The following is a 115,343-nucleotide window of genomic DNA, read 5'->3' as shown; positions in this document are numbered from 1 at the left end:
GCACCGGTGCCGCTGAGCTTCCACCTCGGCGGCACCACTTATTTGTCTGACTGCCACATCAGTCGTCTGCCTGACGTCGCTTCTTCAAGTACTCCTTAAGCAGCCTCCTCCGACTCGTCAGAGGGTCCAGTGAGGAGGCCCGGGCCAACCTTGCGGAGGTGACCTCCGTCGGCGAGCCGCTTCAGTGCTGCGCGGGTACCCTCGACCTGAGTCCGCTTGGGGTTGGTGCGCCCCAAGGCGATTGCCACCTCCTTGGGGTGAAGTGGATGATCCGCGCTTGATACGAGCGTCACGTTGCGCAGGCTTACCGGGCCGAGTTCACGCCTGTCGTGCAGGCGTTGGCGCCTTGAGGGGGAACCCGATCGGACTTCTGCGTGGCAGGCTTCCGAGAGGGGGAGCTTGCGCAGCCCTCGCCGTCTTCCGCTGTCCCCTCATCCGCCTCTGTAGCGGGCAACTGCTCTGTGACTGGATGCTTCTGCAAGCGGGACCGTGCCAGTCGGGGCTGCGAGCAGCGTCGGAACCGTCCGTCGGGTGATGGTTAGGTGCGCCAGGCGTTCTTCCAGGCACGCCACCTCACTCCGCAGATGATCGAGTGCCCCTCGGACCGTACCTTCTTCTGCGTCCAGACGCTCGAAGAGTGACTCACCCCCCACTGCTACTCCCGTCCCCGACTGGCTTGCATACCCCCTATTGCCGGGGCTGCGCTGCATAAGTGCGACGAACAAGACTGTAGGAGGCAGGCATACTGCTAGGCCCAAAAGCAGCCCTATTTCACCCGACCGGGAAGGACGCTCCTGCATGTTGCCTGCATGTAGGGGTCTCGCGAGTTGTGCCACCAACCCTCACCCGCGCGCTGTGGCTAGGGGCTGTGTGGAGTTCGGATCTTCGTAAGGCTCGCTGGTGTGAGGGGTTGGGCTGGTAGAACTCGGTTTGTGGCGCTTTGATGTAACGGATGCCGAGTGGGCTTTGATCGAGAGATGTCTGCCGGTGGCGGCAACGGGTCCGCTGCCTCGTCGGGTGCGGGACCATTTCAACGGCGTGTTGTGGCGGTTTCGCACCGGCTGCGGCTGGCGTGACGTGCCGGACCGTTATGGTCCCTGGTCGACGGTGTACTCGCGGTTCAACATGTGGGCGAAGGCGGGGGTGTTCGAGGCATTGATGGATGCCTTGATCGCGGAGGCTGCGGCGCGAGGGCGGGTCGGTCTGGAACTGGTCAGTGTGGATTCCACGGTCGTGCGCGCCCATCACGAGTCGTCCGGCCTGGCGATCGCCGGAGAGACTCTGGACGCTCTTGAACAGGCTCTGACCGAGGAAAAGGGGGTTCCACTGCCGGAGCAGGGGCCGGTCCTGCGGGTGACGCACCGCAGGCCAGCGCAGGTGCGGGCCTTGCACAGGAGACGGACGGGGACCGCTTTGCGACGCGTCGGCGTCGCCGAGCGCGCGCGAAAGCGGCCGGAGTCGGCCGGTCCCGAGGCGGACTGAGCAGCAAGATCCATGCCGCGGTCGACACTGCGGGACTGCCGCTGGTGTTCGTCCTAACCCCACGTCAGGCCGCGGACAGCCCGCAGTTCCAGACGGTGCTGGGACAGACCCGGGTCCCAGGCTCGCTTGGCCGGCCACGCACCCGCCCTGGGGCGGTGGCCGCGGACAAGGCCTACTCGTCCAAGGCGAACCGCGCCTACCTGCGCAGACGCGGGATCACCGCCGTGATCCCGGAGAAGGTCGACCAGGCCGCCAACCGGCGGAGGAAGGGCTCGGCCGGCGGTCGCCCCCTCGCCTTCGACGTGGACCGCTACCGGCAGCGCAACACCGTGGAACGCTGCTTCCAGAGACTCAAGACCTGGCGCGGAATCGCCACCCGCTACGACAAGTCCCCTCAGAGCTACACAGCAGGGCTCCACCTCCGAGGATCGATCATGTGGCTGAAGCGCGTCACCACAGCCCCATGATCCGAACTTCAAACAGCTCCTAGTACAAGGTGATCGGGCCGTCCGGTAGCCAGCCCTCGAGATAGCCAGCCGCCAACGTCGCAATGGTGTCACCATGTGGTTCCTGTAGGACATCATCCAGTCTCATGCGCGGCACCCACTGCATAGACGCGGCTGCCCGAAAACCACTGTCCAAGGCAGTGTGCTGAACCCGATTGGTGCAAGCGCTCAGCACCTGCTCCCCCGTCCGTACCCTGGGTGAGCCGTCAGTAGACGGCGGCGTGAATCGATGCCCTACGACTGAACCCCATCGCAACAGGAGGCCCGCAAAGCAGTTTCTGGCTAGCCAGGTAGCCGCTTTCATCTGGCTCTCCTGTGGGTGCACCGTGCACCGAGGCAGCGTCCATGGCGAGGCTGCTCTGGGTGACCGGAGCGCTACACGTTCCGCGTTATCGATCACGATCAGAGTCAGCAGGGGGCGAGACGTGGGATTGGGCAAGCTCATGGGTGAAGCGTCAAGCGTGGGTAGACAAGCAGCCACCTCACTTGATCCAAATGGCGGGAGGGGTGCGATGGCCTGAGCTTTGCTCGGGTCCGTACTGTGGACTCTTCGCCGAAGGCGCTTCTCGCTCGGTCCTTACATGCTTGAGAGCTATGTGGCCCACTCGACCGCGCCCTGGCGTCCCGCGGTCGTAACGATGATCTTGGCGTCGAATCGGCGGATGCCCTTGGGGATAAGTGCGACGCCATCGCCAAATCCCGCCCTGCCTTAAGGTGTGGGTGCGCAGCGCACACAGACGTATCCGTCTGCGGGACCGACGGTAGTCGGAATGGAGTAGAAGGTATACATGGCCGACGAGCAGCTGGACCTGGGCATCCCCGTGCCGGAGAAGCCGATGAAAAACGGGCGGCCCGAGGAGCAGTCCGGCCAGGCCGGCGTACCTCGAAAGCTCGGCGACGACGAGACGATCGACTACATCAGCAACAAGGACGTCGTCAAGCTGACCGACGCCGAGATCGTCCGCCAGCGCATTGCCAGGGTCCTGGTGCACCAGTACGGCATCAACCCGGAGGACATGGTCCGCGACTACCCGCTCCAGGTCCTCAACACAGAGACCGGCCGGATGAGCCGCAAGCGGGCGAGCATCGCGATCTTCGAGCACGACAAGCCGAAGACGCCGGAGAACCTGAAGCGCATCGTCGTCACCAAGGCCCGTCCCAAGAACGGCCGTACGGTCACCAAGATCCGCACTTACGCCCAGGCGGACGCCCAGTTGCAGGAGCTCCGCGATCTGATGACCGCCGCTGGGCCGTCCTGCACCTTGGGCATGTGGACCGACGACAAGGACCTGTACTTCGTCGAGCGCGAGAGCACCCGTTTCGAGCCGCGCTTTCATCCGCTGCCGAACTGGCCGCGGGGCGACGACGAGGAGTTCGACGCCACCCGCGACGCCTCGTCCCTGGCGGAGTTGCGGCACGCGGACGAGTACATGCTCCGCTTCGCTTTCCGGCGCTGCCACAATTTCATCCACGGCAACGAGGGCCTGCCCAAGGACGCCGCCTTCTGGCAGTTCCTCTACGTTCTCTTCGCCAAGATCCATGACGAACGGCTGGTGCGTGAGAAGGGGCGGGCACCGCGCTTCCGCGTCGGCATCGAGGACCTGGACAAGGAGGGCCGCACGGGGAGCCCGGCCGTCGCTGCTCGGATAAGGGAGCTCTTCGAGGAGGTCAAGACCGACTACGCGGACCAGGGGTTGTTCGACGACCGTGACCGGCTGACCCTGTCCGACCCGGCGCTCACCTTCATCACCAGCGAGCTGGCTCCCTTCAGCCTCTACGCCACACCCATCGACGCCAAGGGCGTGGCATACCAGGAACTCGTGGGTGACAACCTGCGTGGTGACCGTGGCCAGTACTTCACCCCCACCGGGGCGGTGAGGCTGATGGTGGATATCCTCGCCCCCAAGGAGCACGAAACCGTTTTCGATCCCTGCTGTGGAACGGGCGGCTTCCTCCGGGAGACCCTCAACTACCTCCAGGAGCAGTGGAAGCCGAAGAACGGCACCTTCACCAGCCAGGAGTACGCCGAGATTCTGCCCCCCCTGCGCAAGAAGCTCGCAGCCTACGCGCGTGGGCACATCTTCGGCGCCGACTTCGACCCCTTCCTGCGCCGCGCCGCTGCCATGGGCGTCATGATGCTCACCGACATCGCGGGCAACGTCTACCAGATGGACTCGATCGCCTTCCCCGACGGTCACCTGCCGGGCAACGACGAGGCGAAGAGGGTGCCACAGATACAACTCGGCGCCGTGGACGTCCTGATGACGAACCCCCCGTTCGGCTCCGACATCCCCTTCTCTGAGGCTGCGGTGCTGGGCAGGTATCGGGACCGGGTGCGTCAGCGCGGCGGTGACTGGGGTGTCGCCTGGAACTACACCCGCGAGAACGGCGAGCTGAAGAAGTCGGGTGAGGCCACGGCCGTTTCCCCCGAACAACTCTTCGTGCAGCGCGCCATCGAGTGGGTCAAGCCGGGAGGACGCATCGGCATCGTCCTGCCCAACGGCATCCTGTCCAACCCCGGGCCCTCGGACGAGGCGGTACGCCGGTTCATCCTGCAGGAGTGCTGGGTCATGGCCAGCGTCGAACTACCGGTGGAGACGTTCATCTACGAGGCCGGGGTCAACATTCTCACCACCCTGCTTTTCCTCGTCCGCAAGACAGACGAGGAAAAGCGGGCCGAGCGCTTCCACGGCTCGGAGGACTACCCCGTGTTCATGGCGGTCGCCGAGAAGGTGGGCATCGACCGCCGGGGGAAGCCAGTCGTCGTCCGTTCCCCGGAGGGTCATGTCGTCACCGAGGAGTACGAGGACGAGGAAGTCCTCCGGATCGCCGGCGTCGAGGTGCGGCGCACGTTCAAGCGGGAGCGCCCCATCCCCGACAACGATCTTCCGAAGATCGCGGAGAGGTACCACGAGTTCGTAGCGCGGTACGCCCACGAGCTTCCCTGGAAGGACCGTACGTGATCACCCGGATCGAGGCCTACAACTACCGGTGCTTCGAGAACCTGGCCGTCGACCTGTCCCGCTTCCACATACTCGCCGGGGCGAACGGCTCGGGCAAGAGCACCCTGCTGGACATCCCCGTCCTGCTCGGCGAGCTGCTGACCGCCCGCCGGATCGAGGACGCCTTCCTGGACCCCTCCCCGGCCACAGGGCGGCCTCCTCGGGCCCTGTCCCTCATGGAACTCGCCCACCGGGGCCGGGACGGCGGTTTCGGCTTCGCCATGGAAGCCCGGCTTCCCGACCCGGTCGCCGACGTGATCGCCGAGTCCAGCCGCGATCCGCGGTTCCCCGCGCCCACACACCTGCGGTACGAGTTCCACCTCGAACCTGTGGACAGCGGGCGGGGGCTGGAGATCGCCGGCGAGTATCTGGTGCTCTTCCATGAGGAGGCCCCGGTCCGGCCGATCCCCGAGGTGAAGGCCCTCGGCGATCCCGATGAGGCCACGGTCACCGGCCGGGGCCGCAGCCAGCGCATCAACCCTCAGTGGCACGAGCCCTGGCGCCCGGTGATCGCCCGTACCCGCGGTCCCGTCGTCCGATTCACCCCTGAGGCGGGACGTCAGGGCCAACAGCTCAATTTCCGGAGCCAGCACAGCAACCTGGCCTTGGCCACGGTCCCTTTCGACGACACGCAGTTCCCCGCCGCGCTGTGGTTCCAGGACCTCCTCCGCAACGGCGCCGTCCTCTACGCCCCCGAGTGGTCCGCGCTCCGTCAGGCCGCCCCGCCCGCCGGCCGCGAACCGAGACTCGACACCCAGGGCCTCAACGCCCCCTGGCTCGCTCTCCAGCTCGAGCGCGACGACCCCGCGCGGTACGGCGCCTGGGTCGACCTGGTCCAACTCGCCCTGCCGCAGGTCGAAGCAGTCGAGGTCGTCGAACGCGAGGAGGACCGCCACGCCTACTTCCGTGTGACCTACGACGGCGGCTACCAGGTCACCTCCTCGGGCCTGTCCGACGGCACCCTGCGGGTACTCGCCCTCACGCTTCTGCCGTACCTGCCCCGAATCCCCGCTCTGCTGGTCACCGAGGAACCGGAGAACGGCATCTACCCGCAGGCCATCGAGATCGTCATGCAGGCGCTGCGGACCGTGCGCGGCAGCCAGGTCCTCGTCGCCTCCCAGTCGCCTCTGGTCCTGGCTCAGGCCAACCTCGCCGACGTCCTCGCCACCCGCATGGACCCCGATACGGGCGCGGTCACCGTCGTACGCGGCGACCACCATCCCCGTATGGCCGACTGGCGCGCCGGCCTGGACGACCTCGATCTCGGCACGCTCTTCGCCACGGGAGTCTTTGAGTGAGTCGCACGAGCGCAAAGCGGCGGCGTTCCGGTCCCGCTTCCCCGACGCCCCTGGCCTCCTCCGTACCCCAGCAGTCGGCTCCGGTGGAGGAGACGGCGAAGCGGGAACTGGTCTTCCTGGTCGCCGACAAGGGTATGGAGGCCATGATCGGGACCTTCCTGGGGCGGGGAGACTTTCACCATAAGCTGGGATGCGCCCGCTTCGAGTTCAACCACAAGACCGACATCGTCAGGGCGGGTGGACACGATCCCGGACTGGTGAAGAGGGAAGCGGGCAAGATCCTCAACCGCCGCAGACGCGAGTTCCGCCGTGCGGTCGTGGTCGTGGATAACGCCTACGAGGGCTCCCCAGGCCCGGACGAGATCCGTGACCGAATCGCTGCGCAGCTGGAAGGCGTCTGGGAGCAATTCGAGGTCATCGTCATTGAGCCCGAGCTAGAGAACTGGTTCTGGATCGACGACCTGGGCCTGGTCAAACGGGTTCTCCTGTGGACACCGAAGGGCGGCGACCGCACGCCGAGACAGGTGCTGGAGGAGGCCGGTCTGTGGCAGCCCGGTGCCGACAAGCCCGGTGACCCGAAGCGGGCGGTGGAGTACCTGTACGAGGAGGGCTACACCGCCGACCAGAACAACGGCATTTTCAAGCGGCTGGCCCTTGCCTTGCCCTCCGTGCGAAGGTGCACGGACAAGTCGTTCCAGCGGCTGATGGCCACGTTGGCCGAATGGTTCCCCGCCCAGGGGGCGACAGCGGTGGGGAAGTACGGGACCGATCACACTAAGCAGACGGAGTACAAGCAGTGAAGACCGCGTCCACAGACAACCCGGTCCGCCTCAGCTGGCTCCGGGAGCAGGGGCTTCGTCTGGACGCGGCGCCCTATCTGTCGGGGGCGTTCGCGGCGAATCAGTTGCTGAAGGGGATTCCCGTTCGCAAGGATCCGTTGTCGGACCTCACGGCGGGGCATAACGGAGGCATTTTCAACGGTCCCAAGTTCAGCCGCCTCTATGTCAATGATCCTGAGGTGGGTGTGCCATTTCTTGGCAGCACTGACATGATGGAGGCGGATCTCACGCATCTGCCGCTGCTCGGTCATGAGGTCGCCAATAAATTCCCGTACCTGGAGATCCAGCCTGGGATGACGCTGATCTCTTGCTCGGGGACCATCGGGCGAATGGCGTATGTGCGACCTGACATGCGGGGCATCTGGTCCTCGCAGCATGTGATGAAGGTCCAAGCCAATCCGGCGCGGGTGAAGTCCGGGTACCTCAACACCTTCCTGCGTAGCCGTTTCGGTGTCCCTATCATCACCAGCCATGCCTACGGCGCGATCATCCAGCACATCGAGCCGCACCACATCGCGGATCTGCCGGTGCCGCGGTTCGGGGAGGACGTGGAGAACCGTATCCACGACCTCGTGGAGGAGGCGGCGTCGCTCCGGGCGGAGTTCCAGAGCGGCCTGGAGGAGGCGACCAGGGACCTCTTCACCACGGCGCGCCTGGAAAAGCTGCTCGACACGCGGTGGCATGACCAGCCCCGGGACCTGGGCTTCACTCAGCGGGGGATCACGCCGACGACGCTGCGGGCGCTTAACTACCAGCCGAGGGCTCGCCGAATCATCAACGATCTGCGCGAAGTGGATCACGTGCTGCTTGGGGACATCTGCAAGGGCGGACAACTGAGCCGAGGCCTGCGCTTTTCGCGTGTAGAGGGCGCCGAAGGTTCGCAGTACAGCTATAAGTTGGTGGGGCAGCGGCAAGCATTCTGGCTGCGTCCGGAAGGGCGATGGGTCAGCAAGGCCAACACTTCACCAGAAGTATTGGCCCAAGATGAGACGATTCTCGTTGCCTCGCAAGGAACTCTTGGTGAGAACGAGGTGTTTGGCCGACCGATTTTTGCTACTGGTTCCTGGCTGGCATACGCCTTCTCGGAGCATTTTCTCCGTGTGCGCCCTGGCGGCTCGCCATTCACCGGCGCTTACCTTTTCGCTTTCCTTCGCTCTGAGTCAATGTTCCGGGTTCTGCGTTCAATGTCCACAGGGGGTAAACAGCAGGACATTCACACCGGATTGTGCGCCGAGATCCCCGTACCTCTGCTTACGGCAGATGACCGGGACCGGATCACCGAAACGACCCGGACCGCCTACCGCAAGCGGGACGAGGCCGACGCGAAGGAAGACCTGGCCCTCGACCTGCTGGAGAAGGCGGTTGCGCAGCATACGGGCGTGGCCCCTGCGGGACTGCCCGCACCAGCCTGAGAAGGGGCCGTGGCAGGCGTCGCGGAGCAGTTACCGCGGTGCGCAGCGGGGCCAGCGGCAGGGCGGCCACGTCCGTGAGTCGGGCAGCTGGACGGGGTCGCCGCCGTCGTAGGTGCGCTCTTCGATCTTGCGGATCTGCCGCCCGTCACCGGTAAGGCGGTAGTGCTGATTGTCATGCGGGACTTGCCCGACTCGGGCGGGTTCCGGCGTTCACTGCTCGCCCTCCTTCCGCTCTTGGTAGCACGGGCAGCCGCAGCGGGTCATCAGCAGCAGGTCCATGCTGTGCGGCAGTGGCACATCCTTCCCTGGTGGCACTCGGCGCGCAGGTACTCGTACGCGGGCTGTTGGGCGAGGCGCATTCCGACGGGCCACCTGGTGGTGTCCCCCATGGTGCTCGCCGCGCTGGACTACCTGCTCACCTCACGGATCGGCGCCGCAGCAGCCATGAACGCGCTGGACTTCATCACCGGGCAGACGGAGTCTCGCCAGTTCGTGATCCCTGGCACCGCGCCGCATGCGAGGACCGCCATGGCGGTGATGCGAGGCTACGTCGACGCTGACGGCGTGGCCGGGGGCTCACCGACGCGATGACCGTGGCCCTGGCCACGGCCTTCCAGACGGCCGACATCTTCACGACGGACGGCCACTTTCGCATGATGCGGCCGCACCGGCAGCTCGCCTTCCGCCTGCTTCCCGACGATCTCTGACGGTGGGCGACACTCTCGAAAGCTGTGGCTTGAGCACGGCGGCTAGGGCGTTTCTTTCGGATCATCTTGCTGACCAGATGAAGATGGCGGCGAGGTGGAGTCCGGCGAGGTAGATGGTGGCGGTCTTGTCGTATCGGGTTGCCAGACCGCGCCACTGCTTGAGTTTGCTGATGCAGCGTTCGACCGTGTTGCGCTGTTTGTAGGCGTCGTGGTCGAAGGCCGGCGGGCGACCGCCGAGCCGGCCGAGCCGTTTGCGGTGCGCGGCTTGGTCGGCCGGCTGTGGGATCACCGCTCGGATTCCGCGCCGTCGCAGGTGACTGCGGATCGCTCGGGACGAATACGCTTTGTCGGCCAGGACCACCTCTGGTGTTGTTCTGGGCCGGCCGATCGGCCGGGGCACCCGCAGGCGTGACATGACCTCGGTGAACGCTGGTGCGTCGCCGGCCTGACCGGGTGTGATGGTGAACGCGAGTGGGCGGCAGCGGCCGTCGGCCACGAGGTGGATTTTGGTGGTCAGCCCGCCGCGGGACCGTCCAAGGGCATGATCGGCCGGCTCGCCGGCCGGGGCCCCTTTTGACGGGCCCCGGCGGCGTGCTGATGTGCTCGCACGATCGTGGAGTCCACCGCGACGACCCAGTCCAGGTCGCCCTCGGCGTCGGCCTGGGCCAGCAAAGCGGTGAAGACCTTCTCCCAGGTACCGTCGGCCGCCCACATACGCAGCCGGTTGTGGGCGCCCTTCCACGAGCCGAACCGTGCGGGCAGGTCCATCCATGGTGTCCCGGTGCGGTACTTGTAGGCGATCGCGTCGATCACCTGCCGGTGATCACGCCAACGCCCGCCCCGCTTCGGCGTCCGATCCGGCAACAACGGCTCGAACCTCGCCCACTGGGCATCAGTCAACGACACACCAGACCAACGATCAGATGATCCCAAAGAAACGCCCTAGTTGCCCAGTTGTCCACAGCCAGTCACGCAGGGGACCCGACCACACTAGAGTGATGCGAGCACACGGCGGTGCCGTGCGGTTCAGCTCCGTCAACTGCCCCCGTGCGCAAGGCGCGGGGGACGTGCGAGGGTGACGGGACCGTACAGGGGGGGAACAGCCGCCGATGGCGCGCATCATCCGGGTTGGAGAACCGGTCAACGACGCCGAGAAGGTCGTTCTGCGGCATCTGCGGGACAACGCGCCCGCCGAATGGACCGTGATCCACAACTTCGAGATCACCCGGCACCGGCAGACCTTCGAGGTCGACCTCGCTATTCTCACCGACCGTGCCTGCTATATCGCCGACACAAAGGGGACCCACGGGCGCATCGAGGTCCACGGCCCAAGGTGGTTCCCGGCGGGACGCCAGCCGTTCCCGAGTCCGGTGCGCAAGGTACGGGAGCACGCCAAGACGGTCGCGAGTCTGCTGCGGCAGTCGAGCGTCTCGCACCAGCTGGGTTCGGTGTGGTGCGAGGAGTTGGTGATCCTCCCGTACGAGGACTCGCGGTTGGTCGATCCAGACGGCAGGGACGAGAAGAACACCGCCCTGTTGAAGGATCTCGTGCCGTTCCTGCGGCGGCACCGGCCTTCCAGCAACGCGCCGGTGATGGACATCACCGTGCTGCATGACGACATCGCCCGCGCCCTGGGAGCGGTGTCCCGGCCGTCGTCGGGCCGTCGGGCGTTCGGTGTCTACGAGGCCTTCGAGACGCTGGCCGAGGCCGGTTCCGAGGCGACGGACGACGCGGACCGGGTGTCGGTGTACCGGGCGGTGCGATCGGACCAGCCGAACTCCGGGACCTACCTGGTGCAGGTGCACACCGTTGATCCGCTGCTGCCGGAGGAGGAGCACACCCGGGCGCGCGAGAAGATCGGCAACCCGTTGCAGGCGCTCAACAAACTGCCGCCGAGCCGCAACATCGTGCCGTGCGTCGATGTTGTTTCCCTGGAGGACGAGACCGGCTACGCGGTGGTCCTGAAGGACGTGCAGGCTGAGGCGCTGCGGGTGCGCATGTCGGCGGGCGGCGACCGGCCCGTGCTGGGAGCTGACGCAAAGCGCCGGGTGGTCTCCGGGGTGCTGTCGGGGCTGGCGGTCGCGCACGGATACAGGGTGGTCCATCGGCACATCACTCCGGATACGGTGCTGGTGGCCCGCAACGGCACCGCGATGATCACCGGGTTCGACTACGCCCACACCGGCCAGCTGCGCGTGGGCACGGTGGCGATGGACGCGTATGAGCGCCATGACGCCGCTTATCTGGCACCGGAGTGCGCGGCCGGGCCCCAAGGATTCTCAAAGGCGTCGGACATATACGCGGCCGGGGTCCTCTTCCATGAGCTGTTCACCGGCGAACTGCCCACCGTCACCGGCGAGGGCCGACTGAGCGACAGCCTCGATGACGCCTCCGGACTCGGTCCCGGCATCAAGGACCTGATCAGGCGGCTGCTGGCCGCCGACCCGGCGCAGCGGCCTGACGCGGCTACGGCTGTCGCCGAGCTGGAAGCTCTCCTGCGGGCCGGCTCGGGCGCCGGCGCGGGTGGCGGCCGGGGCGCGGGGGGCCAGGCGCCGCCCGGAGAGCCCGAGGAACCCTTTGACTGGACGAACCCGCACCGCTACTACGGCCTTCCGGCGGGCTTCAGGCTCACTGAGAAGTTCCACGTCCGCAAAGAACTGGGCCGGGGCAGCTTCGGCGTGGTCTACCAGGTGTTCAACTCCCTGGACGAAACGGACGAGGTCCTGAAGATCATCACCAAGGACCGGGAGTCCGTTGAGGCCCGGCTCAAGGACGAGTACCGTATCCTGCGCCAACTTCCGCCGCACCCGAACCTGGTCCGGCTCATCGACGCCGACTGGCTGCCCAAGGGCGGATTCCCCTATCTGCGCATGGAGTTCGCCGAAGGGTACGACCTGCAGGCGGTGTCCCGCCGCGAACGCAGGCTCGGCGCGGCGGATGTGAAACGGCTGCTGGAGGACTGCCTGCTCGGCCTCGGCCACCTGCACAGCAACGGCGTCTACCACTGCGACATCAAGCCCAGTAACCTGCTGTGGACGCCCGAGGGCACCAAGCTGCTGGACTTCAACGCAGCCGTCTCAGTCGACTCCACCCTGACCCCGACCCTTGGCTCCCCGAAGTACTACCCCCCGGACTCCGCCCGCGGACGGCGCCCCACCCGCGCGGAACTCGCCGACCTCGACCTGTACGCCTTGGGCATCTCGGCCTACATGGCGCTCACGGGCGACTACCCCTGGCCGCGCAAGCAGGAGCCGCCGCGCGGAGAGCCGGGACTCGACCCCCGGAAGATCGCTGGGCTGGGTGATTTGAGCTGGGCCTTCGCCGACCTGCTGATGCGTTCGATCGCGCCAAGCCGGGCGGATCGCTTCCCCGACGCTGAGGCGTACCTGGCCGCCGTACGGGCCGTCGGCGAGGTGCGGGTGCGGCCCGCCGCCACGCCGCACACGACGGCATATGCACTGCGCCCGTCGCCTGCGGCGGCGGAGGAGAACACCAATCCGTTCGTCAGCCACCTACAGACCCTGTACAGCCAGAGCAGCCGCACCAACGCCGGTACCCGAGGGTTGGACCCCGCCGAGTTCCCGCTCTACGTGGCCACCGCGCTGGACACCCGGCTGCGGGCGGACGTACTGGCCGGGAACCACCGGCTGGTGGTCATCACCGGCAACGCTGGTGACGGCAAGACAGCCTTCCTGGAGCAGCTCGCTGCCGAGGCGCTCAAGCGGGGCGCGGTCTCCGGTGAGAAGCGGGCCAACGGCGATGACTTCGTCTTCCAGGGGCGCACCTTCCACACGAACCACGACGGCAGCCAGGACGAGGGAGATCAGGACAATAGCGCAGTGCTGGACGCCTTCCTCGCTCCGTACCGGGGCGCGGACCCGGGTGCCTGGCCCGATGACGAGACCCGACTGATCGCCATCAACGAGGGCAGGCTCGTCGACTTCGTCACCGAACGCGGCGAGGAGTACCCGCTGCTCGCCGAGGCGATCCGTGAGGGACTGGGCTCCGGTCAGCCCGCCCACGGGATCGCCGTGGTGAACCTCAACGTCCGCGACGTGGTTGCCGACCCCGAAGGCGACGGCGAGTCGATCCTGCACCGCATGGTCGGCGTGATGACCGACTCCAAGCGCTGGGTCGCCTGCTCCTCCTGCGACCTGGCGTCGCGCTGCTACGCCCGCCACAACGCGCAGACCTTTGCCCACCCGGCCGCGGGCCCCCAGGTCACGGAGCGGCTGGCCGCGTTGTACCGCATGACCCACCTGCGCGGGCGACTGCACATCACCCTGCGTGATCTGCGGTCCGCCCTCGCCTACACCCTCACCTCAGGGAGGGACTGCGCCCAGATCCACGAGCTCTACAACCGCCCCGGCAGCGTCCAGGACCGACTGGACGGTTTCTACTTCACGAGCTGGGCGGGTATCCACACCGGCGGCCCGGGAGAAACCGATCGACTGCTCGCCCAGCTGCGCGAGCTGGACATCGCCACCGTCCCGGACCCGCAACTGGACCGCAGACTGGACTATGTGGGACCCGCCGGAGGACACGGTCTGATCTCTGTCGACCAGCGCGGCGACCATGACGCCGTGCTGCTGGCGGACCGCTTCGCCGCGCTGCCCCGCACGCCCGCGGCGAACGCGGTTGCGTCCGATCAGCACCGGGCCTACCTCGCCGCGGCCCGGCGCCGCTTCTTCTTCGAAAGCCTCGACGACGAGCGCTGGAAGACCATGCTCAGCTATCACTCCGGAGGCCGGTTCCTGGATCTGGTCACGGGCGGCGAGCTGGGCCCCGCGGAGCTGGACCGAATCATCGAGGCCGTCAACAGGGGCGAGGGGCTCCCCGGAGCCGCGCTCGACGGGGAGCAGGCCCTCGCCCTGCAGGTCCGGTCGGTACCCGGCGGAACCGTCCGTAGCTACCGCCTGTTCCCCGCCGACCGGTTCACCCTGCGGATCGGATCCTCCCCTGACTCGCCCTACGTCGAGACCAGCCCCCGCGAGCTGGTGGTCCGCTACGAGGGAGCCGAAGGAGCCGCGCCGCACCGCGCCGAACTAGTGGTGAGGCTGGATCTGTACGAGCTGCTGGACCGCCTCCATGACGGCTACCAGCCGGGCGTGGAGGACCGGCAGGGGCAGGACGTGGCGCTGGCAGTGTTCAAGAACGCGCTGTCCGCCACGCCGTACCAGGAGGTGCTGCTCACCGCGCCGGGCAGCGTGCCGCACAAGATCACCAGGCTGGTGGACGGAGCGCTCAGGCTGGCGCCGGTCGAGTCCGCGGCCGGCACGGGAACGGGGAGCGACTGATGGCCTTGCGCAAGCAGGACAGCGAGTTCCGACATCTCGGAGTGTCGTACCTGGACTTCAAGCGCGTCGAAATGGACCGGGTGCTCACCGGTTTCCTCATGCGCGTCAACCACAACGGCCAGCCGAGCAGGCTTGCTCAGCGGCACAAGCACGAGAGTGACACCTTCGTCCAGGAATTTCTCGACGAGCAGTACGCCGACCGGTTCCAGGGCTTCCGCGAGCACCGCGACATGGCCCAGCGTTGGATCGAGACCCAGCTGCTGGACATGGTCAACCGGGGAAAGCCGAGCCAGGCCGTCGCAGGGCTCCGCCCTTTGCACGGCTTGACGTACAAGTTCCGCAACTACTACCACTCCCGGGCCTACGGCGCCGACGCCCAGCTGTACGAGATGCTGCGGCACGCCCGCGACGGACGGGGCACGCTCGCCCTGGAGGCAATCCGCGGGTTCTTTTTCACCGGCCTGGACCCGGCCCTGGGAACTCCGCTGCCCGGCAGCGGCCTCGACGTCGAGACCCAGGCCGTGCTGCACCTCAACAGCCAGGTGAAGCATGACACCCCGCAGACCGTCAAAGGCTGGTATTCCGCCCCGCCGCTCTGCGTCGGGCAGTCCGACCTTCTGGCCGACGACGTGCTGCGGCTGCTGTCCCTGCGCGACCTGCTGCCGCGCATCGTCATGGTCGAGTACCTGAAGATCCTCTTCGCCTTCCACCTGGCGCTGGGCCAGCTGAAGACGATGAAGCTGCTGACGTCCATGGTCGAGCGGTCCGGCGCCGAACCCTCCTGCGGGCCGGAGAACTGCCCCGCCGGCCCCGGCCAGGGCCAGGACGACTTCGCCGCCTGCCCGTTCCGTGTCGGGCTGTTCGTGGACGCGGCAGGAGTGCCCGGAACACCGGCGGCGGCGCTGGCCGAACGGAGCGCCGAGGTCTGGTTGCGGCGCATCCCGGGCTTCGTCCGCGCCGGATACACCGTCCGTAAACTGGACGAGTTCGCTCGGCATCTGGTGAGCCTGGACGAGGTGGCCAAGCCGTCGAGAGGCTTCTTCACGGTCGTCGAAGTGCTCCAGTTCGCCGACAGGCCCCACCAGAAACGGCGTGAGCAGTTCTTCGCAGCCAGGATGGACAACCTGTTGGTCGATACGCCCATCGACGAGCAACCCGAGGGGGTACGGCCGCTGCTCGGCGCGGGCATGGGGCTCAGCTCCTTCGAGCAGTACATCGAGCTGCTCATGGCCTACCGGGGCAAGTACCACAACGACTACATCATCGAATCCATCGACTCCCTCCTGCTCAAGAACCGTCCGGGAGCGGTCATCGCGCAGCCCTACCGGGGCCGCCGCCGCTTCGTCCTGGACAGCGCGCTGCTGGAAGTCCTGGTCCAGATCGCACTGCTCAGACCCAACGCCCGCGGCACCCGGTCCCGCTTCCTGCACCACACCGCGTCCCTGCGCCTGGACGAGTTCATGGACATCCTGCGGCGCCGCTACGGCCTCCACGTGAACCAGTTGCCGGCGGACGACGGCTTCGCGTCCACGAGCTTCGAGGAGCAGGCCGTACTGCGGTCGAACGCGGAGGCGTTCACGACCCGGATGCGGGAGATCGGCTTCTACAGCGACCTGTCCGACGCCTACCTCACTCAGGTGATCACGCCACGCTTCGTGATCGGTGAGGACGGCACGGTGACGGCGGGCGGAAGGTAGCGGAGGACGGACGGCATGGCACACGGACTGAACGAGATCACCGAGGCCCAGTGGCGCGACGCCCTGGAGCACGCCCTGCTGCCGAGGCTCGCCTCCGTGCTGCGCGGCCGCGAAGCCGGGCACTGCATGCGCCTCGGTGACCTCGACGCCGAGCTCGCGACACGGCTGGTACGGGGCCTGCGTACGGCCGTACCCGAGTCCCAGGTGTTCGTCCTGGGCAACTCGGCACCGCATCTTCCCACCGATGTGGCGGTCAGCAGCACCAAACTGGTGGAGCTGCGCAACCCCGACGAGGAGGGCGGGCTGAGGCCACCCCTACTGGTGTTCGTACCGCCGGGGACGCGCGCCAGCGCCGAGGACTCCTTCGGTATCGCCACCTTCGAGCAGCTGTCCCTGAGCGACGTCCACCGGAATTTGAAGGCGTCCCTCCTGCGCGAGGTGCCCGACGCGCTGCGCCCGGCGGTCACCGAACTGCTGGAGCGGCTTTCGGCGGAGGACTGGCCCGCGGCGAGCGACCCGGCCGCGGTCCGCTATCTGTTGACTCTGCGGGAGAACGACTTCGACCCGCAGGTAGCCGGCGCGGCGGTCTTCCTGCTCGGGCTCATCCCCGACTTCGAACTATTCCAGGACCTGTCGCTGGTCACGCGCAAGGCCGACCGCAATCGCAAGACGGTGACGCGCCTGACGGATTCCGCCGCGACCGACCGCCAGCGGGTGCTGGCCCTCGGCCTGCCGCAGAACTCCCCAGCGCACCAGGCCTTCGTACGCCGCCTGGTCGAGTTCGCGGCCGACGGCGGTCTGGACGAACCGGGTCGATGGTGCCGCGCGATCGCGATCGACCAGGACAACTGGCCACTTGCCTTCCACAACTGGCCCCAGGAGAACGAGCCCAGCGATGAGAAGGTTGGCATCGAGGTCGAAGAGCTGTCCTCGCTGCCCAAGGCGGGACAGAACCAGGACGACCTACGCAACCATCCCGCTCTGGAACGGCTCTTCGGCGCGCAGTACCTGTTGCCCGGAGGCCTCACCTCGCTGCCAGTGACCTTTACGGTCGAACCGGACGCCCGCCACATTCCCGGCCTCAGCCGGTTCGCTGTCCAGATCTTCGCCGAGTCCGAGACCGACGGCGACAGCGGAACCACCACCGCCAGCCCCACCGGCTTCACCGCGACGGCGTCGGTCACCAAAACCGCTCGGACGCGCTTCAAGGCCAACATCAAGCTGAAGAAGGGCCGCAAGGCCGACTGGGAGGAAGGTTGGCACTTCGTACGGGTCACCCCGCTGGACTCGAACGGCGACGCCATGCCGGTCGTCGGGGCGGACGGAACGCAGCGGCCGGACGAGAGCGACCGGTTCTACGTCGTTCCCGAGGGCGAGTTCGACGATCCCCCGGTGCGGCGGTCCCAGCCCGCCCCCGGCCTGGCCCAGGCGGTGAACAAACTGCGCTTCACCGCCCTCGCCGAGGGGCGGGATCCCTCACGGGTCGTCTGCCGCAACATCGGCTGGGCGGCCAAGACCGCCAAGACATGGCCTTTGAAGGCGTCGTTCGGAGCGGCCGGGTCGGTCACCATCGACCTGCCCATTCCGCTTGCCGAAGCCGAGGAACGCATGCTGGCCCGGCCGCATGCCCTTGAGGGGCCCCGTCTCACGGTCGACGCCACCGGCGCCGCCGTATTGGGAGACGACGAGGCACCCGCGGTCACCGCGGAAGCAGGCAGCGACTTCGACGCCTACCTGCAGGCGCGTGCCGAAGTGTTCGCCGCGGTGCGCGCCGACGCCGAGGGCGCGGCGCCCCTCGTGGTGGAGGCGACGGACCCGCGTGATGTCCGCAAGGAGACGGAAGTGTACGCGGAGACGTACCTGAGAGCGGTGAACCGCTGCGTCCGCGCACTGGAGAACCCGCGGGGCGGCAGCGGGGACCGGGACCGTGTCGAGCTGGCCCTGCTGTTGCGCACGGACACGCTCCATGTGGATCTAACCGATGCTCGTGGCGGCCGGCGCCGGGTGATCCTGGTGGCTCCGACCCACCCGCTGCGCATGCTGTGGTGGAGCGGACACGCGGCGCTGGCCGACCACTGGCTGGAGCGACTCGCGGGCGAGACGCGGGACACCGTCCAGGAGCGCCTGCACAGCCTCACTGCTTCACTCGTTCCCCTCGGTTTTCCCCTGGTCGTGCCGCTGACCACGGGGGAGCTCACCTTCGCGGGCGGGCAGCTCACCGACTTCTGGCAGGTGTGCCTGCCGAGCGAGACCGCCGACCCCCGCGGCACCGTGTCCCTGCTCGCGGCGGCAGTCGGAGCGGATTCCGGCGCGGCGGCCTCGGGGCTGGTCACCGGCAGTGACCTCGCTGACCGGGTGGAACGCTATGTTCGGCTCCACCCGTACGCCGACAGCCTGGTCATCAACGCGCTGGGCGCCGGCCGGGGCGATCTGCTGACCGCGATGCTCACCGAACTGCAGAGCCGCAAACATCTGGCTCATCTGCGTTACACCGTCCGCCTGTTCGCGGACGACCCCGCCGAACCGTGGGTGGGAGAGGCGCTCACCGGCCTGTTCTCACCCACCTCGGGCCCGCGTTCGGTGGCGGCGGAGGCGTTCGCCACACCGGGCGACCCCCTCCGGCCCAAACTCGCCGTGGTGGTGCGCGACGCGGGTGATCTGCGTGAACGGGCCGACGAGTTCCCGGCGCACCTAACCATTCTGTTCGATCCCTTCGGCGGAGAGCAGTACGACATCGCCCCTGGAGTCCGCACGACCGGCCGGGTGGCCGCGCACGGCCTGGTGCAGGAGCTAACCAGTGTTTACGCGGAAGACGACGAGTACGTGGCGTGGAGCCGTCAGCCACGCCACGGCGCGACCGACCCCCTCCTGGGCACCGAGGAGACGGGAGACCTGCTCGCCGCCCTGCCCGAGGCGCTGTCGGCCGCTGTCGTCACCGTCACCTCCGGTGAGCCGCGCCCGGGGCACCTACCACAGATCACCCTGCGGCTGACGCCGGGCGACCGGGCCCTGCTGCACGACGTGCACCAGGCCAGCGACTGGGTCATCACGATCGACCGCACACTCGGCGTCGAGTACTTCGACCACGGCCGGGCCGACAGGCCCGAGTACGTCATCGACTACTCGGCCACCTCACAGACCGGCCTGGGACACCACATCGTTGTCTCCTCACGCTCGGTCGACGAACTCCGCGCGCTGATCGGTCCCGTCCTCGCCGACCGGAAACTCGACATCGAAGATCGCCATGTGGTGACCTTTTTCGACCAGTTGCGGGAACTGTCCGGCAGCTTCGCCTTCAAACTCGCCGCCCTCAGCGAGAGCAGCCACAGCGAGGTCCTCGGTCTGGGGCTGGCCCGGCTGTATCTCGGCTCCGTGGATGCCCTCAGGAACCAAATCCTGATCCCTCTCGACGCGCACATCGACCTGTACGGCGAGGACAGGCGCAGACTCGCCTCCGGTGAGGCGATGGTGCGGCTGCACCGCACCGACCTCGCACTGCTCGACCTGGACGCGGAGCGCCGGACCATCGTGTGCAGGCTCGTCGAGGTGAAGTGCTTCAGCGGGGTCGGCGGTCTGGGCGCGTACGAGGCGAAGAAGAAGCAGATCATCCAGCAGACCGAGAGCAGCCGGCGAGTCTTGGCCGAGCAGTTTGACCCCGGGGTTAGGCGGGCCGACCGCCCGTTGCGTAACCTCACCCTGCGCTCGCTGCTGGGCTACTACCTTGCTCGCGCGAACAGGTACGGCCTCTTCGACGAAAAGGCGTACGACGAGGCGCGCTGGCTTCTGGAGCATTTGGACCACGGCTACTCACTCGAGTTCGCCAGTACGGGCCTGGTCTTCGACCTGGGGCACCGCGGGACCGACTCCGAGACGGACGGCGGCGTCGCCTTCCACAGGGTCGGAAAGGATGTGGTGCGTCAGCTGCTGGACGTGATCGAGACGGAGTACCTCGGCGGCCGTGTCCATAGCACGCCGCAGCAGCTCTCGATCGCCGATCTCGGCCCGGAGGGGAGCGAGGCCCCCAAGAGGTTGCGTCCCCGGCAGCGGACGCGTGACGTGCCCGCTGAGCCCGCTCCGCTGCGTTTGCCGGCGGACGATGAACTGGAGGCCGCGGACGGCGACCGGGAGGCGGCGCCCGGCGAGCTAAAGGCTGATACGGCACACGCGCCGACGGGTTCGGAAGCTCGTGTCGGCTCTGAGACCCCCGCCGAGCATCAGGGGCCCGCTCTCACCGTTTCCACGGTCCGCTCCGCCCCGGCGTCCGAGACGGAACCGGAGTCCTCGTCCGCTGCCCCCGCCACGCGGCAGGACGAGCTTTCGCCGCCTGATGGCGACGGCCCGGCGCAGAACGGAGACGTGCTGCTGAGCCCTGGTGTCTTCCTCGGCGTGTCCCAGCCGACACGGCAGTACGGCCTGCTGGGGACCACTGCGGGCCGGAAGATTGCGCTGGACCTCAACGAGACCCACACCATCAGCCTCTTCGGCGTCCAGGGTGTCGGCAAGAGCTACACACTCGGCTCGATCCTGGAGATGGCGAGCCTGCCCACTCCCGGCGTCAACCAGCTGTCGCATCCGGTGGCCAGCATCGTCTTCCACTACAGCGACACCCAGGACTACGCGCCCGAGTTCACTACCATGACGCGCCCTAACAGCGACGAGGCACAGCTGGCCGCACTACGTGCCCGCTACGGAGCCGAGCCCGCAGCACTGTCCGACGTCGTGCTGCTCGCACCGGCCGACAAGGTGGAGGACCGGCGAGAGGAGTACCCGGACCTAGATGTCCGGCCGCTGGCCTTCGCATCGTCGGAGCTACAGGCCGCACACTGGCGATTTCTCATGGGGGCCATCGGAAACCAGTCGATCTACATCCGTCAGCTCGGGCGGATCATGAAGGCTCATCGCCGTAATCTCACCCTGGAGGCCATTCGTCAGGGTGTGGAGGAATCGCCGCTCTCCGATGCCTTGAAGCAGCTTGCCTTCCAGCGTCTGGAACTGGCTGCCGAGTACATCGACGATAGTGTACGACTGCAGGACTTGGTCCGGCCTGGGCGTCTCATCATCGTGGACCTGAGGGACGAGTACATCGACAAGGACGAGGCTCTGGGGCTGTTCGTGGTTCTCATGCAGCTTTTCGCGGACGCCACGTACGACGGAAAGTCCTTCAACAAACTGGTCGTCTTCGACGAAGCTCACAAGTACATTCACAGCCCGGATCTCGTCGACGGACTGGTGGCAAGTGTCCGTGAGATGCGACACAAGGGAATGTCCATCCTGGTGGCAAGCCAGGACCCGCCCTCAGTGCCCATCTCGCTGATCGAACTGTCCAATCACATGGTGCTGCACAAGATGATCTCACCGGCCTGGCTCAAGCACCTCCAGAAGGCGAATGCCGCACTCGCCAATCTGACTCCCGAGAAGATGGCGGGGCTGAGACCGGGTGAGGCGTTCGTCTGGTCCAGCAAGGCCACCGACGAGGCCTTCACCCGCGGAGCGGTGAAGGTCCAGTGCCGTCCCCGGGTTACACAGCACGGAGGAGCCACTAAGACTGCAGTCACGGAAACCTGAGACTTATATCGTTCGGTCAGCGGTCACGGTGGCTCCACGTGCAGGCGCTCTCGAGGAGTGCGGGATGCTTGCGGCTGGTCTTTACTCAAGAACGGCAAGCTACATCCGTCTGGACCCAGCGGCCCGGCTTTTCCCAGTTGCAAGGAGTAGAGCCGACCCTTCGCTTGGAGGTAACCCCCCACTGAGGGCGAGGGAGCGAAAGCCGACACGGCGACTTATAGCGACCGCCATGTGATCGAACGGAAAGTTACCTTGGAGCTGCCGGTCCCGAAGGATTCCAATGTTTAGCGGGTGATGCTGGCGCAGCGCAGCCGAGATACGGTGCCCGAGCTGGCTCTGAGGCGAGCACTACACGCGCTGGGCTTTCGCTATCGCGTGGGCCTGCCGCTTCCGATGATGCGTCGGCGTCGTGCGGACGTCACATTCGTGCGGTGGCGGACCGCGGTATTCGTCCAGGGCTGCTTCTGGCACGCCTGCCCGCAGCACCTGCACGCGCCGGTGCACAACGGGGAGTGGTGGCGGGAGAAGCTGGAGGGCAACGTTCGACGGGACGCGGACACCGATGCCCACCTCATCCGGTTGGGGTGGGTGCCCTTGCGTCTCTGGGAGCACGAGACCGTCGACGCTGCCGTGGGCAAGGTGGTGCTGGCACTCGCTTCGCGGGGGCACCCGCGGGCGTTGCGGATTCTGGGCGAGACCGTGCCAGCAAGTACGTAGGCATCTGCGGGTGCCCTGTACAAGTAGCTGGGGAATGATCTTCCAGGCGGTGGGAGGGCTTGCGCGACGCCTCTGTGGGTGCAGGTCAGGCCCACTCGTGAACACCCCACCGCAGCTCAGAGCCCCAGCCAGGGAAACCCGGCTGGGGCTCTTTGGTGTCTCTGGCAGCCGGCCGACGGCGAGAGTCACACGCCGCGCGCCCGGCCGTGGCAGGGCGGCCAGTTGGTCCTGGCTCGGCCCGAGGGGCGAGGGGCGCACGCGCGAAAGCTACGCGCGGTCGGGGGGTTGTCAGGGGCGTAGGTGGGCGTTGAGGCGGGCGGCCTGGTGGGTGAGGTGGGTGCGTTCGGCGAGGTTGGGGGCGTGGTGGGCGGCCTCGGCGTAGAGGCGGGCGGCCGTGGTCAGGTCGCCGGCGCGTTCGTGGAGGTGGGCTGCCACCGCCTCGCGGCGGGGGAGCGGGTGGGCCTTGGCCGGGGAGTCGCGTAGCGAGGCGTCGAGTTCGGCGAGGGCGGCCAGGCCGGCGTGTGGGCCGTCCGCCTCGCCCACGGCGACCGCGCGGTTGAGCCGGACGACCGGGCTGTCGGTGAGGCGCGCGAGTTCGTCGTACCACTCGACGATCTGCACCCAGTCGGTCTCCTCGGCCCGCTGGGCGTCCGCGTGCAGGGCCGCGATGGCGGCCTGGGCCTGGAACTCGCCCAGTTGGTCGCGGGCGAGGGCCGCCTGGAGGATCTGGACGCCTTCGGCGATCAACGTCGTGTCCCACCGGCCGCGGTCCTGCTCGGCCAGTGGCACCAGGCTGCCGTCGGGCCTGGTGCGGGAGGCGCGCCGGGCGTGGTGGAGCAGCATGAGGGCGAGCAGGCCGGCCACTTCGGGGTGGTCGATGGCGGCGGCGAGCCGCCGGGTGAGCCGGATGGCCTCGGCGGCGAGGTCGACGTCGCCGGAGTAGCCCTCGTTGAAGACCAGGTACAGGACGCGCAGCACGGTGGCGACGTCGCCGCTCCGGTCGGGCCCGCCCGACGCGTCCGGCTCCGCCCCGGCGGGGGAGAGCCCCACGCCGGCGACGGTGCGCTTGGCCCGGCTGATGCGCTGCGCCATGGTCGCCTCGGGCACCAGGTAGGCCCGGGCGATCTGGCGGGTGGTGAGCCCGCCCACGGCGCGCAGCGTGAGCGCCACCGCGGACGAGGGGGTCAGCGACGGGTGGGCGCACAGGAAGTAGAGCTGGAGCGTGTCGTCCACCGCGGGCGCCGGGCCGGGCGCCGGCTCCGACTCGACCAGGTCCTCGCGCCGGCGGCGGGCCGAGTCCGCCCGTATCGCGTCGAGGAACCGGCGCCAGGCCACCGTGACCAGCCAGCCCTGCGGGTCCCGTGGGGGATCGGCCGGCCAGGTGCGGAGCGCCTCGACCAGCGCGTCCTGTACGGCGTCCTCGGCCGCCGCGAAGTCGGCTCCGCGGCGGACGAGGATGCCGATCACGCGCGGCGTGAGGCGGCGGAGCAGGAGCTCGTCCATCGCCGTGGTCACTCCGTGATGGTGGGCGGCGCGGAGAGGAACGGGCGCAGCTCCAGCCACTCGTGGATCGGCTCGCCGCCGGCGCCGGGGGCGGCCGACAGTTCGGCGGCCAGTTCGAGGGCGCGCTCGTAGCTGTCGACGTCGATCACCATCCAGCCGGCGATGAGGTCCTTGGTCTCGGCGAACGGTCCGTCGGTGACCGGCGGGCGGCCCTCGCCGTCGTACCGGACCCACGTTCCCTCGGGCGCGAGCCCCTGACCGTCGACGTACTCGCCGGTCTCCTCAAGGCGGGCCGCGAAGTCGTGCATGTACTGCACGTGCGCCGAGACCTCCGCCGGCGTCCACTGGTCCATCGGCACGTTGTTCACCGGTGCCGGGGCGCCACGGTAGTGCTTGAGCAGCAGGTACTTGGCCATGGTGGTTCTCCTTGGTGCTGGTGCGGCCCATTGTGGTCGCGTTCACGGCGGGGACGGAGCCGGGTACGGGTTCTCGACATGGTGGGCGAAAGATTTTTCTCACGCGTTCGGGAAGGCGGGTCGGGGCGAGGGACGGGCGGTCGGGGAAGGGGGCGGCGGCCGGCCCCCGGGTGGGGTCGGCCGCCGCGTGCGGCGCCGCTGGCGCCGGTGGGCTGTGTGGTGGGGCGTCGGGTGGCTACCGCACGGGGTCCGGGCCCACGGTCGGCAGGTAGCGCGGGGCGCGCCAGGCGTCGAGGCGGGACTCCACGGCCGAGCCCAGGGACAGGAGCTTGCCGTCCTGGTGGTTGCCGGCGGTCAGGAGCAGGCCGACGGGCAGTTCGTCCGCGAAGCCGGCCGGTACGGAAAGGGACGGGTACCCGGAGACGGCCGCGGGGGTGGAGGAGGGGATCACGTCGTTGTCGCCACGGGCGCAGTCGGTGGTCCAGGCGGGCGGGTTGGTGGGCGCGGCGATGGCGTCCAGCCGGTACTTGGCCAGCGTCTCGTCGATCGAGCGCCGCGAGAGGTCCTTCAGCTCAGCGCGCTTCGCCCGGTACTCCGGGTCGGTGGTGGGCGGCGCCGCCAGGGCCTGTTCGAAGAGTTCCTGCCCGCTGAAGCAGGTCCGCTCCTCGGGGTGGTCGCGGTTGAACTGGATCAGCTCGGCAAGGTCGCGCGGGCCGCCCTCGCGGGTGGCGAGGTAGGCGTCGATGTCCCGGTGGAACTCGCTGAGCAGCGCCGGGAACTCCAGCTCGGCCAGCCGGTCCTGGTACGGCGGGGTGACCTCGACGACCTCGGCGCCGGCGGAGCGGAGCTTGTGCGCCGTACGGACCATCAGGGCGTCCACCTTCGGGCCGAGCGTGGGCAGGCGCCACAGGCCGATGCGCTTGCCGCGCAGGTCGCCGGGGTGGGTGGGGTCGGTGGCTGGGCTGTTCCGGCGGGCGGCGTCGTGGTCGCTGAGCACCGCGAGCGTGAGCGCCGTGTCGATGACGTTGCGCGCCATCGGGCCCGCGGTGTCCTGCTCGGCGGAGATCGGCACCACACCGTCCCCGCTGACCAGGCCGAGGCTGGGCTTGAGGCCGACCACCCCGTTCATGCCGGCCGGGCAGACGATGGAGCCGTCGGTCTCGGTGCCGATGGCGACCTGGGACAGCGAGGCGGCCAGCGCGGCGCCGGAGCCGGCGGACGAGCCGCACGGGTTGCGGTCGAGGACGTACGGGTTGCGGGTCTGGCCGCCCACCGCCGACCAGCCGGAGGTGGGCTTGGCGGCGCGGAAGTTGGCCCACTCGGAGAGGTTGGCCTTGCCGAGGATCACGGCACCCGCCTGCCGCAACCGGGTGACCAGCGCCGCGTCGGTCTTCGGCGGGCGGTCGGCCAGCGCGAGCGAGCCGGCCGTCGAGGCCAGGCCGCGGGTGTCGACGTTGTCCTTGATGAGTACGGGGATGCCGTCGAGCGGACCACGGGTGGTGCCCGCGCGGTGTCGGGCGTCGCTGGCGGCGGCCTGCTGTGGGGCGGTCGGGTCGGTCCGTAGTACCGCGTTGACCTTGGGGTCGACGGTCTTGATGCGCCACAGGTAGGCGCGGGTCAGCGCCGACGGGGTCAGCGAGCCGTCGGCCATCCGGGCCTGCAGCTCGGGGATGGTCACCGTGTCCAGGTCGACCCCCAGCCTCGGGGGCGAGTCCACGGGTGGGGAACTGTCGGTGCGGGTGTCGGCGGCGCTGGGGCTCGGCGCGCCGGTCAGAAGGGACCCCGCCAGCAGGGCGGTGATCAGCGTGGCAACGCTCCTCTTCCTCATGGGCGCTAGCGGACTACACGCCGGCGCCCCGGCGCAAGGGCGCCACACGGCGCATGCGCCTCGTTGTGAATGTCATCGCCTCGCGCCCCTCCCGCCCCGGGCGTGTCCGGGTGCGTGTGGACGGGTGCGGGTGGGGCTGGGCGTCGGTGGGTGTGGGTGGTGGCGTGCGGGAAATTCGGGTGAGGACCGGCGGGCGGGTCCCTAGGGTCGGCGAGCGTGACGACGAACGAGGCGTACGACGAGCGGTCAGCCGGTCCGGGCTCGCCCGGCGGGGGCCATGGACCGGCCCAGCTCGCCGGGGCGGCCGAGGGGGAGGCGTACGGGCGGCTGGTGAACGTCGTGGACGTGGAGGCGACGTGCTGGTCGGGGCAGGCGCCGCCGGGGCAGGTCAGCGAGATCATCGAGATCGGCCTGTGCGTCGTGGACACCGTGACCCGCGAGCGGGTGGCGCGGCACCGGCTCCTGGTGCGCCCGGCCAGATCTACGGTGAGCCCGTTCTGCACGGAGCTGACCGGGCTCACCCAGGCCGAGGTGGAGCGGGGCATGCCGTTCGCCGAAGCCTGCGCGACCCTGGCGCGCGAGCACCGGGCGGCCACCCGGGCGTGGGTGAGCTGGGGCGACTACGACCGCAAGCAGTTCGCCCGGCAGTGCGAGCGCGGGCCGGCCCGCTACCCGTTCTCGGGCCGGCACACCAACGCCAAGGCGGTCTTCACCGACGCGTACGGGCTGGCCAGGCGGCCCGGCATGGCGCGCGCCCTGGAACTCGCGGGGCTGCCGCTGGAGGGGCGGCACCACAGCGGCGAGGACGACGCGTGGAACATCGGCGCGCTCGTCCTCGACCTCCTCGCGCGGGGCGCCTGGCCGGGCGCGGACGCCCCGGGTGCCCCCGCCTGACGGGTGGCGGGCCGGGGGTCGGCGCCCACGCGGGTGGGCCCGCCCGGCCGTGTCATGATGATCACCACGGCATGGGTGGGGGAGCGATGGACCTGCTGCAACTGCGCTATTTCCGGGCCGTGGCCCGCTTCGAGCACATCAGTCGGGCCGCGGAGGAACTGCACGTCGCGCAGCCCTCGGTGAGCCGCACCATCGCCCGCCTCGAGGCCGAGCTGGGCACCGACCTCTTCGACCGGCAGGGCCGCCGCATCCGGCTCAACCAGTACGGGGCGCTGTTCCTGCGCCACGTCGAGCGCGCGCTCAGCGAGCTCGACGACGCGCGGCGCGCGGTCGCCGACGCCCGCGAGCGCGGCCTTGGCCGGGTGACCGTGACCGCCGAGACGCTGCTGACCCTCGCCCGCGCACTCGGCAGCTTCCGAGCCACCCACCCCGCCGCCGACGTGCGGCTCTACCAGTCCAACGCGGTGGAGATGGAGCGCCGGCTGCGGGCTAGGGAGGTGGACTTCTGCGTCGCCTCGCAGCCGCTGACCGGGACCGGCCTTGAGTGCGTCGAGCTGGCCAGAGAGGAGGTGCTGCTCGCCGTGCCGTACGGGCACCGGCTGGCGGGCCGGCGCAGCGTGCGGGTCGCCGAACTCGCGCACGAGTCGTTCGTGGTCAGCCGGCCGGGCAACTGGCCCCGGGCGCTGCTCGACCGGCTCTTCGCCGCCGAGGGGCTGACCCCGCAGATCTCCTGCGAGGCCGACGAGCCGGGGGCCAGTGGGGAGTTGATCGGCGCGGGCCTCGGCATCGGGCTGGTCCCCGCCATCTCGCGTCAGGAGGGGATACGCGCCCCGGTCACCTGGGTGCGCGTCGACGCGCCCGACTGCCACCGGGTGCTGACCCTGGTCTGGCACCGGGACGCCCACCTGTCCGAGGCGGCCCGCGCGTTCCGTACGTTCATCACCAGCACGCCCTTCATGACGCACCGGTTCCCGCCGGCGCGGGACTCCCGGCCGTAACGCCGGGAGCGGGCCGCCGGCCAGGCCCCGGGACCCGGGCCGCCGGCCGCCCCGAGGGCGGAAGGCCCCCGGGGGGCGGGGCGGCGCACGCCGGCGCGGGCTTATCCGGCCGGCTTGCCGGCGAGTTGGCGGAGGGTGGTCACCAGGCGTTCCCGGTCCCTCGGCGCGAGCCAGCCGAAGAGTTCCCGGCCGATGGGGACGGCGATCTCCTGGACGGCCGCGAGGCGTCGCTCGCCCTCGGCGGTGAGGCGGACCGCGTACGCGCGGCGGTCGTGCACGGCGCGGCGGCGCTCGGCCAGGCCCTGTCGCTCCAACTCGTCGATGATCCGGACCATGGCCGACTTGTCCACGTCCAGCAGTTCGATCAACTCCCGCTGGCTGGAGGGCCCGTGCTGGGCCAGGCCGCGCAGGACGGCGAAGTGGCGGGACTCGATGCCGGCGGCGCGCAGTCCGCTGTTGAACGCCTGGCGACAGCGTTGGCTGGCGGCGGCCAGGAGCGTGCCCAGGGCCGTGTCGTCGGTGGTCGGGTCGGCGGCTGCGGGCCCCTCGGGCGGCTTGTCGTGCACGACTTCCATCGTAAAGGCGGGAAATTCAGTGCTGTTTGAGAACGTCTCGCGCCTGCCCCATCGGCGGGCGCGCGCCGGCCTGTGTCAGTCGCGGCGGGATGCGTCCGCCGTCTGGCCGGCCTTCTGCGCGCGGTGCCCGACTAAACCCGGCTCGCACCCGTTTCACGTCTTCCGGTGAGCCTCGCCCGAAGGGCCGCCGTGGCGCGCGGGCCGGCGTGACGCTGAGGTGAGCCCGCGCGGCGGGGCCGGCCCCGGTTGTCGGACGTGGCGCGGAAACCGCGTGAAACCTGAGCTGGAGGGGTCACCATGAACCTGTCGAAGCCGGACCGGTCCGGACCGCCGTTGCCCGCCGTACCGTCCCCGGCGGCGCCCCCGCCCTATCCCGACGGCTGGTTCGCCGTCGCCAGCAGCGCCGAGCTGCGGCCCGGGCGCGTGCTCACCCGCCGGCTGATGGGTGAGGACTTGGTGGTCTACCGCACGCGGAGCGGGCGACTGCGCGCCGTGCGGCCGTTCTGCCCGCACCTGGGGGCGCACCTGGGGCACGGTGGGCGGGTGGAGGGCGAGGAACTCGTCTGCCCCTTCCACCACTTCGCGTTCGGCCCCGAGGGCGAGTGCGTACGGACCGGGTACGGCACGCCACCGCCCAGGGCACGGCTGGGCGCGGTGGTGAGCCGGGAGGTCGCCGGGCTGGTCTTCGTGTGGTGGCACGCCCGGGGCGAACCCCCGTCGTGGGAGGTGACGGCGCCCCCGGCGGCCGAGGGGTTCGGGCCGGTCCGCGGCCTCGTGCGCACGCTCGTGGCGCACCCGCAGGACTTCATGGAGAACGTCATCGACACCGGGCACTTCACCCCCATTCACCGGCTGGGAGTGCGGATGGTGGAGGAGCCCCGGTTCGAGGGGCCACGGATGACGTCCGCGTACCGCCTCGCGCGGGTGGGCGGCAAGAAGAACGTGCTGTTCGCCTCGGCGCCGGTGATGCGCGCGACGGTGCAGGGGCTCGGCGTCTTCATCGCCGAGACGACCGTGCCGGCCATCGGCATGGAGATGCGCGCGTGGTTCTGCGTGGTGCCGTTGGACCCGGTGCGGATCGAGATGCGGTTGGCCGTCGCCGTACGGTTCGCGGGCGTACGCCACCGTGGCGCCGCCCGCGCGCTGGCCGCCCTGGCGCCGGGGCCGCTCGCGTGGTTCAGCACCTTCGAGACCAACCGCGACCTCCCCGTCTGGGCGCACAACACCTATCTGGAGCACCCGAGGTTGGCGCAGGGGGACGGGCCGATCACCAAGTACCGCAGGTGGGCCCGCCAGTTCTACAGCGACTGGCCCGGCGGGCGGCAGCCGGCCCGCCGCCCCGCCTGACGCGACGGGGCGCGTCGCGATGGCGGGCGCGGGCGGCGGGCGCGGACGGCGGGCCCGGGGCGGGGCTCAGTTCTTGCGGGCGACGCCGCCGTACATGGCGATGTCCCGGTCGTCGATGTTCGGGTCGGTGTCCGCGTCCGGCTTCCAGTAGTGCACCTGGGTGACGCCCGGCTCCACCAGGTCGAGGCCGTCGAAGAACGCCTCGGCCTCGGCCCGGGTGCGCAGCCGCATGGGCATGCCGCGGCTCTCGTACTCGCTGGCCACGCGGCCCACCTCGGTCGGCGCGAAGTCGGCCGTGCCGATGGTCATGGCCAGGAAGCTGCCGGAGGGGAGCGGGTCGAGCAGCCGGCGGACGATGCCCATCGCGTCGTCCTCGTCGAGCAGGAAGTGCACGATGCCGATGATCATCAGGCCGACCGGCCGCGTGAGGTCCAGGGTCTCGGCGACCTCGGGGGAGGCCAGGATGGCGGCGGGGTCGCGCATGTCGCCGTCGATGTAGGCGGTGCGCCCCTCCGGCGTGCTGACGAGGAGCGCCTGAGCGTGGGTCAGCACGATCGGGTCGTTGTCGACGTAGACGACGCGCGAGTCGGGGGCGGTGCGCTGGACGACCTCGTGCAGGTTGGGCTCGGTGGGGATGCCGGTGCCGATGTCGAGGAACTGGCGGACGCCCTCCTCGCGGGCGAGGTACTGCGCGGCCCGGTGCATGAAGAACCGGTTCTCCCGCATGTGTACGGGCATGGCGGGCCATTCCTGACACATCGCGTCGCCGGCCTGCTGGTCGACGACGTAGTTGGTCTTGCCGCCCAGGATGTAGTCGTACACGCGCGCGGAGTGCGCTTCTTGGGTGTTGATGCGGTCCGCAGGGTAACCGTTTTTGGCCATCGTGCTCGCTCCCTCGTCGCTGGCCGTCCACGGTGTGCACGGCGTGCGATGAGTCTACGGATTACTTTTAGGGGCCACGCAGTTGGGATCTCGCTTGCGACGCCTCGGAACTGGGCTTATACGCCGAGTGGGGCAATGACCGCGCGCGGCTACGGCGTCGCGCGCCAGGCCCGGTCCCGCTGGGCGCGCAGCAACGGCAACGGGCTGTCGTCGTCCCCGTACAGCCGGTCGGCGAGCCGGACCAGGGTGTCGTACCGCGCGAGCGACACGCCGCGTCGGCGCGACGCCGGGTCGTATCCGGCGCGTTCGGCCGCGCGGGCGGCGGCCGGCGCGCCCACGGCGATGGCCAGGCCCGCGATGTCCTCCGCCGGGTCGCCGATGGCCGCGTCGGTCCAGTCGAGCACGCCGGTGACCCGCCCGTCGTCACTGACCAGCAGGTGTTCGCCCTTGATGTCGAGGTGGCAGAGGCACGCGACCGGCGCCGTCGTCGTGTCCACCGCGCCGGGCGTGGGTCCGTCTCGGTCGGCGGGCGTGGGCGGCGCCGAGTGGTGTGGAGCCGGGGGACGCGCGGCGGGAGGGGCCGGGGCGGCGGTCGTGACGAGCGTGGCGTACTGGTCTGGCGTGAACTCGCCGTCGTTGCGCAGCCGTTCGGCGACCGCGACGGCCGCGCGCCATGCCTGTTCCAGCGAGCGGGGCGGCCGGTACGGGAGGCCGAGCGCCGCCGCCTCGGCCGGGTCCACGGCGCGCAGCCCGGCCAGCAGCGCGGCGAGGTCCGCCTCGCCGGCCCGCGAGAGCGGGCGCGCCTCGGCGCTGGTGCCGGGCAATCGGGTGTCGAGGGTGAAGGTGAGCCCCGGCGCCCACTCGCCGCGTCCGACGCTGGTCGGCACGGCGACCGTCAGGCGGTCGCGGAGCAGGTCGCGCAGCGCGCTCTCGCGCCGCTGCCGCGCGGCGCCGGCCGGGTCGAGGGCGAGCCGGAGCACGTGGTCGTCACCGACCCACCAGGAGGCGTGCTCGCCGCCCTCGTCGATGCGGCGCGGCTCCGCCGCCGGCCCGGACAGGCCGGCGCCGGCCAGGAGTTGGCGCAGGGCGCGCGGCGTGGGCAGGGGCTGCATGGGCGGGGCGCCGTTCGTCAGGGGAAGGGGGGCCCGCTCGGCCGTACGGGGCGGGCGGCCGGGCCGGGAGGCGGCCGGGGCCCGGTCCGCTAGCCGAGGGGCTTGACGAAGCAGCGGCTCTCGTCGTGGAAGCGGTACAGGCCGAACTTCGGCTCGTGCGGCACGTACGCGCACGAGGCGTACAGCGTCAGCGCCTCCGGCTGCTCGGTGCCGGACTCCAGGACCATGCGGGTGCGGCCGGCCGCGCGGGCGTCCGCTTCGAGGGCGGCGAGTATCCGGCGGGCCAGCCCCCGGCCGCGCGCCGCGGGCACCACGTACATCCGCTTCAGCTCCGCGTCGCCGTCCGCGTACCCCTCGTCGCTCTGGTCCTGCGACCGCCAGCCGCCGCTGGCTATCGGGGTGCCGTCCGCGTCGTAGGCGAGCAGGTACAGGCCGCTGGGCGGCTCGAACTCGTGGGCCTGGAGCTTGGTGTCGTCGGGCTCGCCGTAGCGCTCGACGTACTCCTGCTGCACCAGGTCGTTGAGGTGCGCGACATCGGGGTGGTCATACGGCACGGGCACGATCTGCATTCTGGTAATCGTACGGACGCGTCGAGGCGGGGCCACCGGTTTACGGGCCCTCGGCGGCCCCTCGGCGGCCCCTCGGCGGCCGCTCGCGGGCGCGGCGCGCGGCCGGGCGTGGCCGGGACCGGGCGCTGCCGGGTTGCGGTCGACGGGCTGAGACGTTGGTCACTTTTTGCGGACTCATGTGGGCGTGGTGCCCGGATTTCTCCTCTCTCGCGATGTAGGTGGCCAGCGCGCTGAGAGGGAGCACCATGATCGTTACGCCGACCGATGCGGAGATCCTGCGCGCGGTGCGCCGCGTCCATGACCTGGAGCGGCGGCACGAGGAGCTGCGCGCCCGGCTGGAGAACATGGACGAGGCGCGCGGCCCGGAGGACGTGGCCGAGCAGAACCGTTGCGGCGAGGCCATGGCGGCGACGGCCGAGACCCTGCTGATCGAGTCCGTCTACGCGCTGGAGGAGATCGGGCTCTCGCTGGCCGCCCGGGCCGTCGAGGTCACCGCGGCGGCCGAGGGGATCACCCTGCCCCGGGCCGCCGCGCACCGGGAGCACGCCGCCGCCTCCCCGGAACCGAGCGTTCCGCCGACGGGCCGGCGGCGCTCCGGGGTGCGGCGCGTGGCGCGTAGGCTGCCTGGGGTTCGGTGAGTGACCGGGGAGCAAGGGTGGTGCGTACGGTGACGGCGGTCACGAAGGTCACGACGGTGAACGTGAACGGTCTGCGGGCCGCCGCGAAGAAGGGCTTCACGCCCTGGCTGGCGGCGACCGAGGCGGACGTGGTGTGTCTCCAGGAGGTGCGGGCCGAGCCGGAGCAGTTGCCGGCCGAGGTGCGCGAGCCCGAGGGCTGGCACGTCGTGCACGCCCCCGCGGCGGCCAAGGGCCGCGCCGGCGTCTCGCTCTACACGCGCCAGCGCCCCGAGCGCACCCAGATCGGCTTCGGCTCGACCGAGTTCGACGCCAGCGGGCGCTACCTGGAGGCCGACCTGCCGGGGCTGACCGTCGCGAGCCTCTACCTCCCCTCCGGCGAGGCGGGCACGCCCCGGCAGGAGGAGAAGGAACGCTTCATGGGCGAGTTCCTGCCCTACCTGAAGGAGCTGCGCGAGCGGGCCGCCGCCACCGGGCGTGAGGTGCTGGTCTGCGGCGACTGGAACATCGCGCACCGCGAGGCCGACCTGAAGAACTGGAAGGCCAACCGCAAGAGCGCCGGCTTCCTGCCCGAGGAGCGCGACTGGCTCGGCCGCCTCTTCGACGAGGGCGGCTACACGGACGTGGTGCGGCGCCTGCACCCGGACGTCGAGGGCCCGTACACCTGGTGGAGCTACCGGGGGAAGGCGTTCGACAACGACAGCGGCTGGCGCATCGACTACCACGTGGCGACCCCGGGGCTCGCCGAGCGCGCCACCTCGGCCGTCGTGGAGCGCGCGGCCTCCTACGACCTGCGCTGGTCGGACCACGCGCCGGTGACGGTCACGTACGCGGCGGCGTAACGCCGGGCCCGGCCGCCGGGACCGGCTGCCGGTCCCGGGGCGGCCCGGTGGCGCGTTCGGGGTCAGTCCCGCGCGCTCGCCGGCGGGCCGTCCGCCGCGTCCGGCGGCGCGGGGCGCGCGGCCCCGTCGTCGGTGGGGCCCAGCCACTTCTCCAGCTCGGCCCGGACGCGGCGGTCCATGGCCAGGGAGAGTTCGGCGTCGACGATGCTCTTGGCGCTCTGCCGCAGGCTGTCCAGCGTCCTGGTGACGTGCGCCGCCTCGTCCGGTGTCAGGCCCTCGCCGGCGGTGGCCCGGGCGACGACGTCGGCCAGCACGTGGGTGCGTACGAGTTCGGTGAAGCTCTCCGTGACGGCCTCCATGTGCTGCCGCAACTCCCGCCCGGCGGCGAGCACCTCGGCCAGCGGCACGCCCTTGCGGACCAGGTCGTGGGAGGCGTCGAGCAGGCGGCGGCTGACGTGGACGAGGTCGTCGCCGTCCACGGCCAGGTAGCCCAGGTCCAGCGAGGTGGCCAGGTTCTCCGGGGTGACCTCGCCGGTGAAGTAGTCGGCCAGCTCCTGCGGGGTGAGCCTGACCGGGGTCTCCTCCGACCAGGGCACCGGTATGGCCGCCGCCAGGCCGAGCACCTCGCCCACGTCGCGTCCGCTCTCGAAGGCGGTCAGCAACTCCGCTATGCCGCCCAGCGTGTGGCCCCGCTCCAGGAGCGCCGCGATGGTGCGCAGCCTGGCCAGGTGGTGCTCGGTGTACCAGGCGATGCGGCCCTCGCGGCGGGGCGGCGGGATGAGCTTGCGCTCGCGGTAGAAGCGCAGCGTCCGTACGGTGATGCCGGCCTCTTCGGCCAACTCCGCCATGCGGTACTCGCGCCCCTGCTCGGCCTCTGTCGTCTTCGCCACCCGAGCAGCCTATGCCGACCCGGCCCGGTGGCGGCGGGCCCGGCGTCGGGTGTGCGCTACGGCGTGGCGCGCGTGGGTCGCGCGGCGGTTCCGAGGCGGTTTCCGGGCGTACGGCGGTGGGGTGCAACCGCCGGTAACTTCCCCTCGCCCAACCCCTACCGCTCGGTATGTTCCTGCCTTACCCTCCTAACCGTGCCAGTGATTGCTGGCGCGGTTCCTCGATTCGGGAGGCGGCGGCATGGCCGAGCATGAGCATGTGCGGGTGGCGGTGATCGGCACCGGCTTCGGTGGGCTTGGGGCGGCGGTCCGGCTGCGTCGCGAGGGCATCACCGACTTCGTGATCCTGGAGCGGGCCGACGCCGTCGGCGGCACCTGGCGCGACAACAGCTACCCGGGCTGCGCCTGCGACGTGCCCTCGCACCTGTACTCCTTCTCCTTCGCGCCCAACCCCGAGTGGCCGCGCAACTTCTCCGGCCAGCCGCACATCCGGGCCTACCTGGAGCGGGTCACCGACACCTTCGGCCTCCGCCCGCACCTGCGGTTCAACTCCGAGGTGCGCGGCGCGCGGTGGAACGGCGACGAGCTGTACTGGGAGATCGACACCGCCAGCGGCGCGTACACCGCCGACGTCCTCGTCTCCGCCACCGGCCCGCTCTCCGACCCGCAGATCCCCGCCGTCCCCGGCCTCGACTCCTTCCCCGGCCGGGTCTTCCACTCGGCGCGCTGGGACCACGACTACGACCTGCGCGGCAAGCGCGTCGCCATGATCGGTACGGGCGCCTCCGCCATCCAGATCGTGCCCGCCATCGAGCCCACGGTCGAGCGCCTCACCCTCTTCCAGCGCACCCCGCCGTGGGTGCTGCCGCGCGCCGACCGGAAGATCACCGGCGTCGAGCAATGGCTGCACACCCGGGTGCCCGCGACGCGCGCGGCGCGCCGTGGACTGCTGTGGGGCATCCGCGAGTTGCAGGTCAGCGCCTTCACCAAGCGCCCCAACCAGCTCGGCCTGGTCGAGGCGTTGGCCAAGTCGCACCTGCGCAAGGCCATCAAGGACCCCGCGCTGCGCGCCAAGCTCACGCCCGACTACCGCATCGGCTGCAAGCGCATCCTGCTGTCCAACAGCTACTACCCGGCACTCGCCAAGCCCCACGTGGACGTCGTGGCCTCCGGCCTGAGCGAGGTGCGCGGCTCCACGCTGGTCGCGGCCGACGGGACCGAGACCGAGGTCGACGCGATCATCTTCGGCACCGGCTTCCACGTCACGGACATGCCCATCGCGCGGCGCGTCACGGGCGCCGCCGGCACGACGCTGGCCGAGGAGTGGAAGGAGGGGATGGAGGGGCTGCGCGGCAGCACGGCCGCCGGGTTCCCCAACTTCATGACGATCATCGGCCCCAACACGGGCCTCGGGAACAGCTCGATGATCCTGATGATCGAGTCGCAGCTCAACTACCTCGTCGACTACCTGCGCCAACTCGACACCCTGGGTGGCCGGGCCGCGCTCGACGCCCGCCCGTCCGCCGTGCACGCCTGGTCGCACCGGGTGCAGGAGCGGATGAAGCGCACCGTGTGGAACGTCGGCGGCTGCGACAGCTGGTACCTGGACGCGAACGGCCGCAACACCACCGTCTGGCCCGGCACCACCAGCGAGTTCCGCCGGGCCACCCGCGAGGTCAACCTCGCCGAGTACGAGGTGCTGCGCGCCCCACAGCGGGCGAGCGTCTCCGCTGCGGCAGGCGCCGGCGCCGGGCATGCCGGGGGCGCGCCGGCGGGTAGGCCGGCCGCGTCCGCCACGTCCGCCACGTCCGCCACGTCCGCCAAGCGCGCCGCGGCGCCGGCCGCCCCGGCCGGCGGGCCGCGGGCCGACGGCCCGTCCACGGAGGCCATAGCGTGAACCGGCCGATCCACGCCACCCAGGGCAGGTACGCCCCGCCCACCCCCGCCCGCGAACTGACCGTCACATCCGCCGACGGCGCCGCCCTGCACGTCGAGGAGTACGGCCCGGGCGGCGCCCCGACCGTGGTGCTCGCGCACGGCTGGACCTGCTCCATAGCCTTCTGGGCGCCGGTGATCAGGGAGCTGTCGCGCGACCACCGGGTCATCGCCTACGACCAGCGCGGGCACGGCCGCTCCGCCCCGCCCCCGTACGGCGGCTACACCACCGAGACGCTCGCCGACGACCTGGCCGCCGTGCTCGACCAAACCCTGGCCACCGGCCCGGACGGCCGCAGGGAACAGGCGGTCGTCGTGGGCCACTCCATGGGCGGCATGACGATCATGGCCGCGGCGCGCCGCCCCGAGCTGCGCGAGCGGGCCGCCGCCGTGCTGATGTGCAGCACCGGCGCCGGCGCGCTGCTGGCCGAGACGCTGGTGGTGCCCACGCCCAGGGGCCGCGTCCGGGAACGGGTGCACACCCTGGTGCTGGGCTCGGCGGCGCCGCTGGGTCGGGTCACGCCGGTCGGCCGCCGGGTGCTCAGGTACGTGACGATGGGGCGGGCCGCGACGCGCGAGATGACCGACGCCTGCGCCCGCATCGTGCACGCCTGCCCGCGCCGGGTGCGCGCCCAGTGGGGCCACATGATGGGCGAGATGGACCTGGCCGCCAACGTCGGCGAGCTGACCCCGCCGACGGCGGTCGTCGTCGGCACCGCCGACCGGCTCACCCCGCCCGTGCACGCCCACCGGATCGTGGAAGCGCTGCCCAACCCACTCGGCCTGACCGTGCTGCCCGGCATCGGGCACATGACCCCGGTGGAGGTACCGGACGCGGTGGCGGACGCCATACGTGGCCTGGTCGCCGACCACCTCACCGACCCCGCCCCGGCCCCGGCCGAGGCATCCCCGAAGGCGTCGGCCGTGGCCGACGCGGCGACGGCGAAGGAGCCCTCGGCATGAGCGCACGCAACAGCCTGGAAGGCCAGGTCGCGGTGGTGACCGGAGCGGCGCGCGGGGTGGGGGAACTCCTGGCCCGCAAGCTCTCGGCGCGCGGCGCGACGGTGGCGCTGGTCGGCCTTGAGCCGGAGGAGCTCAAGCGGGTGGCCGACGCCCTGCACGGCGAGGGCGGCCACTGGCACGCCGACGTCACCGACCACGCCGCGATGTCCCAGGTCGCCCGGGAGGTGAAGGAGCGGTTCGGCAAGGTCGACATCGTCGTGGCCAACGCCGGCGTCGCCACCGGCGGCCCGTTCGTCGACTCCGACGAGCGCGCCTGGAACCGCGTCATCGAGGTCAACCTCATCGGCAGCGCCACCACCGCCCGCGCCTTCCTGCCGGTCCTGCTGGAGAGCCGTGGCTACCTGCTCCAGATAGCCTCGCTGGCCGCGATCACGCCGGCGCCGCTGATGACCGCGTACTGCGCGTCGAAGTCCGGCGTCGAGGCGTTCGCGCACAGCCTGCGCGCCGAGGTCGGCTACCGGGGCGTGCGGGTCGGCGTCGGCTACCTGAGCTGGACCGACACCGACATGGTGCGCGGCGCCGACGAGGACGAGGTGCTGCGCGACCTGCGGGCCACGCTGCCCTGGCCGAGCAACCGCACCTACCCGCTGGGCCCGGCCGTCGACCGGCTCGTGGCCGGCATCGAGCGCCGGTCGGCGCACGTGTACGGGCAGTGGTGGCTGCGCGGCATGCAGTCCTTCCGTGGCTACCTGCCCTCCCTCATCGGCACCGTCGGCCAGCGCGAGATGCGCCGCTTCGCGCCCCGCCTGGAGGCCGCCAGCGGCACCCGTCGTGGCCTGGTCGGCGCCGGCGGCGGCGCGGACGAGGCGGCCAGGAGCAGCCGTCGGGACTGATCAGACCCCGGCGCGCACGCGAAGGGACGCGCCCCCGTGGCGCGTCCCTCCGCCGTCTCCCGCGCGGGCGCGGGGGAGCGGTGTCACGTGAAGCGGTCCTTGGCGTCACCCAGCTTGTCCTGGGCACGCTCCTTGGCCTCGGCGCCCTTCTGCTGGCCGCGCTCCTTGGCGCCGCCCTGGGAGCCCTTCTCGCCCTTGCCCTTGCCGGCCTTCTCCTTGGCCTGCTGCTTCATCTGTTCGGCCTTGTCCTTGAACTGGTCCGAAACGCCCATGGTCGTCCCTCCTCAGGGTGATCGGGGATGGGCCCCGATCAGCCTGACACGACCTCGCGTTCTTCGCATGTTGGGCCATTTCGCCCAGCTCGCGCCCCCAGCCCGTGACCGCCCAGCGCGTGGCCCTGACCGCACGGTCCGGAACCCGCGCCCCGAGCCCCGCGTACGCCGGGGCCCGCGTCAGGCGCGCGGCGGCAGCGGCGGGCGGCTGCGGTCCGGTACGCCGGAGTAGTCGGGCGGCTCAGCGGCGGGGTGCCGCTCCAGCAGGTCGAGCGCCGTGCGCACGGCGACGGCCAGTTGCGGGTGCTTGCCCTCGGCCCAGTGCAGCGGCGAGCGCAACGCCTCGATGTCCGGCTCCACGCCGTGGTTCTCCACGCCCCAGCCGTACGCGTCGAACCAGGCCGCGTTCATCGGCACGGTGATCGTCGTGCCGTCCACAAGGCGGTGCCGGCCCGTCATCCCGACGACCCCGCCCCAGGTGCGCAGGCCCACCACGGGCCCGAGGCCCAGCAGCCGGAACGCGGCGGTGATCATGTCGCCGTCGGACGAGGTCATCTCGTCGGCCACGGCCACCACGGGCCCGCGCGGCGCGTCGCTGGCGTAACTCACCGGCTGGGCATTGCGGGTGAGGTCCCAGCCCAGGATGGTGCGGGTCAGCTTCTCCACCACCAGTTCGCTGATGTTGCCGCCCGCGTTGCCGCGTACGTCCACGATCAGCGCGGGCCGGGACATCTCCATCCGCACGTCCCGGTTGAACTGGGCCCAGCCCGAGCCGCCCATGTCCGGGATGTGCAGGTAGCCGCACTTGCCGCCGCTCAGCTCGCGCACCACCTCGCGCCGCTTGGCCACCCAGTGCTGGTAGCGCAGCGGCCGTTCGTCGACCAGCGGCACGATCGCGACCCGGCGCGGCGGCCCGGCGCCCTCGGCGGGGCTGAACGTCAGCTCCACCGTGGTCCCGCCGGCCGCCGCGAGCAGCGGCGCCGGCCCGGCCACCGGGTCCACCGGCCGCCCGTCCACATGGGTGAGCGTGGCGCCCTCGCGGATGCCCGAACCGGCCAGCGGCGAGCGGGCCTTGGAGTCGGACGAGTCGCCCGGCAGGATGCGCGAGACCACCCAGGAGCCGTCCTTGGCGTGCGTGAAGTCGGCGCCGAGCAGCCCGATGGCCCGCTGGTAGTGCGGCGGCCCCTCGTTGCGCCGCGACGGCGAGACGTACGCGTGCGAGGTGCCCAGCTCGCCGAGCACCTCGCGCAGCAGGTCGGCGAACTCGTCGGGCGAGGCGACGCGTTCGAGCAGTGGCCGGTACTGCTCCAGGATCGCGTCCCAGTCCACGCCGCCGAGCCCCGGCTCCCAGAAGTAGGCGCGGATCAACCGGCCCGCCTCCGCGTACGCCTGCCGCCACTCGGCCGGCGGGTCGACGTCGTGCAGGATGCGTCGCAGGTCCATGTGGACGGTGGTGTCCGCGTCCGCGAGGTCGGTCGCGGGCACCACCCGCAGGTCACCGTCGTCGTTGACGACCAGCCGCGAGCCGTCGCCGCTGACCGCGAACCAGTCGACCGAGCTGGTGAGTTCACTGCGCCGCGCCTTGGCCAGGTCGAAGTGTTCCAGCGTGGGCCGGCCGGAGGTGTCGGCCGGGTTGGCGAACGTCTCGCCGAGCGCGCCGGAGATCGGCCAGCGCAGCCACACCAGGCCGCCGCCGCTGACCGGACGCAGCGCGGAGTACTTGGACGCGGCGACCGGGAACACGGTCACCCGGCTGGCCAGCCCCTCCACCTCCACCAGCACCTTGCTGTCCAGGTCGCCGGCGGTCACCCCCGGGTCGAGCCCGCCGGCGGCCGGGCGGCCCTCGGGTGAGAGCGCGAACGGCGAGGGCGTCGCCGAGGACAGCGGCACCAGGTACGGGCGGCAGCCCAGCGGGAAGGAGAGGTCCCCGGTGTGCACGTCGTAGACCGGGTCGAAGCCGCGCCAGGACAGGAAGGCCAGGTACCGCCCGTCGCGCGTGAACACGGGCTGCTCGTCCTCGAACCGCCCGTCGGTGACGTCCACGATGGCCCGCCCGAGGGTGCCGGTGGGGCGCAGCCGGGCGATCTTGATCTTCCGCAGCGAGCGCCCGATGTGCGGGTGCGACCAGGCCAGCCACGCCGAGTCGGGCGAGAAGGCCAGGTCCCGCACCGGCCCATTGGCGGACCGGGTCAGCTCGCTGACCTCCGGCGCGTCCGGCCCCTCCGGGCCCGCGTAGTCCGCCTCGGGCCCCACGCCCGGCAGCGGCTCGGTCATGGCCCGCGCCTCGTCCTCCGGGCGGGGCGCCGCGTCCACCAGCAGCAACCGCCCGTCGTGGGTGGCCACGGCCAGCCACTCGCCGTCGGGCGAGGCGACCAGTTCGTGCACCCGGCCGAGCTGCCCGGCCGCCAGCCGGCGCGGCCGGGACGGGCCGGTGGCCCGCGGGAGCTGCGTGATCTCGATCGCGTCGGCGCCCTCCGCGTCGGTCACGTACGCCACCCGCCCGGTCGGCCCGAGCATCTCCGGCAGCCGCACCCGCACCCCCGGCGTGTCGGCGATGGTGCGCGCCGGCCCGTCGCGGTGGGTGAGCCAGTACAGGCTGCCGCGCACGCCCACCGCGCTGGCCCGACCGGTCTCGTCCACGGCCAGCGAGCGCAGGTGGGCCGCGGCCGGCACCTGGTACGTGCGCCGCCCGGCGCGCGGCCCGCCGAGCCGCACCGGCACCCTGCGCGGCACGCCCGTCGGGCTCAGGTCGTCCGCCAGCCACAGGTCGCCGGCGCACTGGTAGACCACGCGGGAGCCGTCGGTGGCGGCGTGCCGGGCGTAGAAGTCCGCGTGGTCGGTGTGGCGCCGCAGGTCGGAGCCGTCGGGCAGGCAGGAGTAGAGGTTGCCGACGCCCTCGTGGTCGGAGAGGAAGGCGATCCGCCCGGCGACGAACATCGGGCTGTCCAGGTGCCCGACCACGTCCGGCACCAGCCGGGTGCCGTGCAGCCACAGCCGGCCCATCGCCCCGCCCCGGTACCGCTTCCAGGAGGCCGGCTCGTGCGGCGGCTTGCCGGTCAACAGCAGCGTGCACCGGTTGTCCGGGCCCTCACCGGCCAGCTCCTCGCCGCCCAGCTCGACCCCGGCGAGGTCGGCGGCGTCCAGGTCCGCGACGGCGATGTGGGAGACCGGGCCCCACGGCAGCCGCCCGCCCGGGCTGCCGTCGGTGGGCAGGCTGTAGGCCCAGGAGTAGTACGAGAACGGCTGGCCGTGCGAGGAGACGGCCAGGATGTCCGAGCGCTGGTCCCGGTCCGGCGGCGTCCAGCCGCACACCCGCGTGTCGGTGCTGCCCCAGTAGGTGAGCCGCCGGGCCGGGCCGCCCTCGACCGGGGCCAGGTAGATCTCCGGGTCCAGACTGCGCCAACTGGTGTACGCGATCCGCGTGCCGTCGGGTGAGAAGCGCGGGTGGCCCACCCGGGTGCGATCGACGGTCAACCTCCAGGCCCGCTCCGGCGTCCTGTCAGGAGCGGTGAGGGGCGCGACCCACAGGTCGTCCTCGGCCGCGAAGCAGAGCAAGTCCCCGTGCAGATGCGGAAAGCGGACATAGGCGTCGTCGCTGGCGGTCACCCGTCCATGCTTTCGGTCCCCGGGGCGCGCGGCAACTTGGTCGGGCGCACTTCACGCGTGCGAGGTGTTTTACCCGCGCATGGTTGCGTTGTGATGCAGAACACGAGCGAAACGTCATCGTTTCGTTGACGGCCGACGTATGCTGAGCGAGTACGAAACCGTTTCGTTCGGATGGGGGTGGACTCATGCAGGTCGCAGAAGCCAAGACCACGTCGCGGCGCAGCAGGCTGACCCCCGAGCGGGCGGGTGAGCTGTACGCCGCCGTCATCGACCTGCTCCGCGAGGTGGGTTACGAGGCGCTGACGATGGACGCCGTCGCCGCTCGCACGCGAGCCAGCAAGGCCACGCTCTACCGCCAGTGGAGAGGCAAGCCGGAGCTGGTGGCCACCGCACTGCGGTCGCTCAAGCCGGTCGCGCTCGAAAAGATCGACACCGGTTCGCTCCGGGGGGATCTGCGCGAGATGGTGCGTTGCGGAGAGCACAACGCGGAGCGTGACGCGGACCTGCTACGTGGGCTCGCCCACGCGGCGCACGACAATCCAGACCTACAACAGGCGCTTCGGGAGCTGCTCATCGCCCCCGAACTCACCGCCCTCGAAAAGCTGCTGACCCGTGCCGTCGCCCGGGGGGAGATCGCCGCGGGAACGCCCGCCATGCACTTCGTGCCGCACATGATGACCGGGGCCTTCGTGGCCCGCCCGCTGATCGACGCCGCGCACGCGGACGACGCCTTCCTCTACGAGTACATCGACGCCGTGATCCTCCCCGCTCTCGGCGCCGACCCTGACGTCACCGCAAGCCTGGCCGTCACCTAGATTCGGTTTCACCCGAACGTCCCCATCCCAGCGCGCCGCTCTCGTCGCTGGGCTGGTCCAGCACGTCCCTGCCACTCCACTCACTCGACGGGAGCACCCCTTCTCGTGGCCACCTTCCTATACAAGCTCGGCCGATTCGCCTTCAGGCGACGCCGGCTCGTCGCCTTGTTCTGGGTAGCGCTCTTGGCGGTCGCCATCGCCGGTTCCGTTGCCGCCCCCAAGCCGAGCAACGAAAGCTTCTCCGTACCCGGCACGGAGGCGCAAGAAGCCTTCGACCTGATGGAGAAGCGCTCGCCCGAGTCCAGCGCCGACGGCGCCAGCGCCCGCATCGTCTTCCGTGCGCCCAGCAACGAGAAGATCACCGACCCGGAGAACAAGAAGGAAGTTCTCAAGGTCATCGCGGACGTCAAGAAGAGCTCCGACGAACTGAGTCGCATCGGCGACCCGTTCAAGGAGGGCACCGTCAGCAAGGACGGCACCACCGCCTTCACCACGGCCACCTACAAGGTCACCTCGATGGAGCTCGAGGACTCGACCAAGGACGGCCTGAAGGAAGCGGTGGTCGAGTACGACGACAAGGGCGGCAAGAACCCGACCGTCGAGATCGGCGGCGACGCGCTGGAGGCCATGCCCGAGCAGGGCGCGACCGAGATCATCGGTATCGCCGTCTCCGCGGTGGTCCTCGTCATCACCTTCGGTTCGCTGGTGGCCGCCGGGCTCCCGCTGCTGACCGCCCTGATCGGCGTCGGCATCGGCATCTCCTCGATCACCGCGCTGGCCAACGTGCTCAACCTGGGCACCACCACCTCCACGCTGGCCATGATGATCGGCCTCGCGGTCGGCATCGACTACGCGCTGTTCATCGTCTCCCGGTACCGGGCCGAACTGGCCGAGGGCAGGGAGCGCGAGGAGGCGGCCGGACGCGCCGTCGGCACCGCCGGCTCCGCGGTCGTCTTCGCCGGTCTGACCGTCATCATCGCGTTGGTCGGCCTCGCGGTCGTCAACATCCCGGTGCTCAGCAAGATGGGCTTCGCGGCGGCCGGCACCGTGGCCATCGCCGTCCTCATCGCCATCAGCATGATCCCGGCGCTGCTCGGCTTCGCCGGAAAGCGGATCTACGGCCGCAAGGCCCGCAAGAAGAGCGAGAACGGCATCCCGCCGGTCTCGGACAAGCCCAAGATGGGCACCCGCTGGGCGCACTTCGTGCTCCGGCGCCCGGTGGCCGTGCTGCTCCTCGGCGTGGTCGCGCTCGGCGCTGCGGCGGCCCCGGTCGGCAAGCTGGAACTCGGCCTGCCGGACGACGGCGCGCAGCCGACGAGCACCACCCAGCGCAAGGCGTACGACCTGGTGTCCGAGGGCTTCGGCGCCGGCTTCAACGGCCCGCTCATGGTGATCGTGGACGCGGCCAAGGCCAAGGACGGCCAGGCGGCCGCCAAGAGCGTCGCCGAGGGCATCAAGAAGCTGGACGACGTCGCCAGCGTCACCGAGCCCGCGTTCAACAAGGCCGGCGACACCGCGACGGTCACCGTCGTCCCGGACTCCAAGCCGAGCAGCCTGGAGACCGAGGACCTGGTCGCCAACATCCGCGACAAGGCGGACGGCTGGCAGGGTGAGACCGGGGCCAGGGTCCTGGTCACCGGCACCACGGCGATGAACATCGACATCTCGGCGAAGCTGAACGACGCGCTGGTGCCCTACCTCGCGCTCGTGGTGGGCCTGGCCTTCCTGCTGCTGATGATCGTCTTCCGCTCCGTCCTGGTTCCGCTCAAGGCGGCGCTCGGCTTCCTGCTCTCCGTCGTCGCGGCGCTCGGCGCCGTGGTCGCGGTCTTCCAGTGGGGCTGGCTGTCGGGCCTGTTCGGTGTCGAGCAGACCGGCCCGGTGATGAGCATGATGCCGATCTTCATGATCGGCGTGGTCTTCGGTCTCGCGATGGACTACGAGGTCTTCCTCGTGACCCGTATGCGCGAGGCGTACGTCCACGGCGAGAGCCCCGAGCAGGCCGTGGTGACCGGCTTCACGCACGGCGCCCGCGTGGTGACGGCCGCGGCCGTCATCATGATCAGCGTCTTCGCGGGCTTCATCGGCTCGCACGACCAGATGGTCAAGATGATCGGCTTCGGTCTCGCGATCGCGGTGCTGTTCGACGCCTTCATCGTCCGCATGGCCATCGTCCCGGCGGTGCTCGGGCTGCTCGGCAAGAGCGCCTGGTGGCTGCCCGCTTGGCTGAACAAGATTCTGCCGAACGTGGACGTGGAGGGCGAGAAGCTGCACAAGGAGCTGGGCGACCCGACCCAGGCGCAGCAGGACTCCGACCCGGACGCACGACTGACCCGGGTGTGAGCACGGGTCCGCGCGGTCCCTGTCGGGCCCGCGCGGACCGACCCGGCCGCCGCCGGCCGAGCCACTCGGCCCCGGCGGTCCCCGGTGGCCAGCGACCACCGACGAGACGCCCGGGAACGCGGGAGGGCAGCGATCCTCCCGCCGACCGGGCAGTGCCTGCCCGTGGGGACGGGGACAGGCACGCGTAGTGAGAACGGCGGCGGCTCCCTGGGGCAGGGGGTCGCCGTCGGCGTTCTCCGCGTCCCCGCGTACCGGGTCCGGGGCCGCGCGGCCGGGCCCGTCGCCGTCCTTCGCCGGTACTCTCCGCCGGCCCCCGCCGGGCCCGTCCCGCTTTGGGTGGCTTCGCGGTGGCGTGGCGGCGATTCGGGCAGGCCGGGACCCGGCATAAGACGGCCACGGGACGCATTGCACCATGGAGGGTGCACAGCGCGGCGAAACGGAACGTGGGAGTAGACAACAGTGGTGGACGTCCAGGGCACGGTGGCGCCCGGTTTCGAACCGGTCCGGGACGCGTTCGCGGCCAACTTCGCGCAGCGCGGCGAGCGGGGGGCCGCGGTGACCGTCTACCGGGACGGCACCAAGGTCGTGGACCTGTGGGGCGGCGTCCGTGACGCCGACGCCCCGACCACCGCACGGAAGGCCACCGCACGGAAGGCCGACGCGCGGGAGGCCGCGGGCCCCGAGGGCTCGGCCGAGCCGGAGCGCGCGGCGTCCTGGGAGGCCGGGACGGCGCAGGTCGTCCGCTCGGCGACCAAGGGTGTGGCCGCGGCGGTCCCGCTGCTGCTGCACCAGCGCGGGCTGGTGGACCTGGACGCCCCGGTGGGCACGTACTGGCCGGAGTTCAAGGCGAACGGCAAGGAGCGCGTCCTCGTACGGCACCTGCTCTCGCACCGGGCCGGGTTGCCCGTCCTCGACACGCCGCTCAGCCCGGCCGAGGCGCTGGACGGGGATAGCGGGCCGCGCGCGTTGGCCGCGCAGGCGCCGCAGTGGGCGCCGGGCACGGCGCACGGGTACCACGCGCACACCTACGGCTGGCTCGTCGGCGAGTTGGTGCGCCGCGTCACCGGCCGCACGCTCGGCACCTGGGTGGCCGAGGAGATAGCCGGCCCGCTCGGGCTCGACCTGTGGATAGGACTGCCGGACGCCGAACGGCACCGGGTGGGCCGCATCGCCGCGATCGAGGCGCCCCAGCCGCCGGCCTCGCGGGGTCTGCGGGTGCGGGCGAAGCAGACCGTGGCCGACGCGTACCGGGACCCGGCGTCCCTGACCCGGCGGGCCTTCGGCGTGATCGACCCGCTGCCGGACGAGAACGACCCGGCCTACCGCGCCGCCGAACTCCCCGCCTCCGGCGCCGTGGCCACCGCCCGCGCCCTGGCCCGCTTCTACGCCGCCCTCATCGGCGACGTCGCCCCTGACCCGGGCCACGGCACGGTGCCCGGCGGGGTGGAGGCGGCGCCCGCCGGGGGAGCGGGGACGCTGCCCGGCGCCCGGCGGCTGTTCGCGCCGGCGACGCTGACCCTGGCCCGTACGGAGGAGTCGGCGGGCCCGGACGAGGTGTTGGTCGTCCACACGCGCTTCGGGCTCGGCTACATGTTGCACGGCTCGGCGGCGCCGCTGCTGGCGCCCGGCTCGTTCGGCCACCCGGGCCGGGGCGGTTCGCTGGCCTTCGCCGACCCGGAGTCGGGCATCGCGTTCGGCTACGTCACCAACGGCATGCAGAAGAACGTGACGGCCGACCCGCGCGCCCAGGCGCTGGCCCGCGCCGTCCACCGCAGCCTGGCCTGACCGGCCCCGGTCCGCACCAGTGCGTACGGGCCGCCCTCCACGCCATCCCTTACGCCGGACGCGATCCGCCGCTTACCCTGCCGGGACCAGATGATCAACGGCGGAAGGGCGGCACCTGATGCGGCGGTTCGAGGGGTACGGCGTACTGATCACCGGCGCGGGCCGTGGCATCGGCGCGACGACGGCCCGCAGGTTCGCCGACGAGGGCGCGAGCGTGCTCGTCACCGACCTCGACGGGGCGCGCGCGGAGGAGGTCGCGGAGGAGATCCGGGCGGCGGGCGGAGTGGCCCACGGCCTCGCGTGTGACGTGGGGGACCGGGCGGCCGTGGAGGCCGCGGTGCGGCAGGCCGTCGAACGGTTCGGCGCGCTCGACGTGCTGGTCAACAACGCCCTGTCGTGCAACCCGGACACCGAACTCTTCGAGGACCAGGGCGACGAGGAGTGGGAGCGCGACCTCGACATCACGCTGACCGGCGCGTTCCGGTGCGCGCGTGCCGCGCTCCCGGAGCTGGCCAAGGCGGGTGGCCGGGGCGCGATCGTCAGCGTCGGATCGGTCAACGGCGAACAGGACTTCGGCAACCACGCCTACAGCGCCGCCAAGGCCGGGCTGGCCAGCCTGACCCGCACGCTGGCCGGCCACGCGGCGCCGCGCGGCGTACGGGTCAACCTGGTCGCGCCCGGCACGGTGCGTACGCCGGTGTGGGAGGGCCGTGACGAGTCGCTGCGGCGGGCGAGCGCGGAGTATCCGCTGGGCCGCGTGGGCGAGCCGGCGGACATCGCGGCGGCGATCACGTTCCTCGCCTCCAGCGACGCGGCGTGGATCACCGGGGTGACGTTGCCGGTTGACGGCGGGTTGCTGGTCAGCAATGTCGCCTTGCGGCGGGCTTTGTCGGGGGAGTAGTCGCCTCGCGGCGGGCGGGGTGGCTTCTCGGTGCGGAGGCGTTCAGCCGTACTCCCTGACGTACCGGCGGATCAGGTCGAGTGAGTCCGCCGGCGTCAGGGCTTGCGCGCGCACCACGTCGAATCTGTGCAAGTGGTCAACGACCTGCCGTGGGGCCGAGATGACCTCGCCAGCGCCGTAGCTCTCCAGCAGGGCCGTTGTCGTTCCGTTCTCCAGCGTCAGCAGGGTGAGGCTGCCGCCCATCAGCGGATGGAACGGCTCGGTGAAGGGCAGGATCTGGATTTTCACGTGAGGCCTCGCCGCGACGTCGAGCAGGTGCTGTAGCTGGTCAACCATGATGCGGCGATCGGCGGACAGCCGTCTCAAGGCCGCCTCATCCATGATCGCCCAATACTGTGGTGGGTCGGCGCTTTCGAGTCGGTCCTGCCTCCGCATTCGAAATTCCAGGATCTCCTCCAGGGCTGGTAAGTCCGTCCTCGCGAGCCCGAGTGAGTACGCCGCTCTGGCGTAGTCCCTGGTCTGCAACAGGCCGGGTACCAGGCTGCTGGAGAAGACCTGAATGCGAATGCTTTTGGCTTCCAGGGGAAAGCAGTCGCGACTCTGCTTCGACACCAGGGAGTCCTGGGCGACGGCGAGCAAATCGTCGAACAGCCCGCCCGTCGAGAAATAGCCGTCCAACGCGTTCGCCAGCGCATCGGACGGCAGTTGTTCATGGCGCTCGACGCGGCTGATGTACGAGTGCGGATAGTGCAGCTTCTCCGCCAGCGCGCGGAGGGAGAGACCCGCGTTCTCGCGCATCCGTCTGAGATGCCGCCCCGGCAGTGTGCGTGCCGTGGTCTTGGTGCTCTCCCTGAGCAAGCCGTGGAGTTTCATCCCGCATGCCTTTCTCGTGCGCGCGTGACCCGTGGTCGCCAGGTACCAGGCCGCCGGTTGTGAGCGTAGCCCTCGCGGGGCAACCCTGTGAGGAATCGATCACCATCTGTCACCGCGTTCGGAGTTCGTGTCGTCATGCGTCAACTCCGCTTCGTGGCAGGACGTTGCGAGCCGTCGTGAGGAACGAGCACCGCTCATGAATCGCCAGCACACGCTGACCCTGCGGGTCTACCGCCAACGCCCCGGCGAACAGCCGGTTCCGGTCGCCCCGACCACCACCGTTCACGTCGACCCCGACACCGTCACCCCCGGGGAACTTGAGGCCAAGTACCTCTCCACCGCCTGGGGGCCCTGCCGCTGCCCCCGGCACCGTGTGGGGGGCTCCGGTGAGTGACGCGACCGAGCCCGTCGACGTACCACCCGGCGCAGACGGCGAGTCCGGGCTTTCGGCGGGATACACGCGCGCCCTGCGCTACGTACTCACCGGCGAGCACGAAATTCACACCGTGGCCGGTGTTGTGCTGAGGTTCTTTCTCGCCGATGGCGGGCGGAACGGGCTGGAGGACGGCTGGCGGGCCGTAACTGACCGGGAGTTCCAGTTCGCGTACGAGAACTCGCTGTTCGACATGGAGGCGGCGAAGAGGAAAGAGATCCGACCCAATACGCGGTACGTGCAACTCACCCTGGACGCCCTCGCCGGGGCCGGTGCGTACTTCTGGTCGGACGGGTACGGGGCGGCGGGGGTCATGACGGCGAACGGGAAGACGCCCGAGGAGTGCGGGTTCCGGGTGCCGGAGGCGCGGGGGCGGTCGGGCCGCGGGGGTGGCGCGTGAGGGGGCGCATCGGTTGCGGGTGGTGCTGGTGGTGTGGAAGCCGCGTAACGCGGACGACCCGTCCGACGTCACGACGGCCGGCTGGCCGCACGTGCTCCAGGTGCAACTGGCCCGTGATCGGGAGGTCTGGGAGCCGCCGGGCGTCGTCGTGCGGCCCGGGGAGCGGGTGGTGTCGGCCGCGGCGCGGGTCGCGGGCGCGGTGGGGATCGGGCTGCCGAACCTGCACCGGGTGTTGGCCGTTGACGAGCGGCCGGCGGTGGGCGGGGCGCCGGCCGAGTTGGTACTCCTGGTGGACGGTGGGTGGTGCACGGACGCCGACGTGGTCGAGGTACCCAACTGCCTCTGCGCGCACGAGCGCGGGTGCCGGCACCGGCGGCGGTGGGCGGCGGCCGAGGTGGCGTGCGCGGATGACGCGGCGCTGGCGGTGGGGCTCGGGGCGGCGGTCGGGATGGCCCCGGCGTTCGTCGTCGCACGGGAGGACGGGGGTGAGGCGTTGGGCGTGGCGTACCCTCGGCCGTCCGGCCGCTGACCTGCGCGTCCGCGCGTCCGGTGTGGACCCCCCTACGGTGCCGGGGCACAATCGGTGCTCCGCGTGGGACACATGAGGCAGTGCGAGGGGGAACGGTGCGGATGGTTGTCGGAGCGGCCGAAGGACAGCGGGGGCCCAGGCCACCCGCCGCAGCGGTGGCCGGCGTCGGACGGGGGCGGTAACCGTGGAGGTCATGCCCGACCCGGCCGTGTCCCGCGCCGTACTCATCGGCACCACCGGCAACGCCGAGATCGCGCCGTTGCCCGCCGTGGCGGCCAACCTCGTCGCGCTCGCCGACGTCCTCACCTCGGACCGCTCCTGGGACCTGGCCCGCGAGCACTGCGCGGTACTGGCCGAACCCGTGACCTCCGACGCCGTCGCCGCCGTGCGCACCGCCGCCGCCGAGGCCACCGACGTCCTGCTGGTTTACGTGGCCGGGCGCTGCCGTATCGACCCGGCGAGCGGCGAGTTGGTCTTCGCCCCGGCCGCCCCGGCGCCAGGGCGGTCGGCCACGGGGCTCGACTACGCGACGCTGCGCCAGGCCGTGTTGTCCGGGCGCGCGCGGCGCCGGGTGGTGCTGCTCGACTGCTGCCTGACCGAACCGGTGCCGGGCTCGCCGTCCGACCCGGCGGCTGGGTCGGCGTCCGGTTCGGCGTCCACCACCGCTCCGTCCGACGCGCGGGGCGGGGCCGTCGCGGTGGCAGACGCGGCCCAGCTCGCCGACGGCTACGTGCTGGCCGCCGCGACCGGCGACCTCGACGCGTACGCCTCGGAGGAGGACCAACACACGTCCTTCACCGGTGAGTTGCTGCGGATGGCGGCGGACGGCATGGCGTACGGGCCCGAGGCGCTGCGGCTCGACATGGTGTACGAGCACAGCCGCGCGAGCCTGGCGGGCCGGGAGCGGGCGCTGCCCGAGCGCCGCGACCTGAGCGGCGCGGCCGAGGCGGGCCGGGTGGCGTTCGTCCGCAACGCGGCCTCGACCGGGGCCGCGCCCTTCGGAGCGACGACCCTACTCCGGGCCATGCCGCCGGCCGCGCCGCCGGCGTCGACGCCGACCGTGACGCTGGGCACGGCGGGCGACCCGGCCGGCCCCGAGGCAGGACCCGACGCCCGGCCCGTGCCGGACACTGCCGCGGCATCGCCCGTGGACGCCGTACCCGAGGACGCGCCGCCACCCGCCGATGCCGTACCCCGGGACGCGCCACCTGCGGACGCGCCCCCGTCCACGAACCCGGCGGCCCCGTCTGCCGCGCCGGCGCAACCCGGCGCGTTCGGGGCGCCTCCGCCCGCCTTCGGCGCCGCCCCGCCGCCGTTCGACGCGACCTCACCACCGTCCTTCGGCGCCGCGCCGGGACAGCAGCCCGCCGCGCACCCCGGCCAGCCGCCGGCCGCACCGGCCGGGCCAGCCGGCCCGCACGCCGCTCCACCGCCACCCGCGCAACCGGGAGCGCAGCCAGGCCCGCAGCCAGGCCCGCAACCGGGTGCGCAACCCGCCCCGTACGGCGCGCCGCCCGCCCCGTACCCCGGATCGCTGCCGGCGCCGCCCCCGCCCTTCGGGCCGCAGTCGGGCGCCCCGGGCGCGCCACCGGCGCAGGCCGCGCCGTCCGCCGTCGGCGCCGGGGCGGGGTTCGCGCCGCCGCCGCGCGCGGACGGGACCGACGGGCCGTGGTGGCGGCAACGGCGGGTGCGGTACGGCGCGCTGGCGGTGGCCCTCGCCGTGGTCGCCGGGGCGGTGATCACCGTCGTGTGGCCGGAGGACAAGGGGAGTAAGGACGCTCCGACGGACCGGCCCAAGGCCAGCCAGAGCGCGAGCGGGAACCCGGGCGCCGAGGGCGACAAGCCCGGTGGCGGGCCCGGCGTCGCCGCGTACGACGCCGCGACCAAGGGCGTCGTCAACCCGTCGAAGCGGCAGGGCGGCACCCTCAAGTTCGTCTCGACGATGGACGCCGACTCCTGGGACCCGCAGCGCGGTTACTACGGGTTCACGTGGAACTTCTCCCGCTTCTACGCCCGCCAACTCCTCACCTACGCCACCGAGCCGGGCGCCGGCCCCGCGCGCCTGGTGCCGGACCTCGCGACCGGGCGGGCCCGGGTGGGGGACGGCGGCAAGACGTACACGTACACGCTGCGCCCCGGGGCCACCTGGGAGGACGGCACGCCGGTGACCTCCAAGGACGTCAAGTACGGCATCGAGCGGACCTGGGCCGCCGACGTGATCAGCGGCGGGCCCTCCTACCTGCGCGAGGTGCTCGACCCCAAGAGCGACTACCCGGGCCCGTACAAGGACAAGGCGAAGGACAAGCTGGGGCTGCGCGCGATCCAGACGCCGAACGACCGGACGATCACCTTCAAACTGCCCCGGCCCTACCGGGACTTCGAGCACCTGCTCGCGATGCCCTCCGCATCGCCGGTGCCACGGGCGAAGGACACCCGGGCCACGTACGCGCAGCGGCCGTTCTCCTCGGGCCCGTACAAGTTCGACGCGTACCAGCCGGGCAAGTCGCTGACCCTGGTGCGCAACGAGCGGTGGCAGCGGTCCTCCGACCCGGTGCGCACCGCGCTGCCGGACCGGATCAGCGTCGACATCGTGGTCTCGCCCACCACGCGGGACCAGGAGCTGCGCGCGGGCCGCTACGACCTGGACATCAGCGCCTTCGGCGTCGACGCCAGCCAGCGCGTGCGGTTGCTGGACGACGCGAAGACGAAGGCCCAGGTGGACAACCCGCACACCGGGATCGTCCGCTACGCGGCGCTGGCCTCCAACGTCGCCCCGTTCAACGACGTGCACTGCCGCAGGGCGGTCTTCTACGCGACGGACAAGCGGTCCGTGCGGGCGGCCACCGGAGACCCGCGGGTGGGCGACGAACTCGCCCCGCACCTGCTGCCGCCGGGCGTCTCGGGCAGCGAGCCGGACTACGACCCGTACGGCACCAAGCGCTCGGGTGGCGCGCCGGACCTGGAGCGGGCGCGGCAGGAGTTGAAGGAGTGCGGCAAGCCGACCGGCTTCCGTACCACCGTGGCCGTCTCGGACGGGCCGCAGGAGGTGGCGGTCGCGGAGGCGATCAAGGCGTCGCTGGCGCGGGTGGGGATCTCGGTGAAGGTCGAGCAACTGCCGTTCGCCGAGTTCGCCACGGCGATCGGCAAGCCCGACCAGGTCAAGCGCAAGGGGTACGGCATCAGCCTCAGGCGGTGGAGCGCCGACTACCCAACCGGGCGCGGCATGCTGGAGCCGCTGGCCGACGGGCGGCGGATCACCCCGCAGGGCAACCTCAACGTCGCCCTCCTCAGGGACAAGGCGCTCGACAAGCTCTTCGACACCTCCCGCGCCAACCAGGACCAGGGGCGGGCCGAGAGCGACGACCAGCGGATCAACCACAAGGTCTCCGACGCGGCCGCCTACCTGCCGCTGACCTTCGAGAAGGCGCTGACCTGGCGCAACCCACGGCTGACGAACGTCACGACGACCAGCGCGTACGGGGGCGGCTACGACTTCGTCTCGCTCGGCGTGCTGCGGTAGCCGGCGGCCCGCCGGCCGGTGCGGCCGGTGCGGCCGGGTTCGGGCGGGGGCCGGCGGGGTCGGGCGGGGGTTCGGGCGGGCCCGGTGGTGGTCCGGCTCGGCCCCGCCCGGCTCAGCCGGCGTAGAGCATCAGGCCGATGCCCGCGACCATCAGGCCGGCGGCGGCGATACGGGCCGTGCCGAAGCGCTCCTTGAGGAACAGCGCGCCGATCGCGGCGCCCACGATGATGCTGGACTCGCGCAGCGCGGCGATCGGCGCGAGCGGCGCCCTGGTCTGCGCCCACAGCACGAGCCCGTACGCGAAGACCGACAGCACCCCGCCACACAGGCCACGCACCGCCACCGGCCTGAGCTGGCCGACGAGCATGCGACGCCGGGTGGCCAGCGCGTACGCCGGAATGGCGATGCCCTCCAGGATCATCAGCCAGCCGATGTAGCCGAGCGAGGTACCGGAGGCGCGCACGCCCACGCCGTCCACGACGGTGTACGCGGCGATCGACAGGCCCGTGGCCACGGCGGCGGCCAGCGCCGCCCAGTGCGGCCGGCCACCGGAGCCACGGATGCCCCACAGGGCCAGGCCCACCAGACCGGCCGAGGCGAGGACGACGCCCGCCGTCTGCCAGCCGCCCGGTCTCTCGTGCACGAAGACCGCGGCGAGCACGGTCACCACCAGCGGCGCCGTACCGCGCGCGATCGGGTACATCTGCCCGAAGTCGCCGAGCCGGAACGAGCGCATCAGCAGCGCCTGGTAGAGCACGTGGATCACGGCGGAGGCCACGAGGTACGGCCAGGCCCCAGCGGCCGGCACGGGCGCCCACACGGCGATGCCGAGCCCGCACACCAGGCCGCCGCCGGAGACCAGCGTGAAGGCGAGGAGCTGGTCCCTGATGCCGTGCGCGATGGCGTTCCAACTCGCGTGCGTGACGGCCGCGACCAGGACGGCCGCCGCGACGAGCGGCGTCACCCGGACGCCCGGCGCGCACTGGCGGCGGACACCTCACGCGCGCTGGCGGCCGATGCGTGGTCGGCGGGGCGGGAAGGGCCAGGGGGACATGGGGGAGCGTCGTCCATGGCGGCCACCGTAACTGAAGTTGTATAGCCAACACGATGAGGTGGGTCACGTGGGAGGCCCACTGGGCGGGGTGGGTGTTTCGGGTGTTTCGGGCGTTCTGGGCGCGAGGTGGGGGCGGGGAGTGGCCCGGCCGAGTGGGCGCGCGCCGTCGCGCGCCGCGCGCTCGCGGGCCGATGGTGCGCGACCGGACACGCGGTGGCGCGCTCCCGGGGGCGGGCGCGCGGCGCGGCGTCGGAGGGCCGCCGTCCGCGGCGCGGACGGGGCGCGCGACGGCGGAGGCGCGGGGCGCCTCGTGCTGCGAACACCACGGCGGTAGGGGAAACCCGGGGCGTCGGGACGGCGACGGCCGTCGTTCCAGTGGGCACATAACGAGAGCGAGGACATCGCCACACCGCAGCCACACCGCCCGGAGGAGTACATGACCAACACCGTGGGCCGTACCGCCCTGCGCCCCTGGGGCGTGGGGCGGATGCGCCCGTACCCGCCCATACGCCCGGCCGGACACGCCCGCGTCGGCGTCGACCCGACGACCCAGCTCACCGTGTACTGGGACAGCCGGGGCCAGGTCGTCGAGATGGGGAAGCACGGCACCGCGCGGGGCACCGAGACCGCGGCGGAGAGCACCAACATGGACAGCCGCAACGACACCGACCACGATCAGGACAGCGAGCAGGACTGATGGCACGGACCGCCGGGCCGGTGCTGGTCGTGACCGAGCCGGACGACGTCACGGCCAGCATGGTGATCGCCGAGCTGAACCGCAGGCGCGTCCCCGTGGTCCGCTTCAACCCCGCGGACATCGGCGACGCACTGCACGTGTCGGCGCGGTTCGGCGCCGGCGCTCCCACCCCGTCCGGTTCACTGCGCACCTCCTCCAGGGCAACCGCGCTGGAGCGGGTGCGCGCGGTGTACTGGCGGCGGCCCGTCTGGCCCCGGTTCCCGCACCTGGCCGCGCCGGACGCGCGCTTCGCCGCGGCCCAGGTGCGCTACGGACTGGGCGGCATCCTGCACGCGCTGACGGAATGCCGGTACGTCAATCACCCGTTACGCAACTACGCCGCCGAACACAAGCCCCTCCAACTCGCCACGGCCACCCGCATGGGCTTCACCGTGCCCCCCACACTCATCTCCAACGACCTAGGGGAGATCCGATCCTTCATGCGGGCCCACGGACCCGTCGTCTACAAGGCGTTGCGCTGGACGGCGTACCACGACCCGGACGGTCAGGGGCTGACGACCTGGACCGAACCGGTGGACCCCGTGGAGCTGGACGAGAGCGTCAAGGTCGTACCGCACCTCTTCCAGTCCCGCGTGGACAAGGTCGCTGACGTGCGGGTGGTGGTCGTGGGCGGGCGCGTCTTTGCGGTACGCATCGACTCGGAACTACTCGACTGGCGACGCGACTACGGAGCCCTGACCTACCGCGTGATCGACCTCCCCACTCAGACCGCAGAGGGACTCGTGCGTTTCTTGCGTCACTTCGGACTGGCCAGTGGCAGCTTTGACCTCGCCCTCGGCCGGGACGGGACGCTGCACTGGCTGGAGTTGAACCCCAACGGCCAGTGGGGATGGCTCGAAGACGCGGCCGGGCTGCCGCTCGCCGCCGCGTTCGCCGACCTCCTCGCCCAAGGAGAGCCATGAATGGCCACAGAACCGCCCCCGAGTCCCCCTGCTCCGCCCTGAGCGCGGCGCGCGGCGCCCTGCTCGACCGCCTCGAAGCCGAGCGACCCATCGGCCCCGACTGGGCGGCGGCCGTCCGCGCGGTGCCCCGCGAACGGTTCCTGGGCGGCGGCGTGTTCCTGCCCGAGGCGCCCGAGGGCCAGGCCGCGCGCTGGCGACCCGTGACCCCGGACGGGCTGCGCCCCGAGGAGTGGGCCGAACTCGCCTACAGCGACCAGTCGCTGGTCACCCAGCTCGACGGGGCCCTCACCCCGGACCAGGCCACCGGACCCGTCGAGGGCTACCCCACCTCCTCGTCCACCGCGCCGGCCACGGTCGTCGGCATGCTGGAGGAGCTGGAGGTGCGCGACGGCGACCGCGTCCTGGAGATCGGCACCGGCACCGGCTACTCCACGGCCCTGCTCTGCCACCGCCTCGGCGAGGACAACGTGACCACCGTGGAGGCCGACCCCGACCTCGCGCGCCGGGCCGACGACGCGCTGGAGGTCGCCGGCTACTCCACCTGGACCGTCACCGACGACGGCCTCCTCGGCCACCCGTCCCGCGCCCCGTACGACCGGATCATCGCCACCTGCGCGGTGCGCCGCATCCCCCACACCTGGCTCCGGCAGGCCCGCCCCGGCGCCATCGTCCTGGCCACGGTGGGCAGTTGGTCGTACGGGACGGGGCTGGCCAAGGTCGTCGTCGCGGCGGACGGCACGGCCGAGGGGCGCGTCACCGGCCCGTCGTCGTTCATGCCGGCCCGCGCGCAGGCCGCCGTACCGTTGGGCGGGAGCCTGGCGGCGCGCGCCGCGTACGCCGACAGCGTCCGCCGCGCGCGCGTCCCGCCCGACGCGCTCCGCGACTGGATGCCGGCCTTCCTGGCCCAACTGGCCGCGCCAACCGCCCAGTTGTTGCGGGCGGTGGCCGGGGGGACGGAGAGGCGGTACCTGATCGACGCGGAGCGGGAGTCGTTCGCCGAGCTGGCGCCGGAGGGTGACGGGTGGGTGGTCCGGCAGGGCGGGCCGCTGGCGCTCTGGGACGCCGTGGAGCGCGCGATCACCGGGTGGCGGGCGGCGGGGGAGCCGGGCATCGACGCGGTACGGCTACGCGTCACGCGGGAGGCGCACACCTACTGGATCGACGCGCCGAGCCGCCTCGGACTGCGCTGGGAGCACCGCCACCCGCCGCTGCCGTGACGGCGCCGACGAGTTGGGCGGGGGCGCTCGGTGGGGTGGGGGCGTTCGGTGGGGTGGGAGTGCGTGGCGGGGGCCGTCAGGCCACGGGCGGCGGGTCGTTCGGGCCCGGGACGCGGAAGGGTGGCGTGCTCGTACCGGTGACGCGGTAGCGGTAACACGGGTCGGGGTCGGACAACTCGCCCCGTGCCTCGCCCTGCGGGGTACGGATGAGGGCGGCGGTGCGCCTGCCGCCGAGGAGGGCGACGAGTTCCGGGGCGCCGACGACCCGGCCGTACCAGTGGTAGCGCCCGTCGACCGGTTGGAACGTACCGCGCAACTCCACGTCGACGACGCGCTCCTCGCCCTCGAACTCCAGGGTGGCGGGCCCACGGTAGCCCGCTTCGTGGTCGGGGTTCTCGTGCGTGCTGTGCGCGCTCTGTGTGCCATGTGCGCCCTGCGCGTCCTGCGTGGTGCGCGTGGGTGTGGTGGCGGGGGTGCGGTCGGGTGACGGCTGGGACTGAGGCTGGTGCTGTGGCGTGACGGCGTTCACTGCACGGCTCCTTGGGACGATTCCTCGACGCCTTGGCGTGGTGCGGCGGGCCCGGTCGGCCGTGTCCGCGCGGCGGGCGCGCTCGCGGACGTCTTCGTTCGGCGGGCGCACCCGCCGACGTTGCTGACGGGTGCCGGGCCCTTGACTCCCGTAACGAGAGATTCCATGCTCCTGAGAGTGGCTGTTACCTCGGGTAACACCTTAGTTCGTGAAGGAGTGGAGCGCCATGGCCCGTTCACTGCCCGATACGAAGGTGGGCGACAGGGAGAAGACCGCCGCCCGACTGCTGGCCTCGTCGGCGAAGAAGTTCTACGACCCCGAGGTGGACATCGACTGGGACGCGCCGCTGGTCGACGGCAAGCACTACCTGCTGCCCCACCGCATATCCCTCTACGGCACCCCGCTGTGGGACCGGCTCAGCGAGGAGCAGCGGCTCGAACTCGGCAAGCACGAGGCCGCGACCATCGTCAGCGTCGGCCTCTGGTTCGAGCTGCTGTTGATGAAGATGCTGGTCAAGGCCGCGTACAACGGCGACACGCGCACCCGCCACATCCAGTACGCGCTGACCGAGGTCGCCGACGAGTGCCGGCACGTCACCATGTTCGCCCGGCTCGTGGAACGCATCGACTGCCCGGCGTACGGCCCGCCGCGCCACCTGCACCAGGTCGCCAAGATCCTGCCGGCCATCGCGTACGGCCCGGCCATGTACGGCTCCATCCTGGTCGCCGAGGAGATCACCGACCGGCTCCAGCGCGAGATGACCGGCAGCGACGAGATCCAGCCGCTGATGCGGATGGTGAACCGCATCCACATCATGGAGGAGGCGCGCCACGTCACCTTCGCCCGCGAGGAGGTCGTCCGGGGCATGGCCGGGCTCGGCCGCGCCGAACTCCGCTACCAGCGGCTGCTCACCGCCCTTGTCTCGTACTGCATCTGTCGCAGCCTGATACATCCACGGGCCTACGCGGCCGTCGGCCTCGACCCCAGGGAGGCGTGGCGGGCCGCCCACGCGAACCCGCACTACCGGGAGTCGATGCGGTTCCTCGGCGAGCGCATCGTGCCGTTCCTGGACGACGCCGGCCTGGTCGGCGCCCCGGGCATGCGGCTGTGGCGCGACTCGCACCTGTTGGGCTGAACGCCCGCGCTTCGGCCCCGCCGGGTTCGGCGCCACCGCCTCGCGTCCCGTCGGGCTGGGGCCGGCCCCTTGGGCAGGGTTGGTCGCGGTGGCGTCGGTACCCTGCGTGCCGTGATCAACTCATCTGCGGGACCTGACGACACCGACACCGGTGCCGACGCCGGTTGTGAAGCCGGCTCCGACGCCGAGGTCGCGATCGCCGCGGCGCGGGCCGGCGCCGACGTGGTGCGCGACCTGTACGGCCAGCGGCTCACCCGTTACGACAAGGGTGACGGGGACTTCGCGACCGCCGCCGACGTGGCGGCCGAGCAGGCGATCGTCAGCGTCCTGCGCGCCGCCCGGCCCGACGACGCCGTGCTCGGCGAGGAGGGCGGACAGCAGGGCGCGCCGGAGGCCGCCCGCCAATGGCTGGTGGACCCGCTGTGCGGCACGCTGAACTACGCGGTCGGCACCGCGTTGGTCGCCGTCAACGTGGCGCTGCGTGGCGGCCCGGCGGCGGTGGCCGACCCGTTCGGCGGCGAGGTCTTCCACACCGACGGCCACACCGCCTGGATACGGCGGGACGGCGCCGACGCCCCGCTGGCCCCCACGGCCGCTACTCGCCTCGTGGACGTCAACCTCGACCCGCCGTTCCCCGGCGCGCCCGGCTTCCGGGCGGTGAACCTGCTGGCCGACGAGCGGTTCGTGGCCCGCTTCCGTCCCCGGGTCGTGTCCACGAGCCTGGCCCTGACCTGGGTCGCCGCGGGCAAGCGAGCCGCCTACGTCACGGACGGCGGCGACCTGTCGGAGAGCGTGCACTTCGCCGCCGGGATCGCGCTGTGCCGCGCGGCCGGGTGCGTGGTGACGGGGATCGACGGAGAGCCGGTCGGGCGGGCCGGGCAGGCCGGACGAGCCGGGGCGGCCGGGCTGGCGGGCCGTGGGTTGGTGGTGGCCGCCGACAGCGAGACGCACGGGGCGTTGATGTCGATGATCCGGGGGTGAGGGCGTGCGGGTGCGGGGACGTGCGGGGCCGGGTGGGCGTCAGGGGGACGGCGCGCGCGGCTTCGCGGCGTACGACCGTGGGGCTACGGCCCCGGGGGCACGGCTCGGGGCTGCCGCACTCCTGGGGGCGTACGACTCCGGCAGGTCCCCGGCGCTACGCGCCGGCGGTGAACAACTCCGCCACATGCTCCGCCAGCTGTACGACCTGGTCCCGATCGGGCCCGTTCCGGGCCACGGTGAACCCGTGCCGGCGTCCCCAGAACGCCGCGCGTACGGCGTGCAGTTGAGCCCAGCGCCGCACACGTACCCGGTCCAGCTCGGCCGCCTCCGCGAAGACCTCCACCGCCCGACGGAGGCCCCCGGCCAGATCGCCGCCGGACTCGACGAGCGGCACCGCGCACGACGTCAGCAGGGCACCGGCGTCGTACGCCGGGTCCCCCACGTACCCCTTGGGGTCGATGACCAGCCAGGGTTCGCGGTCGGCCCGCAGGATGTTGCGGGCGTGCAGGTCGCCGTGGACGAGGGTGTCCGGCTGGTCGGGGCCCAACTCGCGGACGGTCGCGGCGGCGGCGTCCAGGACGCGGGACGACATGCCGTGCGGCAACTCGTCGGCGTCCGTGCGGAGTTCCGGCCCCCACTCCGCGACCCGGTCCCGCAGTCGCGGCAGGTCGGCGGGGGCCGGCACGGCGAGCCGGCGGCTGAGCTGCCCGGCGGTCGCCGCGACCTCGTCACCGTCCGCGACGCCGGCCAGCGTCTCCGGGTGGGCGCGCTCCAACAGCATGGCGAAGTGCTCGTCGTCGCGCTCGTACAGGAGCACCGCCCCGCGCCCACCCCAGACCGCGAACGCGTCAGGCTCGTGGACGTTGCCCGGGTGCGGGAACGACACCTTGATCACGGCCGGTGCCGCGTCCCGTCGCCGTACCACCGGTACGACGATCCCGACCGCCCCGTGCCCCACGTCCCCGTCCGGCACGCACTCCCAGCGGTCCGACAACTGGGACGTCAGGGCGGGGAGTTGCTCGACCCACGCCGCCCCGGCCGAGCCCTCGCGCTCGATGGTGGTCCGCTTGAACTGCTCCGGTACCTCGATCATTCGGGCACAGTACGCGTCGTGCCGCGCGGGCTGTCGAGTAGCCCCTCGGTCGGGCTCCGGGGCGGGCGCCGGGCCCGCCCCGGAGCCCCTCCGTCCCGCGTCGGGTCAGCCCGCGCGCAGCAGCGCGGCCACGATCGGGCCGGCCGCCTCGCCGCCGTGGCCACCCTGCTGGACCACCGCCGCCGCGGCCACGTCACCGCGGTACGCCGTGAACCAACCGTTGGGCTTCTTCTGGCCGTCCACCTCGGCCGAACCCGTCTTCGCCCCGATGTCCCCGGACAGTCCCGACATCGCCTGCGCGCCGGTGCCCGCCGTCGCCGTCAGCTTCATCAGCGACTTGAGCTGCTTGACCGTGTCGGGCTTCATCGCGCGCGGGGCCTTGGCCAGCGTGCGGTTGTCCAGGCTCGGGGCCACCAGGTACGGCTGGCGGAACGTGCCGGTGCTCGCGGTCGCCGACACCGAGGCCATCGTCAGCGGGTTCATCCGCACCCCGCCCTGGCCGATCAGCGACGCCGCCTTGCTCGCGTCCTGCTGGACGGGGACCGCGCCGTCGAACGTCGGTACGCCCGTCTGCCAGTTGAGCCCGATCCCGAAGACGTCCCGCGCCTCCTGCGTCAACGCGTCGTCCGACAACTTCGAAGCCTGGGTGATGAAGGCCGTGTTGCAGGAACGGGCGAAGCTCTGATCGAAGGTGCCGCCCTTGATTTCGAACTTGTCGAGGTTCTGGAACTTCCAGCCACCGTACGAGGCGAACTTCGGGCACGGGTGCTGCTTTCCCGTACCCGCCAGCCCCTTGTCGATGAGCAGCGCCGACGAGACGACCTTCATCGTGGAACCGGGCGCCAGCGAGCCCTGGAGCGCGGTGTTGAAGCCCTCGGCCGGCGAGTTGGCGAGCGCCAGCACCTCACCCGTACTCGGCTTGATCACCACGGCCGACGACTTCGGCTTCTTCGCCACCTGCTGCTCGGCGACCCGCTGCAACCCCGAGTCCAACGTCGTACGCAGCGTGCCCGGCGTCCCGTTGGACAGCACCTTGAGCGTCTCGTCCGGCGTCTTCCCCGCCCGATCGACGTACAGCTCCACGCCCGCCGTACCGCCCGCCTTCGCCCCGTACTTGTCGCGCAGCCCGGACAGCACCACCTTGAGCGTGGGGTGCTCGGCGGGGACCAACTCCTTGCCGTTCCGGTCCACGGCCTTGATCGGCGGCTTCTTCGCCGGCCCGGTACGCACCGTGTCCCCGGGCCGCAACTTCGGGAAGACCACCGAGGGCTTCCAGTCCACGCGCGCCTCACCCGTCTCCGCGTCGCGCACCACGGTCAGCGCGGAGTCGTACGCCCACGTCGCCCGCTGCTGCTCGTGCACGATCTCCGCCGAGACGCGGAACGGCGCCTTGGCGCCGGTCGGCGTGCCCGGCGTCAACGTGACCTTGTTGACGCGCGCCTGCTTGCGGTAGCCGTCCAGCGCGGCGCGGGCGGCCTTCTCGTCGCTGGTGAGCGCGGCGGCCTCGGCCGCGTCACCCCGACCCCAGGCCGCGAGGAAGTCCCCCACGGTCTTGCGTACCTCGGCCTCGCTCGGCGGGCCGGTCTTCACCGGGGTCTTCGTCTTCGCCGCGCCGTCGGTCTTCGCGCTGGTGACCGTGGAATCACCGGCGGAGTCGCCATCGTCCGACGTCAGGCTGTACGCGCCGTACCCGGCCGCGCCGACCATTGCCACGAACACCCCACCGATGACGGCGGCCTTCGCACCCTTGCGCATTCGAGAACCCCCACAGTTCCTCAGCCCCCTCGTCAGTTGCTGAAGGGGGCGGCGCGGGGCACTCTACCGGCACTCTTCGTAAACCTTTGCCCGCCCTCTGTTGCCCGGAGCCGTCAGGTGGCCGTGACGAACTCGTCCGTCTCACCCACGCGGTGGATCAGGCCCACACCGTGGTCCGTGAGGAGCTCCACCAGGTCCGCGTCGGGCAGCCCGGGCAGCAGGACGACCAGGGCGGGCGGCACGTCCGGCTCGGCGTCGGTACGGACGTAGCGCCCGTAGTCCAGGAGTTGACCCAGCGCCATCCGCACCGACTCCCGCCTGGTGCTGCCCTTGACCTCGTACAACACGTGGTCGGTGGCGTCGTACAGGTCGGTGAGCAGGGTGGAGGTCTTGCCCTTGAGCCGTATCTGGAACCGTCCCACCGCATGGCCCCGCGCCGTGAGATGGGCCTCGAACGCCTCGCTCAGCTCGGCCTCCCGTCGCCGCACGGCGGTGGCGGCAACTGCGGCCCGCTCCCCCTGTCGGGTCTTGTTCTGCTCCGGCTCGACCATGCTGCTGGTGGTGACGTCGGCGGGGACCAGTTCCATCTCGGTGTGCTGCGCGGGCGGGATCTCATCATCAGCCGACCGCTGGAAGGCGCCGGTGGGGCGCAGCCGAAAGATGATGGCCCTGCGGAGCACGCCGCCCTTGCCCGGGGTTTGCCGCATCACGTACGGCTCGGCCGCGTCGAGCTCGAACGCCCCGACGTAGCGGTGACGCTTGGCCTTTCTGCCGGGCACCGTGCCCACCGCGACGAAGAGGTGCAGCGTGCGCCCCTTGTCGGCGTGGTTGAGGATGGCGGAGTTTTTCTGCCCCAGCGGGCCATCGAAGACCTGGTCACTGCGGCCGGCGCCGGTGTATTCGAAGACGGGCCCGAGCTCGTCCTCCTCCTGCAGCCAGCCGTCGTCATAGCCGTACTCGGCCCCGGCCTCGGCGTCCGAGAACAGCAGCACATTGGCCTTCTCGTCGGCCGGGACGATGCCGCCGTACAGGCTGCCGCCCAGCACGGGTTTGATCTCCTCGCGCGTGCGGACGTCGCCGGGCTTGATCGGGAGCGCGTCGGTGGCCATGCGTCGGACGGTAGACCATCCCACTGACACTCTGGCGGGGCGCCGGCTGTTCGTCGCTGTCGCTCCGTCATGGTTCAGGGCGGCGTCGGTGGGACCATCCCCGCGCGCGGGGACCAGGCCCCTCGAATGCAGGTCGAGGAGTACGCCGCGGGGTCATCCCCGCACGCGCGGGGACCAGCCCCGGCGCTTGGCCCGGTATGCCGATATGGCGGGACCACCCCCGCAGGCGCGGGGACCAGCGGCCGCGTCCGTGTTGTCCGCGCTTGGAGGTGGGACCACCCCCGCACGCGCGGGGACCAGCAGGCACGCGCGGCGTTGCACCGTGCTCTGCAGGGACCACCCCCGCACGCGCGGGGACCAGGCCCCGCCCGCAGAGCCGACGGCCGCTGAGCCAGGACCACCCCCGCACGCGCGGGGACCAGCTTGATCGCACCCCACGACGCCGACCACGCCCGGGACCACCCCCGCGCGCGCGGGGACCAGCGCTACATCGTGCACGAGACGCCGCCCGACGAGGGACCACCCCCGCGCGCGGGGACCAGAGCAATTGACCTGCGGGTTTACTCGGCGGCAGCCCGGTGTTTTGCAACTTTCGCCGCTCGCGACCTATCGGCCAGTCCCGGAAAAGCCGGCATAGCACTCCGATTCCCCGTTCCTGCAGACCCCGCCTAAATCCACGTATCCAGCCACATCCGATCCCGCCACGCCTCCAGCGGGATGGCCTGCCCCGTGTAGATCGGGAAGAAGTAGATGAAGTTCCAGACGATCAGCAGGACCAGCGCGCCCGCGCCGACCGCGCCGATGGCGCGGCGGCGTTCGGTGGCGCCGGGGGGGCCGACGACGGCGCCGAGCAGCATGGCGACCGCGAGGCACAGGAAGGGTACGAAGACCACCGCGTAGAAGGAGAAGATCGTGCGGTCCTGGTACGCGAACCAGGGGAGCAGTCCGGCCGCCGTGGCGCCCAGGATGGCGCCCGCGCGCCAGTCGCGGCGCAGGGCCCAGCGGTAGAGGAGGTAGAGGAGCGCGAAGCAGGCCGCCCACCACAGCAGCGGCGTGCCGAGCGCGAGGACCTCGCGGGCGCACTTCTCGGAGGTGTCGGACGGGCAGCCGACGGTGCCGGGCTCCGGCGACTCGTAGAAGTAGGACACGGGGCGCGACTGGATCAGCCAGGTCCACGGGTTGGACTGGTACGTGTGAGGCGAGTCGAGGCCCACGTGGAAGTCGTAGACCTCCTTCTCGTAGTGCCACAGGCTGCGCAGCGGGTTGAGCAGCCAGGCGAAGGCGCCGTCCGACGAGTGGCCGCCGTCGGTCTCGGCCCAGTGCCGGAAGTAGCCGCTGTGGCGCCAGCCCAACTCCTCGCTGTGGCTGCCGCTGTTGGCGAACCAACCGGCCCAGGAGGCGACGTAGGTGGCGATCGCGACCGGCACGGTGGCCAGGAACGCCCACGGCACGTCGCGGCGCAGGGCCGTGCGGTAGGGGTGCCAGGCACCCGCGGTGCGCCGGGCTCCCGCGTCCCAGACGACGGTCATCAGGCCGAACGCGGCCAGCACGTACAGCCCGTTCCACTTGGTGCCGCACGCCAGGCCCAGGCTCACGCCGGCCACGATGCGCCAGGGGCGCCAGCCGAGGCCGAGCCGTTCGGCGACCGTGGCGTCCGGCCTGGCCAGGCCGTCGGCGCCGACGGGCAGCGCCGCCGCGAGCCGGGCCCGGGCCTGGTCACGGTCGACCAGCAGGGCGCCGAACGCCGCCAGGATGAAGAACATCAGCACCAGGTCGAGCAGCGCGGTGCGGCTCATCACGAAGTGCAGCCCGTCGACCGCGAGCAGGCCGCCGGCCAGGCAGCCGAGGGCCGTGGAGCGGAACAGCCGCCGCCCGATGCGGCACAGCATGAGCACCGACAGGGTGCCGAGCAGCGCCACCATGAAGCGCCAGCCGAACGGGTTCAGACCGAAGAACTGCTCGCCGAGCGCGATGACCCACTTGCCGACCGGCGGGTGGACGACGTACGACGGGGCGTCGCTGAGCGGGATGCGCTGCGGGTCGGCGATGATCTGGTCGTTGGCGTTCTTGCTCCAGGTCCCCTCGTAGCCGTACTGGAGCAGTGACCAGGCGTCCTTGGCGTAGTACGTCTCGTCGAATATGACCTCGTTCGGGCTGCCGAGGCGCCAGAACCTGAGCAGTCCGGCGAACAGCGCGACCAGCAGCGGGCCGATCCAGCCCAACCAGCGGGCCAGGCGGTCTGCCGGGAGCGGGCCGATGCCGAGTGCCGTCCACAGCCGGGTGCCGGGCTCGGGGAAGGGCGGCACCAGGCGGTCACGGACGTCGGTCCGCGCCCGGCCCGCGTAACCGAATCGGCGCAGCCTGAGCTGCCAGGGCAGCGGCTGCTGTTCGGCGGCTTGGCCCCGCTGGGCGTGGGTCGCGGTGTCACTCGTCACCGCGCCATCGTAGGGAACGGCCTGTCGTCAGTCGCGGGGGCGGCGCTGCCCGGCCGTGTCCGCCGGGGGCCGGAACCCCGGGGACCGCGGCCCGGCCCCGGTCAGCCCCGGCCGGCGCCGAGCCGCCCGGCTGGGAGGATGGGGCCGTGACTGGAACGGTGAGCGGAACACTCGTACTCGCAGGGACCCCGATCGGCGACCCGGCCGACGCGCCGCCGCGGCTGGCCGCGGAGCTGGTCGCGGCCGAGGTGATCGCGGCCGAGGACACCCGACGGCTGCGCCGGCTGACCCAGGCCCTGGACGTGCGGCCGACCGCGCGCGTCGTCTCCTACTTCGAGGGCAACGAGTCGGCTCGCACGCCGGACCTGGTGGCCGCGCTGGAGGGGGGCGCGCGGGTGTTGCTGGTCACCGACGCCGGCATGCCCTCGGTCTCCGACCCCGGCTACCGCCTCGTCGCCGCCGCCGTCGAGCGCGACATCACCGTCACGGCCGTGCCCGGCCCGTCCGCCGTGCTCACCGCGCTCGCCGTCTCCGGGCTGCCGGTGGACCGCTTCTGCTTCGAGGGCTTCCCGCCGCGCAAGGCCGGCGAGCGGCTCAGCCGGCTGCGCGAGGTCGCGGCCGAGCGCCGCACGCTCGTGTACTTCGAGTCCCCGCACCGGGTGGCCGAGACGCTGCGGGCCATGGCCGAGGTGTTCGGCGCGGACCGGCGGGCGGCCGTGTGCCGGGAGCTGACCAAGACGTACGAGGAGGTCAAGCGGGGCTCGCTGGCCGAGCTGGCCGCGTGGGCCGCCGGTGACGTACGGGGCGAGATCACCCTCGTCGTCGAGGGCGCGCCCGAGCCCGGGCCGCAGGACCTGACCCCCGCCGAGCTGGCCCGCCGGGTCGCGGTCCGCGAGGAGGAGGCGGGGGAGCGGCGCAAGGAGGCCATCGCGGCGGTGGCGGCCGAGACCGGGCTGCCCAAGCGCGAGGTGTTCGACGCGGTGGTGGCGGCGAAGAACGCGGGCTAACGCCGCCGGGCTGGGCGCTGGTCCGTGCGGGCCGGGGCGCGGGTCCGCGCGGATCAGGCGCTGGTCCGCGCGCGCCGGGGCGCCGGCTGAGCGCCGGCGGTCGTCTGACGGGTGGCGCGCTCGTGGTGCGCCCCGGTGCGCGTGACCGGGACGTCGCCGGCCGAGGAGTGCTCGGCGTGCTCGGTGTGCCCGAATGTAGGGCGCAGGTAAATGCGTTGACCGTCCGCCCGTTTTCCCGTGGGCACGTTCGGTATTTGACGTGACCGCTTATGAGAGAAGCTCCTCCGCATTTCCGGGAATCGCCCCGGTGGAGACCGATCGGGAAATGGAGTGACCGGAGCGCGTTAGCGAAGTGATATGAGTGCGGCGCGTGGCGCTTGGCAGGTACGGGGATTTCCTGACGGTCGCGCGGGGGCCGTGCGCGAGCGGGTGCGGGCCGGGTAGCGGGGCGGGCGTCGAAGGGACTCGTATGAGCGCCACTACTGCGAAGGCGAGCGCGTACGCTGCGAAAACGTGTTCACCTCCGCTTCGGGCGTACAGGCCGGAACCCCGTGGAAGGTAAAGGGCTCACCGCGAAAAGCAAAGGTTGGACCGCGCATTCGGTCCCTTTGGCACCGGCTATTCAAGTTTGCCTCAAGGAGTGGAAACGCCTACTGCGCGAGCACGCTCACGGGAGTCCACTGGACGCGGGGGGAAATCCCCGATCCCGGAAGGCTTGTCCCACGGACAAGAGGAGCTGCCATGAGCGAGACCACAGGAACAACCGGCGGTAGCCATTCCATACCCGAGGCGCTCGCCCGCGCACAGGCCGCGCCGTCCGGCGCCACGGCCGGCGCGCCGGCCGCGCACGAGGCGTACGCGTTCGCCTGCATGCACTGCGGGCACGGCTGGGAGCAGGCGTACGACATCGAGCACCACGTGGACGCCCTCGGGCAGGCGTACGTCAGCTACCACGCGGGCGGCGAGCGGGTGCCCTCCCCGCTCACCCAGCCGACCTGCCTCAACTGCGGCGCGCACGTGCTGCGCATCATGCGGTCGGGCCAGGTCACCTCGGCGTCGCGGGCCATGTCGTACGGGCGGACGCCCGGCCAGCGCACCGCCGACGCCCGGGCCTCCGCTCCGGCGGCGAACCCGACCGACGGTCACCACTGGCACCTCGCGGACCTCTGGCCGTTCCACCGCAAGTGAGCCGGCGCGGGCGCCGGCGGCGTGGGCGGGGCCCCGCCCCCGTCCACGCCGCGAGCGTCCCGCCCCCACGCCGCCGCCCGGCGTGCCCCGCCCCGCCACCCGCCCCCGACCATGCCGGCCCGTCGGTCGCGCGGGGCGCTCCTTACAATCGCGACCATGGCGGAGACGGCACACACCAGCACCAACGGCGGCGCTCCCGCCGCCCCGGGCGGCGGCAAGGGGGGCGCTGGCCGGTCCAAGGACGCGCCCCCGCCGCTGCCGGAGCCCCTGCGGGTGGCGGTGGCCGACTCGCACACCCACCTGGACATGCAGCGGGGCACGGTGGACGAGGCGTTGGCCAAGGCCGCGTCGGTCGGGGTGACGACGGTCGTCCAGGTCGGCTGCGACCTGGCGGGTTCGCGCTGGGCGGCCGAGACGGCCGCCGCGTACGAGGCCGTGTGGGCCACCGTGGCCCTGCACCCGAACGAGGCCCCGCGCCTCGTGCTCGGCGACCCCGAGGGGAACCAGTCGGGCGGCGGGCGGCCGCGCCCGGCGCGCCCGGCCGGCGGCGACGCCGCGCTGGACGAGGCCCTGGCGGAGATCGACGCGCTGGCGGCGCTGCCGCAGGTGCGCGGCGTCGGCGAGACGGGGCTCGACTACTTCCGCACCGGCCCGGAGGGCGTGGCCGCCCAGCAACTTTCCTTCCGCCGCCACATCGACATCGCCAAGCGGCACGGCAAGGCGCTCGTCATCCACGACCGCGAGGCCCACGACGACGTGCTGCGGGTGCTGGACGAGGAGGGCGCGCCCGAGACGGTCGTCTTCCACTGCTACTCGGGCGACGCCGCGATGGCGCGGATCTGCGCGGAGCACGGCTACTACCTGTCCTTCGCCGGGAACGTCACGTTCAAGAACGCCCAGCCGCTGCGCGACGCGCTCGCCGTCGCACCGCTGGACCGGGTCCTGGTCGAGACGGACGCCCCGTTCCTGACCCCGATGCCCTACCGGGGTCGCCCCAACGCCCCGTACCTGATCCCGCTGACCCTGCGCGCCATGGCCGACGTGCGCGGGATCGGCGAGGACGAGTTGGCCACGGCCGTGGCCGCCAACACGGCGCGCGCCTTCGGCTACTGAGCGCGGGCCTGCCGAGCGCGGCCGGACCGGGGCCGGCAGGACACGGACCTACCCAGCCCGGCCGGGCCGGGGCCGGCGGGACGCCGCCCCGCGGGGGCCCGGTGGGCCGGGTGGGCGCGCGGAAGCGGGCGCGCGGGGTGGGCCGGGGGCGGGCGGGCGCGGTGGGGGCTGGCGGCGTGGGCCGTAAACTCAAGCGGTGAGCTCCACCCCTGACGCCGATGACCGCGCCGGCGACCCCGCCCCCTCCGGACCCGCCGCCTCCGCCTCCCCGGCCAGCCCCGGCCCGGCAGCCCCGCCCTCCGGGCCCGCCGCCGAGCCGTCGGCCGCGCTGCTCGGGCCCGCCGACGTCCGCGAACTGGCCGCCGCGCTCGGGGTGCGCCCCACCAAGCAGCGCGGCCAGAACTTCGTGATCGACGCCAACACGGTGCGCCGCATCATCCGCACCGCCGAGGTGCGGCCGGACGACGCGGTGGTGGAGGTCGGCCCCGGGCTCGGCTCGCTCACCCTCGCGCTGCTCGAAGCGGCCGAGTGGGTCACGGCGGTGGAGATCGACGACGTGCTCGCCGCGGCGCTGCCCGGCACCGTGGCCGCCCGGTTGCCGGAGCGTGCCGAGCACTTCGCGCTCGTGCACTCCGACGCCATGCGCGTCACCGAACTGCCCGGGCCGCCCCCCACCGCACTGGTCGCCAACCTGCCGTACAACGTCGCCGTGCCCGTCCTGCTGCACATGCTCGCGACCTTCCCCAGCATCGAGCGGACGCTGGTCATGGTGCAGGCCGAGGTGGCCGACCGGCTCGCGGCGCCGCCCGGCTCCAAGGTGTACGGGGTGCCGTCGGTGAAGGCCGCCTGGTACGCGGAGGTCAGGCGGGCCGGCGCGATCGGCCGTAACGTCTTCTGGCCCGCCCCGAACGTGGACTCCGGCCTCGTCTCGCTGGTCCGCCGCGCCGCGCCGCCGCGCACCAGCGCCACGCGCGCCGAGGTCTTCGCGGTCGTGGACGCCGCGTTCGCGCAGCGCCGCAAGACGTTGCGGGCCGCGCTCGCCGGATGGGCCGGTTCGGCCGCCGCCGCCGAGGCGGCGCTCGTGGCCGCCGGGGTGTCGCCGCAGGCGCGCGGCGAGTCGCTGACGGTGGAGGAGTTCGCGGCGATCGCGGAGCACGGCCCCGGCAAGTGAGGCCCGGCGCGGGAGCCGCCGGCGGCGCGCCCCGCGTGCGCCGTGGCTCGCGACGGGCCGGCCACGGGAGCCGGGCGCGCGACAGGTGAGACGCCGGCCAGCGGCCCGTCACCCGGAGTCCGTAGGGTGCGATCACCACCAACCGTCGCCGCCCGCACCGTGGCGGCCCCGGAACCGAGGAGCCAAGAGCCCGTGATCGACTCCATCGCCGTTCGCGTCCCGGCCAAGGTCAACGCCCAGCTCGCGGTGGGTGGCCGCAGGCCGGACGGATTCCACGACCTGGCCAACGTCTTCCTCGCCGTCGGCCTGTACGACGAGATCACGGTCACCCCGGCCGACGAGCTGCGGATCACGGTCGAGGGCCCGGACGCCGACCAGGTGCCCCGCGACCGTACGAACCTCGCCGCCCGGGCCGCCGAACTGCTCGCCGCCCGGCACGGGATCGAGCCGAAGGTGCGTATCCACATCGCCAAGGACATCCCGGTCGCCGGCGGCATGGCCGGCGGCAGCGCGGACGGCGCCGGCGCGCTGCTGGCCTGCGACGCGTTGTGGAACACCGGCGCGAGGCGTGAGGAACTCCTCGACATCTGCGCCGAACTGGGCAGCGACGTGCCGTTCAGCCTGGTGGGCGGGGCCGCGCTGGGCCGGGGCCGCGGCGAACTGCTCACCCCGCTCGCCGTCGGCGGCACCTTCCACTGGGTCTTCGCCGTGGCGGACGGCGGGCTCTCGACGCCCGCCGTCTACGGCGAGTGCGACCGGCTGCGCGCCGAGCGCGGCACCGGCGACACCATCGACGACGTGCCGGCGCCCGAGCCGTCGGCCGCCCTCCTCGACGCGCTGCGCGCCGGCGACGCCACCGAGCTCGCCGCCGCCCTGGCCGCGGGCCCGGACGGCTCCAGCAACGATCTGCAGGCCGCGGCGGTCTCGCTGCGCCCCTCCCTCGCCGACACCCTGCGGGCCGGCACCGAGGCGGGCGCGCTCGCCTCGCTGGTCTCCGGCTCCGGCCCGACCTGCGCCTTCCTGGCCAAGGACGCGGCGAGCGCACAGCAGGTGGCCACGGCGCTCGCCGCCTCCGGCACCTGCCGCACGGCCCGCGTTGCCACCAGCCCGGCCGACGGCGCCACGGTCGTACGCGAGGACCGCCGGGCCCCGAGCGCCTGAGCCGTACGCCCACCCGCCCAGCCATCCGGGCGTCCGGGTGGCAATCCGTACGACCGCCCGCCCAACCGCCCGAGCGCCCCAACCGCCCCGGCGTCCGGCCGTCCGGGGCGCCTGACGCGCGGTGGGCCCTCGCGCCCGTGGGCGGGCCCCCGGCGCGCCCCGGGCGCCGGCGCGCCGGGGCTCCGCACCCCGCGTGACGGCGCGATCCGGGGCCCGGCCCGTGGCGACTACGCTGGAGCTCGAACGCCCCCCGTCCCAGGAGTGAGATGGCAACGAACCTCGTCAATCTGGAAACCGTGAGCAAGGTGTACGGCACCCGTGCCCTGCTCGACGGGATCTCCCTCGGCGTCAATGAGGGCGACCGGATCGGCGTCGTCGGCCGCAACGGAGACGGCAAGACCACCCTCATCCGGATGCTCGCCAAGCTGGAGGAGGCCGACCAGGGGCGCGTCACGCACTCCGGTGGGCTGCGGCTCGGCGTGCTGACCCAGCACGACTCGCTCGACCCGGCCGCCACCGTGCGGCACGAGGTGATCGGCGACCTCGCCGACCACGAGTGGGCGGGCAACGCCAGGATCCGCGACGTGCTGACCGGCCTGTTCGGCGGGCTCGACCTGCCCGGCTTCGGGCAGGGCCTGGACACCGTGATCGGCCCGCTCTCCGGTGGCGAGCGGCGCCGCATCGCGCTCGCCAAGCTGCTCATCGGCGAGCCCGAACTGATCGTCCTGGACGAGCCGACCAACCACCTCGACGTGGAGGGCATCTCCTGGCTCGCCGGCCACCTGCGGGCCCGCCGCTCGGCGCTGGTGGTCGTCACCCACGACCGCTGGTTCCTCGACCAGGTCTGCACCCGCATGTGGGACGTGCAGCGCGGCCAGGTGCACGAGTACGAGGGCGGCTACAGCGACTACGTCTTCGCGCGCGCCGAGCGCGAGCGCATCGCGGCCACCGAGGAGGCCAAGCGGCAGAACCTGATGCGCAAGGAGCTGGCCTGGCTGCGGCGCGGCGCCCCGGCCCGTACCAGCAAGCCGCGCTTCCGCATCGAGGCGGCCAACGCGCTGATCGCCGACGTGCCGCCGCCCCGGGACAGCGCCGAGCTGATGAAGTTCGCCAACTCCCGGCTGGGCAAGACCGTCTTCGACCTGGAGGACGTGACCATCCAGGCCGGGCCGAAGACCCTGCTCAAGCACCTGACCTGGCAGCTCGGGCCCGGCGACCGGATCGGCCTGGTCGGCGTCAACGGCGCGGGCAAGACCTCGCTGCTGCGCGCCATGGACCGGGCCGCCCGCACCGAGGGCGAGGAGCAGCCGGCGGCGGGCCGGATCGCGGTCGGCAAGACCGTACGGCTGGCCTACCTGTCGCAGGAGGTCGGCGAACTCGACCCCACCTGGCGGGTCCTGCAGGCCGTCGAGCAGGTGCGGCAACGCGTCGACCTGGGCAAGGGCCGCGAGATGACCGCCTCGCAACTGTGCGAGCACTTCGGCTTCGCCAAGGAGAAGCAGTGGACGCCGGTCGCCGACCTGTCCGGCGGTGAGCGGCGCCGGCTGCAGATCCTGCGGCTGCTGATGGACGAGCCCAACGTGCTCTTCCTGGACGAGCCGACCAACGACCTCGACATCGAGACGCTGACCCAGCTTGAGGACCTGCTCGACGGCTGGCCCGGCTCGCTCGTGGTGATCAGCCACGACCGGTACTTCATCGAGCGCACCACCGACCGCGTCCTGGCGCTGCTCGGCGACGCCACGCTGCGGATGCTGCCGCGCGGCGTCGACGAGTACCTGGAGCGCCGCCAGCGCGCGCGGGCGACCGCCGCCGCGCCGGCCGCCCCCGCGGGCCCGGCCGCCGGCGCCGGTGGCGGTGACAAGGACCGGCCACGGGAGAAGTCGGCGGGCGAGCTGCGCGCGGCGCAGAAGGAGTTGCAGCGCATCGAGCGCCGCCTCGACAAGATCAGCGAGCAGGAGACCACGCTGCACGCCCAGATCGCCGAGCACGCCACCGACTTCGAGCGCGTCGCCGAACTCGACGGCAAGCTACGGGAGCTGTCGGGCGAACGGGACGAACTGGAATCGCGCTGGCTGGAACTGGCCGACGACGCGTGACCGTTCGCGCCGCCCGCTCATCCGTCTGACGCGTAGCCGCGACCCGGCCCGGCACCCGCCCGCGCGGGTGCCGGGCCGGGCCGTACCCCGGCCGCCCGTGGCGGCTTGGTGCCGGCACGGCCGGCCGGAGCGGTGCAACGGTCTCGTCACGGGCCGGTATCAGCTCCTGGGCCGGCCGGCCACCGGCACCTGTCATGCGATGACCGGGTGATACAAAGAACACCCGCTCGCCTGCCATCGCCAGGCCGCATTCATGTCCGATTCGCTCCGTCTCCGATGGGTTTCAGCCACGGAGACAGCGGGGGAGGCCGGTCGGCCATGGCCCCACGAGAAGGAATGCCGATGTCACAGCCGCCCCAACAGCCGCCGCAGGGCGGCTACGGCGCACCGCGAGACCCGCAGGACGGGTCCACCCCGGGTTACGGCGACGCCCCCGGGAGCCACGCGCAACAGCCCGCCGCACCCGGTTACGGCTACCCGCAGCAGCCGACCCAGGTGGCCAACCACGGCTACCCGCAGACGCCGCCCGGCCAGCAGCCGCAGCCACCGCAGACCCCGCCGCCGGCCCAGGCGCCGCAGACGCCGCCGCCCCCCGGGCCGCCCGGCGCCCCGCCGCAGTTCGCCAAGGCACCGCAGACCCCGCCGCCGCCCGGGCCGCCCGGCGCCCCGGCCCAGGCGCCGCAGACCCCACCGGTCGGCGCCGGCGGCTACGGCTACCCGCAGGCCCCCACGCAGGTCGGCGGTTACGCCTATCCGCAGGCGCCGACGCAGGCCGGCGGGTACGGCTACCCCACGCAGCCGGGCGCGCCGTACGCCGGGCAGCAGGGTCCGTACGGGCAGGGCCCCTACGGGCAGACCCAGCCGGGCGGCTACCCCGGCGCGCCGCTGCCCCAGGGCGCCCCGGGCGGTGACGACCGGCCGGGCAAGCAGCGGATGGCGATCATCGTCAGCGCCGTGGTGGCGATCGCGCTGATCGTCGGCGGCGGCGTGTGGTTCGCCACCAAGGGCGGCGACGACGGTGACAGCGAGGCGAAGAAGAAGGAGCCCGGCACCAGTCAGGGCACGACCGGCGGCGAGGAGGGCGAGGGCGGCGTCAAGAAGCGGCCCAAGCCGAAGCTGGTCGGCGGCAACCTGGTCTCCAAGGTCCCGATGCCGCTGGTCAAGGAGCAGGCCAACTCGCCCGGCCTGTGGGCCACCGACAAGGTGTGGGCCAAGGGCCAGATCGACAAGATCGTCGGCTACCCGGTCAGCGGCGGTTCCTCCGCGCAGTACGAGATCCCGCTCGGCGGCGAGCTGTGCTGGGGCAGCACCCAGGTCACCAAGGAGGGCATGACCGCCGTCGTCTTCCAGGACGGCAAGCCCACCGCCGAGGACAAGTACCCCGACTGCAGCGAGGTCGGCCTCGTCGACCTGAACAACGGCAAGCTCGTCTGGCAGCGCAGCATCAAGGAGGCCGACGAGAAGCTGGAGTTCGACGAGGTCACCATCGGCGGCGGCACCATCGCGGCGGGCGGCCTCGACGGCGGCGCCGCGTGGTCCATGAAGGGCGACAAGCTCTGGTCGCCGCAGGCCAACGAGGAGTGCTCGGACTACGGCTACGGCGGCGGGCCCAAGCTGGTGGCGGTGCGCGGCTGCGGCGAGTACGGCGAGGCCCGGATGTCGGTCCAGCTCATCAACCCCAAGGACGGGAACATCCTGTCCGAGTACAAGCTCACCGACGGCCTCGACGACGTGCACGTGGTCTCCACCGACCCGATGGTCATCGGCGTGGACGCCGGCGACTCGACGGGCGCCTCGGTCTCCGACTTCATGACCATCGACCCCTCGCAGCGCAAGGGCAAGCTGGTCAGCAAGATCGCGACCGGCAACGGCAAGTTCACGGCGGAGTGCCAGACCAACGAGGTCGAGTCCTGCACCAAGGTCGTCATCGCCAAGGACAAGCTGTTCATGGCCACCGAGGAGCGCAGCGGCTCCTCCGACACGCTGCCGCAGAACGAGGTCGTGGCGTACTCGCTGACCACCGGCAAGACCGTGGGCAAGACCGACGGCGTGCCCAGCTCCAGCATCACGCCGATGCAGTTGGACGAGGACGGCTACCTCATCGCCTACCAGGACACCACGTACCGGGAGGGCGGCGCCGTCTGGCAGATCGACCCGAACACGTACGAGAAGGCCAAGCTGATGCAGAACGCGACGGCCACCGCGGAGACGGAGTCCAACTACAGCCTGGGCCACGAGGTGTTCCTGTGGGCCAACCAGAAGCTGTACATGGGCGACATCTACGCCACCGAGCCGCGCGACTACCAGCGCGGTGAGGACCTCCTAGCGATGGTTTTCGGCCCCAACTGACCAGTGCGGCACTGCTGCACGGATGGTGGCCCCACCGGTACGTTCCGTACTGGTGGGGCCATTGTCGTGTCGAGGGGATCTCTTTGCGAGCGGAACTGAGCACGATAAGACGGGTTTCGCACACCGGCTGCTTCTTCCTGCTAAGGGGCGCGCAATGTCGAACAAGCGTGTAGCTTCCGGGGGCAAGAGATCGGGGGCCGGGCGCGGGCTGGGGGGCTCGCACCGTCGCGACGGCACGATCTCGGTCGACACGGGGACCACGGACAACCGGGACGGTCGTCCCCGGGCGGATGGGGGGAGTTCATGGGCGTGCGAGTCATGGTGGTCGACGACCACCGACTGCTCGCCGAGGCGCTCGCCTCGGCGTTGAAGCTCCGCGGGCACCGGGTGCTCGCCGCTGCCGCGCCGAGCGCGGGGGCGGCGGACCTGGTGGTGAGCCGGGCACCCGAGGTGTGCCTGCTGGGCACCGGCACACCCGCCGAGCCGGGCGTGTTCGAGCCGGTGGTGCGGATCAAGAAGGAGCGGCCCCAGGTCGCGGTCGTCGTGCTCGGTCCGGTGCCCAGTCCGCGCGGCATCGCCGCCGCCTTCGCGGCCGGCGCCTCCGGGTACGTGCGGCACGACGAGCGCATCGAGGGCGTCGAGCGCGCCATGATCAAGGCGCGCGCCGGGGACGCGGCGGTGGCGCCGGGTCTCCTGCAGGGCGCGTTCGCGGAGTTGCTCAACCCCGCGGCGCAACCCGACGACGAGGGCGCCCGGTTGCTGCAACTGCTCACCCCGCGCGAGGTCGAGGTGCTGGTCAGGGTCGCCGAGGGCGAGGACACCCGGCTGATCGCGGCGGGCATGGCCATCGCGCCGAGCACGGCCCGTACGCACGTGCAGCGCGTCCTGATGAAGCTGGGCGTCGGCTCCCGCCTGGAGGCGGCGGCGCTCGCGGCGCGCACCGGGCTGCTCGACCGGGCCACGGCCTCCCGGCGCGCCGCCGCGCTGGACGCCCCGGCCGACGCGCCCGCCGACCGCCCCGGCACGGTCCCACCGCAGGCCACCGGCCCGCTGGCCCCGGGACGTCCCGGCGCCGGCGGCCCGGCCGCCCCGGGCCGGCTCGGTCGCGGCGGCCAGGCCCCGCCGCCCCGTGGCCCCGCCGCCCAGGGACACCCGGGGCGGGTCGCCCCCGGTCACGGCGAACCGGGCCAGGCGCCGCCGGGGCGCGGGCCGGGCGGCTCCGGCTACCCCGGCCGCCCGGGCCGCCCCGAACTCGGCCCGCGCGGCGGCCCGGGCGGCGGCCCGGGCCCGGCCCCGGGGCCCGGCCGGGGCTGAGCGCGCGCTCCGGGGGCGGGCTCAGGGGGCCGGTGTGTCCCGGTCCGGGCCCGGGTCCCGCGCGGTGTCCGCCGCCCGCGCGGGGTCGGCCGGGGGCGGCGGGGGCGTGGGGCGCAGGTGGAGCCAGGCGAGGAAGAACACGCCGAGGGCGAGCATGCCCAGGCCCGTCCACAGGTTGATGTTGATGTTCTCGGCCTTCTCCAGGTCCGCGTCGGACGCGGTGAGGCCGGCGATGGTGACCAGCACGCCGTAGACCACGAACAGGCCGCCGATGATGCGGCGTACGTCGAAGAGTCGGGCCGCGGTCGCTGACGTGCGCTCAAGCTCGTCGACCTCGTGCTGATAGTCGCTCATGAGGCTGCTTCCTTCGCGGGAGAGGGGCGCTCGGCGCCCGCGTGCGGGGCGGCGGTCACAGGGAGAAGGGGAGGTAGCACAGCGCGGCCAGGATGACCGCGCCCCAGCCGAGCAGCGCGGGCTTGCGGTACCACGCGTCGTCGCCCTCGGCGGGCGGCTCCGACATGCCGGGCGAGCGTGTTCCGTAGACCAGGCCCGCCAGTTGCTCCACCGGCTTGGGCCTGGTCACCAGCGTGACGGCCACCATCACCACCGCGCCGACGACGAAGGCCACGATCGCCGAGACGAAGTTGGCGCCCTGGTCGGAGGGGATGTCGATGACCTGCTGCTTGTACAGCCAGAAGTAGTTCAGCATCGCGGCCACCGTGCCGGACAGCAGCCCCCAGAACCCGGCCGGGCCCGTGGAGCGCTTCCAGAACATGCCGATGATGAACACGCAGAACAGCGGCACGTTGAAGAAGGAGAACAGGGTCTGGAGGTAGTTCATGATGTTGCTGAAGCTGGCGGCGATGAAGGCCGTGCCCATGCCGAGCACGACGCCGATCGCGGTGATCCAGCGCCCGGTGGCCAGGTAGTACGCGTCCGGGCGGTCCTTCTTCACGTACGCGCCCCAGATGTCGTTGGTGAAGACCGTGTTGAAGGACGAGACGTTGGCGGCCATGCCCGCCATGAACGCCGCCAACAGGCCGGTCACCGCGATGCCGAGGACGCCGTTGGGCAGCAGGTCGCGCATGAGGACCGGGATGGCGTCGTTGTACTCCAGCCCGCTGCCCTCCTTGCCCAGCGTCGGCTCCATCACCAGGGCGATCAGGCCCGGCACGATCACCACCATCGGGATGAGGATCTTGGGGAAGGCCGCGATGAGCGGGGTGCGCTTGGCGGCCGAGAGGTTCTTGGCCGACAGGGCGCGCTGCACCTCGGCGAAGTTGGTCGTCCAGTAGCCGAAGCTGAGCACGAAGCCGAGGCCGAGGACGATGGTCAGCCAGTTGGCGCCCAGCGCGTTGGCCTCGCCGATGCCCGTGCCGTCCCAGGCGCTGAGGAAGTCCTCGCCGCCGGTGCCCTCCTCGCGGCCCTCGCCGGTCAGCGAGTCCGTCAGGCCGTCCCAGCCGCCGACCCGCTTGAGCCCGACGACGGTGAGCGGAATCAGCGCGGCGAGGATGACGAAGAACTGGAGTACCTCGTTGTAGATGGCTGAGGAGAGGCCGCCCAGGGTGATGTAGCCGAGCACGAAGAACCCGGCGACCACGATCGCCACCCACTGCGGCCAACCGAGCAGGGCCTCCAGGACGATCGCCATCGCGTACAGGTTGACGCCGGCGATCAGCACCGAGGAGACGGCGAAGATGAGGGAGCTGAGCAGGTGTGAGGAGGGCCCGAAGCGGTGCAGCAGGAACTCCGGCACGGAGCGGACCTTCGACCCGTAGTAGAAGGGCATCATCACCAGGCCCAGGAAGACCATGGCCGGGATGGCGCCGATCCAGTACCAGTGCACGGTGTACGCGCCGTACTGCGCCCCGTTCGCCGCCATGCCCAGGATCTCCGTCGCGCCCAGGTTGGCCGCGACGAAGGCCAGGCCCGTCACCCACGCGGGCAGCGACCTGCCCGACAGGAAGAAGTCGAGGCTCGTACGCACGCTGCGGCGCGCGGCGTAGCCGATGCCCAACACGACGACGAAGTAGATCGCCAGGATGGAGTAGTCGAGCCAGTTGACGGAGAGCCGGAGTTCCTCGGCTAGCTGATGCATGGGCCTCTCGCTTCTTCGCGCGAACGGAACGCCAAAGAAAGTACGCGCTATTGTTTGATTCTGAAAGCTAATGTTGGAACATTTTCGGATCGTGACAGGGGTACGGAGTGAAGAAGACGTCGACCCGCCTCGCGGATGGGCGCGAACTGATCTACTACGACTCCCGCGACGACGTGGTGCGCGACGACCGGGACCCGCGGCCGCTGGAGGCGGTCACCACCTCGTCCGAGATCCGGGCCGACCGGCTGCTCGGCGACCGCGTCGCCATCGCCTCGCACCGCCAGACGCGTACCTACCACCCGCCCGCCGACGCCTGCCCGCTGTGCCCCTCGCGCCCGGCCGCCCCGGAGGAGGGCCGCGCGGCCCGGCACAGCGAGATCCCCGCCACCGACTACGACGTCGTCGTCTTCGAGAACCGCTTCCCCTCGCTGGCCGGCGACGCCGGGCGCTGCGAGGTGGTCTGCTTCACCGCCGACCACGACGCCTCCTTCGCCGACCTCACCGAGGAGCGGGCCGCCCTCGTCCTGGCCGCCTGGCGCGACCGCACCGCCGAACTGTCCCAACTGCCCGCCGTCGAGCAGGTCTTCTGCTTCGAGAACCGGGGCGCCGAGATCGGCGTGACCCTCGGCCACCCGCACGGCCAGATCTACGCGTACCCCTTCGTCACCCCGCGCACCGCGCGCATGCTGGAGTCGTTGGCCGCGCACCGTGAGCGCACCGGCGGCCGGAACCTGTTCGACGACGTGGTCGCCGACGAGCTGGCCGACGGGCGCCGCGTCGTCATCGACGCCGAGCACTGGGCGGCCTTCGTCCCCTACGCCGCCCACTGGCCGTACGAGGTGCACCTCTACCCCCGGCGCCGGGTGCCCGACCTGCTGGCCCTGGGGGAGGCGGCGCGCGCCGAGTTCCCGCGGGTCTACCTGGAGCTGCTGCGCCGCTTCGACCGCCTCTTCGGCCCCGACGAACCGCCCACGCCCTACGTCTCGGCCTGGCACCAGGCGCCGCTGGGCGCCCCCGACCGCGCCGAGTTCGCGCTTCACCTTGAGCTTTTCACCATCCGAAGGACTTCCGGCAAGCTGAAGTTCCTCGCGGGTTCCGAATCCGGCATGAATGTGTTCATCAACGATGTGCCGCCGGAGGCCGCGGCGCAGCGACTGCGAGAGGTAGCGAGCACGTGAGCAACGGACAGAAGTACCTGGTCACCGGCGGAGCGGGATACGTCGGGAGCGTGGTCGCGGCACATCTGCTGGCGGCCGGGCACCAGGTGACCGTCCTGGACGACCTGTCCACCGGGCACCGGGTGGGCGTGCCCGAGGGCGCCGAGTTCATCGAGGGGCGCGTCCAGGACGCGGCGCGCTGGCTGGACGCCTCGTACGACGGCGTGCTCCACTTCGCGGCGTCCTCGCAGGTCGGCGAGTCGGTCGTACGCCCCGAGAAGTACTGGACGAACAACGTCGGCGGCACCATGGCGCTGCTGGCCGCGATGCGCGACGCGGGCGTGCGCACCCTCGTCTTCTCCTCCACGGCCGCCACCTACGGCGAGCCCACCGCGACGCCCATCGTCGAGGACGCGGCGACCGCGCCCACCAACCCGTACGGCGCCAGCAAGCTGGCCGTGGACCACATGATCAGCGGCGAGTGCGGCGCGCACGGCCTGGCCGCCGTCTCGCTGCGCTACTTCAACGTCGCCGGCGCCTACGGCCGCTACGGCGAGCGCCACGACCCCGAGTCGCACCTGATCCCGCTGATCCTCCAGGTCGCCCAGGGCAAGCGGGAGGCGATCTCCGTCTTCGGCGACGACTACCCGACGCCGGACGGCACCTGCGTGCGCGACTACATCCACGTCGCCGACCTCGCCGAGGCCCACCTGCTCGCCCTCACCGCCGCCACCGCCGGCGAGCACCTGATCTGCAACCTCGGCAACGGCAACGGCTTCTCGGTGCGCGAGGTCATCGAGACGGTGCGCAAGGTCACCGGGCACCCGGTGCCCGAGGTGGTCGCCGCGCGCCGGGGCGGCGACCCGGCGGTGCTCGTCGCCTCCGCCGAGCGCGCCAGGGACCGGCTCGGCTGGCAGCCCACCCGCGCCGACCTGGCCGGGATCGTCGAGGACGCCTGGGAGTTCGCCCAGCGCAAGGAGCGGGAGAGCGCGTGAACGAGCGTGGCGCGCGACGGCCGACGGCGGACCGGACGACCCGGTCGGCCCCGGCCGCCGCGCTCCCCGGCGACGGGGCTGACGGAACCGGTGGCGTCGGCGGCGAACGCGCGCGGGTGGCGGCGGCCGTCGCCGGCTTCCGCGCGGCGCACGGCGCCGAACCGGCCGGTGTGTGGGCCGCGCCGGGCCGGGTGAACCTGATCGGCGAGCACACCGACACCAGCGGCGGCCTGGCCATGCCGTTCGCGCTGCCGCACACGACGCTGGCCGCCGCGTCGCCCCGCCCGGACGGGGTGCTGCGGCTGCACTCGGCCGACGCCCCGGGCGGCGCGGTGGAGCTGACCGTCGACGCGCTGGACCCGGCCGCCGGGGGCGGCTGGGCGGCCTACCCGGCCGGAGTGGTGTGGGCCATGCGGGAGGCGGGGCTGCCGGTCGGCGGGGCCGACGTGCACTTCACCAGCACCGTGCCCACCGGCGCCGGCCTCTCCTCGTCGGCGGCCCTCGAGGTGGCCACGGCGAGCGCGCTGAACGACCTGTACGGCCTCGGCCTCACCGCCGAGCGCGTGGCCGGGCTCGCCCAACGGGCCGAGAACGGCTTCGTCGGGGTGCCCTGCGGAATCATGGACCAGATGGCGTCCGCCTGCTGCGTCCCGGGCCACGCGCTCTACCTGGACACCCGTAGCCTGGCCCACCGCGCCGTCCCCTTCGACGTGGCGGCCGACGGGCTGCGGCTGCTGGTGGTCGACACCCGGGTCCAACACGAGCTGGGCGACGGCGCGTACGCCAACCGGCACGCCGCCTGCGAGCTCGGCGCGCGGCGGCTCGGCGTGCCGGCGCTGCGGGACGTGGCGTACGAGGAGTTGGGCGCCGCCCTGGAGAAGCTGGCCGACGACCCCGTCGTACGGCGCCGGGTGCGGCACGTGGTGACCGAGAACCGCCGGGTCGAGGAGGTCATCGCCCTCCTTGAGGCGGCGGACACCCGGGCGATCGGGCCGGTGTTGACCGCCGGTCACGCCTCGCTCCGGGACGACTTCGAGGTCTCCTGCGCCGAACTCGACCTGGTGGTGGAGGCGGCGAACGCGGCGGGCGCGCTCGGCGCGCGGATGACCGGCGGCGGTTTCGGCGGCAGCGCCATCGCCCTGGTGCCGGACGCGGCGGCGGACGCGGTCGCCGCGGCCGTCGCCGAGGCGTTCGCGGCGGCGGGCTTCCGCGCCCCGCGGATCTTCCCGGCGGCCCCCGCCGCCGGCGCGCGCCGGCTCCCGACCGACTGACCAGGCGCCGGCTCCCGACCGGCTGGCCGGGCGCCGGCTCCCGGCTCCCGATCGGCTGCCCCCGCGCCGGGGCGGCTTTTGGCCAGGCGGCGATCGGCTCGCCCCCTGGCCGGCGGGTCCGCCCGCACCGTCAGCGGAGCGGGGGCGGGCGGGGCGCGGGGCCGCGCGCCACCGATCGCGGCCTACGCGCCGTCGGCGATGCGCTTGACCAGCAGGTGGTCCGTCTCGCCCGGCGGGTAGTCCTCGACCACGCCCACGATCTTGTAGCCCAACTTCTCGTAAAAGCGAGGCGCTTGGAACCCCCAGGTCTCCACCCGGGCGTGCAGGCAGTCGAGTTCGTCGCGCGCCTTGCGCTCGGCCTCGGCCATCAGCCGCGAGCCGAGACCCGCGCCGCGCCACCGCTCGTCCACCCACAGCAGGTCCACGTGGAGCCAGTGACCCCAGGCGTAGCCGACGAGGCCGCCGGCCAACTCCCCGTCCGCGTCCCGGGCGTAGAGCTGAAGTGGCCGTTCGTCGTCGGCGGGGGTGCCGCGCAGCGCGCGCATGACGGGTGACCGGGCGGCGTTGGAGTCTTCCAACCGCTCCTCGATCAGATTTCTCCGGTCATGATTGACTTCTTCCTCAATGTGGAACACAGGGCTCAGCCTAAACAGTTGGCTGGGGCAGTTTTGTAATTTCGCTTCCGTTGCACGACCTCGGTCGTAGGCTGATGCACAGCGCCGGTGGGGGCCGGTGCTTATCAGGGGGCGAGGCAGGCAGGTACGACGCCTGGGGCTGCGTCTTCGGCTCCGTGCGGCGGCGGCCGTCGGGACTGGTGGCGGGGCACGTGGGTTCCGGCCGGCGGGCTTGAGTTTCGGGCGCCGTACCCGCACTGTTTGTTCGCTCAACGCGCTCCACCTGGTCCACGGCACATTCGCAGGGCTCTCCGCACGCACCGGTTCGTGGTTTCTCGCTTTCTGTTCTCCGTTCAACGTCTCTCTTTTTCTCCGTATCCGCGTTCGCGGGACATGGGTAGTCCATGGGGGTGGCTATGGCACGTATCCGGGTTCTGGTGGCCGACGACCATCGCATCTTCGCCGAGTCGCTCGCCGCCGCCCTCGCGGCGGAGCCGGACGTGGACGTCGCGGCGGCCGGCAGCGGCCCAGCCGCCATGCGCTCCCTGGAGCGGGCGTCGGCCGAGGGGCGTCGGTTCGACGTGCTGCTGGTCGACGCCGACCTCGGCGTCGCCGTCAGCGACATCGCGCCCGCCAGACCCGAACGGCTGCCAGAAGGCGTCGCCGAGCGCCCCGAGCGGCGCGCGGTGGACGGAATCTCCCTGGTCGACGGGGTGCGCACGGCGCAGCCCGCGGTGCGCACCGTGGTCCTCGCCGAGCGCGACGACCCGCGCCGGGCCGCGCTGGCGCTCCAGGCCGGGGCGAGCGGCTGGGTGGCCAAGGACTGCTCGCTCTCCCGGCTGCTCGCGGTCATCCGCGGCGTGCTGCGCGACGAGACCCACCTGCCGCCCGCGCTGCTGACCGGTGTGCTGCGCGAGCTGACCGCGGCCCGCAAGCATCGCACCGAGAGCGAACGCCTCGTGGAGTCGCTGACGCCCCGCGAGCGCGAGGTGCTGCGCTGCATGGTGGCCGGCCTCGGCCGCAAGGCGGTCGCCGAGCGGCTGTACCTGTCGCCGCACACGGTCCGTACGCACATGCAGAACGTGCTCGGCAAGCTGGGCGTGCACTCCACGCTGGCCGCCGTCGCGCTGGCCCGCCGCGCGGGGGTCGGCCCGGTGGACCTAGCCGGGGAGGTTGTCGAACGGGGCGGTCAGCTCGCGTAGCAGCCCGGCCAGTTCGCGGCGCTGCCCCGCGGACAGCTCGGCCAGGATGGCCCGCTCCTGGGCGAGCAGCCCGGCCAGCGCCTGATCGGCGCGGTCCCGGCCCTCGGCGGTCAGCCGCACCAGCACCCCGCGCCGGTCGCTGGGGTCCGGCAGCCGCTCGACGAGGCCCTTCTTGGCGAGCCGGTCGATGCGATTGGTCATCGTGCCCGACGTGACCAGCGTCTGCGTCAGCAACTGCCCGGGCGAGAGCTGGTACGGGGCCCCGGCGCGCCGCAGCGAGGTCAGTACGTCGAACTCCCACGGCTCCAGTTGATGCTCGGCGAAGGCGATCCGCCGCGCCCGATCCAGGTGCCGGGCGAGCCTGCTCACGCGGCTCAGCACCTCCAGCGGCTCCACGTCGAGGTCCGGGCGTTCCCGCCGCCACGCCGCGACCAGCCGATCGACCTCGTCCTCCATGGCGATCAGTGTAGTGGGTCTGTCGATATGAAGTCTCTTGACGTCGAGAGATATTTGGCGTGATGCTTGGGCATCGAAGGGCGGGAAGCGCCCTTGCGCTTCGGAACGACCTGAACCTGCAAGGGGGTTCGAACATGCCCGAACTACCGCTCTGGGACCCGAAACAGTATTTACGTCACTCCGTCCACCGCACGCGCCCCTTCCTCGATCTCCTCGCCCGCATCCCCGACCTGCCCCCGCAACCGGCCGACAGCGCGCCCGGCGACCCCACACCCCGACCCGCCACACCCGCCCCGCGCATAGCTGACCTGGGCTGCGGCCCGGGCAACGTGACCGCCCTGCTCGCCACCCGGTGGCCCACCGCGCACATCACCGGGTACGACAACTCGGCGGACATGCTCCGCGAGGCACAGGCCCACGCCGGACCCACCCAGGGCGGCGGCAGGCTCGATTTTCGGCCCGCCGACGCCGCCAACTGGGTACCCGAGGAACCGTACGACCTGATCGTCTCCAACGCGGCCCTGCAGTGGGTGCCGAACCACCCCGAGTCCTTCGAGTCCTGGGTGGGCGCCCTCACCCCGGGCGGCACCTTCGCCTTCCAGGTGCCCGGCAACTTCGTCTCGCCCAGCCACGCGCTGCTCGGCGAACTGTGCGACACCCCGCGCTGGCGGGACCGCCTCGACGGGCAGGGCCGCCGCTTCGTGCACATCCTCAGCCCGGCCGCCTACCTGGAGCGCCTGATCGGCCTCGGCTGCACGGTCGACGCCTGGGAGACCACCTACGTGCAGGTGCTCGCCGGCGCTGACCCGGTGCTCGACTGGGTGAAGGGCACCGCGCTGCGGCCGATCCTGACCGCGCTGGCCGACGACCCCGAGACGACCGCGGAGTTCCTCGCCGAGTACCGGGACCTGCTGCGCAAGGCGTACCCGCAGGGCCCGTACGGCACGGTCTTCCCCTTCCGCCGCATCTTCGTCGTGGCCCGCCGGGCGGACGGATGATCGCGGCGGTGGACCATGTCCAACTCGCCGCCCCACCCGGCAGCGAGGACGCGCTGCGCGCGTACTACGGGGGCGTGCTCGGCCTGACCGAGGTCCCCAAGCCACCGCCGCTCGCGGCCCGGGGCGGCCCCGAGCGTTGAGCCACCCGCTGGGTACGCCACCGACCCCTGGCCCCGGCCTCGATCCGCGGGCCGGGGCCGGGGTCGCGTGCTACGCGTCGAAGACGCGGCGCAGGTCGATCTCGACCGGGTACGGCAGGTCGGTCCGCAGCACGTCGGTGTGCACGGGGCCCGCCGGGGCGGGGGCGTACACGCCGGTCCGCGCGTCCAGGTGGAACTCGTGCACGACCGGCGCGTCGTCCTCGCCGCGCTCCACCCGCCAGAAGTACGGCACGCCCGCCTCCGCGTACATCGCCGGCTTGCGGAACCGGTCCTCGCGGCGCGAGCCCTGCGAGACGACCTCTACCACGAGCGCCACCGCCGCGACGGGCACGCACTCCAGCGAGAAGAAATCGAGCCCGGTGCGGTCGAAGACGACCACATCGGGCTTCGGGGGGTTGTACGCGTCCACCAGGACGCAGCGCTCCGCGTTGACGGCGAAGGGGGCGGAGCGGGCGCCGCGCAGCGCGAAGTACAGCTCGTCCCGCACTGTGTCGTGCCACTGACAGGTTCTCCCCCGGACCACGATCGACCCGTCCACCAGTTCCCATGCGAAGGGCAGGTCCAGGTCCTTGACCTGCTCATAAGCCCAGCCCTGAGCTGGAGGACGCATCCAGTTGATCGGCTCGGCGGTCACGACTTCCCCCTTCCCGCTCAGTCTCCCGCAGCTTAACTGTCGGCCCCGCCAGGAGATCCGTTTCAGCGGCCGACCCCAGCGCGCGAAAGCCCCGCCCCCCCGCTCGTACGGGACGCGGGGGAGCGGGGCCGGTTTCGGCGGGGTGGGGCTCAGTTCTTGCGGTGGCCTATCAGGCGGGGGCTGGGCTCCAGGCCGTCGAGGCCGTGCCAGGCCAGGTTCACCAGGTGGGCGGCGACCTCGGCCTTCTTGGGCTTGCGGACGTCCAGCCACCACTGGCCGGTGAGGGCCACCATGCCGACCAGGGCCTGGGCGTAGAGCGGGGCCAGCTTGGCGTCGAAGCCGCGGGCCTTGAACTCCAGGCCCAGGATGTCCTCGACCTGGGTGGCGATGTCGCTGATCAGCGAGGCGAAGGTGCCCGTCGACTGCGCCACGGGCGAGTCCCGCACCAGGATGCGGAAGCCGTCGGTGTACTGGTCGATGTAGTCGAGCAGGGCGAAGGCCGCCTGCTCCAGGAGTTCGCGGGGGTGCCCGGCGGTCAGGGCGCCGGTGACCATGTCGAGGAGCTGGCGCATCTCGCGGTCCACGACGACGGCGTACAGCCCCTCCTTGCCGCCGAAGTGCTCGTAGACCACCGGCTTGGAGACCCCGGCCTTGGCCGCGATCTCCTCCACCGAGGTGCCCTCGAAGCCGCGCTCGGCGAAGAGCGTGCGACCGATGTCCAGCAGTTGCTCGCGGCGCTCCTTGCCCGTCATGCGGATACGCCGCGCTCGCCGGCCCCCCGTGCTCCCGGACCGGCTCTTGCTGCTGTTGGTACTGCTGTCGATCGCCACGTCCTCCATCATGCCGCGCCGGCGGTTTCCCTCACCCGGTCGGCGGTGGCGTCCGTGCGGCGGGCGTCGAGCCGGTTCTCGGTGGGCCAGCGCACGTCATAGGCCCAGCCGGCCTTCTCGAACCAGCGGATGATGCGGGCGCTGGAGTCGATCTGGCCCCGCAGCACGCCGTGCCGGGCGCTGGTCGGGTCCGCGTGGTGCAGGTTGTGCCAGGACTCGCCGCAGGAGAGCACCGCGAGCCACCACACGTTGCCCGAGCGGTCGCGGGACTTGAAGGGGCGCTTGCCCACCGCGTGGCAGATGGAGTTGATCGACCACGTCACGTGGTGCAGCAGCGCGACCCGCACCAGCGAGCCCCAGAAGAAGGCCGTCAGCGCGCCCTGCCAGGACCAGGTCACCAGGCCGCCGACGAGCGGCGGCAGGCTCAGCGAGACGAGCGTCCACAGCACGAACTGGCGGGAGATACGACGCAGCGCCGGGTCCTTGACCAGGTCCGGCGCGTACTTGTGCTGCGGGGTCTGCTCCTCGTTGAACATCCAGCCGATGTGCGCCCACCACAGGCCCTTCATGAGCGCCGGGACGCTCTCCCCGTACCGCCAGGGCGAGTGCGGGTCGCCCTCGGCGTCGGAGTACTTGTGGTGCTTGCGGTGGTCGGCGACCCAGCGGACCAGCGGGCCCTCGACGGCCAGCGAACCAGCGATCGCCAGGGCGATCCGCAGGGGCCGCTTCGCCTTGAATGAACCGTGCGTGAAATACCGGTGGAACCCGATGGTGATGCCGTGGCAACCGATGTAGTACATCGCGACCAGCAGTCCGAGATCCAACCAGCTAACCCCCCAACCCCAGGCCAGCGGGATGGCCGCCAGCAAGGCGACGAAGGGGAGGACGATGAACAACATCAGGGTGACCTGCTCGATCGAACCCTTGTTGTCACCGCCCAGAGTCGCGGGCGGAAGGGGAGAATCCGGGCCTTTTGGTACGTCGTCGATCGCGCCGGGGCTTGCAGTCATGGGTTCCCTCAGGGGGGTCGGGACACGGCTACGCATACGTAACCTACGGCTACGTAAGTATGGCAGGGCCGCGTCTCGGGACAAGGGGGCTGTGGATAACGGGCGATGCGGCGCCCGCGACCAGGGGTCCTATCCTGGTGCGGTCGGACAGCGCGGTCCGCAAAATCGCCCAAAGTGCTCGTACTCGCGAGGAGCCGCACCTGTGAGCAGTGCCGAGACCGCCAGCAACGCCCATCTGGCCCCCGAACACACCCACCCCGCGGACGGTGCCGCGGGCGCCGCGGACACCACCCGCCAGGGCGCAGCCCTTCGGGCGGACATCCGCCGCCTGGGGGACCTGCTGGGGGAGACCCTCGTTCGCCAGGAGGGTCGCGACCTCCTCGACCTCGTGGAGCGCGTACGCGCCCTGACCCGTACCACCGGCGCGGGCAAGGACGCCGAAGCCCAGCCGGGCGAGTCGGCCGCCGAGCTGCTCGAGGCCACGGACCTGGAGACCGCCGCCAAGCTCGTACGGGCCTTCTCCACCTACTTCCACCTGGCCAACGTCACCGAGCAGGTGCACCGAGGCCGCGAGCTGCGGGCCCACCGCGCGGCCGAGGGCGGCATCCTCGCCCGCACCGCCGACCAGCTCAAGGACGCCGACCCCGAGCACCTGCGGGAGACCGTCGCCCACCTGAACGTACGGCCCGTCTTCACCGCCCACCCCACCGAGGCCGCCCGCCGCAGCGTGCTGAACAAGCTGCGCCGCGTCGCCTCCCTCCTCGACCGGCTCGCCGACGAGGGCGACAGCCGCCGCACCCAGTTGCGACTGGCCGAGAACATCGACCTGCTGTGGCAGACCGACGAGCTGCGGGTGGCCCGGCCCGAGCCCGCCGACGAGGCCCGCAACGCCGTCTACTACCTGGACGAGCTGCACGCCAACGCCGTCGGCGACGTCCTGGAGGACCTCGCCGCGGAGCTGGAGCGCGTCGGCTCCCCGCTGCCCGCCGGCACCCGGCCGCTGACCTTCGGCACCTGGATCGGCGGCGACCGCGACGGCAACCCCAACGTCACCCCCGAGGTCACCTGGGACGTCCTGCTGCTCCAGCACGAGCACGGCATCACCGACGCCCTGCGGGCCGTCGACGACCTGCGGGCCGCCCTGTCCAACTCCATCCGCAACGGCGGGGCCACCGAGGAGCTGCTGGCCTCCCTCCGGGCGGACCTGGACCAGCTACCGGAGATCAGCCCCCGCTACAAGCGGCTGAACGCCGAGGAGCCGTACCGCCTCAAGGCCACCTGCGTCCGGCAGAAGCTCATCAACACCCGCGAACGGCTCGCCGCCGGCACCGCCCACCAGGCGGGCCGCGACTACCTGGGCACCGCGGAACTCCTCGCCGACCTCCAGCTCATCCAGGACTCGCTGCGCCAGCACCGCGGCCAGCTCATCGCCGACGGCCGCTTGGAGCGCACCATCCGCACGCTGGCCGCCTTCGGCCTCCAGCTCGCCGTGATGGACGTGCGCGAGCACGCCGACGCGCACCACCACGCCCTCGGGCAGCTCTTCGACCGGCTCGGCGAGGAGTCCTGGCGGTACGCCGACATGCCGCGCGACTACCGGCGCAAGCTGCTCGCCAAGGAGCTGCGCTCGCGCCGCCCGCTCGCCCCCTCGCCCGCCCCGCTGGACGCCGCGGGCGCCAAGACGCTCGGCGTGTTCCGCACCGTGCGCGAGGCGTTGGAGCGGTTCGGGCCCGAGGTCATCGAGTCGTACATCATCTCCATGTGCCAGGGCGCCGACGACGTCTTCGCCGCCGCCGTGCTCGCCCGCGAGGCCGGGCTGATCGACCTGCACGCCGGCTGGGCCAAGATCGGCATCGTGCCGCTCCTGGAGACCACGGACGAGCTGCGCGAGGCAGACCGCATCCTGGACGACATGCTGGCCGACCCCTCCTACCGGCGCCTGGTCGCGCTGCGCGGCGACGCGCAGGAGGTCATGCTCGGCTACTCGGACTCCTCCAAGTTCGGCGGCATCACCACCAGCCAGTGGGAGATCCACCGGGCCCAGCGCCGGCTGCGCGACGTCGCGCACCGGCACGGGGTGCGGCTGCGGCTCTTCCACGGTCGCGGCGGCACGGTCGGGCGCGGCGGCGGCCCCACCCACGACGCGATCCTCGCCCAGCCCTGGGGCACCCTGGAGGGCGAGATCAAGGTGACCGAGCAGGGCGAGGTCATCTCCGACAAGTACCTGGTGCCCTCCCTCGCCCGGGAGAACCTGGAGCTCACGGTGGCGGCCACGCTCCAGGCGTCCGCGCTGCACACCGCCCCGCGCCAGTCCGACGAGGCGCTCGCCCGCTGGGACGCCACCATGGACACCGTCTCGGACGCGGCGCACGACGCGTACCGCGCGCTGGTGGACGACCCGGACCTGCCCGCCTACTTCTTCGCCTCCACCCCCGTGGACCAGTTGGCCGAACTGCACCTGGGCTCGCGCCCCTCGCGCCGCCCGGACAGCGGCGCCGGGCTCGACGGGCTGCGGGCCATCCCGTGGGTGTTCGGCTGGACCCAGTCGCGGCAGATCGTGCCCGGCTGGTTCGGCGTCGGCTCCGGGCTCAGGGCCGCCCGCGAGGCCGGGCTCGACACCGTCATCGACGAGATGCACGAGCACTGGCACTTCTTCCAGAACTTCCTGTCCAACGTCGAGATGACGCTCGCCAAGACCGACCTGCGCATCGCCCGGCACTACGTGGACACCCTCGTGCCCGACGAGCTGAAGCACGTCTTCTCGGTCATCGAGGCCGAGCACGAGCTGACCGTCCGCGAGGTGCTGCGCATCACCGGCGGCAAGGAACTCCTGGACACCAACCCGGCGTTGAAGCGCACCTTCCGTGTCCGGGACGCCTACCTGGACCCGATCTCCTACCTCCAGGTCACCCTGTTGCACCGGCAGCGCGAGGCCGCCAAGCGCGGCGAGGAGCCCGACCCGCTGCTGTCCCGCGCCCTGCTGCTGACCGTCAACGGCGTGGCGGCCGGCCTGCGCAACACGGGCTGAGCGCGCGTACGACACGCGTACGGCAGCCGAACCGGGCCGGCTCCCCTCGGGGGCCGGCCCGGTCCGCGTCCGGAGCCGCCGCACCCCGGCCCCTGACGTCGCGGCGTACCGCGCGACCCGCGGGCCTCAGCGGCACGTCAGGGTGAGGCGGCGCAGCTCGATCCGCTCGCTGGACCTGGTGGCGCCGGTCTCGTACAGCACCGCGACCCCGTCGCGCCCGGTGGGGGCCAGGTCGGAGTAGGCGGCGGGCCCGGCGGCGACCACGGCCTCGCGCGCCCAGGTGCGGCCGGCGTCCGCGCTGCGCCGGACCGTCAGTTGACGGCGCTCGCGGGGGTGTTCGGGGGCGGAGAACAGCAGGGCCGGGCACGCGGCGTCGTCGGCGTGCAGCAGCGCGCCCTTGACGACGGGCGCCACCAGCTTCGGGCGGGGCTGGTAGGGCGCGGTGAAGCGGGTGCCGCCGTCGGCGCTGTACGTGTCGAGCCGGGTCGCGGGGTGGCTGCCGCCCTGGTCGCGGGCGTTGACGTAGAGCCGGCCGTCGGGCAGTTCGGCGACGGCGTTCTCGTCCGGCCGCAGCCGGCCGTCCGTGTGGTGGTCGCGGGCGCCGACCCGCCAGGTCCGGCCGTGGTCGTCGCTGTAGATGAGGTGGGCGCCGGAGCCGCGCGCCGTGGTGTGGTTGGCGGCCACCACGAGCCGCCCCGGGTGCCGCTGCGTGAGGGCGATGCCGTGCCCCGGGCCGGTCGCGTACCAGCGCCACCCGGCCGGCTTCACGCTCCGGGTGATCTCCCTGGCCCGGGACCAGGTCGCCCCCGCGTCGGCGCTGCGCTGCACGTACACGCGCCGGCTGTCCCCGGCCGACACGGTGCCCGCCTCGATCTCCGGCTGGGTCACCGAGCCCGACTGCCGGATGGTGAGCAGGACGACGTCCCCGCTGGCCGGGTCGACGACGGGGGCGGGGTTGCCGGCCACGTTCCGCCCGTTGTCCGAGACCCGGGTGAGCGGCCCCCAGCGACACCCGCCGTCGGTCGAACGCCGGCTGACCACCTCGATGTCCCCGTGGTCCGCGGCGCTGGTTCGGCGCCCCTCGGCGAAGGCGAGCAGATCGCCCCCGACGCGGGCCAGGGCGGGGATGCGGAACGTGTGGTAGCCGGCGGTTCCCGAGACGAAGGGGGTGGAGGTGGTGCAGGCGGCGGCACGGGGCGGGTCGTCGGACTTCTTGAGCGCCTGCGCCGTGAGCGGGACGGCGGCGACGGTGAGCACTAACGCGGCGGCGCCCCACGGGCGTCTTCGCCGGAACAGGGTGCGGATCATGCCGGGACTATGGCACCGCCCGGGAGGGGTTGTGCGGCTATTCCGCCATTCATGGGCGGTGCGGACGTGACCTCTCCGCGGCCCGCCCCACCCTCACAACACCACGAACGCCGCCCCCAACACCCCCACCCCCGCCAGCCCCAGTGCCCAGGCCGGGCGGTGGAGGCGGAGGGCGCCGGCGAGGAGGACGGAGGCGAGGAGGAGGGCGCCACCCAGGGGGACCCAGGCGTAGAGGAGGCCGGGGAGGCCGGTGCGGACCGCGTCGTGGGTGCCGGGTTTGAGGACGACCGGGACGCGCTGGCCCCTGCCGTCGGTGACGGTGGCGTCGATGCGTACCCTCGGGTGGTCCGCGCCCGCGGCGCCCGCCGTGAAGGGGCCCGTGCACCAGTCGTCGTGGCAGGCGGCGACCGTGAGCGTGCCGCGCTCCTTGCCCTTGGTGAGCATCGCGTGCTGGGCCGTGCCCCACGACGTCCACACCCCGGCCGCGAGCACCACCAGCACGACCAGCGCCATCACCACGTGGCGGCCGAGCAGCAGCAGCCCGTACGCGCTCTCGCCGGCCCGGCGCAACCGGCCGCGGCGTGCGGCACGGCGCGGTGGCGGGGCGGGTGCGGCCGGCGCGTGCCCCGGCGCGTGCCCGGGGTCGGGCGCGGGAGCGGAGCCGCGAGCGGGGCCGGTCTCGGCGGTGGGCGCGACCCGTTGGGCGGGGATGCGGCCCGTCGCGGCGGCGGGGGCGGGAGCGGGGGTCGCACCGTGCGCCGTGCGCTCGGAGTTCGTTCCGGTCGGCACCATGGCGGCGATCCTTGGGCCTTGGGGCCGGCCGCGTCAAGGCGCGGGTTACGTGTCGGTAGCAACGGTGGCCACATGTCCGCTATGCCCCCGCCCGGTGGGCTCGGCCCGAGGTCACGGGCGTGCGTCGGGCCGGCGGGTGGTGGTGGCCGGCGCTACGTCACGAGTTGTACGCGCTCTGCGCGCGCTCCAACCCTTCGAGGATCAGCGCCTCCACCGCGTCGGCCGCGCGGTCCACGAAGTAGTCCAGCTCCTTGCGCTCGGTGGACGAGAAGTCCTTGAGCACGAACGCGGCCACGTCCATCCGGCCCGGCGGGCGGCCGATGCCGAAGCGGACCCGGAAGTAGTCGGGGCCGAAGGACTTGGTGAGCGACTTGAGGCCGTTGTGCCCGTTGTCGCCGCCGCCGCACTTGAGCCGCAGCGCACCGTAGTCGATGTCCAACTCGTCGTGGACGGCGATGATCCGGGCGGCGGGCACCTTGTAGAAGTCGCTGAGCGCGGCCGTCGGGCCGCCCGAGAGGTTCATGTACGACATCGGCTTGGCCAGCACCACGCGGCGGTTCGCCGGGCCCGGCGGGCCGATGCGTCCCTCCACGACCTGAGCGCGCGCCTTGTGCGCCTTGAACCGGCCGCCGACGCGCTGCGCGAGCAGGTCGGCCACCATGAAGCCCACGTTGTGCCGGTTGGCCGCGTACTCGGGGCCCGGGTTGCCCAGGCCCACCACGAGCCAGGGGCCGTCTGCGTCGCTCATCTGCGTGCTCTCCGGTGCGTGGGGTGAGGTGGGGCGGCTGGGGTGCGGGGCGCCGCGCGGGTGGCGGGCGCGTGCGAACCGTAGCGGGCCGGGCGGCACGCCCACCGCGCGGGCCCCGGACGCCGCGCGCCGCCGGCCCGACCCGGGGCGCGGGGCGGAACGGCGGCGGCGGTGTGGTGCGGGGTGACAACCGCGAGGCTGTCAGGGTGACTCCTGGGCTCAGCCCTCGGAGCCCTCGCCCTCACCCTCGGACTCGGCCGGGGCCTCGGCCTGGGCGGCGACGACCTGGAGCACGACGGCGTCCTCGTCGACGGCCAGCGTGGTGCCGGCGGGCAGGGTGATGTCCTTGGCCAGCACGGAGTGGCCGGAGTCCAGGCCCTCGATGGAGACGGTGACCGACTCCGGGATGTGGGTGGCCTCGGTCTCGACGGGCAGCGCGTTCAGCACGTGCTCCAGCAGGTTGCCGCCCGGCGCGAGGTCACCCTCGGTGTGGATCGGAACCTCGACGGTGACCTTCTCGCCGCTCTTGACGGTCAGCAGGTCCACGTGGACCAGGAAGCCACGGATGGCCTCACGCTGCACCGCCTTGGGGATGACCAGTTCCTTCTTGCCGTTCAGGTCGAGCGCGATGAGCACGTTCGGGGTCTTGAGCGCCATCATCAGCTCGTGGCCCGGCAGCGAGACGTGCACCGGGTCGGCGCCGTGGCCGTAGATGACACCGGGGACCTGCTCGGTGCGACGGAGACGGCGGGCGGCGCCCTTGCCGAACTCGGTGCGGAGCTGTACGGGAACCTTGACCTCAGCCATTGCTGCACTCCTCGTAGAAAAGGGATCTGGAAGCCGTTACTCGGCCTACGACAGACCTGCTACGAAGAGCGCGTCGATAACGGATGGGCCTGTACGGGACAGGGCCTCCCTCGCCGAGCAACTCACCCATGCTACCCGGCGGCCCCCGGCTCACCAATTCGGCGGATTCCGCACCCCGGGCCCGGGTCCCCCGAATCCCGGTTCCGGGCCCGGAGTCCATCGGCCGGGCCCGGCCGAACCCGTGCCCGGCCGAACCCGTGCCCGACCGGGGCCCGCCCCTCGCAGACCGTCGGCCGGGCCCGGGCCCCGTGGCCTAGTCCGTCGCCGCCAGCACGTCGCGGATCACCGGGCCCGCCGAGTCCGAGCCGTGCTGGGCGCCCTCCACCACGCAGGCGATGGCGATCTCGTCGTCGTAGGCGACCAGCCAGCCGTTGTTCGGGCCCTCCTCGGTGACCTCGGCCGTGCCGGTCTTGGCGCCGACCTCGCCGGGCAGGTCGGCCAGCACCTTCGCCGTCCCGTCGGTCACCGTGTCCCGCATCAGGGAACGCAGCGTACGCACCACGTCGGACGGCAGCTCCTCGGTGCGCGGGCCCTCACCCTCGCGCGCGGTGCCGCCCTCGCGTACCAGCAGCGGCATCTGGAACCGGCCGGAGGCGGCGGTGGCCGTCGCCGAGGCCATCACCAGCGGGTTCGCCCGCAGCTTGCCCTGCCCGAACAGCGCGGCCGACTTCTCTGTCTCGTCCCCGGGCACCGGCACCTCGCCGTCGAAGGACGGCGCGCCGGTGAACCACTCCTGGCCGATGCCGAAGTACGTGGACGAGAACTCCGTCAGCTCCCGGTCCCCGAGCTTGTCCCGCAGGCTCACGAAGGCCGTGTTGCACGAGTGGATGAAGTCCTCGCGGAAGGTGGCCCCGCGGATCTCGGACGTTTCCACGTTGTGGAACTGCTTGCCGACCGTCAGGTACTTCGGGCAGTCCACGACGTCGTCCGGCGCCACCACCCCCTTGTTCAGCAGCGCCGCCGAGGTGATCACCTTCATGGTCGAGCCGGGCGCGTACGTGCCGAGGAAGGCGCGGTTGAAGCCGCCGGCGGGCGTGTTGGCCACCGCGACCACCTCGCCGTCGGCGATGCGCAGCGCCACCAGGCCCGCGTTGCGGCCCTTCGCGTGCCGCTCCAGCGCGCGTTCCGCGGCGCGCTGCACGGCAGGGTCGATCGTCGTACGGACCGGCCCGCGCGCGTTCGTCGGCCCGCCGAACCGGGCCTCGGTGCCCCGTACCTCGTCGGTGTCGCGGTCGACGAGCTGCACCGCGCCGCGCGGCTTGCCGCCGCCCATGCCCAGCGCCTGGGCGACGGACGGGTGGTCGGTGCCGGACAGCTTGCCGCCGTCGCGGTCGAGCACCTCGGGCGCCCCGTCCTCGCGCACCAGGCGGAACTTCGCCTCGTCGGACAGCTTGGGGTGGACCAGCCCGAGTTCCCAGCGCACCCGCCAGCCGGCCGCGCCCCCGCCGTCCCCGGTGTCCTTGCCGCCCGCGCCCCCGTCCGCGCGGACCAGCGGCAGCGCCGAGCGGTACTGCCAGGTGCCGAGCCCGCTGATCGGCAGCTTGGCGGCGAAGGAGACGCTGGCCCCCTCGTCGCCGTCGGCCCTGGCCTCCTTCGTGGCGAAGGACGGGCGCCCGATGTCCAGGCCCGCCGTGAAGTTCCGCAGCGTCGTCTCGGCCCGCTCCGGGGCGTCGGTGAGCGCCGCGGCCTTCGCCAGGTCGCCCGCCGCCCAGTGGTCGAGGAAGGCCCGCGCGGTGTGCAGCGCCCGCGGGTCCGCCGCCCGCGAGCCGCCCGCGCCCCCGTCTCCGGAGTTCCACTCGGCCACGGCCCAGGTGCCGCCGCCGGCCACCAGTACGGCGGCGATCGCCGTCGCCACCCCCGCGCGTCGTCTCCGCCGCCCCGCCCGGTACGTCCGCACCCCGGCCTCCCTCGTGTCGCCCCTCGCGCCGGCGCCGCCGGCGCGGCGCCCTCAGCGGCAGCAGAACAGAACGAGCGGCCCTCAGTCCAAGACCCTTATCACCAGGAAAGCCATAGTCATTTGCCTATCATTGCTGTTCATGGACCTGCTGCGGCATCTGCGCTACTTCCGCACCGTGGCCGACGAGCAGCACTTCGGCCGCGCCGCGGAGCGGTTGCGGCTGGCCCAGCCCTCGCTGTCGCAGCGCATCCAACGGCTCGAGCGCGAGTTGGGCGTGCGCCTCTTCGACCGGGGGAGCCGCGGCGTGTCCCTCACGCCGGCCGGGCGGCTCGTGCGCGCGGAGGCCGACGCGCTGCTCGCCGCCGCCGACCGGCTCGACTCCGTCGTCGCCCGGGTCCGCGACGGCGCGGCCGGCACGCTGCGCGCCGCCGTGCCGCCCGACCTCGGCGGGCCCACCGTCGCCGCGCTGCTCACCGGCTACCAGGACCGCTCCCCGGGCAGCACCCTCGACCTGCGCGAGCTGACCACCATCCAGCAGGTGCGCGAGCTGGCCGTCGGCACCCTGGAGGCCGGCATCGTGCGCCACCCGTGCCCGGCCGAGGGGCTGGACTTCGGGCCGCTGCTGCACCAGCCGCTCGGCGTGCTGTTGCGCGCGGACGATCCGCTGGCCGCCGCGCCCCACGTCCCGCTCGCCGACCTCACCGGCCGTGACCTGGTCCTCTTCCCGCGCGCCACGGCTCCGGCGCTGTACGACGAGACGCTGACCCGCGCCGCCCGGCACGGCTGCACCCCGGCCGCCGTGCACGAGGCCCGTGGCGGCGACTTCGCCCAGGCCCTGGTGCTCTCCGGGGCGGCCGTCGCCCTGCTGCCCAGCGCCGCCGGCCAGCCCGGCGCGGTCTGGCGCCCGCTCGCCGGCACGCCGCTGACCTGGCGCACCTCCACGGCCTGGCCCCGGGACCGGGACAGCCCCGCGGTGCGACGGTTCGCCGAGGCGGCGTACGAGGCGCTGCGCGCCGGTGCCGGCATGCTGCCCGACCACCCGCCCGGGCCGCCACCGACGGCGGGCCCGCCGCCGACCCCGGGCGCGGGCGCCGGTTCGGCTTCCGGGGCGGGTGAGGCGTACGGTGCGATCCTCGCTGCCGAGGCTGCCGACGCCGAGGCCGCTGCCGGGGCGCGCGCCGGCGCGGCGCCTGAGCCGGCCGCCGGCCCCGGGTCGGGCCCGGAGCCGGGCGCCGACACCATCGAGGAGGGCCGCTCGGGCGCGGACGCGAGCCGTGGCCAGGGCGGGCCCCCGGCCGCGCCCGGGCCCGCCGAGGAGGAGACTCGCGCCCGGCCGCTGTACCCCCGTCCCGCATCGGAGTTCCCGCTGTGACCGACCACGACCCCGGCCGCCCCGGTCGCGGCGCCGACCGACCAGGCGCCGACCGACCCGGCACCCCCGCGCCCAGCTCTGCCGCGCCCGGGGCCGGCTCTCCCGCGCCCGGGGCCGGGGCCGTCGCGTCGCCCGTCCGCGGGGCGGCGCGGGCCGTGGCCCGGATCAGGGACGCCTTCGCCGACGCGGGGGTGACCGGGCTGCTGCACGCCCGGGACATCGACACCGGCGCGGAGCTGGGGCTCGGCGCCGACGCGCTGATGAGCACCGCGAGCGTGCACAAGCTGTGCCTGGTCAGCACGGTGTTCCGGGAGGCGGCCCGGGGCCGGGTCGACCTCACCCAACAGGTCGAGGTGCCGGCCGACCAGCGTACGAAGGGGCCCACCGGGCTCGCGATGATGCTGGACCCGGCCCGGCTCTCGCTGCGGGACCTGGCCGCGCAGTCCATCGCCGTCAGCGACAACACCGCGGCCGACGTGCTCTGGGACCGGGTCGGCCTGGACGCCGTCAACCGCGCCATGGCCGAGCTGGGGCTGCGCAGCACCCGCGCCGTGCACACGATGCGCGACCTGTACGCGTCGATGACCGCCGACGCGGGCGCGGCCGGGGTCGCGGCGCTGGTCGAGCCGGCGACCCTGGCCAGGCTGCGGGTGCTCGACCCCGCGCACACCAACCACAGCACCGCCCGCGACCTGACCGCCCTGCTCGCCGCGGTCTGGCGCGACGAGGTGTGCGACGGCGAGCACGGCAGGCTCCTGCGACGTGTCCTCGGCCTCCAGGCGTGGAGCCACCGGCTCGCCTCCGGCTTCCCCTTCGACGACGTGCGCGTCTCCGGCAAGACCGGCACCCTGCCCACGTTGCGCCACGAGGCGGGCGTCGTGGAGTACCCCGACGGGGGCCGGTACGCCGTCGCCGTCCTGACCCGCTCCGCCAGCACCGCCATCACCCTGCCGGCCGCCGACGCGGTCATCGGCACGGCCGCCCGGATCGCGGTGGACGCGCTGCGCGCCGGCGCCCGCTGAGGCGCCCCACCACGCGCCGGGGCACGCTGACCGCCGGCTGCGAGCCCGCCCGTACGCCGGCCCGCACGTCGCCCCGTGCGCCCACCCATGGGCGTAACCCCGCGCGTACGCCCCACCTGGCCCGTACGCGCACGCACCGCGCCCGCACACGCGAAAGGGCCGCTCCCCGGTCTGGGGGAGCGGCCCTTCGCGATGGACCCGAGGGTTCGCCGGGCTAAGCGGCCCGGCGGGAGGTCACGCCTGCTCGTCGAAGAGGCTGGTGACGGAGCCGTCCTCGAAGACCTCGCGCACGGCACGCGCGATGGTCGGGGCCATGGACAGGACGGTGACCTTGTCGAGGTCGATCTCGTTCGGCGTGGGCAGGGTGTTGGTAAAGACAAACTCGCTGACCTTCGAGTTCTTCAGGCGGTCGGCGGCGGGGCCGGACAGCACACCGTGGGTGGCCGTCACGATGACGTCCTCGGCACCGTTGGCGAACAGGGCTTCGGCGGCGGCGCAGATGGTGCCGCCGGTGTCGATCATGTCGTCGACCAGGACGCAGACCCGGCCACGGACGTCACCGACGACCTCGTGCACGGTGACCTGGTTGGCGACGTCCGGGTCGCGCCGCTTGTGCACGATGGCCAGCGGCGCGCCGAGCCGGTCGCACCAGCGGTCGGCGACGCGGACCCGGCCGGCGTCGGGGGAGACGACGGTCAGCTTGGAGCGGTCCACCTTGGCGCCCACGTAGTCGGCCAGCAGCGGCAGGGCGAACAGGTGGTCCACCGGGCCGTCGAAGAAGCCCTGGATCTGGTCGGTGTGCAGGTCCACGGTGAGAATCCGGTCGGCGCCGGAGCACTTGAGCAGATCGGCGATCAGGCGGGCCGAGATCGGCTCCCGACCACGGTGCTTCTTGTCCTGGCGGGCGTAGCCGTAGAACGGAACGATCACCGTGATGCTGCGCGCGGAGGCCCGCTTGAGCGCGTCGATCATGATGAGCTGTTCCATGATCCACTTATTGATCGGAGCCGTGTGGCTCTGGATCAGGAAGCAGTCCGCACCGCGCGCGGATTCCTGGAAGCGAACGTAGATCTCGCCGTTGGCGAAGTCGAATGCCTTGGTCGGGACCAGGCCGACGCCCAACTGCTGGGCGACCTCCTCGGCCAGCTCGGGGTGGGCGCGGCCGGAGAAGAGCATCAGCTTCTTCTCGCCGGTCGTCTTGATCCCGGTCACAGCAGATCTCCTTGGATTTCACTTCGCGTGCGTTTCCCCACGGTACGCCCCACTTGGCGTACCCCTCGCACGCTCACTGATCGGTCTCAGGCTCCTGAGCGGTGGCCTGAGCGGCCTGCGCGGCGGCGCTTCCTGGGCGCTTTCGAGCCACCCAACCCTCGATATTCCGCTGCTGCCCACGGGCGACAGCGAGCGAACCCGGGGGCACGTTCTTGGTGATCACCGACCCGGCGGCGGTGTAAGCCCCGTCCCCAATCGTGACAGGAGCCACAAACATGTTGTCCGAACCGGTACGGCAGTGCGAGCCGACGGTGGTGTGGTGCTTCTTCTCGCCGTCGTAGTTCACGAAGACGCTGGCGGCGCCGATGTTGCTGTACTCGCCGATGGTCGCGTCGCCGACGTACGACAGGTGTGGCACCTTGGAACCCTCGCCGACCTGGGCGTTCTTCATCTCCACGTACGCGCCGGCCTTGGACTTCGGGCCGAGGTCCGTGCCGGGGCGCAGATAGGCGTACGGGCCGACGGTGGCGCCCGCGCCGATCCGGGCGCCGTCGGCGACGGTGTTGCTGACCGTGGCGCCGGCGTCGACGGTGGTGTTGGTGAGGCGGGTGTGCGGGCCGACCTCGGCGTGCGCGGCCACGTGCGTGGCGCCGATGAGCTGGGTGCCGGGGTGCACCAGCGCGTCCGGCTCGAAGGTGACGGTGACGTCCACCCAGGTGCTGGCCGGGTCCACGATGGTGACGCCGCTGAGCATCGCCTCGCGCAGCAGCCGCTCGTTGAGCAGCTTGCGGGCCTCGGCGAGCTGGACGCGGTTGTTGATGCCGACGATCTCGTGGTGGTCTGCGGCGACGGAGGCGCCCACCCGGTGCCCGGCCTCGCGCAGGATGCCGAGGACGTCGGTCAGGTACTCCTCGCCCTGGCTGTTGTCCGTGCGGACCTTGCCGAGGGCGTCGGTCAGGAGCTGTGCGTCGAACGCGAAGACGCCCGAGTTGATCTCCCGGATGGCGCGCTCGCTGTCGCTGGCGTCCTTGTGCTCCACGATGGCCGTGACCGCGCCGCTGGCCGCGTCGCGCACGATGCGGCCGTAGCCGGTGGCGTCGGGCACCTCGGCGGTGAGCACGGTCACCGCGTTGCCGTCGACGGCGTGGGTCCGCGCGAGTTCGCGCAGCGTCGCGCCGGTCAGCAGCGGGGTGTCGCCGCAGACGACGACCACGGTCCCGTCCAGCGCGGTGCCGCTGGCCCGCAGTTCGTCCAGGCCCATCCGTACGGCGTGCCCGGTGCCGTTCTGCTCGTGCTGCACGGCGGTGCGCACGTCCGGGTCGATCTCCGCGAGGTGGCCGCGGACCTGGTCGCGGGCGTGCCCGACGACGACCACCAGGTGCTCGGGGGTGAGTTCGCGGGAGGCGGCGACGACGTGGCCGATGAGGGAGCGCCCGCAGATCGCGTGCAGCACCTTGGGGGTGGTCGACTTCATCCGCGTGCCCTCGCCGGCCGCCAGGACGACGACGGCCGCGGGTGGGATATCCCCTTTTCGAGCGGTGCCGACGTCGCGGGGAAGGTTGGCGCTCACGGGGATACCCTTCGGCTTTTTCGGGAGGTGGACATCCGAAGGATACCGGTGCGTATAGGAGGCGACATGCGGGCGGGTCCCGGCTCAGAAGGCCGGGACCGGGGATCGCGTACGAGAAAGTGGGCTCCCCCGCCAGGACTCGAACCTGGACAAATGGCTCCAAAGGCCACTGTGCTGCCGATTACACCACAGGGGATGGTCAGACTGGCCAAGCCGGGCTCCCGCTTCGGCTGGCCGCTCGGCCCCCAACACTATGCCGTACCGGGCGCCCTCGATGCGAGAGTAAAGCCCCACGGTGCGCGGGGTGCGCGCGGGGCCCGCGATGCGCCGCCACGTCTCCCGTCCCTCTCTTCCCCACGCCTTCTCCTCGCTTCTCCCGCGTCTCTTCCTCATCTCTCCCCGTTCCTTCTTCCCTTTCTCTCCGCCCGTTTCGTCACGCGGGCGCCTCGCGGGGACTTCGCGGAGATTGGGGAGTTGTTCGCACGGTTCGCACAGGAAGGCGCGCTCGATACGGAAATCGCCCGAGTTCCCGGGTGCGCGTTCGAACGGAAAAGGAGTGGCCGCCACCCGTACGCTGGCAGGTATGACGACGACGGGGGAAGCCATGGAACCGGGCGCGCGGGGCGCGCCGAGTGGGCCGTGGTGGTGGGAACGGCGCCGCAGCATGGCGCTGGATGTGTCGATAGCCCTCGCGTCGGTGGCCGAGTGCGTTCTCGAAGGTCTGGACTTCGCCGGTGAGGCGGGCATTCCGGGCGGCGCGGGCGTCCTGCTCGGCGTGCTCGTGGGAGCCGTGCTCGTGGTCCGGCGGCGTTGGCCGATAGCGGTCGTGCTGGTCTCCATCGCCGCCTCGGCGGCCTCGATGGGGGTGCTGCTCACCATCATCGGCCTGTACACGATGGCCGCGTCCGGGCTGCCGCGGCGGATCACGGGCGTGTTGTCCGGCATGTCGATCAGCGGCACGTTGATCGTCACGGTCGTCAACTTCCAGCAGGACATGGCCCAGGACGGCTACCACCCCCCGTTCTGGGTGGCCGGCCTGGTCGCCGCGCTGATGGCGGTCGGCATCACGATGCCGCCGGTGCTGTCGGGGCTGTACGTGGGCGCGCGGCGGCGGCTCGTGGAGAGCCTGCGCGAGCGCGCCGACGGGTTGGAGCGCGAGCTGTCGCTGCTGGCGGACCGGGCCGAGGAGCGCGCGGAGTGGGCCCGTAACGAGGAGCGGACCCGGATCGCCCGCGAGATGCACGACGTGGTCGCGCACCGGGTGAGCCTGATGGTCGTGCACGCGGCGGCGCTCCAGGCGGTGGCGCTCAAGGACCCGCAGAAGGCGTCGAAGAACGCGGCCCTGGTCGGCGACATGGGCCGGCAGGCCCTGACGGAGCTGCGCCAGATGCTCGGCGTCCTGCGGGCCCACGAGGGGCAGCCCGCTGGCCACGCCGGCGCGGCCCAGCCGCTGCCGCTGGCGTCGGTGGCCGCCGCCGCGTCCGCCGCCTCCTCGGCCGCGGGCCAGGCCGGTGCCGCCCAGGGCGCGGAGCGGGGCGCGGACGCCGCCGGGGCGCGACGGTCCCCCGACGACTCGCCCGCGGGGCCGTGCCTGCGCGAGCTCGCCGGGCTGATCGAGCAGTCCAGCGCGGCGGGGATGGTGGTCGAGTTCCTGGAGGAGGGCGAGGAGCGGGCGTACGCGCCGGCGGTGGAGGCCACCGCGTACCGCGTGGTGCAGGAGGGCCTGACCAACGTGCACAAGCACGCGCCGGGCGCGCGGACCCGGGTGCGGCTCGCGCGGCGCCCCGGCGAGGTGGCGGTCCTGGTGGAGAACGGCCCGTCCGACCGCGCTGTCGCGGACGCGGGCCTGCCCAGCGGCGGCAACGGCCTGGTCGGCATGCGTGAGCGGGTGGCCTCGCTCGGTGGCGGCTTCGTGTCCGGGCCGACGGACGCGGGCGGCTTCCGGGTCTCGGCGGTGCTGCCGGACCGGACGGCCCGCCCGGCCCGCGAGACCGTGCCGGACCAACCGGAACAGCCGGCCCGCGAGACCGTGCCGGACCAGCCGGTCCGCGAGACCGTGCCGGCTCAGCCAGACCAGCCGACTCAGCCGGTCCGCGAGACCGTGCCAGCTCAGCCGGACCAGCCGACTCAGCCGGCAGGTCGGCCCGATGCTCGGCCGGATGTGGTGCACGAGCCGGCGGCGGTGCCCGAGCCGGTAGCTGGGGCGACGGCCGAGCCGGCGGCCGGAGTGGCGGCGGAGCCGGTCGCCGAACCGGCGGGCGGCCTGGTCGCCGGGTCGGTCAGCGAACCGGCGGAGGGCCGCGGGGCCCTCTAGCCACCGCCCCGCCGGAGCGCGGGCGACGGCCGCCGACGACGGGCCGGGCGCGCGGGGTTGACCGCGCCCACCGCCACCCCGGGCGGCCGGTGGCGATCCGCCCCCGGGCACACGGATCTCCTCGGCACGCGACGGCGACGGGAGAGCGCTGTGGATCGTCTGGGTCACGCGGCGACCGAGCAGGGGCCGGGGCCGGGTCCCGGCGCGCAAGTGCCACGCGGCGCTGGACGACGGCGGCACGCTGGTGGTCGCGGAGGCGTTCGTCGACGACGACGGCTCCGGGCCGCGCGCGGCCGCGCTGATGAGCCTGCACATGCTGGTCAACACGGCGGGCGGGCGCAACTACTCGCGCGCGGCGTACGAACGGATGCTGCTGCGGGCCGGGTTCGCCGGTACGGAACGGGTGCCGGTGGCCGGCGGGTTCGCGGCAGGCGTGAACGGCCTGCTGGTCGCCCGCAGGGGGCCGGTCGCCGGCGCATAGGCCCGCCCGCGCCGGCGGTGCCGCGGGGCCACGCGGTCGTACGGCGTCGGTCGTACGGTCTCCGCGCCGGCCAGGCGTCAGGCCCGGCCGACCCTCACCTGTCGCCGGCCCTCACGCGCCGCCGACCGTCAGGCGGGTGGGGCGCACGCCGGTGACCAGGGTGTCCAGGGCCCGGTCTATGTCGCCGCCGAGGAACCAGTCGCCGGTGTGGTCGAGGCTGTAGACGCGGCCCTCGGCGTCGATCGTCAACAGGGCCTGGCCGTCCGCCTCCTGGCCCAGCGGGCAGACCTCGGTGCCCAGCGCCCGGCCGAGGTCGGTCAGGGTGCGGGCCAGGTGCAGGCCGTGCAGCGGGTCGATGCGGAACGGGGTGGGCGCGAGGTGGCGGCCGGCGCCCGGCGGCTGGATGTGCAGCCCGCCGAACTCGGCCCACGCCTCGACGGCGGCCGGGAAGATGATGTGCCGGTGCCCGCCGGGCGAGACATGCGCCCGCAGCGCGTCGGCCCAGGTCTCGGCCTGTCGGATGTCCCAACGGCCCGGCGTCCAGCCCGCGTCCCGCAGCGCGGCGTCGACGCCGACGGGGAAGCGCGTGGCGGCCGTACGGTCGAAGGCACGCATGGATTCAGCCTCGCTTCCTGAGGGGCCCGGCCGGGGCCGGCGCCGCGACGTCCACCGCGCGCACCCCGAACTGGGCCAGCAGCGGCGCGCAGGAGCGGCAGGGCGGGGCGTAGGAACCGTGTGCCGGGTCGCCGTCCTCGCGGATGTGCCGCGCGGTGATCTTCGACTGCTTGAGCGCGCGCCTGGCCTCGCCCGGGGTGAGCGGCTTGCGGGAGGCGCGCTTGCTGCGGCCCGCCTCGGCGTGGGTCAGGAACCGGGAGAGCAGGATGGCCTCCGGGCAACGGCCGGTGAACCGCTCGCGCTGGGCGGTGCCGAGCGTGTCCAGGAAGTCCTGGACGAGCGGGTGCAGGGCGGGCGGCTGGTCGGCCTTGCCCGCGGTACAGGTGAGCGTCTGGCCGCGTACCGAGAGCGCGGCGGCCACGGTGGGCAGGATGCCGTCCCTTCGGTGCAGTAACGGCGGTGGCAGGTCCCGGCCGTCGGAGCTGCTCCAGCTCAACCGGGGATCGCCCGGTGTAGGCGCGGCCTCGCCGCTGTCCTGTGCGGTGTGCATGGTGGTGCTTCCCTCCAGGTGCAATCCCCCTGTTGCGGGGGTCAGCCTGCCAAATGGGACGCGTGGTGCGGAAGTCAGGTGTGCGCCCGATGGGGGACCCTGTCCGGTACGTCACCGTCGCGTGACAGGTAGTCGCTGACGTGTCGACGAGTCGTGCGATCGCGGTCGATGGCTGAGAAAGTGCGGCTCATGCGTACACACATCCGGCGCGGCGCGGTGGCCGTTCTGCTCTCTTTCACCCTGGCGTGTTCGGTCGCGTGCTCGGCGGACTCCGGGGGCGGGGGCGGCGCGGGGGAGCCCAGCGCGTCGGGCGGCGGGGCGAGTCGGGAACCCGTCGACGGCGCCGGGACGCCGCCGTCCTCCGGCGCGGCCGAGCCGTCCGACGAGGCCGGCGGCGGGCCCGGCCGCGCCTCGCGCACCCGTCCGCTGACCCGCGCCGAACTGCAACGGGCGCTGCTCACCCAGGGCTCCGTCGCCGGCTACGCGGTGCGCCGAGGCCCCAAGGACGCGCTGCCCGCCGACGCCACGGTCGCCGCGGACCGCGCCGAGTGCCGGCCGATCGTCGACGCCTTCGGCTCCCGGCCGAAGTACCCGCGCACCGCCTACACCTCGGCCAGCCTGACCAGGGGCGACCTCAGCGGCACGGGCGAGGGGACGCTGAGCCAGCTCCTGTTGGCCGCCTACCGGGTCGGGGACGCGCAGCGCTGGCTGGCCGAACTGCGCCGGGCGGTCGCGGTCTGTCGCGGCTTCACGGCCATCGACGGGGCGGGCGACCGGGAACCGCTGGCGATCACGCCGGGGAGGAACCTGGCGGTCGGCGACGCGTCCGTGAGTTTCCTCATGCGGGACGAGGCCGGAAAGGACGCCCCGGTCGCCATCACCGTGGTACGTACCGGAGCCAACACGGCCACCTACCTCTCGGCCGGGACGAGCGGCAGGCCCGAGCCGGTGGCGCGGGCGGTGGCGGACGAGCAGCACCGCCGCATGATGGACGCCGGGAAGGTCGCACGGTGAGCTGTTCGCGGCAAATGACGGGAAGCGGCGATCGAGGGGCAGATGGCGTGACTTGTCGTTGTTTTCCGCGCTCGCCGCAGGGCTGTTCCATGGCCGTTCCGTAGCCATTTCGCGGGCGCGGTGACGGACCCTCGCGGCGGTGGTCGCTGTTGCGGCACCGCATAGGCTGTCGGTAGTAGCCAGCAGCAGCAGGGGGCACCGCCATGACGACAGGTCGGCTCGGGCACACCGCGCCACCGAACACGGCCTACGCCGGGCAGGTCGTGCACTTCCCGGACCCGGTCCGCGCGGCCCGGCACCCCCAGGGTGTCCGGGTGGACGGGGACGGCTATCCGGACTTCACGCCGTACGCCAAGGCCGCCGTCGAGATCGCCGAGCCCCCGGAGGGTTTCGGGGTCGACGAGTTGCGGCTGACTGACTTCGTCTCGGCCAACGCCGCACTGCACGCCGCCGGGCACGAGTTGTGGGAGGGCGGGTCGCCGGTCGCCACGCCGCACGGCTGGACCTGGCACCACGTGGCCAACACGCGGCGGGTGCAGTTGATCCCCGTCGAGGTGAAGGCGCTGCTGCGGCACCACGGCGGGCTCGCCACGGCCGGTGTCGACCAGGACAAGCGGGGCACCCGACCGCTCCAGGAGACCCGCCCCGCGCACTTCGGCCTGCCCAAGCGCGGCCTGTCCGTCACCGAGGACCAGGTGCTCGTGGTCGAGGAGGACCTCGGCTACCGGCTGCCCGACGCCTACCGCGCCTTCCTCAAGGCGGCCGGCGGCTGCGCCCCGGTGGGCGCGGCGCTCGACCCGGAGCTGGGACTCCTGGTGGACCAGCCGTTCTTCACGGTCCGCGACGAGGCGGCGGTCAACGACCTCGTCTACGCCAACAAGTGCCTGCGGGACCACTTCACCAAGGACTACCTCGGCGTCGGGTACGTGCAGGGCGGCGTCATCGCGGTCAAGGTGCGCGGCGAGGCGATCGGGTCGGTGTGGTTCTGCGCGTACGACGACGCGCGGGACCGGGACGGCTGGGACGTGCGGGAACGGGTCGCGGAGCTGATGCTGCCCTGCGGCGACGACTTCGACGCCTTCCTGCTGCGCCTGGCGGGCAACCCGCCGGAGCTGGAGACCGTGGCCAACTTGATGGTGGACGGCGGCTTCGCGTACGTCGTCCCGGTGGAGGGATGAGCGCGATGGTGACCTTCGCGCAGGCGCAGGAGCGCGCGGAACAGTGGGTCAACGGAGACGTCCCGCGCTACCAGCAGCGCGAGGTGCGGGTGCGGGAGTTCGACCTCGGCTTCGTCGCCTGGGCCGAGGACCGCCCCGACGGGCCCTCGCGGGCGCCGGGCGCCCAGAGCGCGCGGCTGGTCATCGCCCGCGACAGCGGCGAGACCACGCTGTGGCCTGGTCTCCCGGTGGGCGAGGTGATCCGACGGTACGAGGAGGAGTACGGGGCCGGCGCCCAGGCCCCCGCGGCGCCCGCCGCGCCGGCCGGCCGGCTCGACCTGGAGGCCACCTCGTTCCTGCTGACGCCGCCGGAGTGGCTCCAGGAGGCGGCGAACACGCTGGGCGGCGGCATCTCGACCCGGCGCCCGGCCGCCTCCGGCACGTCCGGTACGTCCGGCGCCTCCGATACGTCCGGTGCCTCCGGCACGTCCGGTGCCTCCGGTACGTCTGGCGCGGGCACGGCCGGCGGCTCCGGGAGCACCGGGGCCTCCGGGGTCGAGGGCGGCTCCGAGGGCAGCGGCTCGGCCAACGGTTCCGGGACCTCCGGCACCGACGAGCCGGGCGACTCCGGGTCCGCGACCCCGTCGGCCGGCGACGCGGCGTCCGGCGCGCTCAGCTCGCCGCCCTCCACTCGCACGCCGTACCCCGACTCCGGCGCGGGCCAGAGCCAGGGCCACGGCCGGGACCACGGCCAGCGTGACGGTCGGGACGCCGACGACCGGGAGCGCGGCCCGGACGCCACCGGCGAGGGTCCCGTCCGAGGTGCCGACCAACCCGCTCCCGGCCCGGCCGTGCCCGACGCGCCCGGGTTCCCCGCCGCGCCCGGCCCGGCCTTCCCCGCCGCGCCCGCGTTCCCGGCCGCCCCCGGCTCCGCCACGGGCGGCTCGACCGCCGGGCCGTCCTGGGAGGACACCAACCACGGGGGCGACGACGGCGACCGCTCCGTCGCACCGCCCGCCACCGTCTTCGCGCCGCCGCTCGCCGGCTTCGACGACGAGGACACCCCGGTGCCGGGCGTGGCGCCGGAGGCCAAGACGGAGCTGATGTCGGCGGGGAGCGCGCTACCGCCCACCGCCATCGCGCCCGCCATCGACGGTGGCTTCCCGCTCCAGGGCCCCGACTCCGCCGCCGGCCCGGGCACGCCCCAGGTACCGGCGATGCCGCCCGGCCCACCGCCGGGCCCGCCGAGTGTCGGCGGCGCCCCCGGCGTGCCGGCGGCCCCGGGCGCCCCCGGCTCGGGCGCGCCCGCCGCTGGCCCCGCGTCCACCGGCGGTCCCGGCACCCCGGCGCCGGCGCCCGGAGCGCCCACCGGCGACGGCATGGGAGCCGCCGCCCCCGGCGTGCCGACCGGACCAGGGGCGCCCGGCGCCCCCGCCGGCGGCTACGTCCCGACGCAACTCGTCTCCCAACTCGACTCCGGCAACCCGCTGGCGCCCCCCGGCGCCTCGGCCGGCGCGGGCGTGCCCGCACCCCCCGGCGCGCCGGGCGCCGGTACGCCGCCTCCGGGTGCTCCTGGTACGCCGCCTCCGGGTGCTCCCGGTGGTGTGCACGCGGCGGCGACGATGCTGGCCGGGCCGAACGGCCCGGCCGCGCCCGGCGCTCCGGGCCAGCCCGGCGTCGGCGGCCCGCAGCCGCCCGGGCCCCCCGGCGCCCCCGGCGCCGGTCCCGGCACCCCGCCCCCCGGCGCCTCGGCCGGCGCGGGCGTACCCGCTCCGCCCGGCGCTCCCGGCATGCCGGGCGCCGGTACGCCGCCTCCGGGCGCCCCTGGTACGCCGCCTCCGGGTGCCCCCGGTGGTGTGCACGCGGCGGCGACGATGCTGGCCGGACCGAACGGCCCGGTCCCGCCCGGTGCCCCGGGCCAGCCCGGCGTCGGTGGCCCGCATCCGCCCGGCCCGCCCGGCGCCCCGCACACGCCGCCCCCGCCCGTGCCCGGCCAGCCCGGCGCGCACGGCCACCCGGGGATGGCCCCGCCGCCGCCCGGCCCGGGAATGCCCGGCCCCGGGATGCCCGGCCCGGGAATGCCCGGCGCGCCCGCCATGGCCGGCCCGTACGGCTACCCGCCGGCGCCCACCGGGCTGCCCACGGTCGGCCCGGGCTACATGGCGGTGCTCCGCTACCGGGCGCAGGACGGCTCCGAGCAGCAGATCATCCGCCGCTCCGCGCCCGGCACCCCGCACCCGGAGTGGCAGATCCTGCACGAGCTGCGGGCCATGAACGTGCCGCCGCAGCAGGTGCTCGAACTCCACACCGAGCTGGAGTCCTGCGACCTGCCCGGCGGCTACTGCGCCCGCATGATCCGGGAGTCCTGGCCACAGGTGCGGATCAGCCACACCGCCCCGTACGGCCGCGACCACGCCACCCGGCAGCAGGGCGTGCGCCACCTCATCGAGCACCAGGGCGAGTTGCACCAGGTCGCGGACGGGCCGGCCAGGCCGGCGCCGGTGCGGGTGCCGCTGCCGCACCCCAGCCAGGTGCAGCGGGCGCCGGCCGTCCCGCCGGAGGGTCTCGCGCAGGAGTTGCTCAACGCGTTCGGGCCGCAGGGCATCTTCCGCTTCGATCAGCGCGCCGTCTCCCGGCAGGGCGTGCCCGACATCGTCGCCCAGACGCTGGTGTGGGCCGGGTTGCCGGTGGACTTCGGGCCGTTCTTCTGGGCCCAGGCGCAGCCGGGTCGGCCGGTGCCCACGCTGGCCGAGCTGGCCGCCGAGCGGCAGGTGCAGCCCGCGTCCGACGCCGGTTCGTACCTGGTGATGGGCAACGACTTCGGCCGCCAACTGTGCGTGCAGTACGGCACGGCGCACATCGTCGCGGTCCCGGTCGAGGCCGGCCCCGGCGGCGCCCCGGTGCCGCCGCAGTTCGTCAACACCGGGCTGCCGGAGTTCGTGCGCTGCCTCGGCCTCCTCGGCTGGATGTGGCGGCTGCGGGCGACGCTCACGCCGGAGCAGGCGGGGCGCTGGACGGTGGACTTCCAGAACCACCTCTCCGCCCTCGACCCGGCGGCGCTCGCCTCGCCGGAGAACTGGTGGGCGGTGCTGCTTGAGCAGATGTGGGACGGCCTGCTGTAGCACTCCGTACGCCGGGTCACACCGGCCACAACGGCCAGCACGGGTCACGCCGGCGTACGCGCCCCGTGCGCCGTAGGCCGGAGGCCGTCCGACCGCACCCCCGCGCGGCGGCGCCCCACCCCGGGGCGCCGCCGCGCCGCACGTTCACGCTCCCCCGCCCGGCCCGGTCCGGGTGCGCCCGTGGCTCATAACCCGAGGGGCATGTCCGCATGCCGCATTTGGTAGTGGAAGGCATACGGGGCGGCACCTAACGTCGCTGTCATGACGGAAACGCACTTCACCAGTTACGTAGAGCTGATCCTCGACAGTCTCCGGGAGCGTCCCGAGCGCACCGTGCTGCGCACCGAGGACGGCTCGTCGACCAGCGCGGGCGCCTTACACGACGCCGTGCACGGGATGGCCGCCGAGCTGACCGACCGCGGCATCGGCCGCGGCGACACCGTGGCCCTGCTGTCCGGCAACCGCCCCGAGACGCTGAGCGCCCGGTACGCCGTGAACCTGGTCGGCGCCCGCGTGGTCATCCTCTACGAGGCGCTGGCCGCCGACCTGCTCGCCCGACTCGTGGCGAGCGTGGAGCCGGCCGCCCTGCTCGTGGACCCCCTGCACGAGGCGCGGGCCGCGGAGTTGCTCAGCCACTACCGGCCGCCGCTGGTCCTCTCCTTCGGCCCCAGCGACGTGGGCGCCGACCTGCTCGCGCTCGCCGACGGGCACCGCGGGCGGCGGGTGGCCAGTGCGGCCCGCGCCGAGGACGACTGGTGCATCCGGCACACCGGCGGGACCACCGGCCTGCCCAAGGGCATCCGCATGGCGCACGGCTTCCACCGGCAGGCGCTCAGCTCCGGCACGGCCGCGTCGGGCCACGCGCCCACCTTCCTGGCCTGCACCTCCCTGGCGCACCTGGCCGGCATGGTCGCCGACCTGGCGCTGCTCTCGGGCGGTCGCGTGATCATCCAGCGGTCCTTCGACCCGGCGGCGGTGTACGCCGCCATCGAGCGCGAGCGCGTCACCGACCTGTGGCTGCTGCCGCCGCTGCTGTACGCGCTGCTCGACCACCCGGCCCGGGCGACGGCCGACCTGTCGAGCGTGCGCCGCATCGCCTACGGCGGCTGCGCCGCCTCCCCGTCCCGGCTGCGCGAGGCGGCCGAAGCCTTCGGACCGGTGCTGAACGGCTGGTACGGGCAGGCCGAGGCGGGCATGATCGCCACGGTGGGCCCGGAGGAACACGCGGTGGTGGGCGCGGCCGGGCAGATCACGGTGGGCCGCCCCGCGCCCGGCGTGCGGATCGAGATCCACGACGAGCACGGGCAGCCCCTCCCGGCCGGCGAGAGCGGCGAGATCTGCGTGCGCACGCCGTCGATGATGAACGGCTACTGGAAGCAGCCGGAGGCCACCGCCGAGGTGCTGCGCGGCGGCTGGGTGCACACCGGTGACGTGGGCTACCTGGACGAGGACGGCTACCTGTTCATCGTGGACCGGCTGAGCGACAAGATCGTCGTGGTGGGTGGCCACGTGTACCCGACCGACGTGGAGGAGCTGCTGCTCAGTCACCCCGCCGTGGCCGCCTGCGTGGTGTTCGGCGTACGCCGCCCCGACCAGACCGAGGCCGTACACGCCGCGGTGGTCCCGGCGCCCGGCCACAGCGTGCGCCCCGGAGAACTCAGCGCGTTCGTGACCGACCGTCGCGGCGCCATGTACGCGCCGGAGGTCGTACGGGTCGTCGCGGAGATCCCGCTGACGCAGGCGGGCAAGCCCGACCGCAAGGCACTGCGCGCGCGGGCGCTCGCCGAATCGGCCGCCGACTCCGGCGCTGACCCGGGCTCGGATGCCGGCCCGGATGCCGGCAGGGGGTCGGCCGCTGGTGCTGGTGCTGGCATCGGCGCCGGGGAGGGGTTGCGGGCCGAGGGCGCCGGACAGCGGTAGACCGCCGCCCCCGCGCCCCGTACGCCCCACCCGCCCCGCGCGCCCGCGCCTCGTACGTCCCGCGCGACACGCCCCGTACGCCCGTACGCCCGTACGCCCGGCGCCCGACTCGGCCGCCTGCCGCGTCCGTCGCACGGGAGCGGCCCGGGCACGCGGGGCGTACGCCCGCTTCGGTCGCAAGGTCAATACCGTGACGGTCCGCTGTATCGCCGCTCTATCGGATCAAAATCCCTGAGATTACGACTTCCGGCGTCAATTGCCGCATCCTTGCCTGAGGAACTGGG

At 72.6% G+C, this 115,343-nt stretch carries 83 protein-coding genes, 1 tRNA gene and 5 pseudogenes; 54 read left to right on the top strand and 35 right to left on the bottom strand.

What is annotated here, in order from left to right:
• Positions 1 to 930 precede the first annotated feature (930 nt).
• The 6 genes and pseudogenes from OYE22_RS12020 to OYE22_RS11995 all read left to right on the top strand — a co-directional run bounded on the left by OYE22_RS12020 (position 931) and on the right by OYE22_RS11995 (position 9,130).
• Positions 931 to 1,949: pseudogene (locus OYE22_RS12020) on the top strand (IS5 family transposase).
• 827 nt (positions 1,950 to 2,776) lie between these two features.
• On the top strand, positions 2,777 to 4,951 hold the full coding sequence (locus OYE22_RS12015) for an N-6 DNA methylase (RefSeq protein ID WP_277320409.1): 2,175 nt from the start codon (positions 2,777 to 2,779) through the stop codon (positions 4,949 to 4,951).
• The gene (locus OYE22_RS12010; protein WP_277320408.1) at positions 4,948 to 6,288 is read left to right on the top strand and encodes an AAA family ATPase; all 1,341 of its coding nucleotides are present in this window, start codon (positions 4,948 to 4,950) and stop codon (positions 6,286 to 6,288) included. The genes OYE22_RS12015 and OYE22_RS12010 overlap by 4 nt, the downstream gene beginning before the upstream one ends.
• Positions 6,289 to 6,371: 83 nt before the next feature.
• Entirely contained in the window at positions 6,372 to 7,088 is a 717-nt protein-coding gene (locus tag OYE22_RS12005; RefSeq protein ID WP_277320407.1) for a hypothetical protein, read from the top strand.
• The gene (locus tag OYE22_RS12000) at positions 7,085 to 8,539 is read left to right on the top strand and encodes a restriction endonuclease subunit S (protein WP_277320406.1); all 1,455 of its coding nucleotides are present in this window, start codon (positions 7,085 to 7,087) and stop codon (positions 8,537 to 8,539) included. Before OYE22_RS12005 ends, OYE22_RS12000 begins: the two co-directional genes overlap by 4 nt.
• Before the next feature lie 387 nt (positions 8,540 to 8,926).
• Positions 8,927 to 9,130 (top strand): hypothetical protein, encoded by a 204-nt coding sequence (locus OYE22_RS11995; protein WP_277320405.1) that lies wholly within the window; start codon positions 8,927 to 8,929, stop codon positions 9,128 to 9,130.
• Between the two features lie 177 nt (positions 9,131 to 9,307).
• Here the strand turns inward: OYE22_RS11995 and OYE22_RS11990 are convergent.
• Positions 9,308 to 10,152, bottom strand: a pseudogene (locus tag OYE22_RS11990) (IS5 family transposase).
• Positions 10,153 to 10,355: 203 nt separating this feature from the next.
• On the opposite strand from OYE22_RS11990, the gene OYE22_RS11985 reads away from it, so the two are divergent.
• The 4 genes from OYE22_RS11985 (at position 10,356) to OYE22_RS11970 (ending at position 22,522) form a co-directional block, all read left to right on the top strand.
• The gene (locus tag OYE22_RS11985) at positions 10,356 to 14,543 is read left to right on the top strand and encodes a protein kinase (protein ID WP_277320404.1); all 4,188 of its coding nucleotides are present in this window, start codon (positions 10,356 to 10,358) and stop codon (positions 14,541 to 14,543) included.
• Complete coding sequence (locus tag OYE22_RS11980; RefSeq protein ID WP_277320403.1) at positions 14,543 to 16,240, top strand: hypothetical protein; 1,698 nt, start codon at positions 14,543 to 14,545, stop codon at positions 16,238 to 16,240. The genes OYE22_RS11985 and OYE22_RS11980 overlap by 1 nt, the downstream gene beginning before the upstream one ends.
• Positions 16,241 to 16,255: 15 nt before the next feature.
• A complete protein-coding gene (locus tag OYE22_RS11975) occupies positions 16,256 to 21,805 on the top strand; it encodes a hypothetical protein (protein WP_277320402.1) in 5,550 nt (1,849 codons plus the stop codon).
• 294 nt (positions 21,806 to 22,099) lie between these two features.
• Positions 22,100 to 22,522, top strand: coding sequence for a very short patch repair endonuclease (locus tag OYE22_RS11970; protein ID WP_277324103.1), 423 nt, complete (start codon positions 22,100 to 22,102; stop codon positions 22,520 to 22,522).
• 288 nt (positions 22,523 to 22,810) lie between these two features.
• Here the strand turns inward: OYE22_RS11970 and OYE22_RS11965 are convergent, their stop codons facing one another.
• From OYE22_RS11965 to OYE22_RS11955, 3 genes are all read right to left on the bottom strand, one after another.
• A complete protein-coding gene (locus OYE22_RS11965; protein WP_277324102.1) occupies positions 22,811 to 24,025 on the bottom strand; it encodes a DUF6596 domain-containing protein in 1,215 nt (404 codons plus the stop codon).
• An 8-nt stretch (positions 24,026 to 24,033) separates the two neighbouring features.
• The gene (locus OYE22_RS11960) at positions 24,034 to 24,441 is read right to left on the bottom strand and encodes a YciI family protein (protein WP_277320401.1); all 408 of its coding nucleotides are present in this window, start codon (positions 24,439 to 24,441) and stop codon (positions 24,034 to 24,036) included.
• 235 nt (positions 24,442 to 24,676) lie between these two features.
• Positions 24,677 to 26,269, bottom strand: coding sequence for an amidase (locus OYE22_RS11955; RefSeq protein WP_277320400.1), 1,593 nt, complete (start codon positions 26,267 to 26,269; stop codon positions 24,677 to 24,679).
• Positions 26,270 to 26,596: 327 nt separating this feature from the next.
• Between OYE22_RS11955 and OYE22_RS11950 the strand changes: the two genes are divergently transcribed.
• Entirely contained in the window at positions 26,597 to 27,163 is a 567-nt protein-coding gene (locus OYE22_RS11950; RefSeq protein ID WP_277324101.1) for a 3'-5' exonuclease, read from the top strand.
• A gap of 86 nt (positions 27,164 to 27,249) precedes the next feature.
• Positions 27,250 to 28,161 (top strand): LysR substrate-binding domain-containing protein, encoded by a 912-nt coding sequence (locus OYE22_RS11945; protein ID WP_277324100.1) that lies wholly within the window; start codon positions 27,250 to 27,252, stop codon positions 28,159 to 28,161.
• Between the two features lie 101 nt (positions 28,162 to 28,262).
• Here OYE22_RS11945 and OYE22_RS11940 read toward each other — a convergent pair whose 3' ends face one another.
• Entirely contained in the window at positions 28,263 to 28,727 is a 465-nt protein-coding gene (locus OYE22_RS11940; protein ID WP_277320399.1) for a MarR family transcriptional regulator, read from the bottom strand.
• Between the two features lie 306 nt (positions 28,728 to 29,033).
• On the opposite strand from OYE22_RS11940, the gene OYE22_RS11935 reads away from it, so the two are divergent.
• Positions 29,034 to 30,083 (top strand): Rieske 2Fe-2S domain-containing protein, encoded by a 1,050-nt coding sequence (locus tag OYE22_RS11935; RefSeq protein ID WP_277320398.1) that lies wholly within the window; start codon positions 29,034 to 29,036, stop codon positions 30,081 to 30,083.
• A 66-nt stretch (positions 30,084 to 30,149) separates the two neighbouring features.
• On the opposite strand, the gene OYE22_RS11930 is transcribed toward OYE22_RS11935, so the two are convergent.
• The 3 genes from OYE22_RS11930 to OYE22_RS11920 form a co-directional block, all read right to left on the bottom strand.
• The gene (locus tag OYE22_RS11930; protein ID WP_277320397.1) at positions 30,150 to 30,965 is read right to left on the bottom strand and encodes an SAM-dependent methyltransferase; all 816 of its coding nucleotides are present in this window, start codon (positions 30,963 to 30,965) and stop codon (positions 30,150 to 30,152) included.
• 149 nt (positions 30,966 to 31,114) lie between these two features.
• The gene (locus tag OYE22_RS11925) at positions 31,115 to 32,077 is read right to left on the bottom strand and encodes an aminoglycoside phosphotransferase family protein (protein ID WP_277320396.1); all 963 of its coding nucleotides are present in this window, start codon (positions 32,075 to 32,077) and stop codon (positions 31,115 to 31,117) included.
• Positions 32,078 to 32,166: 89 nt separating this feature from the next.
• Entirely contained in the window at positions 32,167 to 32,646 is a 480-nt protein-coding gene (locus tag OYE22_RS11920; protein ID WP_277320395.1) for a GNAT family N-acetyltransferase, read from the bottom strand.
• Between the two features lie 245 nt (positions 32,647 to 32,891).
• Here OYE22_RS11920 and OYE22_RS11915 point away from each other — a divergent pair, with 245 nt between their 5' ends.
• Positions 32,892 to 33,284: a hypothetical protein gene (locus OYE22_RS11915; RefSeq protein WP_277320394.1), complete on the top strand. Its 393-nt coding sequence runs from the start codon at positions 32,892 to 32,894 to the stop codon at positions 33,282 to 33,284.
• A 29-nt stretch (positions 33,285 to 33,313) separates the two neighbouring features.
• Complete coding sequence (locus tag OYE22_RS11910; RefSeq protein WP_277320393.1) at positions 33,314 to 34,123, top strand: exodeoxyribonuclease III; 810 nt, start codon at positions 33,314 to 33,316, stop codon at positions 34,121 to 34,123.
• 62 nt (positions 34,124 to 34,185) lie between these two features.
• Here the strand turns inward: OYE22_RS11910 and OYE22_RS11905 are convergent, their stop codons facing one another.
• Positions 34,186 to 34,971 (bottom strand): MerR family transcriptional regulator, encoded by a 786-nt coding sequence (locus OYE22_RS11905; RefSeq protein ID WP_277324099.1) that lies wholly within the window; start codon positions 34,969 to 34,971, stop codon positions 34,186 to 34,188.
• Between the two features lie 280 nt (positions 34,972 to 35,251).
• Here OYE22_RS11905 and OYE22_RS11900 point away from each other — a divergent pair, with 280 nt between their 5' ends.
• The 3 genes from OYE22_RS11900 to OYE22_RS11890 are packed head-to-tail and all read left to right on the top strand — an operon-like array spanning position 35,252 to position 38,801.
• Positions 35,252 to 36,907 carry an NAD(P)/FAD-dependent oxidoreductase gene (locus OYE22_RS11900; protein WP_277320392.1) on the top strand — a complete coding sequence of 552 codons (1,656 nt, stop codon included), beginning with the start codon at positions 35,252 to 35,254 and terminating at the stop codon, positions 36,905 to 36,907.
• Positions 36,904 to 37,908 (top strand): alpha/beta hydrolase, encoded by a 1,005-nt coding sequence (locus tag OYE22_RS11895; protein WP_277320391.1) that lies wholly within the window; start codon positions 36,904 to 36,906, stop codon positions 37,906 to 37,908. The genes OYE22_RS11900 and OYE22_RS11895 overlap by 4 nt, the downstream gene beginning before the upstream one ends.
• Positions 37,905 to 38,801 carry an SDR family oxidoreductase gene (locus OYE22_RS11890; protein ID WP_277320390.1) on the top strand — a complete coding sequence of 299 codons (897 nt, stop codon included), beginning with the start codon at positions 37,905 to 37,907 and terminating at the stop codon, positions 38,799 to 38,801. Before OYE22_RS11895 ends, OYE22_RS11890 begins: the two co-directional genes overlap by 4 nt.
• Before the next feature lie 83 nt (positions 38,802 to 38,884).
• Here OYE22_RS11890 and OYE22_RS11885 read toward each other — a convergent pair whose 3' ends face one another.
• Both OYE22_RS11885 and OYE22_RS11880 read right to left on the bottom strand, forming a co-directional pair.
• Positions 38,885 to 39,073 (bottom strand): hypothetical protein, encoded by a 189-nt coding sequence (locus OYE22_RS11885; protein WP_176163665.1) that lies wholly within the window; start codon positions 39,071 to 39,073, stop codon positions 38,885 to 38,887.
• A gap of 180 nt (positions 39,074 to 39,253) precedes the next feature.
• Positions 39,254 to 42,679 carry a S41 family peptidase gene (locus OYE22_RS11880; RefSeq protein WP_277320389.1) on the bottom strand — a complete coding sequence of 1,142 codons (3,426 nt, stop codon included), beginning with the start codon at positions 42,677 to 42,679 and terminating at the stop codon, positions 39,254 to 39,256.
• A 185-nt stretch (positions 42,680 to 42,864) separates the two neighbouring features.
• Between OYE22_RS11880 and OYE22_RS11875 the strand changes: the two genes are divergently transcribed.
• The 4 genes from OYE22_RS11875 (at position 42,865) to OYE22_RS11860 (ending at position 48,520) form a co-directional block, all read left to right on the top strand.
• On the top strand, positions 42,865 to 43,494 hold the full coding sequence (locus tag OYE22_RS11875) for a TetR/AcrR family transcriptional regulator (protein ID WP_277320388.1): 630 nt from the start codon (positions 42,865 to 42,867) through the stop codon (positions 43,492 to 43,494).
• Positions 43,495 to 43,599: 105 nt separating this feature from the next.
• Positions 43,600 to 45,834, top strand: a complete 2,235-nt coding sequence (locus tag OYE22_RS11870) for an MMPL family transporter (protein ID WP_277320387.1) — start codon at positions 43,600 to 43,602, stop codon at positions 45,832 to 45,834.
• A gap of 459 nt (positions 45,835 to 46,293) precedes the next feature.
• A complete protein-coding gene (locus OYE22_RS11865) occupies positions 46,294 to 47,619 on the top strand; it encodes a serine hydrolase domain-containing protein (RefSeq protein ID WP_277320386.1) in 1,326 nt (441 codons plus the stop codon).
• Between the two features lie 118 nt (positions 47,620 to 47,737).
• Positions 47,738 to 48,520, top strand: coding sequence for an SDR family NAD(P)-dependent oxidoreductase (locus tag OYE22_RS11860; RefSeq protein ID WP_277320385.1), 783 nt, complete (start codon positions 47,738 to 47,740; stop codon positions 48,518 to 48,520).
• A gap of 42 nt (positions 48,521 to 48,562) precedes the next feature.
• Here OYE22_RS11860 and OYE22_RS11855 read toward each other — a convergent pair whose 3' ends face one another.
• The gene (locus OYE22_RS11855; protein ID WP_277320384.1) at positions 48,563 to 49,378 is read right to left on the bottom strand and encodes a helix-turn-helix transcriptional regulator; all 816 of its coding nucleotides are present in this window, start codon (positions 49,376 to 49,378) and stop codon (positions 48,563 to 48,565) included.
• 211 nt (positions 49,379 to 49,589) lie between these two features.
• Between OYE22_RS11855 and OYE22_RS11850 the strand changes: the two genes are divergently transcribed.
• From OYE22_RS11850 to OYE22_RS11835, 4 genes are all read left to right on the top strand, one after another.
• Positions 49,590 to 49,787, top strand: a complete 198-nt coding sequence (locus tag OYE22_RS11850; RefSeq protein ID WP_277320383.1) for a hypothetical protein — start codon at positions 49,590 to 49,592, stop codon at positions 49,785 to 49,787.
• Positions 49,780 to 50,226, top strand: coding sequence for a hypothetical protein (locus OYE22_RS11845; protein ID WP_277320382.1), 447 nt, complete (start codon positions 49,780 to 49,782; stop codon positions 50,224 to 50,226). The genes OYE22_RS11850 and OYE22_RS11845 overlap by 8 nt, the downstream gene beginning before the upstream one ends.
• A gap of 31 nt (positions 50,227 to 50,257) precedes the next feature.
• Positions 50,258 to 50,755 carry a hypothetical protein gene (locus OYE22_RS11840; protein ID WP_277320381.1) on the top strand — a complete coding sequence of 166 codons (498 nt, stop codon included), beginning with the start codon at positions 50,258 to 50,260 and terminating at the stop codon, positions 50,753 to 50,755.
• A gap of 193 nt (positions 50,756 to 50,948) precedes the next feature.
• Positions 50,949 to 54,275 carry an ABC transporter substrate-binding protein gene (locus OYE22_RS11835; protein WP_277320380.1) on the top strand — a complete coding sequence of 1,109 codons (3,327 nt, stop codon included), beginning with the start codon at positions 50,949 to 50,951 and terminating at the stop codon, positions 54,273 to 54,275.
• 112 nt (positions 54,276 to 54,387) lie between these two features.
• Here OYE22_RS11835 and OYE22_RS11830 read toward each other — a convergent pair whose 3' ends face one another.
• Positions 54,388 to 55,239, bottom strand: coding sequence for a DMT family transporter (locus tag OYE22_RS11830; protein WP_277320379.1), 852 nt, complete (start codon positions 55,237 to 55,239; stop codon positions 54,388 to 54,390).
• Between the two features lie 526 nt (positions 55,240 to 55,765).
• On the opposite strand from OYE22_RS11830, the gene tgmA reads away from it, so the two are divergent.
• Genes tgmA through tgmC form a run of 3 tightly spaced genes read left to right on the top strand, consistent with a single transcriptional unit; the run spans position 55,766 to position 58,205 of the window.
• Positions 55,766 to 56,026: a putative ATP-grasp-modified RiPP gene (tgmA, locus tag OYE22_RS11825; protein ID WP_277320378.1), complete on the top strand. Its 261-nt coding sequence runs from the start codon at positions 55,766 to 55,768 to the stop codon at positions 56,024 to 56,026.
• Complete coding sequence (gene tgmB, locus OYE22_RS11820; protein WP_277320377.1) at positions 56,026 to 56,988, top strand: ATP-grasp ribosomal peptide maturase; 963 nt, start codon at positions 56,026 to 56,028, stop codon at positions 56,986 to 56,988. The genes tgmA and tgmB overlap by 1 nt, the downstream gene beginning before the upstream one ends.
• On the top strand, positions 56,985 to 58,205 hold the full coding sequence (tgmC, locus tag OYE22_RS11815) for an ATP-grasp peptide maturase system methyltransferase (protein ID WP_277320376.1): 1,221 nt from the start codon (positions 56,985 to 56,987) through the stop codon (positions 58,203 to 58,205). Before tgmB ends, tgmC begins: the two co-directional genes overlap by 4 nt.
• Before the next feature lie 76 nt (positions 58,206 to 58,281).
• Here tgmC and OYE22_RS11810 read toward each other — a convergent pair whose 3' ends face one another.
• Positions 58,282 to 58,734, bottom strand: coding sequence for a DUF4873 domain-containing protein (locus OYE22_RS11810; protein ID WP_277320375.1), 453 nt, complete (start codon positions 58,732 to 58,734; stop codon positions 58,282 to 58,284).
• 226 nt (positions 58,735 to 58,960) lie between these two features.
• On the opposite strand from OYE22_RS11810, the gene OYE22_RS11805 reads away from it, so the two are divergent.
• Together OYE22_RS11805 and OYE22_RS11800 are read left to right on the top strand one after the other, a co-directional pair.
• Positions 58,961 to 59,869: a diiron oxygenase gene (locus OYE22_RS11805; RefSeq protein ID WP_277320374.1), complete on the top strand. Its 909-nt coding sequence runs from the start codon at positions 58,961 to 58,963 to the stop codon at positions 59,867 to 59,869.
• A 195-nt stretch (positions 59,870 to 60,064) separates the two neighbouring features.
• Positions 60,065 to 60,850 (top strand): inositol monophosphatase family protein, encoded by a 786-nt coding sequence (locus OYE22_RS11800; RefSeq protein ID WP_277324098.1) that lies wholly within the window; start codon positions 60,065 to 60,067, stop codon positions 60,848 to 60,850.
• A gap of 154 nt (positions 60,851 to 61,004) precedes the next feature.
• Here OYE22_RS11800 and OYE22_RS11795 read toward each other — a convergent pair whose 3' ends face one another.
• From OYE22_RS11795 to OYE22_RS11780, 4 genes are all read right to left on the bottom strand, one after another.
• Positions 61,005 to 61,943 carry an aminoglycoside phosphotransferase family protein gene (locus OYE22_RS11795; protein ID WP_277320373.1) on the bottom strand — a complete coding sequence of 313 codons (939 nt, stop codon included), beginning with the start codon at positions 61,941 to 61,943 and terminating at the stop codon, positions 61,005 to 61,007.
• A gap of 105 nt (positions 61,944 to 62,048) precedes the next feature.
• Positions 62,049 to 63,698: a penicillin-binding transpeptidase domain-containing protein gene (locus tag OYE22_RS11790; protein WP_277320372.1), complete on the bottom strand. Its 1,650-nt coding sequence runs from the start codon at positions 63,696 to 63,698 to the stop codon at positions 62,049 to 62,051.
• A 113-nt stretch (positions 63,699 to 63,811) separates the two neighbouring features.
• Positions 63,812 to 64,807, bottom strand: coding sequence for a hypothetical protein (locus OYE22_RS11785; protein WP_277320371.1), 996 nt, complete (start codon positions 64,805 to 64,807; stop codon positions 63,812 to 63,814).
• Positions 64,808 to 65,475: 668 nt separating this feature from the next.
• Positions 65,476 to 67,242, bottom strand: a complete 1,767-nt coding sequence (locus OYE22_RS11780) for a phospholipid carrier-dependent glycosyltransferase (RefSeq protein ID WP_277320370.1) — start codon at positions 67,240 to 67,242, stop codon at positions 65,476 to 65,478.
• A gap of 158 nt (positions 67,243 to 67,400) precedes the next feature.
• Between OYE22_RS11780 and rsmI the strand changes: the two genes are divergently transcribed.
• The 8 genes and pseudogenes from rsmI to OYE22_RS11740 all read left to right on the top strand — a co-directional run.
• Complete coding sequence (rsmI, locus tag OYE22_RS11775) at positions 67,401 to 68,249, top strand: 16S rRNA (cytidine(1402)-2'-O)-methyltransferase (RefSeq protein WP_277324097.1); 849 nt, start codon at positions 67,401 to 67,403, stop codon at positions 68,247 to 68,249.
• Between the two features lie 741 nt (positions 68,250 to 68,990).
• Positions 68,991 to 69,437 (top strand): hypothetical protein, encoded by a 447-nt coding sequence (locus tag OYE22_RS11770; RefSeq protein ID WP_277320369.1) that lies wholly within the window; start codon positions 68,991 to 68,993, stop codon positions 69,435 to 69,437.
• A 156-nt stretch (positions 69,438 to 69,593) separates the two neighbouring features.
• Positions 69,594 to 70,550: a TatD family hydrolase gene (locus OYE22_RS11765; protein ID WP_277320368.1), complete on the top strand. Its 957-nt coding sequence runs from the start codon at positions 69,594 to 69,596 to the stop codon at positions 70,548 to 70,550.
• Positions 70,551 to 70,878: 328 nt separating this feature from the next.
• Positions 70,879 to 71,721, top strand: coding sequence for a 16S rRNA (adenine(1518)-N(6)/adenine(1519)-N(6))-dimethyltransferase RsmA (gene rsmA / locus OYE22_RS11760; RefSeq protein WP_277324096.1), 843 nt, complete (start codon positions 70,879 to 70,881; stop codon positions 71,719 to 71,721).
• Between the two features lie 192 nt (positions 71,722 to 71,913).
• A complete protein-coding gene (locus tag OYE22_RS11755; protein ID WP_277320367.1) occupies positions 71,914 to 72,882 on the top strand; it encodes a 4-(cytidine 5'-diphospho)-2-C-methyl-D-erythritol kinase in 969 nt (322 codons plus the stop codon).
• A gap of 266 nt (positions 72,883 to 73,148) precedes the next feature.
• Complete coding sequence (locus OYE22_RS11750; RefSeq protein WP_277320366.1) at positions 73,149 to 74,981, top strand: ABC-F family ATP-binding cassette domain-containing protein; 1,833 nt, start codon at positions 73,149 to 73,151, stop codon at positions 74,979 to 74,981.
• Between the two features lie 342 nt (positions 74,982 to 75,323).
• Positions 75,324 to 77,330: a hypothetical protein gene (locus OYE22_RS11745; RefSeq protein WP_277320365.1), complete on the top strand. Its 2,007-nt coding sequence runs from the start codon at positions 75,324 to 75,326 to the stop codon at positions 77,328 to 77,330.
• Between the two features lie 303 nt (positions 77,331 to 77,633).
• Positions 77,634 to 78,293 (top strand): annotated as a pseudogene (locus OYE22_RS11740) (LuxR C-terminal-related transcriptional regulator); the annotation flags it as partial.
• Between the two features lie 372 nt (positions 78,294 to 78,665).
• Here the strand turns inward: OYE22_RS11740 and OYE22_RS11735 are convergent.
• Both OYE22_RS11735 and OYE22_RS11730 read right to left on the bottom strand, forming a co-directional pair.
• Positions 78,666 to 78,998, bottom strand: coding sequence for a hypothetical protein (locus OYE22_RS11735; RefSeq protein ID WP_277320364.1), 333 nt, complete (start codon positions 78,996 to 78,998; stop codon positions 78,666 to 78,668).
• A gap of 55 nt (positions 78,999 to 79,053) precedes the next feature.
• Positions 79,054 to 80,742, bottom strand: coding sequence for a sodium:solute symporter family protein (locus tag OYE22_RS11730; protein WP_277320363.1), 1,689 nt, complete (start codon positions 80,740 to 80,742; stop codon positions 79,054 to 79,056).
• Positions 80,743 to 80,849: 107 nt separating this feature from the next.
• On the opposite strand from OYE22_RS11730, the gene galT reads away from it, so the two are divergent.
• The 3 genes from galT (at position 80,850) to galK (ending at position 84,165) form a co-directional block, all read left to right on the top strand.
• Positions 80,850 to 81,920 carry a galactose-1-phosphate uridylyltransferase gene (gene galT / locus OYE22_RS11725; RefSeq protein WP_277320362.1) on the top strand — a complete coding sequence of 357 codons (1,071 nt, stop codon included), beginning with the start codon at positions 80,850 to 80,852 and terminating at the stop codon, positions 81,918 to 81,920.
• The gene (galE, locus tag OYE22_RS11720) at positions 81,917 to 82,894 is read left to right on the top strand and encodes a UDP-glucose 4-epimerase GalE (protein ID WP_277320361.1); all 978 of its coding nucleotides are present in this window, start codon (positions 81,917 to 81,919) and stop codon (positions 82,892 to 82,894) included. The genes galT and galE overlap by 4 nt, the downstream gene beginning before the upstream one ends.
• 116 nt (positions 82,895 to 83,010) lie before the next feature.
• Entirely contained in the window at positions 83,011 to 84,165 is a 1,155-nt protein-coding gene (gene galK / locus OYE22_RS11715; RefSeq protein ID WP_277324095.1) for a galactokinase, read from the top strand.
• Positions 84,166 to 84,347: 182 nt separating this feature from the next.
• Here galK and OYE22_RS11710 read toward each other — a convergent pair whose 3' ends face one another.
• Complete coding sequence (locus OYE22_RS11710; RefSeq protein WP_277320360.1) at positions 84,348 to 84,800, bottom strand: GNAT family N-acetyltransferase; 453 nt, start codon at positions 84,798 to 84,800, stop codon at positions 84,348 to 84,350.
• 395 nt (positions 84,801 to 85,195) lie between these two features.
• On the opposite strand from OYE22_RS11710, the gene OYE22_RS11705 reads away from it, so the two are divergent.
• On the top strand, positions 85,196 to 85,981 hold the full coding sequence (locus OYE22_RS11705; RefSeq protein WP_277320359.1) for a response regulator transcription factor: 786 nt from the start codon (positions 85,196 to 85,198) through the stop codon (positions 85,979 to 85,981).
• Here OYE22_RS11705 and OYE22_RS11700 read toward each other — a convergent pair.
• A complete protein-coding gene (locus OYE22_RS11700) occupies positions 85,940 to 86,437 on the bottom strand; it encodes a MarR family transcriptional regulator (RefSeq protein WP_176163697.1) in 498 nt (165 codons plus the stop codon). The genes OYE22_RS11705 and OYE22_RS11700 overlap by 42 nt on opposite strands.
• A gap of 134 nt (positions 86,438 to 86,571) precedes the next feature.
• On the opposite strand from OYE22_RS11700, the gene OYE22_RS11695 reads away from it, so the two are divergent.
• Both OYE22_RS11695 and OYE22_RS11690 read left to right on the top strand, forming a co-directional pair.
• Positions 86,572 to 87,435, top strand: coding sequence for a trans-aconitate 2-methyltransferase (locus tag OYE22_RS11695; protein WP_277320358.1), 864 nt, complete (start codon positions 86,572 to 86,574; stop codon positions 87,433 to 87,435).
• A pseudogene (locus OYE22_RS11690) lies at positions 87,432 to 87,563 on the top strand (glyoxalase); the annotation flags it as partial. The gene OYE22_RS11695 and the pseudogene OYE22_RS11690, both read left to right, overlap by 4 nt.
• Before the next feature lie 82 nt (positions 87,564 to 87,645).
• Here OYE22_RS11690 and OYE22_RS11685 read toward each other — a convergent pair.
• The 3 genes from OYE22_RS11685 to OYE22_RS11675 all read right to left on the bottom strand — a co-directional run bounded on the left by OYE22_RS11685 (position 87,646) and on the right by OYE22_RS11675 (position 90,070).
• A complete protein-coding gene (locus OYE22_RS11685) occupies positions 87,646 to 88,230 on the bottom strand; it encodes a Uma2 family endonuclease (protein WP_277320357.1) in 585 nt (194 codons plus the stop codon).
• Positions 88,231 to 88,379: 149 nt separating this feature from the next.
• On the bottom strand, positions 88,380 to 89,069 hold the full coding sequence (locus OYE22_RS11680; protein WP_277324094.1) for a TetR/AcrR family transcriptional regulator: 690 nt from the start codon (positions 89,067 to 89,069) through the stop codon (positions 88,380 to 88,382).
• On the bottom strand, positions 89,069 to 90,070 hold the full coding sequence (locus OYE22_RS11675; RefSeq protein WP_277320356.1) for a fatty acid desaturase: 1,002 nt from the start codon (positions 90,068 to 90,070) through the stop codon (positions 89,069 to 89,071). The genes OYE22_RS11680 and OYE22_RS11675 overlap by 1 nt, the downstream gene beginning before the upstream one ends.
• Before the next feature lie 319 nt (positions 90,071 to 90,389).
• On the opposite strand from OYE22_RS11675, the gene ppc reads away from it, so the two are divergent.
• Positions 90,390 to 93,098, top strand: coding sequence for a phosphoenolpyruvate carboxylase (ppc, locus tag OYE22_RS11670; protein WP_277324093.1), 2,709 nt, complete (start codon positions 90,390 to 90,392; stop codon positions 93,096 to 93,098).
• A 126-nt stretch (positions 93,099 to 93,224) separates the two neighbouring features.
• On the opposite strand, the gene OYE22_RS11665 is transcribed toward ppc, so the two are convergent.
• The 5 genes from OYE22_RS11665 to OYE22_RS11645 all read right to left on the bottom strand — a co-directional run bounded on the left by OYE22_RS11665 (position 93,225) and on the right by OYE22_RS11645 (position 98,668).
• Positions 93,225 to 94,406: a sialidase family protein gene (locus tag OYE22_RS11665; RefSeq protein WP_277320355.1), complete on the bottom strand. Its 1,182-nt coding sequence runs from the start codon at positions 94,404 to 94,406 to the stop codon at positions 93,225 to 93,227.
• A 93-nt stretch (positions 94,407 to 94,499) separates the two neighbouring features.
• Entirely contained in the window at positions 94,500 to 95,198 is a 699-nt protein-coding gene (locus OYE22_RS11660) for a hypothetical protein (RefSeq protein WP_348652207.1), read from the bottom strand.
• Between the two features lie 157 nt (positions 95,199 to 95,355).
• Complete coding sequence (gene pth, locus OYE22_RS11655) at positions 95,356 to 95,946, bottom strand: aminoacyl-tRNA hydrolase (protein ID WP_277320354.1); 591 nt, start codon at positions 95,944 to 95,946, stop codon at positions 95,356 to 95,358.
• 219 nt (positions 95,947 to 96,165) lie between these two features.
• Complete coding sequence (locus OYE22_RS11650) at positions 96,166 to 96,753, bottom strand: 50S ribosomal protein L25/general stress protein Ctc (protein ID WP_277320353.1); 588 nt, start codon at positions 96,751 to 96,753, stop codon at positions 96,166 to 96,168.
• A gap of 313 nt (positions 96,754 to 97,066) precedes the next feature.
• Entirely contained in the window at positions 97,067 to 98,668 is a 1,602-nt protein-coding gene (locus OYE22_RS11645; RefSeq protein WP_348652206.1) for a penicillin-binding transpeptidase domain-containing protein, read from the bottom strand.
• Between the two features lie 181 nt (positions 98,669 to 98,849).
• On the opposite strand from OYE22_RS11645, the gene OYE22_RS11640 reads away from it, so the two are divergent.
• Together OYE22_RS11640 and OYE22_RS11635 are read left to right on the top strand one after the other, a co-directional pair.
• A complete protein-coding gene (locus tag OYE22_RS11640; RefSeq protein ID WP_277320351.1) occupies positions 98,850 to 100,082 on the top strand; it encodes a LysR family transcriptional regulator in 1,233 nt (410 codons plus the stop codon).
• A 155-nt stretch (positions 100,083 to 100,237) separates the two neighbouring features.
• Positions 100,238 to 101,104: a serine hydrolase gene (locus tag OYE22_RS11635; protein ID WP_277320350.1), complete on the top strand. Its 867-nt coding sequence runs from the start codon at positions 100,238 to 100,240 to the stop codon at positions 101,102 to 101,104.
• 234 nt (positions 101,105 to 101,338) lie between these two features.
• On the opposite strand, the gene OYE22_RS11630 is transcribed toward OYE22_RS11635, so the two are convergent.
• From OYE22_RS11630 to OYE22_RS11620, 3 genes are all read right to left on the bottom strand, one after another.
• Positions 101,339 to 102,316 carry a ribose-phosphate diphosphokinase gene (locus tag OYE22_RS11630; protein WP_277320349.1) on the bottom strand — a complete coding sequence of 326 codons (978 nt, stop codon included), beginning with the start codon at positions 102,314 to 102,316 and terminating at the stop codon, positions 101,339 to 101,341.
• A gap of 73 nt (positions 102,317 to 102,389) precedes the next feature.
• The gene (gene glmU / locus OYE22_RS11625) at positions 102,390 to 103,838 is read right to left on the bottom strand and encodes a bifunctional UDP-N-acetylglucosamine diphosphorylase/glucosamine-1-phosphate N-acetyltransferase GlmU (RefSeq protein ID WP_348652271.1); all 1,449 of its coding nucleotides are present in this window, start codon (positions 103,836 to 103,838) and stop codon (positions 102,390 to 102,392) included.
• A 172-nt stretch (positions 103,839 to 104,010) separates the two neighbouring features.
• Positions 104,011 to 104,082, bottom strand: a tRNA-Gln gene (locus tag OYE22_RS11620).
• A gap of 387 nt (positions 104,083 to 104,469) precedes the next feature.
• On the opposite strand from OYE22_RS11620, the pseudogene OYE22_RS11615 reads away from it, so the two are divergent.
• Together OYE22_RS11615 and OYE22_RS11610 are read left to right on the top strand one after the other, a co-directional pair.
• Positions 104,470 to 105,849 (top strand): annotated as a pseudogene (locus OYE22_RS11615) (histidine kinase); the annotation flags it as partial.
• Positions 105,850 to 106,315: 466 nt separating this feature from the next.
• Positions 106,316 to 106,681 (top strand): methyltransferase, encoded by a 366-nt coding sequence (locus tag OYE22_RS11610; RefSeq protein WP_348652270.1) that lies wholly within the window; start codon positions 106,316 to 106,318, stop codon positions 106,679 to 106,681.
• A gap of 111 nt (positions 106,682 to 106,792) precedes the next feature.
• Here OYE22_RS11610 and OYE22_RS11605 read toward each other — a convergent pair whose 3' ends face one another.
• Entirely contained in the window at positions 106,793 to 107,296 is a 504-nt protein-coding gene (locus tag OYE22_RS11605; RefSeq protein ID WP_277320348.1) for an SUKH-3 domain-containing protein, read from the bottom strand.
• A gap of 4 nt (positions 107,297 to 107,300) precedes the next feature.
• Complete coding sequence (locus OYE22_RS11600; RefSeq protein ID WP_277320347.1) at positions 107,301 to 107,846, bottom strand: YwqJ-related putative deaminase; 546 nt, start codon at positions 107,844 to 107,846, stop codon at positions 107,301 to 107,303.
• 189 nt (positions 107,847 to 108,035) lie between these two features.
• Here OYE22_RS11600 and OYE22_RS11595 point away from each other — a divergent pair, with 189 nt between their 5' ends.
• The 4 genes from OYE22_RS11595 (at position 108,036) to OYE22_RS11580 (ending at position 115,059) form a co-directional block, all read left to right on the top strand.
• Positions 108,036 to 108,860, top strand: a complete 825-nt coding sequence (locus OYE22_RS11595) for a hypothetical protein (RefSeq protein WP_277320346.1) — start codon at positions 108,036 to 108,038, stop codon at positions 108,858 to 108,860.
• A 203-nt stretch (positions 108,861 to 109,063) separates the two neighbouring features.
• Positions 109,064 to 110,038, top strand: a complete 975-nt coding sequence (locus OYE22_RS11590) for an SMI1/KNR4 family protein (RefSeq protein WP_277320345.1) — start codon at positions 109,064 to 109,066, stop codon at positions 110,036 to 110,038.
• Between the two features lie 5 nt (positions 110,039 to 110,043).
• Positions 110,044 to 113,139 (top strand): SUKH-4 family immunity protein, encoded by a 3,096-nt coding sequence (locus tag OYE22_RS11585; RefSeq protein WP_277324089.1) that lies wholly within the window; start codon positions 110,044 to 110,046, stop codon positions 113,137 to 113,139.
• Positions 113,140 to 113,400: 261 nt separating this feature from the next.
• Positions 113,401 to 115,059, top strand: coding sequence for an AMP-binding protein (locus OYE22_RS11580; protein ID WP_277320344.1), 1,659 nt, complete (start codon positions 113,401 to 113,403; stop codon positions 115,057 to 115,059).
• The last annotated feature ends 284 nt before the right edge of the window (positions 115,060 to 115,343 follow it).

The sequence above is a fragment of the Streptomyces sp. 71268 genome (assembly GCF_029392895.1).
Lineage (GTDB): Bacteria > Actinomycetota > Actinomycetes > Streptomycetales > Streptomycetaceae > Streptomyces.
Note: the sequence above shows the minus strand (reverse complement) of the source record. Positions and strands in the feature narration are given on the sequence as shown.

Excerpts from the sequence above, each read along its gene's own strand:
- OYE22_RS12015 (WP_277320409.1), top strand. The coding sequence starts at position 2,777 with ATGGCCGACGAGCAGCTGGACCTGGGCATCCCCGTGCCGGAGAAGCCG.
- OYE22_RS11995 (WP_277320405.1), top strand. The coding sequence starts at position 8,927 with ATGGTGCTCGCCGCGCTGGACTACCTGCTCACCTCACGGATCGGCGCC.
- OYE22_RS11985 (WP_277320404.1), top strand. The coding sequence starts at position 10,356 with ATGGCGCGCATCATCCGGGTTGGAGAACCGGTCAACGACGCCGAGAAG.
- OYE22_RS11980 (WP_277320403.1), top strand. The coding sequence starts at position 14,543 with ATGGCCTTGCGCAAGCAGGACAGCGAGTTCCGACATCTCGGAGTGTCG.
- OYE22_RS11975 (WP_277320402.1), top strand. The coding sequence starts at position 16,256 with ATGGCACACGGACTGAACGAGATCACCGAGGCCCAGTGGCGCGACGCC.
- OYE22_RS11970 (WP_277324103.1), top strand. The coding sequence starts at position 22,100 with ATGCTGGCGCAGCGCAGCCGAGATACGGTGCCCGAGCTGGCTCTGAGG.
- OYE22_RS11965 (WP_277324102.1), bottom strand. The coding sequence starts at position 24,025 with ATGGACGAGCTCCTGCTCCGCCGCCTCACGCCGCGCGTGATCGGCATC.
- OYE22_RS11960 (WP_277320401.1), bottom strand. The coding sequence starts at position 24,441 with ATGGCCAAGTACCTGCTGCTCAAGCACTACCGTGGCGCCCCGGCACCG.
- OYE22_RS11955 (WP_277320400.1), bottom strand. The coding sequence starts at position 26,269 with ATGAGGAAGAGGAGCGTTGCCACGCTGATCACCGCCCTGCTGGCGGGG.
- OYE22_RS11945 (WP_277324100.1), top strand. The coding sequence starts at position 27,250 with ATGGACCTGCTGCAACTGCGCTATTTCCGGGCCGTGGCCCGCTTCGAG.
- OYE22_RS11935 (WP_277320398.1), top strand. The coding sequence starts at position 29,034 with ATGAACCTGTCGAAGCCGGACCGGTCCGGACCGCCGTTGCCCGCCGTA.
- OYE22_RS11930 (WP_277320397.1), bottom strand. The coding sequence starts at position 30,965 with ATGGCCAAAAACGGTTACCCTGCGGACCGCATCAACACCCAAGAAGCG.
- OYE22_RS11925 (WP_277320396.1), bottom strand. The coding sequence starts at position 32,077 with ATGCAGCCCCTGCCCACGCCGCGCGCCCTGCGCCAACTCCTGGCCGGC.
- OYE22_RS11920 (WP_277320395.1), bottom strand. The coding sequence starts at position 32,646 with ATGCAGATCGTGCCCGTGCCGTATGACCACCCCGATGTCGCGCACCTC.
- OYE22_RS11915 (WP_277320394.1), top strand. The coding sequence starts at position 32,892 with ATGATCGTTACGCCGACCGATGCGGAGATCCTGCGCGCGGTGCGCCGC.
- OYE22_RS11905 (WP_277324099.1), bottom strand. The coding sequence starts at position 34,971 with ATGGCGGAGTTGGCCGAAGAGGCCGGCATCACCGTACGGACGCTGCGC.
- OYE22_RS11900 (WP_277320392.1), top strand. The coding sequence starts at position 35,252 with ATGGCCGAGCATGAGCATGTGCGGGTGGCGGTGATCGGCACCGGCTTC.
- OYE22_RS11890 (WP_277320390.1), top strand. The coding sequence starts at position 37,905 with ATGAGCGCACGCAACAGCCTGGAAGGCCAGGTCGCGGTGGTGACCGGA.
- OYE22_RS11885 (WP_176163665.1), bottom strand. The coding sequence starts at position 39,073 with ATGGGCGTTTCGGACCAGTTCAAGGACAAGGCCGAACAGATGAAGCAG.
- OYE22_RS11875 (WP_277320388.1), top strand. The coding sequence starts at position 42,865 with ATGCAGGTCGCAGAAGCCAAGACCACGTCGCGGCGCAGCAGGCTGACC.
- OYE22_RS11860 (WP_277320385.1), top strand. The coding sequence starts at position 47,738 with ATGCGGCGGTTCGAGGGGTACGGCGTACTGATCACCGGCGCGGGCCGT.
- OYE22_RS11850 (WP_277320383.1), top strand. The coding sequence starts at position 49,590 with ATGAATCGCCAGCACACGCTGACCCTGCGGGTCTACCGCCAACGCCCC.
- OYE22_RS11835 (WP_277320380.1), top strand. The coding sequence starts at position 50,949 with ATGCCCGACCCGGCCGTGTCCCGCGCCGTACTCATCGGCACCACCGGC.
- tgmA (WP_277320378.1), top strand. The coding sequence starts at position 55,766 with ATGACCAACACCGTGGGCCGTACCGCCCTGCGCCCCTGGGGCGTGGGG.
- tgmB (WP_277320377.1), top strand. The coding sequence starts at position 56,026 with ATGGCACGGACCGCCGGGCCGGTGCTGGTCGTGACCGAGCCGGACGAC.
- tgmC (WP_277320376.1), top strand. The coding sequence starts at position 56,985 with ATGAATGGCCACAGAACCGCCCCCGAGTCCCCCTGCTCCGCCCTGAGC.
- OYE22_RS11805 (WP_277320374.1), top strand. The coding sequence starts at position 58,961 with ATGGCCCGTTCACTGCCCGATACGAAGGTGGGCGACAGGGAGAAGACC.
- OYE22_RS11795 (WP_277320373.1), bottom strand. The coding sequence starts at position 61,943 with ATGATCGAGGTACCGGAGCAGTTCAAGCGGACCACCATCGAGCGCGAG.
- OYE22_RS11790 (WP_277320372.1), bottom strand. The coding sequence starts at position 63,698 with ATGCGCAAGGGTGCGAAGGCCGCCGTCATCGGTGGGGTGTTCGTGGCA.
- OYE22_RS11785 (WP_277320371.1), bottom strand. The coding sequence starts at position 64,807 with ATGGCCACCGACGCGCTCCCGATCAAGCCCGGCGACGTCCGCACGCGC.
- OYE22_RS11770 (WP_277320369.1), top strand. The coding sequence starts at position 68,991 with ATGAGCGAGACCACAGGAACAACCGGCGGTAGCCATTCCATACCCGAG.
- OYE22_RS11765 (WP_277320368.1), top strand. The coding sequence starts at position 69,594 with ATGGCGGAGACGGCACACACCAGCACCAACGGCGGCGCTCCCGCCGCC.
- OYE22_RS11750 (WP_277320366.1), top strand. The coding sequence starts at position 73,149 with ATGGCAACGAACCTCGTCAATCTGGAAACCGTGAGCAAGGTGTACGGC.
- OYE22_RS11745 (WP_277320365.1), top strand. The coding sequence starts at position 75,324 with ATGTCACAGCCGCCCCAACAGCCGCCGCAGGGCGGCTACGGCGCACCG.
- OYE22_RS11735 (WP_277320364.1), bottom strand. The coding sequence starts at position 78,998 with ATGAGCGACTATCAGCACGAGGTCGACGAGCTTGAGCGCACGTCAGCG.
- OYE22_RS11730 (WP_277320363.1), bottom strand. The coding sequence starts at position 80,742 with ATGCATCAGCTAGCCGAGGAACTCCGGCTCTCCGTCAACTGGCTCGAC.
- OYE22_RS11705 (WP_277320359.1), top strand. The coding sequence starts at position 85,196 with ATGGCACGTATCCGGGTTCTGGTGGCCGACGACCATCGCATCTTCGCC.
- OYE22_RS11700 (WP_176163697.1), bottom strand. The coding sequence starts at position 86,437 with ATGGAGGACGAGGTCGATCGGCTGGTCGCGGCGTGGCGGCGGGAACGC.
- OYE22_RS11695 (WP_277320358.1), top strand. The coding sequence starts at position 86,572 with ATGCCCGAACTACCGCTCTGGGACCCGAAACAGTATTTACGTCACTCC.
- OYE22_RS11680 (WP_277324094.1), bottom strand. The coding sequence starts at position 89,069 with ATGGAGGACGTGGCGATCGACAGCAGTACCAACAGCAGCAAGAGCCGG.
- OYE22_RS11675 (WP_277320356.1), bottom strand. The coding sequence starts at position 90,070 with ATGACTGCAAGCCCCGGCGCGATCGACGACGTACCAAAAGGCCCGGAT.
- OYE22_RS11665 (WP_277320355.1), bottom strand. The coding sequence starts at position 94,406 with ATGATCCGCACCCTGTTCCGGCGAAGACGCCCGTGGGGCGCCGCCGCG.
- OYE22_RS11660 (WP_348652207.1), bottom strand. The coding sequence starts at position 95,198 with ATGGTGCCGACCGGAACGAACTCCGAGCGCACGGCGCACGGTGCGACC.
- pth (WP_277320354.1), bottom strand. The coding sequence starts at position 95,946 with ATGAGCGACGCAGACGGCCCCTGGCTCGTGGTGGGCCTGGGCAACCCG.
- OYE22_RS11650 (WP_277320353.1), bottom strand. The coding sequence starts at position 96,753 with ATGGCTGAGGTCAAGGTTCCCGTACAGCTCCGCACCGAGTTCGGCAAG.
- OYE22_RS11640 (WP_277320351.1), top strand. The coding sequence starts at position 98,850 with ATGGACCTGCTGCGGCATCTGCGCTACTTCCGCACCGTGGCCGACGAG.
- OYE22_RS11605 (WP_277320348.1), bottom strand. The coding sequence starts at position 107,296 with ATGCGTGCCTTCGACCGTACGGCCGCCACGCGCTTCCCCGTCGGCGTC.
- OYE22_RS11600 (WP_277320347.1), bottom strand. The coding sequence starts at position 107,846 with ATGCACACCGCACAGGACAGCGGCGAGGCCGCGCCTACACCGGGCGAT.
- OYE22_RS11595 (WP_277320346.1), top strand. The coding sequence starts at position 108,036 with ATGCGTACACACATCCGGCGCGGCGCGGTGGCCGTTCTGCTCTCTTTC.
- OYE22_RS11590 (WP_277320345.1), top strand. The coding sequence starts at position 109,064 with ATGACGACAGGTCGGCTCGGGCACACCGCGCCACCGAACACGGCCTAC.
- OYE22_RS11585 (WP_277324089.1), top strand. The coding sequence starts at position 110,044 with ATGGTGACCTTCGCGCAGGCGCAGGAGCGCGCGGAACAGTGGGTCAAC.
- OYE22_RS11580 (WP_277320344.1), top strand. The coding sequence starts at position 113,401 with ATGACGGAAACGCACTTCACCAGTTACGTAGAGCTGATCCTCGACAGT.